At 71.8% G+C, this 96,160-nt stretch carries 90 protein-coding genes, 4 tRNA genes and 1 pseudogene; 46 read left to right on the top strand and 49 right to left on the bottom strand.

Annotation, left to right across the window (positions count from 1 at the left end; all coding sequences use genetic code 11):
- Positions 1–206, top strand: a pseudogene (locus VHW64_RS00890) (HNH endonuclease signature motif containing protein); the annotation flags it as partial.
- Between the two features lie 60 nt (positions 207–266).
- Here the strand turns inward: VHW64_RS00890 and metG are convergent.
- Both metG and VHW64_RS00900 read right to left on the bottom strand, forming a co-directional pair.
- Entirely contained in the window at positions 267–2,075 is a 1,809-nt protein-coding gene (metG, locus tag VHW64_RS00895) for a methionine--tRNA ligase (RefSeq protein WP_329648612.1), read from the bottom strand.
- Positions 2,076–2,121: 46 nt separating this feature from the next.
- Positions 2,122–2,751 carry a disulfide bond formation protein DsbA gene (locus tag VHW64_RS00900; RefSeq protein WP_329648613.1) on the bottom strand — a complete coding sequence of 210 codons (630 nt, stop codon included), beginning with the start codon at positions 2,749–2,751 and terminating at the stop codon, positions 2,122–2,124.
- Positions 2,752–2,870: 119 nt separating this feature from the next.
- Between VHW64_RS00900 and pepN the strand changes: the two genes are divergently transcribed.
- The gene (gene pepN / locus VHW64_RS00905; protein WP_329648614.1) at positions 2,871–5,420 is read left to right on the top strand and encodes an aminopeptidase N; all 2,550 of its coding nucleotides are present in this window, start codon (positions 2,871–2,873) and stop codon (positions 5,418–5,420) included.
- Positions 5,421–5,454: 34 nt separating this feature from the next.
- On the opposite strand, the gene VHW64_RS00910 is transcribed toward pepN, so the two are convergent.
- Both VHW64_RS00910 and VHW64_RS00915 read right to left on the bottom strand, forming a co-directional pair.
- Positions 5,455–5,844: a DUF5130 family protein gene (locus VHW64_RS00910; protein WP_329648615.1), complete on the bottom strand. Its 390-nt coding sequence runs from the start codon at positions 5,842–5,844 to the stop codon at positions 5,455–5,457.
- A gap of 16 nt (positions 5,845–5,860) precedes the next feature.
- Positions 5,861–6,187 (bottom strand): hypothetical protein, encoded by a 327-nt coding sequence (locus VHW64_RS00915; protein WP_329648616.1) that lies wholly within the window; start codon positions 6,185–6,187, stop codon positions 5,861–5,863.
- A 22-nt stretch (positions 6,188–6,209) separates the two neighbouring features.
- Here VHW64_RS00915 and VHW64_RS00920 point away from each other — a divergent pair, with 22 nt between their 5' ends.
- On the top strand, positions 6,210–7,181 hold the full coding sequence (locus VHW64_RS00920; protein ID WP_329648617.1) for a mechanosensitive ion channel family protein: 972 nt from the start codon (positions 6,210–6,212) through the stop codon (positions 7,179–7,181).
- Between the two features lie 4 nt (positions 7,182–7,185).
- Positions 7,186–7,569, top strand: coding sequence for a globin (locus VHW64_RS00925; RefSeq protein WP_329648618.1), 384 nt, complete (start codon positions 7,186–7,188; stop codon positions 7,567–7,569).
- On the opposite strand, the gene VHW64_RS00930 is transcribed toward VHW64_RS00925, so the two are convergent.
- Positions 7,547–8,425 carry a thioesterase family protein gene (locus VHW64_RS00930; RefSeq protein ID WP_329648619.1) on the bottom strand — a complete coding sequence of 293 codons (879 nt, stop codon included), beginning with the start codon at positions 8,423–8,425 and terminating at the stop codon, positions 7,547–7,549. The two genes, VHW64_RS00925 and VHW64_RS00930, sit on opposite strands and share 23 nt — an antisense overlap.
- A 23-nt stretch (positions 8,426–8,448) precedes the next feature.
- On the opposite strand from VHW64_RS00930, the gene VHW64_RS00935 reads away from it, so the two are divergent.
- The gene (locus VHW64_RS00935; protein ID WP_329648620.1) at positions 8,449–9,672 is read left to right on the top strand and encodes an acetyl-CoA C-acetyltransferase; all 1,224 of its coding nucleotides are present in this window, start codon (positions 8,449–8,451) and stop codon (positions 9,670–9,672) included.
- Positions 9,673–9,687: 15 nt separating this feature from the next.
- Entirely contained in the window at positions 9,688–10,179 is a 492-nt protein-coding gene (locus VHW64_RS00940) for a MarR family winged helix-turn-helix transcriptional regulator (RefSeq protein WP_329648621.1), read from the top strand.
- Between the two features lie 30 nt (positions 10,180–10,209).
- On the opposite strand, the gene ettA is transcribed toward VHW64_RS00940, so the two are convergent.
- The 4 genes from ettA to VHW64_RS00960 are packed head-to-tail and all read right to left on the bottom strand — an operon-like array spanning position 10,210 to position 16,456.
- Positions 10,210–11,892, bottom strand: coding sequence for an energy-dependent translational throttle protein EttA (gene ettA / locus VHW64_RS00945; protein WP_329648622.1), 1,683 nt, complete (start codon positions 11,890–11,892; stop codon positions 10,210–10,212).
- Positions 11,893–11,923: 31 nt separating this feature from the next.
- A complete protein-coding gene (locus VHW64_RS00950; protein WP_329648623.1) occupies positions 11,924–13,549 on the bottom strand; it encodes an ABC transporter in 1,626 nt (541 codons plus the stop codon).
- A gap of 40 nt (positions 13,550–13,589) precedes the next feature.
- Complete coding sequence (locus tag VHW64_RS00955) at positions 13,590–15,320, bottom strand: dynamin family protein (protein WP_329648624.1); 1,731 nt, start codon at positions 15,318–15,320, stop codon at positions 13,590–13,592.
- 14 nt (positions 15,321–15,334) lie between these two features.
- Positions 15,335–16,456: a PrsW family intramembrane metalloprotease gene (locus tag VHW64_RS00960; protein ID WP_329648625.1), complete on the bottom strand. Its 1,122-nt coding sequence runs from the start codon at positions 16,454–16,456 to the stop codon at positions 15,335–15,337.
- 69 nt (positions 16,457–16,525) lie between these two features.
- Here VHW64_RS00960 and VHW64_RS00965 point away from each other — a divergent pair, with 69 nt between their 5' ends.
- A complete protein-coding gene (locus tag VHW64_RS00965; protein ID WP_329648626.1) occupies positions 16,526–17,977 on the top strand; it encodes an aminopeptidase P family protein in 1,452 nt (483 codons plus the stop codon).
- Here the strand turns inward: VHW64_RS00965 and VHW64_RS00970 are convergent.
- Positions 17,974–18,948: a TIGR03557 family F420-dependent LLM class oxidoreductase gene (locus VHW64_RS00970; protein ID WP_329648627.1), complete on the bottom strand. Its 975-nt coding sequence runs from the start codon at positions 18,946–18,948 to the stop codon at positions 17,974–17,976. The genes VHW64_RS00965 and VHW64_RS00970 overlap by 4 nt on opposite strands.
- A 46-nt stretch (positions 18,949–18,994) precedes the next feature.
- On the opposite strand from VHW64_RS00970, the gene VHW64_RS00975 reads away from it, so the two are divergent.
- A tRNA-Arg gene (locus tag VHW64_RS00975) sits at positions 18,995–19,068 on the top strand.
- 36 nt (positions 19,069–19,104) lie between these two features.
- Here VHW64_RS00975 and VHW64_RS00980 read toward each other — a convergent pair.
- On the bottom strand, positions 19,105–20,160 hold the full coding sequence (locus VHW64_RS00980; RefSeq protein WP_329648628.1) for an acyltransferase: 1,056 nt from the start codon (positions 20,158–20,160) through the stop codon (positions 19,105–19,107).
- Positions 20,161–20,362: 202 nt separating this feature from the next.
- Here VHW64_RS00980 and VHW64_RS00985 point away from each other — a divergent pair, with 202 nt between their 5' ends.
- The 3 genes from VHW64_RS00985 to VHW64_RS00995 all read left to right on the top strand — a co-directional run bounded on the left by VHW64_RS00985 (position 20,363) and on the right by VHW64_RS00995 (position 23,010).
- Positions 20,363–21,910 carry a S53 family peptidase gene (locus tag VHW64_RS00985; protein WP_329648629.1) on the top strand — a complete coding sequence of 516 codons (1,548 nt, stop codon included), beginning with the start codon at positions 20,363–20,365 and terminating at the stop codon, positions 21,908–21,910.
- Positions 21,911–22,000: 90 nt separating this feature from the next.
- Entirely contained in the window at positions 22,001–22,474 is a 474-nt protein-coding gene (locus tag VHW64_RS00990; RefSeq protein ID WP_329648630.1) for a GtrA family protein, read from the top strand.
- Positions 22,471–23,010, top strand: a complete 540-nt coding sequence (locus VHW64_RS00995; protein ID WP_329648631.1) for a lecithin retinol acyltransferase family protein — start codon at positions 22,471–22,473, stop codon at positions 23,008–23,010. Before VHW64_RS00990 ends, VHW64_RS00995 begins: the two co-directional genes overlap by 4 nt.
- Here the strand turns inward: VHW64_RS00995 and VHW64_RS01000 are convergent.
- The 3 genes from VHW64_RS01000 to VHW64_RS01010 all read right to left on the bottom strand — a co-directional run bounded on the left by VHW64_RS01000 (position 22,960) and on the right by VHW64_RS01010 (position 27,620).
- On the bottom strand, positions 22,960–23,592 hold the full coding sequence (locus VHW64_RS01000; protein WP_329648632.1) for a hypothetical protein: 633 nt from the start codon (positions 23,590–23,592) through the stop codon (positions 22,960–22,962). The two genes, VHW64_RS00995 and VHW64_RS01000, sit on opposite strands and share 51 nt — an antisense overlap.
- 115 nt (positions 23,593–23,707) lie before the next feature.
- Positions 23,708–26,218: a polynucleotide kinase-phosphatase gene (locus VHW64_RS01005; RefSeq protein ID WP_329648633.1), complete on the bottom strand. Its 2,511-nt coding sequence runs from the start codon at positions 26,216–26,218 to the stop codon at positions 23,708–23,710.
- Positions 26,211–27,620: a 3' terminal RNA ribose 2'-O-methyltransferase Hen1 gene (locus VHW64_RS01010; protein WP_329648634.1), complete on the bottom strand. Its 1,410-nt coding sequence runs from the start codon at positions 27,618–27,620 to the stop codon at positions 26,211–26,213. The genes VHW64_RS01005 and VHW64_RS01010 overlap by 8 nt, the downstream gene beginning before the upstream one ends.
- A gap of 217 nt (positions 27,621–27,837) precedes the next feature.
- Between VHW64_RS01010 and VHW64_RS01015 the strand changes: the two genes are divergently transcribed.
- From VHW64_RS01015 to VHW64_RS01025, 3 genes are all read left to right on the top strand, one after another.
- Complete coding sequence (locus VHW64_RS01015; RefSeq protein ID WP_329648635.1) at positions 27,838–28,926, top strand: alpha/beta fold hydrolase; 1,089 nt, start codon at positions 27,838–27,840, stop codon at positions 28,924–28,926.
- Between the two features lie 123 nt (positions 28,927–29,049).
- Positions 29,050–29,892, top strand: coding sequence for a class I SAM-dependent methyltransferase (locus tag VHW64_RS01020; RefSeq protein ID WP_329648636.1), 843 nt, complete (start codon positions 29,050–29,052; stop codon positions 29,890–29,892).
- A 122-nt stretch (positions 29,893–30,014) separates the two neighbouring features.
- Positions 30,015–31,139 (top strand): lactonase family protein, encoded by a 1,125-nt coding sequence (locus tag VHW64_RS01025; protein ID WP_329648637.1) that lies wholly within the window; start codon positions 30,015–30,017, stop codon positions 31,137–31,139.
- 54 nt (positions 31,140–31,193) lie between these two features.
- On the opposite strand, the gene VHW64_RS01030 is transcribed toward VHW64_RS01025, so the two are convergent.
- The 3 genes from VHW64_RS01030 to VHW64_RS01040 form a co-directional block, all read right to left on the bottom strand.
- Positions 31,194–31,415, bottom strand: coding sequence for a hypothetical protein (locus VHW64_RS01030; RefSeq protein ID WP_329648638.1), 222 nt, complete (start codon positions 31,413–31,415; stop codon positions 31,194–31,196).
- Positions 31,412–32,047 (bottom strand): sigma-70 family RNA polymerase sigma factor, encoded by a 636-nt coding sequence (locus VHW64_RS01035; RefSeq protein WP_329648639.1) that lies wholly within the window; start codon positions 32,045–32,047, stop codon positions 31,412–31,414. Before VHW64_RS01035 ends, VHW64_RS01030 begins: the two co-directional genes overlap by 4 nt.
- A gap of 137 nt (positions 32,048–32,184) precedes the next feature.
- On the bottom strand, positions 32,185–33,210 hold the full coding sequence (locus VHW64_RS01040; RefSeq protein ID WP_329648640.1) for an adenosine deaminase: 1,026 nt from the start codon (positions 33,208–33,210) through the stop codon (positions 32,185–32,187).
- A gap of 44 nt (positions 33,211–33,254) precedes the next feature.
- Between VHW64_RS01040 and orn the strand changes: the two genes are divergently transcribed.
- From orn to VHW64_RS01060, 4 genes are all read left to right on the top strand, one after another.
- Positions 33,255–33,896, top strand: coding sequence for an oligoribonuclease (gene orn / locus VHW64_RS01045; RefSeq protein ID WP_329648641.1), 642 nt, complete (start codon positions 33,255–33,257; stop codon positions 33,894–33,896).
- 47 nt (positions 33,897–33,943) lie between these two features.
- Positions 33,944–34,019, top strand: a tRNA-His gene (locus VHW64_RS01050).
- A 44-nt stretch (positions 34,020–34,063) separates the two neighbouring features.
- Positions 34,064–35,011, top strand: a complete 948-nt coding sequence (locus tag VHW64_RS01055; protein ID WP_329648642.1) for a DUF929 family protein — start codon at positions 34,064–34,066, stop codon at positions 35,009–35,011.
- The gene (locus VHW64_RS01060; RefSeq protein WP_329648643.1) at positions 35,008–35,481 is read left to right on the top strand and encodes a vitamin K epoxide reductase family protein; all 474 of its coding nucleotides are present in this window, start codon (positions 35,008–35,010) and stop codon (positions 35,479–35,481) included. The genes VHW64_RS01055 and VHW64_RS01060 overlap by 4 nt, the downstream gene beginning before the upstream one ends.
- On the opposite strand, the gene VHW64_RS01065 is transcribed toward VHW64_RS01060, so the two are convergent.
- Complete coding sequence (locus VHW64_RS01065) at positions 35,478–36,434, bottom strand: pirin family protein (RefSeq protein WP_329648644.1); 957 nt, start codon at positions 36,432–36,434, stop codon at positions 35,478–35,480. The genes VHW64_RS01060 and VHW64_RS01065 overlap by 4 nt on opposite strands.
- A 124-nt stretch (positions 36,435–36,558) precedes the next feature.
- Between VHW64_RS01065 and VHW64_RS01070 the strand changes: the two genes are divergently transcribed.
- Positions 36,559–36,631: transfer RNA gene (locus VHW64_RS01070), tRNA-Lys, on the top strand.
- Between the two features lie 299 nt (positions 36,632–36,930).
- On the opposite strand, the gene VHW64_RS01075 is transcribed toward VHW64_RS01070, so the two are convergent.
- From VHW64_RS01075 to VHW64_RS01085, 3 genes are all read right to left on the bottom strand, one after another.
- Entirely contained in the window at positions 36,931–38,112 is a 1,182-nt protein-coding gene (locus VHW64_RS01075) for a glycine C-acetyltransferase (protein WP_329648645.1), read from the bottom strand.
- A gap of 3 nt (positions 38,113–38,115) precedes the next feature.
- Positions 38,116–39,162, bottom strand: a complete 1,047-nt coding sequence (tdh, locus tag VHW64_RS01080) for an L-threonine 3-dehydrogenase (protein ID WP_329648646.1) — start codon at positions 39,160–39,162, stop codon at positions 38,116–38,118.
- Positions 39,163–39,240: 78 nt separating this feature from the next.
- The gene (locus tag VHW64_RS01085; RefSeq protein WP_329648647.1) at positions 39,241–39,711 is read right to left on the bottom strand and encodes a DUF6069 family protein; all 471 of its coding nucleotides are present in this window, start codon (positions 39,709–39,711) and stop codon (positions 39,241–39,243) included.
- 44 nt (positions 39,712–39,755) lie between these two features.
- Here VHW64_RS01085 and VHW64_RS01090 point away from each other — a divergent pair, with 44 nt between their 5' ends.
- The 4 genes from VHW64_RS01090 (at position 39,756) to VHW64_RS01105 (ending at position 42,944) form a co-directional block, all read left to right on the top strand.
- Positions 39,756–39,890: a hypothetical protein gene (locus VHW64_RS01090; RefSeq protein ID WP_329648648.1), complete on the top strand. Its 135-nt coding sequence runs from the start codon at positions 39,756–39,758 to the stop codon at positions 39,888–39,890.
- Positions 39,891–39,901: 11 nt separating this feature from the next.
- Positions 39,902–40,264 carry a YciI family protein gene (locus VHW64_RS01095; RefSeq protein ID WP_329648649.1) on the top strand — a complete coding sequence of 121 codons (363 nt, stop codon included), beginning with the start codon at positions 39,902–39,904 and terminating at the stop codon, positions 40,262–40,264.
- Positions 40,265–40,287: 23 nt separating this feature from the next.
- Positions 40,288–41,502 (top strand): RNA polymerase sigma factor, encoded by a 1,215-nt coding sequence (locus VHW64_RS01100; RefSeq protein ID WP_329648650.1) that lies wholly within the window; start codon positions 40,288–40,290, stop codon positions 41,500–41,502.
- A gap of 98 nt (positions 41,503–41,600) precedes the next feature.
- Positions 41,601–42,944: an FAD-binding oxidoreductase gene (locus VHW64_RS01105; RefSeq protein ID WP_329648651.1), complete on the top strand. Its 1,344-nt coding sequence runs from the start codon at positions 41,601–41,603 to the stop codon at positions 42,942–42,944.
- Here the strand turns inward: VHW64_RS01105 and VHW64_RS01110 are convergent.
- The 3 genes from VHW64_RS01110 to VHW64_RS01120 all read right to left on the bottom strand — a co-directional run bounded on the left by VHW64_RS01110 (position 42,937) and on the right by VHW64_RS01120 (position 45,955).
- On the bottom strand, positions 42,937–43,758 hold the full coding sequence (locus tag VHW64_RS01110) for a carbohydrate ABC transporter permease (RefSeq protein WP_329648652.1): 822 nt from the start codon (positions 43,756–43,758) through the stop codon (positions 42,937–42,939). The two genes, VHW64_RS01105 and VHW64_RS01110, sit on opposite strands and share 8 nt — an antisense overlap.
- Positions 43,755–44,615: a sugar ABC transporter permease gene (locus tag VHW64_RS01115; protein WP_329648653.1), complete on the bottom strand. Its 861-nt coding sequence runs from the start codon at positions 44,613–44,615 to the stop codon at positions 43,755–43,757. The genes VHW64_RS01110 and VHW64_RS01115 overlap by 4 nt, the downstream gene beginning before the upstream one ends.
- Positions 44,616–44,683: 68 nt before the next feature.
- Complete coding sequence (locus tag VHW64_RS01120) at positions 44,684–45,955, bottom strand: ABC transporter substrate-binding protein (protein ID WP_329648654.1); 1,272 nt, start codon at positions 45,953–45,955, stop codon at positions 44,684–44,686.
- Positions 45,956–46,094: 139 nt separating this feature from the next.
- Between VHW64_RS01120 and VHW64_RS01125 the strand changes: the two genes are divergently transcribed.
- Complete coding sequence (locus VHW64_RS01125) at positions 46,095–46,865, top strand: DeoR/GlpR family DNA-binding transcription regulator (RefSeq protein ID WP_329648655.1); 771 nt, start codon at positions 46,095–46,097, stop codon at positions 46,863–46,865.
- A 12-nt stretch (positions 46,866–46,877) separates the two neighbouring features.
- On the opposite strand, the gene melA is transcribed toward VHW64_RS01125, so the two are convergent.
- Positions 46,878–48,185, bottom strand: a complete 1,308-nt coding sequence (gene melA / locus VHW64_RS01130; RefSeq protein ID WP_329648656.1) for an alpha-galactosidase — start codon at positions 48,183–48,185, stop codon at positions 46,878–46,880.
- 97 nt (positions 48,186–48,282) lie between these two features.
- Between melA and VHW64_RS01135 the strand changes: the two genes are divergently transcribed.
- The 5 genes from VHW64_RS01135 to VHW64_RS01155 are packed head-to-tail and all read left to right on the top strand — an operon-like array spanning position 48,283 to position 53,336.
- Positions 48,283–49,245, top strand: coding sequence for a carbohydrate kinase family protein (locus VHW64_RS01135; RefSeq protein ID WP_329648657.1), 963 nt, complete (start codon positions 48,283–48,285; stop codon positions 49,243–49,245).
- On the top strand, positions 49,242–50,147 hold the full coding sequence (locus VHW64_RS01140) for an SIS domain-containing protein (RefSeq protein ID WP_329648658.1): 906 nt from the start codon (positions 49,242–49,244) through the stop codon (positions 50,145–50,147). The genes VHW64_RS01135 and VHW64_RS01140 overlap by 4 nt, the downstream gene beginning before the upstream one ends.
- Complete coding sequence (locus VHW64_RS01145) at positions 50,144–51,070, top strand: hexose kinase (protein WP_329648659.1); 927 nt, start codon at positions 50,144–50,146, stop codon at positions 51,068–51,070. The genes VHW64_RS01140 and VHW64_RS01145 overlap by 4 nt, the downstream gene beginning before the upstream one ends.
- The gene (locus tag VHW64_RS01150) at positions 51,067–51,927 is read left to right on the top strand and encodes a class II fructose-bisphosphate aldolase (protein ID WP_329648660.1); all 861 of its coding nucleotides are present in this window, start codon (positions 51,067–51,069) and stop codon (positions 51,925–51,927) included. Before VHW64_RS01145 ends, VHW64_RS01150 begins: the two co-directional genes overlap by 4 nt.
- Complete coding sequence (locus tag VHW64_RS01155) at positions 51,924–53,336, top strand: right-handed parallel beta-helix repeat-containing protein (protein ID WP_329648661.1); 1,413 nt, start codon at positions 51,924–51,926, stop codon at positions 53,334–53,336. The genes VHW64_RS01150 and VHW64_RS01155 overlap by 4 nt, the downstream gene beginning before the upstream one ends.
- Before the next feature lie 22 nt (positions 53,337–53,358).
- Here the strand turns inward: VHW64_RS01155 and VHW64_RS01160 are convergent, their stop codons facing one another.
- From VHW64_RS01160 to VHW64_RS01170, 3 genes are all read right to left on the bottom strand, one after another.
- Positions 53,359–54,699: an NAD-dependent succinate-semialdehyde dehydrogenase gene (locus VHW64_RS01160; protein WP_329648662.1), complete on the bottom strand. Its 1,341-nt coding sequence runs from the start codon at positions 54,697–54,699 to the stop codon at positions 53,359–53,361.
- A gap of 82 nt (positions 54,700–54,781) precedes the next feature.
- Positions 54,782–55,081 (bottom strand): co-chaperone GroES, encoded by a 300-nt coding sequence (locus VHW64_RS01165; protein ID WP_329648699.1) that lies wholly within the window; start codon positions 55,079–55,081, stop codon positions 54,782–54,784.
- Between the two features lie 26 nt (positions 55,082–55,107).
- Positions 55,108–55,359 (bottom strand): DUF3618 domain-containing protein, encoded by a 252-nt coding sequence (locus VHW64_RS01170; RefSeq protein WP_329648663.1) that lies wholly within the window; start codon positions 55,357–55,359, stop codon positions 55,108–55,110.
- A 33-nt stretch (positions 55,360–55,392) separates the two neighbouring features.
- On the opposite strand from VHW64_RS01170, the gene bcp reads away from it, so the two are divergent.
- The 3 genes from bcp to VHW64_RS01185 all read left to right on the top strand — a co-directional run bounded on the left by bcp (position 55,393) and on the right by VHW64_RS01185 (position 57,294).
- Positions 55,393–55,860 carry a thioredoxin-dependent thiol peroxidase gene (gene bcp, locus VHW64_RS01175; protein WP_329648664.1) on the top strand — a complete coding sequence of 156 codons (468 nt, stop codon included), beginning with the start codon at positions 55,393–55,395 and terminating at the stop codon, positions 55,858–55,860.
- 51 nt (positions 55,861–55,911) lie between these two features.
- Complete coding sequence (locus VHW64_RS01180; RefSeq protein WP_329648665.1) at positions 55,912–57,231, top strand: MFS transporter; 1,320 nt, start codon at positions 55,912–55,914, stop codon at positions 57,229–57,231.
- A tRNA-Leu gene (locus VHW64_RS01185) sits at positions 57,222–57,294 on the top strand. The genes VHW64_RS01180 and VHW64_RS01185 overlap by 10 nt, the downstream gene beginning before the upstream one ends.
- A gap of 25 nt (positions 57,295–57,319) precedes the next feature.
- Here VHW64_RS01185 and VHW64_RS01190 read toward each other — a convergent pair.
- Genes VHW64_RS01190 through VHW64_RS01210 form a run of 5 tightly spaced genes read right to left on the bottom strand, consistent with a single transcriptional unit; the run spans position 57,320 to position 61,393 of the window.
- Positions 57,320–57,994, bottom strand: a complete 675-nt coding sequence (locus VHW64_RS01190) for a non-canonical purine NTP pyrophosphatase (protein ID WP_329648666.1) — start codon at positions 57,992–57,994, stop codon at positions 57,320–57,322.
- The gene (gene rph / locus VHW64_RS01195; protein WP_329648667.1) at positions 57,991–58,764 is read right to left on the bottom strand and encodes a ribonuclease PH; all 774 of its coding nucleotides are present in this window, start codon (positions 58,762–58,764) and stop codon (positions 57,991–57,993) included. The genes VHW64_RS01190 and rph overlap by 4 nt, the downstream gene beginning before the upstream one ends.
- A gap of 57 nt (positions 58,765–58,821) precedes the next feature.
- Positions 58,822–59,631: an ABC transporter permease gene (locus VHW64_RS01200; RefSeq protein ID WP_329648668.1), complete on the bottom strand. Its 810-nt coding sequence runs from the start codon at positions 59,629–59,631 to the stop codon at positions 58,822–58,824.
- Entirely contained in the window at positions 59,628–60,428 is an 801-nt protein-coding gene (locus tag VHW64_RS01205; RefSeq protein ID WP_329648669.1) for an ABC transporter permease subunit, read from the bottom strand. The genes VHW64_RS01200 and VHW64_RS01205 overlap by 4 nt, the downstream gene beginning before the upstream one ends.
- Positions 60,425–61,393 (bottom strand): ABC transporter ATP-binding protein, encoded by a 969-nt coding sequence (locus tag VHW64_RS01210; RefSeq protein WP_329648670.1) that lies wholly within the window; start codon positions 61,391–61,393, stop codon positions 60,425–60,427. The genes VHW64_RS01205 and VHW64_RS01210 overlap by 4 nt, the downstream gene beginning before the upstream one ends.
- Before the next feature lie 130 nt (positions 61,394–61,523).
- On the opposite strand from VHW64_RS01210, the gene VHW64_RS01215 reads away from it, so the two are divergent.
- Positions 61,524–62,690 carry a sensor histidine kinase gene (locus VHW64_RS01215; RefSeq protein ID WP_329648671.1) on the top strand — a complete coding sequence of 389 codons (1,167 nt, stop codon included), beginning with the start codon at positions 61,524–61,526 and terminating at the stop codon, positions 62,688–62,690.
- 7 nt (positions 62,691–62,697) lie between these two features.
- On the top strand, positions 62,698–63,345 hold the full coding sequence (locus VHW64_RS01220; protein ID WP_329648672.1) for a response regulator transcription factor: 648 nt from the start codon (positions 62,698–62,700) through the stop codon (positions 63,343–63,345).
- 19 nt (positions 63,346–63,364) lie between these two features.
- Here VHW64_RS01220 and VHW64_RS01225 read toward each other — a convergent pair whose 3' ends face one another.
- The 6 genes from VHW64_RS01225 to VHW64_RS01250 form a co-directional block, all read right to left on the bottom strand.
- Positions 63,365–64,120: an MBL fold metallo-hydrolase gene (locus VHW64_RS01225; RefSeq protein ID WP_329648700.1), complete on the bottom strand. Its 756-nt coding sequence runs from the start codon at positions 64,118–64,120 to the stop codon at positions 63,365–63,367.
- A 72-nt stretch (positions 64,121–64,192) separates the two neighbouring features.
- Positions 64,193–65,176 carry a ribose-phosphate diphosphokinase gene (locus VHW64_RS01230; RefSeq protein ID WP_329648673.1) on the bottom strand — a complete coding sequence of 328 codons (984 nt, stop codon included), beginning with the start codon at positions 65,174–65,176 and terminating at the stop codon, positions 64,193–64,195.
- Positions 65,177–65,279: 103 nt separating this feature from the next.
- Positions 65,280–66,227 (bottom strand): PLP-dependent cysteine synthase family protein, encoded by a 948-nt coding sequence (locus VHW64_RS01235; protein ID WP_414690435.1) that lies wholly within the window; start codon positions 66,225–66,227, stop codon positions 65,280–65,282.
- Positions 66,227–66,514: a MoaD/ThiS family protein gene (locus tag VHW64_RS01240; RefSeq protein WP_329648674.1), complete on the bottom strand. Its 288-nt coding sequence runs from the start codon at positions 66,512–66,514 to the stop codon at positions 66,227–66,229. The genes VHW64_RS01235 and VHW64_RS01240 overlap by 1 nt, the downstream gene beginning before the upstream one ends.
- Positions 66,504–66,968 carry a M67 family metallopeptidase gene (locus VHW64_RS01245; RefSeq protein ID WP_329648675.1) on the bottom strand — a complete coding sequence of 155 codons (465 nt, stop codon included), beginning with the start codon at positions 66,966–66,968 and terminating at the stop codon, positions 66,504–66,506. Before VHW64_RS01245 ends, VHW64_RS01240 begins: the two co-directional genes overlap by 11 nt.
- Before the next feature lie 30 nt (positions 66,969–66,998).
- Positions 66,999–67,379: a hypothetical protein gene (locus tag VHW64_RS01250; protein ID WP_329648676.1), complete on the bottom strand. Its 381-nt coding sequence runs from the start codon at positions 67,377–67,379 to the stop codon at positions 66,999–67,001.
- 118 nt (positions 67,380–67,497) lie between these two features.
- On the opposite strand from VHW64_RS01250, the gene VHW64_RS01255 reads away from it, so the two are divergent.
- Together VHW64_RS01255 and VHW64_RS01260 are read left to right on the top strand one after the other, a co-directional pair.
- On the top strand, positions 67,498–67,965 hold the full coding sequence (locus VHW64_RS01255) for an adenylyltransferase/cytidyltransferase family protein (protein WP_329648677.1): 468 nt from the start codon (positions 67,498–67,500) through the stop codon (positions 67,963–67,965).
- Positions 67,962–68,663, top strand: coding sequence for a TIGR03089 family protein (locus tag VHW64_RS01260; RefSeq protein WP_329648678.1), 702 nt, complete (start codon positions 67,962–67,964; stop codon positions 68,661–68,663). The genes VHW64_RS01255 and VHW64_RS01260 overlap by 4 nt, the downstream gene beginning before the upstream one ends.
- A gap of 48 nt (positions 68,664–68,711) precedes the next feature.
- Here the strand turns inward: VHW64_RS01260 and VHW64_RS01265 are convergent, their stop codons facing one another.
- The 6 genes from VHW64_RS01265 to glf all read right to left on the bottom strand — a co-directional run bounded on the left by VHW64_RS01265 (position 68,712) and on the right by glf (position 78,602).
- On the bottom strand, positions 68,712–70,535 hold the full coding sequence (locus tag VHW64_RS01265; RefSeq protein ID WP_329648679.1) for a hypothetical protein: 1,824 nt from the start codon (positions 70,533–70,535) through the stop codon (positions 68,712–68,714).
- 116 nt (positions 70,536–70,651) lie between these two features.
- A complete protein-coding gene (locus VHW64_RS01270) occupies positions 70,652–73,516 on the bottom strand; it encodes an FG-GAP-like repeat-containing protein (protein ID WP_329648680.1) in 2,865 nt (954 codons plus the stop codon).
- 203 nt (positions 73,517–73,719) lie between these two features.
- A complete protein-coding gene (locus tag VHW64_RS01275; RefSeq protein ID WP_329648681.1) occupies positions 73,720–74,523 on the bottom strand; it encodes an ABC transporter ATP-binding protein in 804 nt (267 codons plus the stop codon).
- Positions 74,524–74,525: 2 nt separating this feature from the next.
- Positions 74,526–75,437 carry an ABC transporter permease gene (locus VHW64_RS01280; RefSeq protein WP_329648682.1) on the bottom strand — a complete coding sequence of 304 codons (912 nt, stop codon included), beginning with the start codon at positions 75,435–75,437 and terminating at the stop codon, positions 74,526–74,528.
- Entirely contained in the window at positions 75,430–77,418 is a 1,989-nt protein-coding gene (locus VHW64_RS01285; protein WP_329648683.1) for a glycosyltransferase, read from the bottom strand. The genes VHW64_RS01280 and VHW64_RS01285 overlap by 8 nt, the downstream gene beginning before the upstream one ends.
- Positions 77,415–78,602 (bottom strand): UDP-galactopyranose mutase, encoded by a 1,188-nt coding sequence (gene glf, locus VHW64_RS01290; RefSeq protein WP_329648684.1) that lies wholly within the window; start codon positions 78,600–78,602, stop codon positions 77,415–77,417. Before glf ends, VHW64_RS01285 begins: the two co-directional genes overlap by 4 nt.
- A 152-nt stretch (positions 78,603–78,754) precedes the next feature.
- Here glf and VHW64_RS01295 point away from each other — a divergent pair, with 152 nt between their 5' ends.
- A complete protein-coding gene (locus VHW64_RS01295) occupies positions 78,755–79,237 on the top strand; it encodes a hypothetical protein (protein ID WP_329648685.1) in 483 nt (160 codons plus the stop codon).
- Here the strand turns inward: VHW64_RS01295 and VHW64_RS01300 are convergent.
- Genes VHW64_RS01300 through VHW64_RS01310 form a run of 3 tightly spaced genes read right to left on the bottom strand, consistent with a single transcriptional unit; the run spans position 79,234 to position 81,780 of the window.
- Positions 79,234–80,148 (bottom strand): glycosyltransferase family 2 protein, encoded by a 915-nt coding sequence (locus VHW64_RS01300; protein WP_329648686.1) that lies wholly within the window; start codon positions 80,146–80,148, stop codon positions 79,234–79,236. The genes VHW64_RS01295 and VHW64_RS01300 overlap by 4 nt on opposite strands.
- The gene (locus VHW64_RS01305) at positions 80,145–81,092 is read right to left on the bottom strand and encodes a glycosyltransferase family 2 protein (protein WP_329648687.1); all 948 of its coding nucleotides are present in this window, start codon (positions 81,090–81,092) and stop codon (positions 80,145–80,147) included. Before VHW64_RS01305 ends, VHW64_RS01300 begins: the two co-directional genes overlap by 4 nt.
- A gap of 13 nt (positions 81,093–81,105) precedes the next feature.
- The gene (locus tag VHW64_RS01310; protein WP_329648688.1) at positions 81,106–81,780 is read right to left on the bottom strand and encodes a GntR family transcriptional regulator; all 675 of its coding nucleotides are present in this window, start codon (positions 81,778–81,780) and stop codon (positions 81,106–81,108) included.
- Positions 81,781–81,830: 50 nt separating this feature from the next.
- On the opposite strand from VHW64_RS01310, the gene aroA reads away from it, so the two are divergent.
- From aroA to VHW64_RS01330, 4 genes are all read left to right on the top strand, one after another.
- On the top strand, positions 81,831–83,201 hold the full coding sequence (gene aroA, locus VHW64_RS01315; protein ID WP_329648689.1) for a 3-phosphoshikimate 1-carboxyvinyltransferase: 1,371 nt from the start codon (positions 81,831–81,833) through the stop codon (positions 83,199–83,201).
- Positions 83,202–83,377: 176 nt separating this feature from the next.
- The gene (locus VHW64_RS01320) at positions 83,378–84,631 is read left to right on the top strand and encodes an alkaline phosphatase family protein (RefSeq protein WP_329648690.1); all 1,254 of its coding nucleotides are present in this window, start codon (positions 83,378–83,380) and stop codon (positions 84,629–84,631) included.
- Between the two features lie 66 nt (positions 84,632–84,697).
- On the top strand, positions 84,698–85,882 hold the full coding sequence (locus tag VHW64_RS01325) for an EfeM/EfeO family lipoprotein (protein WP_329648691.1): 1,185 nt from the start codon (positions 84,698–84,700) through the stop codon (positions 85,880–85,882).
- Complete coding sequence (locus tag VHW64_RS01330) at positions 85,879–87,135, top strand: Dyp-type peroxidase (protein WP_329648692.1); 1,257 nt, start codon at positions 85,879–85,881, stop codon at positions 87,133–87,135. The genes VHW64_RS01325 and VHW64_RS01330 overlap by 4 nt, the downstream gene beginning before the upstream one ends.
- A gap of 23 nt (positions 87,136–87,158) precedes the next feature.
- Here the strand turns inward: VHW64_RS01330 and VHW64_RS01335 are convergent, their stop codons facing one another.
- A complete protein-coding gene (locus tag VHW64_RS01335) occupies positions 87,159–90,008 on the bottom strand; it encodes an ATP-binding protein (protein ID WP_329648693.1) in 2,850 nt (949 codons plus the stop codon).
- Positions 90,009–90,206: 198 nt separating this feature from the next.
- Between VHW64_RS01335 and VHW64_RS01340 the strand changes: the two genes are divergently transcribed.
- From VHW64_RS01340 to VHW64_RS01360, 5 genes are all read left to right on the top strand, one after another.
- Positions 90,207–91,217, top strand: coding sequence for a hypothetical protein (locus VHW64_RS01340; RefSeq protein WP_329648694.1), 1,011 nt, complete (start codon positions 90,207–90,209; stop codon positions 91,215–91,217).
- Complete coding sequence (locus VHW64_RS01345) at positions 91,214–92,839, top strand: MFS transporter (RefSeq protein WP_329648695.1); 1,626 nt, start codon at positions 91,214–91,216, stop codon at positions 92,837–92,839. Before VHW64_RS01340 ends, VHW64_RS01345 begins: the two co-directional genes overlap by 4 nt.
- A gap of 25 nt (positions 92,840–92,864) precedes the next feature.
- A complete protein-coding gene (locus tag VHW64_RS01350; protein ID WP_329648696.1) occupies positions 92,865–94,262 on the top strand; it encodes a zinc-dependent alcohol dehydrogenase family protein in 1,398 nt (465 codons plus the stop codon).
- A 56-nt stretch (positions 94,263–94,318) separates the two neighbouring features.
- Positions 94,319–95,095: a GNAT family N-acetyltransferase gene (locus VHW64_RS01355; RefSeq protein ID WP_329648697.1), complete on the top strand. Its 777-nt coding sequence runs from the start codon at positions 94,319–94,321 to the stop codon at positions 95,093–95,095.
- 150 nt (positions 95,096–95,245) lie between these two features.
- On the top strand, positions 95,246–96,160 hold a 915-nt coding region (locus VHW64_RS01360), incomplete at its 3' end, for a DUF222 domain-containing protein (RefSeq protein ID WP_329648698.1).

The following is a 96,160-nucleotide window of genomic DNA, read 5'->3' on the forward strand; positions in this document are numbered from 1 at the left end:
GGACCGAGATCCACCACCCCCACTGGTGGTCCCGCGGCGGCAAGACCAACCTCGACAACGCCCTCCCCCTCTGCGGCCACCACCACCAACGAGCCCACGACACCAACCTCGACCTCCACCGACGACCCGACGGCGAATGGAGCCTGGACCGAAGACGCCGACCACCGGGCCTGCCCGCCGCGCGGCCGGACGAGGCGTCGCGCTGACCCGACGGAGTCACGGGGGCCGGCGGGTCAGCGCCACGCATCGCCTCTCCAGGCCACAGCTCAACCCTCGAGCCGAGCGAGCTCCTCACCCACGACGCCCGGGTCGAGCTTGGTGAAGATAGGGGTCGGCTTCGCCACCTTCGCCCCGACCGAGACCGGTCTGCGGACCCAGGCAGGGGTCCGGGAGTAGTCGCCCGTGATCACGGGGTAGACGTGCAGGCCGGCGCCGTCGTCGGGATCGAGGTCCTCGACGTGCTCGATGCGCGGCATGGGCATGAACTCCGGCTCGCCGCCGAAGACGCGCCACACGGCGTTGGCCGAGAAGGGCAGGAACGGCGCCAGGATGGTGTTGCAGTCCAGGACGCACTGAGCCGCGACGTGCAGGACGGTGCCGAGTCGGGCGCGCAGCGACTCGTCCTTCATCTTGTAGGGCTCCGTCGCGGTGAGGTACCTGTTCACCTCGCCGACCAGGCGCATGGCCTCGGCGATGCCGGCGCGCAGCCGTTGTCGGCCCACCAGGGCGCCCACCGTGTCGAACCCTTGCCGAACCGCCTCGAGAACCGCCTCGTCGACGGGCTCGAGTGCGCCGGCGACCGGGATCTCACCGAAGTCTCTCGCGATCATGGTGGCGGTGCGGTTCACCAGGTTGCCCCAGCCCGCGACGAGCTCCGAGTTGGTGCGCAGCACGAAGTCGGCCCAGGTGAAGTCGGCGTCCGAGGTCTCGGGGCCGGCAGCGCAGATGTAGTACCTCAAGGCGTCCGGCTGGTAGCGGGCCAGCATGTCGCCGACCAGGATCACGTGGCCCCGGCTGGTGGAGAACTGCTTGCTCTCCATCGTCATGTACTCGCTCGAGACCACCTCGGTGGGCAGTTGCAGCTCCCCGAACGGCCCGGGCTCGCCGCCCAGCGCACCGAGCCCGTCGTAGGCCAGGAGCTCGGCTGGCCAGATGACCGAGTGGAAGACGATGTTGTCCTTGCCCATGAAGTAGTAGGACAGCGCTTCGGGGTCGTTCCACCAGTCCCGCCAACGCTCCGGGTCGCCCAGCCGTCGAGCCCACTCGATCGAGGCGGACAGATAGCCGATCACCGCGTCGAACCACACGTACAGCCGCTTGCCCGCGTTGTCCCTCCAGCCGTCCAGCGGGATCGGGATGCCCCAGTCGATGTCTCGCGTCATCGCCCTCGGCCTGAGGTCCTCGATGAGGTTGAGCGAGAACTTGATGACGTTGGGGCGCCAGGTCCCGCCGGTCTCGCGGCCCTTGAGATACGTCGCGAGCGCCTCGGCCAGCGCCGGGAGGTCCAGGAAGAAGTGCTGCGTCTCGACGAACTCCGGCGTCTCGCCGTTGATCTTGCTGCGCGGGTTGATCAGGTCGGTGGGATCCAGCTGGTTGCCGCAGTTGTCGCACTGGTCGCCGCGGGCGTCGGGGTAGCCGCAGATGGGGCAGGTGCCCTCGATGTACCGGTCCGGGAGCGTGCGTCCGGTCGACGGGCTCACGGCTCCCTTCGCGGTGCGCTCGACCATGTAGCCGTTGCGGTGCACGGTCGTGAAGAGCTCTTGGACCACCCGGTAGTGGTTGCCCGTCGTCGTGCGCGTGAACAGGTCGTAGGACAGGCCCAGGTCGACCAGGTCCTGCACGATGACGGTGTTGTTCTTGTCCGCGAGCTCGCGGGCCGGCACGCCCGCGGCGTCGGCGGCGACCAGGATCGGCGTGCCGTGCTCGTCGGTCCCCGACACCATCAACACGTCGTGTCCGGCCATCCGCATGTACCTGCTGAAGACGTCGGACGGCACGCCGAAACCGGCCACGTGGCCGATGTGGCGCGGGCCGTTGGCATACGGCCAGGCGACGGCGGACAGGACATGCGTCATGCAGGGAAGCCTAGTGAGCCCTCGCCAGGGGGTTTCCGGCTGCTGGTCAGCTGAAGTCGAGCTCGCCCGTGCGGGTGCGCTTGATCTCGAAGAAGTAGGGGAACGCCGCCACCGCGATCGTGCCGTCCCAGAGCCGCCCGGCGTCCTCGCCCCGCGGGATCCTGGTGAGCACGGGGCCGAAGAACGCCGACCCGCCGAACGCGATGGTCGGCGTGCCGACGTCGTCGCCGACCCGGTCCATGGCGCCCTGGTGGGACGCCTGCACGTGCGCGTCGTACGACGCGTCGTCGGTGGCGTCGACCAGCTCGGCGGGCAGTCCGGCGTCAGCGAGCGCGCCGACGATCAGGTCGCGGCCCTTGTCCTGCTTCTGGATGTGGATGCGCTCTCCGAGAGCGGTGTAGAGCGGCAGCAGGGCCTCCGGCCCGACCTTCTGCTCCGCCGCCGCCAGGACCCGGCCGATCGGCAGTCCCAGCTCGACCAGCGAGCGGTAGTCGTCGGAGATGTCGCGGTCCTTGTTCAGGTAGTACAGGCTCATGATCCGCCAGTTGACCTCGATGTCGCGCACCTTCTCGACCTCGAGGACCCAGCGCGAGGTGATCCAGGCGAACGGGCACAGAGGGTCGAACCAGAAGTCGGCGGTGCGGGTGGTCGCGGAAGTCTCCGAGGTGATCGTCATGCCTGGCAAACCGGTGGACCCCGACAACCATTCCCGGGCAGCGTCCCGGGTCACGATTGTCTTACAACCGGCAGGTTTCGATTGTGCCGCGCGTCGGAGCCGGTGGCAGGATCCAGGACATGCCTGGCACCAACCTCACCCGGGAAGAGGCCGCCACCCGTGCCGCCCTCCTCGACGTCACGTCGTACTCCATCGACCTGGACCTCACGACGGGCGACAAGACCTTCGGCTCCACCACCACGGTTCGCTTCACCTGCCGTGAGCCCGGAGCGGAGACCTTCGCCGACCTCGTCGGCGCGGTCATCCACGAGATCACGCTGAACGGCGAGCGGATCGACGAGGCGTCGGCGTACCAGGACAGCAGGATCGCGCTGACCGGCCTCCAGGCCGAGAACGAGCTGGTCGTGCGAGCCGACTGCGCGTACTCCCACTCCGGCGAGGGCCTGCACCGCTTCGTCGACCCGGTCGACGGGCGGGTCTACCTCTACACGCAGTTCGAGGTGCCGGACGCGCGCCGGGTCTACACGACGTTCGAGCAGCCGGACCTGAAGTCGGTCTACACCTGGGACGTCGTGGCGCCGGAGGGCTGGAAGGTCGTCTCCAACTCACCCACGCCCGACCCGGAGTCGCTCGGCGACGGCCGCGCCCGCTGGGCCTTCCCCGAGTCGATGCGGATGTCGACCTACGTGACCGCGCTGATCGCCGGCGAGTACCACGAGCACCACGACGTCTACGAGGGTCGGCACGGCACGATCCCGCTGGGTCACTACTGCCGGCAGGCACTGGCCGAGCACCTCGACGTCGAGGAGCTGGTGCTGCTGACCAAGCAGGGCTTCGAGCTCTTCGAGGACGCCTTCGACTACCCCTACCCGTTCGGCAAGTACGACCAGCTCTACGTGCCGGAGTACAACGCGGGCGCCATGGAGAACGCCGGTGCGGTCACCCTGCGCGACGAGTACCTGCCGCGGAGCCGGCAGGACGCGGCGTTCTACGAGTTCCGCTGCTCGGTGATCCTGCACGAGATGGCGCACATGTGGTTCGGCGACCTGGTGACGATGAAGTGGTGGGACGACCTCTGGCTCAACGAGTCCTTCGCCGAGTGGGCGTGCTACTACGCCGCCGTCGAGAACACCGCCTTCACCGAGTCGTGGACCGGGTTCACCAACGCCCGGAAGAACTGGGCGCTGCGTCAGGACCAGCTTCCCTCGACGCACCCCATCGCCGCCGACAACCACGACCTGCGTGCGGTCGAGGTGAACTTCGACGGCATCACCTACGCCAAGGGCGCCTCGGTGCTCAAGCAGCTGGTGGCGTGGGTGGGGATCGAGGAGTTCCTGGTCGGTCTGCGGCAGTACTTCCGCGACCACGCCTTCGGCAACTCCGAGTTCGTCGACCTGCTCACCGCCCTCGAGAAGGCTTCGGGCCGTGAGCTGGACGCCTGGGCCAAGGAGTGGCTCCAGACCAGTGGCGTGAACACGCTGACGCCGGAGTTCAGTCTGGCAGCGGACGGCAGCTACGCCAGCCTTGCCGTCCGGCAGACGGCGGCGGCCGACAACCCGACACTGCGCCGACACCGCATCGGGGTCGGGCTCTACGACGAGGTCGACGGTCGGCTGGTACGGCGCACGCACGTCGAGCTCGACATCGAGGGCGAGCTGACCGCCGTCGACGAGCTCGTCGGCCAGCCTCAGCCCGACCTCCTGTTGCTCAACGACGGCGACCTGACCTACGCCAAGATCCGGCTCGACGAGCGCTCGCTGGCCACCGTCGTCCGCGGTCTGCGCCTGCTCGACGACTCGCTGGCGCGAGCGCTGTGCTGGGGGGCGGCCTGGGACATGACCCGCGACGCCGAGATGGCGGCCTCCGACTACGTCCGTCTGGTCCTGGCGAACGTCGGCAGCGAGACCGACGCCTTCGGCAGCCGCACGATCCCCTCGTACGCCATGATCGCGGTCAACCTCTACTCCGACCCCGGGACCCGTCCCGCTCTGCGAGAGAGGTGGGAGGCCGGCCTGCGCGACCTCCTGCACGCGGCCGAGCCCGGCAGCAACGCCCAGCTCATCTTCATCCGCCGCTACGCCGCCTCCCTCGTCAGCGACCGCGGCATCGACGAGGTCACCGGCCTGCTGGACGGCAGCCTCAGCGTGCCCGGCCTCGACATCGACACCGACCTGCGCTGGAACCTGCTGGTCGGGCTGGCCAAGACCGGCGCCGTCGACGACGCGCGGATCGAGGAGGAGCTCGCCGGCGACCGCACGATCTCCGGTCAGGAGAACGCCGCGGCCGCGCGCTCCTCGCTCCCCGACCCCGACGCGAAGGCGGCCGCGTGGCACGAGCTGGTGGCCGACCCCGAGGTGCCCAACGAGACCCACCGCTCGATCGCCGAGTGCTTCATGCGCTTCGGTCAGGAGGAGCTGCTCGCGCCGTACCTCGAGAAGTACCTCCAGGCGGCCGACACGGTGTGGGAGGAGATGGGCACCCACATGGCCTCCAACCTGCTCGAGGACGCCTTCCCGTTCCCGCTGGCGAGCCCGGAGCTCGTCGCGCGCATCGACCGCTGGCTGGACGAGTCACCCGCCACGCCGGCGGCGAAGCGGCTGGTGCGCGAGGGACGCTCCGACGTCGTCCGCGCGCTGGCCGCCCAGGCGCGCGACGCCGAGCAGGCCTAGCGCCCGCTCACGCGGCCACTCGGCCGCTCAGCGACTAGGGCGCGGCTGGGGCCGCATGCAGGGTGCGGGGCGCTCGCGCGCTCATCGCGAGCATGCCGACGCCGCGGCGCAGCCCGCGCACGAGGTCGCCGCCGGCGAACTCCGACCGCATCTCCAAGACGGCCAGGGCGACCTCCTGGTCGCTGAGCACGCGGCGCACCTGCGAGCCGGTCACCACCTCGACCGAGCGCGCGGTCGGGTCGACCATCACGAGCACGCTGCGCGCGGGCGTCGAGAGCGCGGCGTGAAGCCGCCGGGCGAAGGCGCGAGGGTCGCCGTCGGTGGCGCCGACGAAGACCGAGAACTCACACCGTGAGACCTGCTCGGCGGCCCGGATCGCCTGGTCCAGGGACGCCCGCTGCCCGGCGGTGAACTCGCGCGCCATCGTCGTCAGGCCGCCGTCACCAGGTGCCGCCGGCGCCGCCGGCCTCGCCGTCGGTGCCCTCGTGCGTCTTCTCCGCAGACTCCAGCTGGGCCGACCCGCTCTGGGACGCCTCCAGCTGGGCCGGGTCGCGTCGGCCGCCGAACCACTGGTCGTCGGTGCGCGCCCCGGCCGGCGCCACGGACTCGCCGCGCACCACCCCGGGCAGGTAGACCGCCGCCAGGATCCCGAGCGTGATCAGCACCGGGATGCCCACGAACAGCAACAGGAAGTGCAGCGCGTGCACCGGCTGAGGGTTGCTCCACCCCACAGGAATGTCGGCGGGGGCAAGGGACGTCAGGGTCACGCTGCTGAGGATACTGGTCCGCATGCCCGCGCTACTCGCCGTCCTCACCCACCACCAGTGGACGAGCCTGGGAACGGTGCTCGCACAGAAGTCCGGCCTGCTGCTCGCGGCCCTCGTGGTCGGCCTGGTGATCCAGCTCGTGCTCCGCCGCCTGATCGACAAGCTGGTCCGCAAGGCCGAGGAGGGGGTGCTGCCGGACCGCCTCTCCGTGGCCGCCTTCCGCCGGTCCGAGGACCCTGCGCCCGGGTCGACCCGGCGGGTGCAGCGCGCCAAGACCCTGGGCTCGCTGCTCAAGAGCGTCACCTCCGGCGTCATCGCCGCTGTGGTGCTGACCATGATGCTGGCCGTGGTGGGGCTCAACATCGGGCCCATCCTGGCCAGCGCCGGCATCTTGGGCGTGGCGCTCGGCTTCGGCTCCCAGACCCTGGTGAAGGACTTCTTGTCGGGGGTCTTCCTGATCTTCGAGGACCAGTACGGCGTGGGCGACGTCGTCGACATGGGCGACGGTCTGAGCGGCACCGTGGAGGCCGTCAGCCTGCGCGTGACCCGGATCCGCGACACCAACGGCACGGTCTGGTACATCCGCAACGGCGAGCTCTACCGGGTGGGCAACATGAGCCAGAACTGGGCTCGCTCCGTGCTCGACATCGAGGTGAGCTCGCGCGAGGACATCCCGAAGGTGCGCCGGGTGCTCACCGACGTCCTCCACGACCTGTGGCAGGACGACGACTTCGACGGCGTGATCATCGAGGAGCCCGAGATCTGGGGCATCCAGGCGATCACCCCGGACGCGATCACGCTGCGGGTGACCCTCAAGACCGCCCCGATGGAGCAGTGGCGTGTGGCCCGGGTGGCGCGCGAGCGGATCAAGGGTCGCTTCGACCACGAGGGGATCGAGGCGCCCTTCCCCACGTCGTACGTCATGAACAAGACGCCGGGCGATCCCGACGCGCCGGCCGACGCCGGCGCCCAGACCGCGGACGCCGGGGGCTGAGCGCGTGACCGCGACCTTCTACGACGAGATCGGCGGGGAGCAGACCATCACCCGGATCGTCGCCGCCTTCTACCGCGGCGTGGCCGACGACCCCTACCTGCGGGCCATCTATCCCGAGGACGACCTGGGGCCGGCCGAGGAGCGGTTCCGGCTGTTCCTGATGCAGTACTGGGGCGGGCCGACCACCTACTCCGAACGCCGCGGCCACCCCCGTCTGCGGATGCGCCACGCGCCGTACGCCGTCACGCCGAAGGCCAAGGAGCACTGGCTCCTGCACTTCCGCGCGGCGCTGGACGAGGTCGCGCTGTCGCCGCAGCAGGACGAGCAGTTCTGGGACTACGTGACCCACGCGGCACAGTTCATGGTCAACTCGCTCGAGGAGACGTGAGCCGCTGCTCGAACAGCTCCCGGTGCCGGGGATGCCAGGCCAGCGGGTGGTCGTCCTCGTCGAGGTTGACCTCGACCAGCCGGCTGCGCGCCATCACCCGCTCCCCGTCGCGGATCTCCTGCTCGAAGGACACCGAGTGCTGGCCCACGCCGACGATGCGGCTGCGCACGGCGTACGGCTCGGCGCGGAGACTCATCTGACCGACGTAGTCGGTCTCGCTGCGCACGATGACGGTCTGCACGCTGCCGGAGACCCGCGCCTCCCTGAGGACGCTGGTGAGGAGGTCGACCTGGGCGATCTGGGCGTAGTCGAGGTAGCGCAGGTTGTTGACGTGACCCAGCAGGTCGACGTCGGAGAAGCGCACGTGGACCGGGCGCTCCAGCACGGCGCCGCCGCCCACTTCCCACGGCTGGTCGCCGCGCGGTGCGGGTCGGTCGGAGACCGGCGAGCTCCCCAGGGTGCCGGACAGCATCTGGCGCTCCTGGGCGGTCATCCGGCGCGGCCGTCCGGCGGTGAAGACGTACGGCGTGAGCAGGGTCGTGGCGCGGCCGTGCACGAGGCGGTCACCGGGCGGGCCGGTGTAGAGCTCGTAGCCCAGGCTGAACGACGCGGCGCGCACCTCGGTCGCCCAGACCGCGACGTAGAGGGGCGCCTGCTCGATCCGCAGCGGCGCGAGGTAGTCCACCACCGTGTTCACGACCACCAGGCCCTCGCCCGGGTTGGGGGTCGGCGAGGAGTCGTGGTGCCGCAGCAGGTCCAGCCGAGCCTCTTGGAGGTAGTCGACGAAGGCGACGTTGCTGGCGGTGTCGCCGTGGAGATCGGCCCTGCGCATCTGGCACTCGTACACGTGAGGCACGGGCATGAGCCTAAGGTGTCGGTGTGCCCGAAGCCGTCCTCGTCTCCGCTGCCCGCTCCCCGATCGGCCGGGCCGTCAAGGGGTCTCTCAAGGACGTCCGGCCCGACGACCTGGTGGCCCAGATGATCCGCACCGCCCTCGACCAGGTCCCGGCGCTCGACCGGCACGAGGTCGACGACGTCTACCTGGGCTGCGGGCGGCCCGGCGGTGAGAGCGGCTTCAACATGGCCCGGATCGTCAACGTGATGAACGGCATGGACGACGTGCCGGGCGCCACGATCACCAGGTACTGCGCGTCGTCGGTGCAGACGACCCGGATGGCCTTCCACGCCATCAGGGCCGGCGAGGGCGACGTGTTCGTCTCCGCCGGCGTCGAGGCCGTCTCGCGCTACGACCACGGCACCTCCGACCAGCCGAGCGCCCGCAACGCCGAGTTCGACGAGGCGATGGCCCGCACCGCGCATCGCGCCGAGCACGGCTCGGAGGGCGAGGCGTGGCACGACCCGCGCGACGAGGCAACGCTCCCCGACGCCTACATCGCGATGGGCCAGACCGCCGAGAACGTCGCCACCCTGCGGGGCCTGACCCGCCGCGAGCTCGACGAGTTCGGGGTGCGGTCGCAGAACCTCGCCGAGAAGGCGCTGGCCGACGGGTTCTGGCAGCGCGAGATCACGCCGGTGACCATCCCGGACGGCACCGTGGTCTCGGCGGACGACGGCCCGCGCGCGGGCGTCACGATGGAGGCGGTCTCCGCGCTCAAGCCGGTCTTCCGACCCGACGGTGTCGTCACCGCCGGCAACTGCTGTCCGCTCAACGACGGAGCGGCCGCCGTCGTGGTCATGTCCGACACCAGGGCCGCGGAGCTCGGCATCACCCCGCTGGCCCGGGTCGTGGCGACCGGGGTCAGTGCCCTGTCGCCCGAGATCATGGGGCTCGGCCCGGTCGAGGCCACTCGCCGCGCCCTCGCGCATGCCCGGATGACGATCGCGGACATCGACCTGGTCGAGATCAACGAGGCGTTCGCCGCGCAGGTGGTGCCGTCGTACCAGGATCTCGGGATCGACCTGGACCGCCTCAACGTCAACGGCGGTGCGATCGCGGTCGGCCACCCCTTCGGGATGACCGGTGCCCGCCTCCAGGCGACGATGCTGAACTCCCTGGACTGGCACGACAAGTCCCTGGGCCTGGTCACGATGTGCGTCGGGGGTGGCCAGGGCATGGCGCTCATCCTCGAGCGGCTCGCGTGAGGCTACCCTGCGCGTATGTCCGAGGCACCGGGGCCCCGTTGGCTGGATGCCGACGAGCAGGCGTCGTGGCGCGCCTTCGCGGTGGGCGTGACGTTGCTGCTGGACCGGTTGGACGCCGACCTCCAGCGTGAGTTCGACCTGTCGCTGACCGAGTACGAGATCCTGGTCCGCCTCTCCGAGCGACCCCGGCGGTCGATGCGGATGGCCCAGCTCGCCGATGCCCTGGCCCACAGCCGCAGCCGGGTCACCCACACGGTGGCCCGGATGGAGAAGGCCCGGCTCGTCGACCGCGCCTCCTCACCCGAGGACGGACGCGGCATCGTGTGCACCCTGACCGACCACGGTCACGACGTGCTCGTCGAGGCCGCGCCGGTGCACGTCCAGGGGGTCCGCGAGTATCTGGTCGACCTCGCCGACCGCGACGACGTCGCAGCCCTCGGCCGGGTGATGAACGCCGTCACCGACGCGCTGATCGACTGCCACCCCGAGGCGGACATCCGCACCTGAGGCCCGAGTCGCCGCCCCGGTGATCCGAGCTCAGTCGCGCCGGAGCCGGCGGTGGGTGACCCGATGCGGTCGCGCCGCCTCGATCCCCAGCCGCTCCACCTTGTTCTCCTCGTACGCCGCGAAGTTGCCCTCGAACCAGAACCACCGCGCGTCGTCCTCGTCGTCACCCTCCCAGGCCAGGATGTGGGTGGCGATGCGGTCGAGGAACCACCGGTCGTGGGAGGTCACCACGGCGCAGCCGGGGAACTCCAGCAACGCGTCCTCCAGCGACTGGAGCGTCTCCACGTCGAGGTCGTTGGTCGGCTCGTCGAGGAGCAGGAGGTTGCCCCCCATCTTCAGCGTCAGCGCGAGGTTGAGCCGGTTGCGCTCGCCGCCGGACAGGACGCCGGCGCGCTTCTGCTGGTCGGGACCCTTGAAGCCGAACGACGCGACGTAGGCCCGCGAGGGCATCTCGAAGTTGGCGACCTTGATGTGGTCGAGGCCGTCGGAGACGACCTCCCAGACGTTCTTGGTCGGGTCGAGGCCGCCGCGGCTCTGGTCGACGTAGGAGATCTTGACGGTCTTGCCGACCTCGAGCTCGCCCGCGTCGGGCTTCTCCTCCCCCACGACCATCCGGAACAGCGTGGTCTTGCCGACGCCGTTCGGCCCGATCACCCCGACGATGCCGGCGCGCGGCAGCGTGAACGACAGCTCGTGCATCAGGTCTCGACCCTCGAAGCCCTTGGTCAGCCCGTGGGCCTCCAGCACGATGTCGCCCAGACGCGGGCCGGCCGGGATGTTGATCTCGTTGGGGTCGATGCGCCGCATCCGGTCGGCCTCCGCGGCCAGCTCGTCGTAGCGGGCCAGACGAGACTTGCTCTTGGCCTGGCGAGCCTTGGGGTTGGACCGCACCCACTCCAGCTCGCGCTCGAGCATCTTGGCCCGCTTGGCGTCCTTCTGTCCCTCGATCTTGAGACGTTCCTTCTTGGTCTCCAGGTACGTCGAGTAGTTGCCCTCGTAGGGGTGGGTCCTGCCGCGGTCGAGCTCGAGGATCCACTGGGCGACGTTGTCGAGGAAGTACCGGTCGTGGGTGACGGCCAGCACGGCGCCCGGATAGCTGGCGAGGTGGCCCTCCAGCCACTGCACCGACTCGGCGTCGAGGTGGTTGGTCGGCTCGTCGAGCAGCAGGAGGTCGGGCTGCTGGAGCAGGAGCTTGCATAGCGCCACCCGGCGACGCTCGCCGCCGGAGAGGGTGTCGACCAGCGCCTCGGACGGCGGGCAGCGCAGCGCGTCCATGGCCTGCTCGAGCCGGCTGTCGATGTCCCAGGCGTTCGCGTGGTCGAGCTCGGTCTGAAGGTCGCCGGTCTCCTTCATCAAGGCGTCCTGGTCGGCGCCCGGCTCGCCCATCTCCATGTAGGCGTCCTCGAGGCGCTTCAGCGCGGACTTGATGTCGTGGACCGCCTCCTCGACGTTCTCCAACACCGTCTTGCCCTCGGTCAGCGGCGGCTCCTGCTGGAGCATCCCGACCGTCGCGTCGGGGTCGAGCGTCGCCTCGCCGTTGTTGGGGTGCTCCAGCCCCGCCATGATCTTGAGCAGGGTCGACTTGCCGGTGCCGTTGGGCCCGACGACGCCGATCTTGGCGCCCTGGAGGAACGACAGCGTGACGTTGTCGAGGACCACCTTGTCCCCGTGGGCCTTGCGCACGTTGCGCAGGGTGTAGACGAACTCAGCCATGGACCGAGACCCTACGGGGCACGCGCTCAGGTCAGGTGCCCAGGGCGCGCGCCAGCCCCTCGCGGACCGAGTCGTAGGCCGCCAGCTCCGCGCGCACCGGCTGGACGACCAGCTCCTCGGCCACGTCGGCGATGGCGGACCGCAGGCGCCGGTCGGCCGAGCGGGCCCGGCCGCGAGCGGTCCGGGTCACCAGGGCCCGGCACAGCAGGGCGAGCAGGATGCCGAGGACCACTCCCCCGACCAGGAGCACCGCCGGCACCGGGATGCCGCCGGCGTGGGGTGCATCAGGGCGGTCGACCCCGAACCTCGGGTCGGCGACGAGCACGGCCGACCAGGCCAGGCCGCCCACCGCGGCGAGCAGGAGCACCCACTGGAGCACGCGCACGAGCCTGGCCCAGAGCGGGACCCGCTCGACGTCGAGGTGGGTCCGGCTCAGCGCGACGTCGAGGCGGTCGCCCAGCTCGGGGAGCCTGGACACCGAAGCCCGGCCGACGGCCTCGCCCCACGGCCGGGCCAGCGGCTCGGACACCTCGTCGGCCACCGCGCGTACCTCGGCATCGACGCGCGCGCGCTGGACGTGGGCGGTCATCGGCACCGACGTCCGGTGGCGGCCGGCCAGCGCCGCGCCGTCCTTGCCGAGGTCGAGGTGGAGCCGCTTCGCGCGGTCTGGTCGCAGCCTCGAGACCCAGGCGGCGACGGGCCAGCCGGTCGCCCTCCGGCCGCGGTCTCGCGCCGCGGACTCGACCGCCTGCACCACGGCCGGGATGCCGGCGGCGGCCGCGAAGGAGTCCTCGAGCGTGGCGATCCGCTCCGGTGAGAGCTCGGGGTGCCCGCTGGCGCCGGACGCCTGCCGGAGCCGGCTCGCGGCGGCGCGGAGGTCGGCCTCGAGCCGTGCCCGGGTGACCTGCTTGGCCCGCACCCTCTCGGCGATCTCGGCGCGGAGAGCGTCGACCCCCTCGCCGGTGCGGGCGCTCGTCGCCAGGACCGGCACCCGGGTCAGGCCGTCGGCGTCGACGAGGCGGCGTACGTCGTCCACCATCGACTGACGCCGGTCCGGCGGCACCTCGTCGATGTGGTTGAGCACGACGAGCATGACCTCCTGGTGGGTGGCCAGGGGGGCGAGGTACCGGGTGTGGATGGCGGCGTCGGCGTACTTCTGCGGGTCGAGGACCCACACCATCAGGTCGGTGAGCTCGATGAGCCGGTCGACCTCGAGATGATGGGAGACCTCGGTCGAGTCGTGGTCGGGCAGGTCGAGCAGGACGACGCCCTGGAGCGCCTCGTCCTCCTTGCCCAGGTCGAGCAGGGACTCGCGCATCACCTGGTGGCGGGGCGGGATGTCGAGGTAGTCGAGCAGCTGCGCCGCGCCCACCCTGCCCCACACGCAGGCAGTGGCCCACGACGTCGTGGGCCGGCGCACCCCGACCGAGGCCAGCTCGACCCCGGCCAGAGCGTTGAAGGTCGAGGACTTGCCCGAGCCGGTGGCACCGCCGATCGCCACGACGGTGTGCTCGGCGGTCAGGCCGAGACGCTGGGCGACCCGGTCGGCCGTCGCCCGGGCGTCGTCGACCACACGGTCGTCGAGTCGCCCTCGGGCGGCGTCGCTGGCTCGCCCGAGAGCCTCGATCCGGTCACCCAGACCCGAGCCGTCAGACAAGTCTTCTCCTCGTGAAGTGCACGGATGTTCACTTCTGAGACTAGTGTGAATGGGTGCCGGACCGCTCGACGGTGGCATAGCGCAGGTCGTCGACCCCCCGCGCGGCGTTGCGCAGGATGTCGGCCGCATCGGGGTCGATGCGCAGGCTCGCGAGCAGGTCGAGGTAGCGGTGCCGCTCCTCGTCGAGCAGGGCCCGCACCGTGGACTCGAGCCGCCGGCGAGCCTCGTCCAGCAGCGAGCCCACTGCCTCGCCGCCCAGCACCGCCTCCAGGAGCGTGCGGCCCAGCTGGGCGCTCTGGGCCGAGATGCCGCCCTCGGCGTCGCCGGACTGCTCCGGGCCCGCGAGGACGACGACCATCACGGCCACGCCCAGACCGCTCACGCCGTAGGCCAGGAAGCGGGCCGTGGTGCGCTTGTCGGCACCCTCCGCACGCACCAGCTCCAGGACCTCCTCCTGCCACTGACCGACCGCGCGGCCGGCCTGACGCCGGAGGCCGTTCGACGCGCGGACCAGCCCCTCACCCACGTCGGCCAGCAGGTCCCGCCCCGCAGCAAGGCCACGCCACGACTCGGCGGCACTCTCGGCGGCCGCCTCGCCGTGCTCGAGGACCAGCGACTCGAGGCTGGCCGCCACGGCGGCGTTCACCCGCTCGGCCTGCTGCGGCTTGCCCTTGATGGCATTGACCATGCGGTCGCGGATCCAGCCGACCTTGGCCTCCAGGGTCGAGAGCAGCTCGCCGGTGCCGACGAGCTCCTGCCACCGCACCAGCACCTCTCCACGCAGCAGGGTGCCGTCCGAGGTCGCCGCGAGCACCGCTCGGATCTCGTCGTCGTAGGCGGCGTCGGCGGCCTCGCGGAGACGCTGGGCCGACTCCGACTGCTGCACGCATCCGTCGGCGACGAAGTGGGCTCGTCGGGTCAGCGAGCGCACCGCGCCCTCGATCGTCTGCTTGACCATCTCGGCCCGGGCGTCGGGATCGCCACCCAGCTCGGCCAGCCAGGCCCGGATCTCGGCGACGTGGCGCGGCGCGACCAGGCCGCTGTCGGACAGCTCGACCTCGTGGATCGTGAACAGCGGAGAGTCCTTCAGGCCCCGGGCCGCGAGCATCCGGGCGAGGTGGGAGGAGACGGTCTCGAGCGCGTCGACGGGCGTGCGGTCCAAGACAACGGCCACGGCCGCCGATCGCTCGGCCGCCTCACGCAGGAAGTCCCACGGCACCTGGTCGGCGTACCTCGCCGCGGAGGTGACGAACAGCCACAGGTCGGCGGCGGCGAGGAGCTGGGCGGCCAGGCGGCGGTTGCTCTCCTCCACCGAGTCGACGTCGGGGGCGTCGAGGATCGCCAGACCCTGCGGAACGACGTCGAGCGGCACGAGCTGGAGCGAGTGGGGGTCGTGGGTCGGGTGGTGGACCCGCTCGAGGTCCGGCAGGAGCCGGTCGGCACCGAACCACTCGGTGTCCGCCGGGTTGTGCACGAGCACCGGCGAGCGCGTCGTCGGTCGCAGGACGCCGGACTCGGTGACGACCGAGCCCACCAGGGAGTTGACCAGCGTCGACTTGCCGGCACCGGTCGAACCGCCGACGACGGCGAGCAGGGGCGCCTCGAGGGTCACGATGCGCGGGATGACGTAGTCCTCGAGCTGGTCGGCCATCTCCTCGCGCGCGGCCCGGTGGTCGGCCACGGAGGGCACGTCGAGCGGCAAGGAGGCGCCCTGGAGGGCGGCGCGCAGCCGCACCAGCGCCGCGAGCATGTAGGAACCGGTGGAGGTCATCCCCGACGAGTGCGTCATCGAATGGGTACCACCTGTCCGGGGAACGCGATCGTGGGACGAAGCGCGCTGATGCGGGCAACGTAGTCGTGGCCCCGCTCGGCGAAGTCCGGCGGGGGTACGCCGCGCAGGAAGCGGCTGTGCAGGAAGCCCAGCTCGATCACGGACTGCTGGTAGGCGCGCATGGCGCGCTCCCCCGTCTCGCCGCCGGTGTCGCGGGCGTAGGCGCGGCTCCGGCGTCGTGCCCCCAGGTCGACGACCCAGGCGATGTCGGTCTCGGGGAGCATCCCCCGGCGCGCGGCGTCGGCCAGGGAGCCGGCGAGCATCCGGCCCTCCCAGCGGCGCACCCACACCGCCAACGCGACGCAGGCCAGGAAGAGCGGGGCCATCAGGATCAGGTAGACGGTCACGAAGTTGCCCGGGCCGTAGACGGTCGAGGTGTTCCAGACGGCGTGGGCCAGCACCGCGCAGACGTACCCCGCCACCGGCGCGAGGATGCGTGTCGAGCGGCGCCGCGACCCGACCGCGATGCCCACGCCGACCCCCGTGCAGGCGGTGAACAGCGGGTGGGCGAACGGGCTGACCAGGCAGCGCAGGACGAAGGTGCCGGTCAGGGTCTTGATGCCGCCGGGACCGACGGTGTCCGAGCCGTTGTAGGAGCTGGCGAGGTACAAGATGTTCTCGGTGAAGGCGAAGCCGACGCCGACCATCCCGGCGTAGACGATGCCGTCCAGGACGCCGTCCAGCTCCGCGCGGCGCCACCACAGAAGGAGCAGGAGGAACAGGCCCTTGCTCGCCTCCTCGGCCACCGGTGCGCCGATCTCCAGCATCCGGTTGTCGGAGATGCCCCCGACGAAGCCGCCGACGCCCTCGAGGAGCAGGGCGACCGCCGTGGCCACGAAGACGCCCCACAGCAGGCCGCCCGCCAGCAGCCGGCGCGGCTCCGGCTCGTAGCGGTCGAGCCAGAGCAGGCAGGCGATGATCGGGCCCACCGGGACGGCGGCCAGCAGAGCGGCCAGGACCGTGGCGCTCGGCGCGTTCGAGGCGGCCACGACGAAGGTCATCGGCACGGCGCACAGCAGCACCGCGAACGTCACCACGACGGTGAAGACCGCGTTGCCACGCACCGGACCCGACATGACCGAAGCGTAGCGAAATCGGTCCTTCCGCCTCGCTGCCTCCAGCCTCGCGGGCGTAGTCTGGGCGGCGTGAGCGACCAGACCGAGCAGCCCTCCGAACAGCTGTCCCAGGCGGCTTCCGAGCAGCCTTCCGAGCTCCACACCGAAGCGCACGACCCGGCGGTTCCGCCGGCGTACTCCGCGTTCATGCGCCAGGGCTGGGGCGACCGCGAGCTGGACCTGCCGCGACACCCGATCGCGCCGTACGCCGCTGCTCGTCGGCAGCGGCTCGCCGAGGCCTTCCCCGGTGAGCGGCTCGTGCTCCCCGCAGGCACGTTCAAGGTGCGTGCCTACGACACCGACTACCGCTTCCGCAGCGACACCGCGCACACCTACTTCTGCGGCAACCAGACCAGCGACGCCGTGCTCGTCATCGAGGACGGCGAGTCGGTGCTCTATGCCCGGCCACGCTCGGAGCGCACCACCGACGAGTTCTTCCGCGACCGGCAGTACGGCGAGCTGTGGGTCGGCCGGCGTCCCTCGTTGAGGGAGATCTCGGACTCGCTCGGCCTGCCGGTCCGCCACATCGGCGACCTGGCCGGCGAGCTGGCCAGGTCCGGCAAGACCCGCGTCCACCGCGGCGTCTCCGACGCCGTGGACTCGATGGTCGCGCCCGACGAGAGCCGCGACAGCGACCTCGCGCGGGTGGCCTCGGAGATGCGCGTGGTCAAGGACGAGTGGGAGGTCGCCGAGCTCCAGACGGCGTGCGACATCACGACGCTGGGGTTCACCGACGCGGCCGGCGAGATGGACATGGCCGTCGAGCACGGCGAGCGCTGGATCGAGGGCACGTTCTTCCGCCGTGCCCGGGCGATGGGCAACGACATCGGCTACGACTCGATCGTCGGCGGCGGCTCCCACGCGACGACGCTGCACTGGATCGACAACACCGGCCGGATCGTGCCCGGCGAGATGGTGCTGCTCGACATGGGCGTCGAGGGGCACAACCTCTACACCGCCGACGTCACCCGCACCCTGCCCGTCTCGGGCACCTACACCACCCTCCAGCGCGAGCTGTACGACCTCGTCCACGCCGCCCAGCAGGCCGGCATCGACGCGGTGCGGCCCGGGGCGCCGTTCCTCGCCGCCCACCATGCCGCGATGGACGTGCTCGCCCACGGCCTCGAGTCGCTCTCGCTGCTGCCGTGTTCCGCCGAGGAGGCGCTCGACCCCGAGTCGAAGGTCTATGCCCGCTGGACCCTGCACGGCACCAGCCACATGCTCGGCATGGACGTCCACGACTGCGGCCAGGCGTCGACCGACGTCTTCCCGAAGGGCGACCTGGCCGACGGCATGGTCCTGACGGTCGAGCCCGGCCTCTACTTCCAGGCCGACGACCTGCTCGTCCCCGAGGAGATGCGCGGCATCGGGATCCGGATCGAGGACGACATCCTGGTCACCGCCGACGGCTCGCGGAACCTCTCGGGCTCCCTTCCCCGCACGTCTGCCGACGTGGAGGAGTGGATGGCGGGCGCCCGCTAGCGCTCCTGGCCGCGTAGCGCCGGCAGCAGCTCGCGCTCGGCGACGGCGAGGAAGTCACGCTGGGACTCGTCGCCGATCTGGACCAGCGCCACGTCGGTGAACCCCGCGACCTCGAACTCCCGGACGGCCTTGACGATCCCGTCCAGGTCGGGCCCGCACGGGATCGACTCCGCGACGTCGTCGCGGGTGACGAACTGGGAGGCACCGGCGAAGCCCGCCGTACCCGGCAGCTCGGCGTTCACCTTCCACCCGCCGCCGAACCATCGGAACAGCTCGTGCGCACGGTCGACGCACCGCTCCCGGTCCTCGCCCCAGCAGATCGGCAGCTGCCCGATCTTGCGCGAGGGCCGGGCGTGGTCCTGCTCGTCCCACTCGCGCACCAGCCCCGCGTCCGGCTCCACCGCGATCAGGTGGTCGGCCAGCCCGGCGAACGTCCGGATCGACTGGTCACCAGAGACCGCCACCCCGATCGGGACCGGGTTCACCGGGGTGTCCCACAGCTTCGCCGAGTCGACCCGGAAGTGCGCACCGCTGAAGTTGACGTATCCGCCGTCGAACAGCGACCTGATGATGGTCAGCGCCTCCGCGAGCATCTCGTGTCGGACGTTCGCCGACGGCCAGCCACGCCCCACGACGTGCTCGTTGAGGTTCTCACCGGCGCCGACGCCCAGGATGAAGCGGCCATCGCTGAGCAGGTCGACGGTGACCGCCTTCTGCGCGACCACCGCCGGGTGGTAGCGCATGGTCGGGCACGTCACGTAGGTCATCAGCTCGACGCGCTCGGTGACCTGCGCCACCGCACCCAGCACGCTCCACGCGTACGGCGCGTGCCCCATCTCGTCGAGCCACGGGAAGTAGTGGTCGCTCATCACCTCGAAGTCGAAGCCGGCCTGCTCGGCGGCGGCGGCGTGCCCCACCAGCTCACGTGGACCGGACTGCTCGGTCATCAGCGTGTAGCCATACGTCGTCATGTCCGCGTCGTACCCAGATCTCCGCGATGCCTCACAATGGTCCCCGGCCCCTGTAGCTCAGCTGGATAGAGCAAGAGCCTTCTAATCTCTAGGTCGCAGGTTCGAGTCCTGCCGGGGGCGCTGGTCTCGCTGGCCCGGGAGCTGGCCGACGTCCCCTCAGCCGCGCGGACTCAGGAGGGCACCGGCAGCAACGGGTTGGCGACGATCCAAGGCGTCGGACCGCATCGGGCGGCGTGACCGGAAGGGCTGCTCGACCAGACGCCACGACAACTCGGTCAGCAGCAGCGCGGTCGGGACTCCCGCGAGCGCGACGACCCACACCCCCGCGCCCAGATGCTCGAGGCCGACGAACACCGGATACGACCACAGGTACAGGCCGTAGGAGCGGTGGCCGAACCATCGCAGCCACCCGAGCTCGAGCCAGGGGGCGCCGGCTCCCTGCGCGGTCCAGAAGATCGTCGCCGCCGTGAGCATGGCCACGCACTGCGGAGCGACGAGCCGCTCGAAGCCACCGGCCGGCACGTGGCACACCGCGACGATCGCTGCCACCGCGACCGCTGCCGCCCACGGTCGTGACCGCGTCTCAGTACGACCCGACAGGACCACGGCGAGCAGACAGCCGGCCAGGATCGGGAAGGCGCGAGCGTCCGAGCCGTAGTAGACCCGGGCCTCCGGACCGCCGGCGAGCGCCAGGGGGACCAGGGCTGTGGTGAGGCACAGCGCCACGAGCACACCGCGGACCGTGCGCCGGCCCGACCGGCTGAGACCGATCAGGACCACGGGCCACAGCACGTAGAACTGCTCCTCGATCGAGAGCGACCACGTATGGCCCATCGGTGAGCCGACACCGTGCCCGAGGGCGAGCACCCAGTTGGCCGAGTAGCTCAGGGCCGCCAACGTGAGCCAGTCCCACGAGCCGGCCGCTGCGAGCACCACGGTGACGACGGCCACCATCGTCACCAGCGCAGGCACGAGACGGCGGGTGCGGCGGACGTAGAACCGGCGCAGGTCGACCCGGCCCGAGCTGTCCCGCTCCTCGACCAGCATGCTCGTGATCAGGAACCCCGACAGCGTGAAGAACACGGTCACGCCGCCGTACCCGAGGAACCGCCAGATGCTCCCCAGGGGCGACACGTGCGACGCCACGACCAGCAGCACCGCGACACCGCGCAGGCCGTCCAGGCCCGGACGGCTTCCGAGCCTCCATCTCACCCTCTCATCGTCTGCCACCAGCCGGGCGCTGTCAGGAGAACGCGGGAAAGCCCCGGGGCAAGGAGGAGCCGACCTCGAGGAGACCCGCTCGGACGTGAGGTGCAGTGCACTGCCGCCACGGGGCCAAGGTCGCTCGCATCGGCCACGGCCACCTCCCTTTCACCCCGTGAGACGGGCCCGCTGGCGGGGGGATACTGGCCCCGTGACTGAGTCTCGGCAGACCCTGACAGGCAGCTTCCGTCGCGCCGTGGGCACGATCGTCGGCTCCGTTCCCGACGACGAGGTGGTCCAGGCCACCCTGGTCCTGCGCCGACGGGACGGCGGTACGGCTCCTCCTCCGTCCTTCCATGCGGGAGTCGACGGGACTCCCCTGACCTCCGACGAGCTCGGCGCACGCTACGGTGCCGATCCGGCCGACCTCGAGCGAGTGGTGACCTACCTGGAGTCCCGCGGACTCCACGTGGTGGACGCGCACGGGCCGTCCCGGCGTATCCGCGTGGAGGGCCCGGCCGGAGCCCTGTCCGCCGAGTTCGGCACCGCCGTCAGCCGGGTGCGCCGTGAGGACGGCCGGAGGCAGTCGCGGATGCGTTCGGGCACCCTGTCGGTCAGTGCCGAGCTCGCCGAGGTCGTCACCGCGGTCCTGGGCGTCGACGACCGGCCCCAGGCCTTGCAACGGTCGGTCTTCGCCGAGCCGCAGGCATCCGCGACGAGCTATACCCCGCTCCAGCTGGCCGAGGTCTACGGCATGCCCGACGCGGATGGCGCAGGGCAGACGGTGGCGATCATCGAGCTCGGAGGCGGGTTCGCCCGATCCGATCTGGTGACCTACTTCGGCGGGCTCGGGCTCGCCACCCCCCGGGTCTCCGCGGTCGGCGTCGACGGTGCCCAGAACAGTCCCGGCCAGGATCCCGACGGCGCCGACGGGGAGGTCCTGCTCGACATCGAGGTCATCGGCGCCCTCGCTCCGGAGGCAGAGATCCTCGTGTACTTCGCCCCCAACACCGACGCCGGCTTCGTCGACGCGATCTCGACCGCGGCGCACGCCACCCCCACGCCGGCCGCGATCAGCATCAGCTGGGGCCAGAGCGAGGACCAGTGGACCGCACAGTCACGAGCCGCCATGGACGACGCGATCGCCGACGCGGTGAGCATGGGGGTGACGGTCACCGTGGCCGCCGGGGACAACGGCAGCAGCGACGCAGGCTCCGGTGCCCACACGGACTTCCCCGCCTCGAGTCCGCACGCGCTGGGATGCGGTGGCACCAGCCTGGACACCTCCCGAGGCGCTCCGGTCGAGACGGTGTGGGACGACGGCGGCCAGGGCGGGGCCACCGGCGGCGGCGTCAGCGACGTGTTCCCGATCCCGGACTGGCAGACCTCCGTCGGAGTGCCCGAGCGATCCGGGACCAAGACCACCGGTCGCGGCGTCCCCGATGTCGCCGGCGACGCGGACCCGCAGACCGGCTACCAGGTCTACGTCGACGGCCGGGCCGCGGTCATCGGAGGCACCAGCGCCGTCGCACCACTGTGGGCCGGCCTGGTGGTCAGGCTTGTGCAGCTGCGGGGCTCTCACCTCGGACTGCTCCAGCCGGTCATCTACGCAGGGGTCACGACCGGACACGCGGCGCCCGGACTGCGTGACATCACCACGGGCACCAACGGGGCCTACCGGGCCGGCCCCGGATGGGACGCGTGCACGGGGCTCGGCGTACCCCAGGCCGCTGTCGCCCAGGTGCTGACCGCGACCTGAGTCCTGGGGCTCTCACCCACCGACCAGCGCCGGCACGCGGATCTGGCCCACAGCCGGACGGGCCGAGCTGCCCCGGGTAACGTCGATGGTGTGAGCACGTCACCTGGGCTGTCGACCCGCGCCCGAGAGCTGGCCGGCGAGGTCGTCCGGTTCCTCCTCGTGGGCGGTGTGGCGACCCTGGTCTCGTTCGTGGGCTTCAACGCCCTGGTGCACGGGCTGTTCATCGGGCGCGCCCCGCTCGGGAGCCAGCCGCTCCTCGCCTTCGTGCTGGTGAACCTCGTCGCCGGTTGCGTGGCGTACGCCGGGATGCGGCTGTGGACCTTCCGGCACCGGGAGGCGAGCGACTCCGTCGAGGGCGTCATCAGGTTCTTCGGGCTCGGCGCCCTCACCATGGCCATCCCGGTCATCTGCCTGGGGATCAGTCGCTACGGCCTGGGGTTGACCAGCCCGTTGGCGGACAACCTGTCGGCCAACGTGATCGGTCTCACGCTGGGCGCCGGCACGAGGTTCTGGGTGTTCCGCAGGTACGTCTTCGACCAGGTCCACGCGGGGGCACACGGGTGAGTCGCGGAGACCATCTCTACGCACGGCGCCGCCGGCGCTACAGCCGCTACACCCACCACGGCATCGACTGTGGCGACGGGACGGTGATCCACTACGCCGGCGAGCGCCGGGGCGGACGCCGCGTCGAGCGCAGCTCGTGGCAGACGTTCGCCCAGGACTCCAGGGTGCAGGTGCGCGCACACCGGCGCCGCGGGCTGCCCGCCGACGAGGTGGTGGCGAAGGCGGAGTCGCGGCTGGGCGCCGACGGCTACCACCTGGTGTGGAACAACTGCGAGCACTTCGCCACCTGGTGCTCCACCGGCAACAAGGGCAGCAAGCAGGTCCGCGGCTGGGCGATGGCCGCGCCGGGCGGCGCCTTGGCGTCGTTCAGCGCCGCGGACGTCGTCGGCGCCCACCTGATCCTGATCGGGAGCGTGTTCATGGGCGGCTTCTACGCCGTCACCAAGCCGCTCCAACGCCGGCGTAGCCGCCGCCGGAGGGTCGCGTCAGGAGCTCCCGATCGCGACGTTCTCCCACACGCCGACACCACGGCGTAGCACCGTCACCTCGGTCACCCGCCACGGCTGTGAGGTGTGCGCGTCGAGCGCCGCCAGCACCGACTCGAGATGCTCGACGGTCGTGCCGTCGTTGATCCGGGCGACCGGCACGCGGTCGCGGAACATCCGGCGGTCGCAGAACAGCCCGAGCGGCTCCACGGCCGAGACCACTTCGCGGGCGATCCCGCGCATCACCTCGACGCCGTCGTCGTCCGAGCGCAGCTCGGACCAGATGAACCGGTCGTCCTCGTCGACCAGCGCCGAGCCGCCGGAGAACACCACCTCGGGTGCGCCGTAGCGCTCGGTTGCCACCGCGAGGACGGAGCCGAGGGTGCGCGCCGTCGTGGCGTGCACGAACCCGAAGTTCGTGATCGGCACCGACATCTCAGCGGTGCCGAGAACGTCGAGCAGCGGCGCCGGCGGCCCGAGCGGGACGGAGGCCTCCTCCTGTCGACGGCCGAACAGGCCTCGCTTCTCGGGGGACTCCGCGACCGGCGATGGTGGCGGCTCCAGGGCGCGCACCAACGCCGTCAGCTCTTCGAGCAGGGCCGGCGGGGGGAGGAACGCCGCGTGCAGGTGCACGCCCCTATGGTGCCAAAGTCGTCCGGCGGTCGTGCCACCGCCACACCGGCGGGAGGGCGTCGGGGTGGCCGCACCGCCGACCGCTCCGTCGGCGCGACCGGTCCTGCGAGCCGCGCTACAGCCGCGGGTCGACCGGCTCGGACTCCAGCGCGAGCACGCCGAAGACCGGCTGATGCACCCGCCACAACGGCTCGCCAGCCACGAACCTGGTGAGTGCCTCCAACCCCAGACCGTGCTCCCGGAGCGCCAGCGACTGCTTCTTGCCGAGGCTGCGGCTGCGCAGGACGTCGAGGGAGTCGAGGTAGTCGGGCCCGTAGATGATCCGGAGGTACTCGCGGCCCCGCACCTTCAGCCCGGGCTGCACCCGGGCGCCCGGCACGCCGTCCGGCTTGACGACCATGCCCTCCCCACCCGACTCGGTCAGACCCAGCCACCAGCTCACCCCAGCGTCGCGCGAGGCCTGGTCCGCGAGCTCGACGACGAGGTGCCGCGTGGGAGTCACGAGCTCGTGGTCCAGCGCGCCGAGCAGGTCGAGGTGCCAGCGGTGTCCCTCCTCGAGGGCCGGCAGTCGACCCTCGACGGCCAGCACCTGGAACGGCGCGAGGGTGATCCCCTCGAGGCCCTCGGTCGGCCGGCAGTAGGCCGCGTACGCCGCGCGGTACGCCGCCGCCGAGTCCGCGCGACGCGCCACCCGGTCCGACAGCTCGCCGACATCGAGCCCTCGCGCGGCGGCCGTGTCGAGCAGCGCGGAGACGGCCGGCAGGGCGACTCGCGCAGCGGCTCCGACCGATGCGTACTGCTCGCGGATCAGGCCCATCGCCTTCGCCGACCACGGCAGCAGCTCGCAGTCGACGACGAGCCAGTCGGTCTCCAGCGACTCGAAGAGCGGGGCGAACGCCGCACCGGCGCGCTCCACCAGCTCGCTGCCCAACTCGCCCTCGAAGAACGCGCGGCCGGTCCTCGTGTAGACGACACCCCTGCCCTGATCGGCGATCCCGAAGCGGCGTGCTGCGACGTCGTCGTCGCGGGCGAGCACGACGATGGCCCGCGAGCCCATGTGCTTCTCCTCGCAGACCACGCGGTCGACGCCGGCGGCGGCGTACGCCGCGAAGGCCTCCGCGGGGTGCTCGAGGAAGCCGTCGAGCCTCGAGGCGGGCGCGGGCGACATCGTGGGCGGCAGGTAGACCAGCCAGCGCGGGTCGACGGCGAACCGGCTCATCACCTCCAGGGCGGCCGCGGCGTTCTCGGCGGGGACCTTGACCCGACCGGCGAACGCCGTGTCGAGATACTGCGTGCCGGAGACGTCGCCGTGGTCGAGGACCGACGGCTCGCGCGACGTCGACGGGGCCACCAGCGGTCGCACCGGCTCGTACCACTCGCGCTCCGCGGGAACCGAGACCAGCTCTCGCTCGGGGTAGCGCAGCGCGGTCAGCATGCCGCCGAAGACCACGCCCGTGTCGAGGCAGATCGTGTTGTTGAGCCACTCCGCCATCGGGACCGGCGTGTGGCCGTAGGCCACCAGGGCGCGCCCGCGGTAGTCCTGGGCCCACGGGTAGCGGACGGGCAGTCCGTACTCGTCGGTCTCCCCCGTCGTGTCGCCGTACAGCGCGAACGAGCGCACGCGTCCCGACGCGCGCCCGTGGTAGGCCTCCTTGAGCCCGGCATGGGCGACCACCAGGTCGCCGCCGTCCAGGACGTAGTGGCTCACCAGGGCGTCCATGAAGCGGAGCGCCTCCGCTCTCAGCTCGTCCGGCTCGGCAGCGAGCTGGGCCAGCGACTCCGCCAGCCCGTGCGACACCTGGACCTGGGCGCCCTTGAGAGCACGCACCAGCTTGGCCTCGTGGTTGCCCGAGACGCACAGGGCGTCGCCGGCCTCGACCATGCCCATCACCAGGCGCAGCACCCCCGGCGTGGCCGGGCCGCGGTCGACCAGGTCCCCGACGAACACTGCGGTCCGGCCCTCGGGATGCCCTGCGCCGATCGCGCGGCCGGCGTCGTCCAGATGCAGCTGCCAGCCCAGGGTCTCCAGCAGGGTGCGCAGCTCACCCAGACACCCGTGGACGTCGCCCACGATGTCGAACGGCCCGCTGAGCTGTCGGCGGTCGTTCCAGGACGGCTCGCGGACCACGGTGACGGCCGCGATCTCCTCGGTGCCCGACAGCACGTGCACCCTGCGGAAGCCCTCCCGGCGCATCCGCCCCAGCGAGCGGCGCAGCTCGCGGGCCTGCCGGCGGACGACGTAGGCGCCGAAGTCGCGGTCGGTCCGCGCGAGGTTGCGCTCGACCGCGACCCCCTCCGGGACGTCGAGCACGATCGCGTCGACCAGGACGTCGTGCTCCTTGGCCAGCCGGACCAGCTCGGCGCGGGCCTTGGGCTGGACGTTGGTCGCGTCGACGACGGTCAGCAGCCCCCGCCGCAGCCTGGTCCCGGCGATGTAGCCGAGCACGTCGAAGGCGTCGGCCGTCGCGGACTGGTCCAGCTCGTCGTTGCCGACCAGGCCCCGGCAGTAGTCGCTGGAGAGCACCTCGAACGGTGCGAAGTGCTCGCGGGCGAAGGTCGACTTGCCGCTCCCGGAGACACCGACGAGCAGCACCAGCCCCAGCTGCGGGACGGCGATCTCAGCCACGGCGGAACACCCCCAGCTGGGTGGGCGCACCGAGCTCGACATCCTCGTCGCCGATGCCGCGCAGCTCCACGTCGTACCCCTGGGTCGCCGCGACCTCGCGGCACCACGTCGAGAACTCCGCCCGGGTCCACTCGAACCGGTGGTCGGGGTGACGCCTGCCGCGCAGCAGCTCGTAGCGCACGTTGTACTCCGCGTTGGGCGTCGTGACGAGCACCGAGGCCGGCCGCGCGTGGGCGAAGACCACGTCGACCAGCGCCGACAGGCGCGAGGGGTCGACGTGCTCGACGACCTCCATCAGCACCGCCGCGTCGTACCCCGCGAAACGCTCGTCGCGGTAGGTCAGGGCTCCCTGGAACAGCCGCACCCGCTCGCGCTGCCGGTCGCCCAAGGTGTCGAGGCGAAGCCGGCGCGCCGCGACGTCGAGCGACGACGCCGACACGTCGACGCCGGCCACCTCGGAGTAGGCCGGGTCGTCGAGCAGCGCGCGGACGAACGCGCCACTCCCGCAGCCCAGGTCGATCACCCGCGAGGCCCCGAGCTCGCGCAGCACCCCTAGCACCGCCTCGTGCCGCCGGCGGTTGAGCGGGACCCGCGCCGGCTCGGGCTGCGTCGCGTCCTCCGCCTCAGGGGGCTCGAGCGCCTCGTCGTCGTCGTCCCCGAGCTCGGCGAGCCGCGCCAGGGCGATCCGGGCCAGGGCGATCCGGGCCAGGGACGCGCTGCGCGCGAGGTACCGGCGGGTGATCCACTCCCGCTCCGGGTGCGCGGTCAGCCAGGAGCCTCCTGAGCGGAGCAGCTTGTCGACCTCGTCCGAGCCCTGCCAGTAGTGCTTGCTCTCGTCGAGGACCGGCAGCAGGACGTGCAGCTGGTTGAGCGCGTCCGCGAGCCTGACCTCGCCGGCCAGCCGCAGCGAGACGTAGCGCGAGTCGCCCCACTCGGGGAACCGCTCGTCGAGCGCGAGCGGCTCCGCGACCACCTCCCAGCCCAATGGCTCGAAGACCCGTCGCGCCTGCTCGGGGCCAGCGCGGCACGGCAGCACCGGCACCTCGATCTCGAGCGGGATGGGACCGTCGGCCAGCTCCTGTCGCGAGTCGCAGCGACCCGACCGCGCGGTGCTGAACACGTCGGCGAGGCTGACCCCCAGCAGGGAGGACGCGGCGTACGACCGGTCGTTGACGTACTGGCCCAGGGAGAAGTCGGGGGTCCGGCCGCGGCGCCGGGCGAGCTGGAGCGGGTCGACCTCGAGGACCAGCGCCGCCGTACATCGCTCGTCGGTCGCCTCGGGGTAGAGCACCGTGGCGGTGCCGAACGGCTGGCTGAACCGCTGCACCCGGTCCGGGTGCTTGTGCAGGAGGTAGCCCAGGTCCCGGGCGGGACGATGGGTGGTCGACACGGTCAGCAGCACCCGCACAGTCTGCCCCGGGATCACGCTGACGGGGCTGTCCTCGCCGCGCTGACCCCTGGCCGGAACGGTTCATCGACACCAGGGGCCCCTGGTCCTTACGGTGTGGCCGTCCCTGGGGGTTCCCGCCCGGGGGGCGCATCCCGCGGTCCTCTCGACGTGCCCGGACCGCGGGGTGCGCGCGGAGCCGTCACCGTCGCCCGCGGGAATAGGATCAGGCATGGCCAGGTCGACCCGTCTGACCCCGCGGCAGGACGTCAGGTTCTGCCGGTCGGCCGACGGCGTGACCATCGCCTACGCGGTCCACGGCTCCGGTCCGCCACTGGTCATCGACGCCTGCTGGCTCAGTCACCTCCAGTACGACTGGGAGAGCCCGGTGTGGCGTCACTACCTTGCCGAGCTCGGCAAGATCGCCACCGTCTACCGGTTCGACGAGCGCGGTCACGGCCTCTCGGACCGCGAGGTCTACGACCACAGCCTGGAGGCCCGGATCGGCGACCTGGAGGCCGTCGTCGACGACGCCGGCCTCGACCGGTTCGCGGTGCTGGCGATGGCCCAGGGCGGACCCGTCACCGTCGAGTACGCCGTACGCCACCCGGGCCGGATGAGCCGGATCGCCTTCTACGGAAGTTTGTCAGGCCCTCGTGCCGTCGACCTGCCCGAGGACGCCGCGCTGGACGACGCCTTCACCCAGATGATCAAGGTGGGCTGGGAGCGGCCGACGCCGGAGTTCCGTCGGGTCTTCACGTTCCTGATGATCCCCGGCGCCACCGAGGAGCAGATGGGCTGGCTCGACGAGCTCCAGCGACGCGCGGTGACCGCCGAGGTGGCGGTGGTCGCCCGCGAGCAGCGCGGACAGGCCGACGTCACCCACCTGCTCGCCCAGATCGACGTACCCACCCTGGTGATCCACTCGCGCGGCGACCGGATGAACAGCTTCGAGTACGCGCGCCACCTCGCGGCCAACATCGCGGGAGCGCGACTCGTGGCGCTCGACAGCGACAACCACATCGTCTTGGAGGACGAGCCGGCCTGGCCGGTCTTCGTGCGCGAGCTCGCCGAGTTCGTCGCCGAGGACGCTGTCCCGGACCTCCCGAGCGGGCGTGACCCACGAGCGGTGCTGTCCGCGCGTGAGCTCGAGGTCCTCGGGCTGGCCGCGCACGGCCACGACAACGCCGCGATCGCCACCGAGCTGACGCTCAGCGTCCGCACCGTCGAGCGTCACCTCCAGAACACCTACGAGAAGCTGGGACTCCGCGGGAAGTCCGCACGCGCCGGCGCCGTGAGCCGTCTCCTCGCCACCGGGTGACACCACCCAGTCGCCAGCTCCTGTCGAGCAGCCCGGAATTGGGTGGTTGTGCGGATGTGGCGACCCTTGCGCCGCTCCTAGCGTCGTCGAGCAACAACCGACGACTCTTCGAGGGGAAAGCCCATGACCACCACCACCACGACTGCCGACGCCGACGCCGCTGCCGACACCGCCCTGAAACAGCGACACCGCGCCATGTGGGCGCTCGGCGACTACCACGCCGTCGCCACCGAGATCATCCCCGCGCTCGGGCCGGTGCTCGTCCAAGCCGCTCACCTCGGCCCCGCCGACGACGTCCTCGACGTCGCAGCGGGCTCCGGGAACGTCGCGATCCCGGCCGCCGCGACGGGCGCCCGCGTGGTCGCCAGCGACCTGACGCCCGAGCTGCTCGACCTCGGCCGGGCCGACGCCGAGGCCGCCGGGGTCCAGCTCGACTGGCGGGTCGCCGACGCCGAGGCGCTGCCCTTCGACGACAACAGCTTCGACGCGGTCACCTCGTGCGTGGGCGTGATGTTCGCGCCGCACCACCAGGTCGCCGCCGACGAGCTGGTCCGCGTGTGCCGCCCCGGCGGCCGGATCGCGGTGATCTCCTGGACGCCGGCCGGGTTCATCGGGCAGATGTTCGCGACCATGAAGCCGTACGTCGCGCCGCCCCCTCCGGGAGCCCAGCCGCCTCCGCTGTGGGGCGACCTCGCGCACGTGCGGGAGCTGTTCGGCGACCGGGTCACCGACCTGCGCGGCAGCCAGCAGCTGCTCCGGGTCGACGGCATGGCCGACCCGGCCGGGTTCCGCGAGTACTTCAAGCAGAGCTACGGCCCGACCATCGCGGCGTACCGCGGCCTCGAGGACGACCCGTCCCGCGCGGCCGAGCTGGACGACGCGCTGGATGCCCTGGTCGAGCGCTTCCGCTCGCCCGAGGGCACCGTGGACTGGGAGTACCTCCTGGTCGTCGCCACCGTGGTCTGAGCCGGCCGGACTCTCGGCGCGAGTTCTTACGAGAGTCCTACCGGCGAGCCGGACCGGGTAAGAACCCGGTCCGGCGCGGCGCCCACCCGGTGACACATCCGTGACACCACAAGGAGCCCCACATGTCCACGCTCACCCGACTCTCCATCGTCGCGACCTCGGTGGCGGCTGCCGCGACCGGACTGGTCGCCGCGCCGTCCCAGGCCGCGCCGCGCACCCCGGCCCACCACGTCGTCTTCGTGCAGAACGACGACCCCGCGGGCAACTCCGTCACCGCCTACGACCGCACCACGTCCGGCGGCCTGGCCCAGGTCGGCAGCTACCCGACCGGCGGCCTGGGCGGCGTGCTTGGCGGATCCGCCGTCGACCACCTCGCCTCCCAGGGCTCGCTGGCCTACGACCGCTCGTCCCACCTGCTCGTCGCGGTCAACGCGGGCAGCGACTCCCTGACCGTCTTCGCCGTCCACGGCGAGCGGCTGTCGCGTCGGCAGGTCGTCGGCAGCGGTGGCAGCTTCCCGGTCAGCGTGGCGGTCGACCGCGGTCGCGTGTTCGTGCTGAACGCGCGCGACGGCGGCTCCGTGCAGGGCTTCGCGATCGCCGACGGCCGGCTCGTGCCGGTCGCGAGGTGGCACCGCGGCCTGGGCCTGGACCCGACGCAGACCCCGGAGTTCACCAGCACCCCCGGCCAGATCGGCTTCACCCCTGACGGGAGTCGACTGGTGGTGACCACGAAGAACGGCGGCAACAGCATCCTGGTCTTCAAGGCGGGCTTCGGTCGCCTGGGCGCTCCGGTCGAGACGGACCTGCCGGGCACCGTGCCCTTCGGCTTCGACTTCGACGCTCGGGGGCACCTCGCCGTCACCGAGGCGGGCCCGAGCGCCGTCGCCACCTTCGACATCGCCCGCAACGGCAGCCTGACGGCTCGTGACCTGGCCGCAACGGCCCAGGCGGCCACCTGCTGGCTGGTGGCCTCCGGCAACACCGTCTACGCGTCGAACGCCGGCAGCGGCTCGATCTCGACCTACCGCGTGGGACGGGCGGGCGCGCTGACGGCGCTGGGGAACACCCCGACCGACGCCGGCACCGTGGACGCGGCCGTCAGCGCCGACGGCGCCTACCTCTACGTCGAGACCGGCGCCACCGGGACCGTCGACGCCTACCGGATCGGCCACGACGGCTCGCTGACCGCGAGCGGCTCGGTCGTCGTGCCGAACGCCGTGGGCGGCGAGGGGATCGTCGCCCTCTGAGTCAGGGGCTCCCACGGGCCGCGGCGACACCCGTCGTCGCGGCCCGGGCGGGCATCACCCGTCGTCGGAGAGCGCCGTGAGGAGTCCGACGAGGTCCTCGTGGCAGGGTCCGCAGGCGGCGAGGTGGACCGCCACGCCGGGGAGGCGCTGCGCGGCGACCTCGGGGTCGGCCGCCACCAGCTCGGCGTACACGTGGAGCAGCTCGACGGCCTCGTCGCAGCCGACGTCGCGCGGGTCGGTCTCGAGGAACCGGGCGATGGCCCCGGTGGCGTTCATGGTCGGTCACCTCCGGGCGCCGGATCCAGATACCCGTTGGCGACGAGCTCGGCGCGGATCTTACGTCTGGCGTCGAAGACGGTCTTGTACACCGCAGACCTGGTGACGCCGTCCCGCGCGCAGAGCGCGTCGAGGGGGACGCCGCCCAGCACCACCTCGACGAAGACCCTGCGCTGTCGCTCGGTGAGGGACCTCTCGACGGCCGACCGGACGACCTGCACCAGCTCGCGTGCCTCCGTGACCTGGTGCGGGTCGACGCCGAGCCGGTCCGGGAGCGCGTCCCACTGCTCCTCGTCGAGGCTGGCAACGGGCCCGCGCCAGTACTGACGACCGAGCGCGTGGGAGACCTCGAGGATCACGAAGCGGTAGGCCCAGGTCGTGAACCGGCTCTCACCCCGGAAGGTGTCGAGCTTGGCCAGGATCGCGAGCATCGCGTCTGCCGCCGCCTGATGGGCGAGGTCGTCGGCGTCGGCCCCGGCCAGCGAGGTCGCACGCCTGCGCAGCTCCGAGCGAGCCAGCCTGAGCAGCCGGTCGTGCAGGGCGGTCAGCCCGCTCTCGTGGTCGGGAGCGGCCCGGTCGAGCACCCGGAGCCACTCGGCCGACTCCTGGTCGGGACCGGTGGCCGACTCCATGAGGCAACCCTAGCCAGGCCACGACACGCCGCCGCGGGTCCGACGATGTCCGCGCCCCTCACGATCCAATGGTGGTGGCCCGGCGACGTATGAGATCGCCGGGCCTGTGCTTTTTCCACACCGGTGGCGCCGCTGGGTCAGATGCCGGAGTAGGTCTCGATCTCGTCCAGGAGCGCGCCCTTGACCTCGGCATCGGCGAACGACGCGCGCACGGCGGCCCGGGCCAGGTCGGAGAGCCCGGCCGCGTCGAGGTCGAGCAGGCGACCGGCGATCTCGTACTCCGCGTTCAGGCTCGTGCCGAACATCGACGGGTCGTCGGAGTTCACCGTGATCGTGACCCCGGCGTCGCGGAACGCCCGGATCGGGTGCTCCTCGAGGCTCGCCACGGCCCGCGTCGCGAGGTTCGAGGAGGGGCAGACCTCGAGGGGGATGCCGCGCTGGGCGAGGTGGGCCAGGAGCTTGGGGTCCTGTGCGGCGGACGTGCCGTGCCCGATCCGCTCGGCGCCCAGCACGCGCAGGGCGTCCCAGACGGTCTCGGGACCCGTGGTCTCGCCGGCGTGCGGAACGCTGTGCAGCCCGACCCGACGGGCCGCGTCGAAGTGCTGCTTGAACTGCGGCCTCGCCACCCCGATCTCGGGCCCGCCCAGCCCGAAGCCGACCAGCGCCTCGACGCGGTCGTTGGTGGCGAACGACAAGGTGGCGTCGGCGGCCGGCATCCCGCTCTCGCCGGGGATGTCGTAGATCCAGCGCAGCACGATCCCGAAGTCCCGCTCGGCCGCGATCCGGGCGTCCTCGATCGCCTCGGTGTACGCCTCGATCGGGATCCCCTGCTCGGGGTCGTGCGGCAGCACCGAGGTGTACGGCGTGCATGTCAGCTCGGCGTACCTCACCGACTGCGTCGTCGCGAGCTCGCGGGCGACCTCGTAGGTGAGGTAGCGGACGTCCTCGTCGGTGCGGATCAGCGAGACCACCGCGAGGTAGACGTCGACGAAGTGGGCGAAGTCGCGGAACTCGAAGAACCGGCGCAGCTCGTCGGGGTCGACGGGGACGACGCCGGGATGTCGCATCGCCAGCTCGGAGACGATCGCGGGTGACGCGGACCCGACGTGATGGACGTGGAGCTCGGCCTTCGGCAGCCCGGCGATGAAGGAGGACAGATCCACGAGACCGCAGTCTGTCAGAGCGACCCTGGGTAGGGTGGTTGGTTGTGAACGAGCGGCTGGTGTGGATCGACTGCGAGATGACGGGGCTCGACTACGTGTCGGACGCGCTGATCGAGATCGCCTGCGTCGTGACCGACTTCGAGCTGAACCCCCTCGGCGAGGGCGTCGACCTCATCGTGAAGCCGCCTGCTGAGGCGGTCGCGCAGATGGACCCGTTCGTGCACTCGATGCACGAGAAGTCGGGCCTGCTCACCCAGTTCGACAGCGGGATCACCCTGCCGGAGGCCCAGGAGCAGGTCCTGGCGTACGTGCGCGAGCACTGCGCCGACGGCTCGCGGCCGCCCCTGGCCGGCAACACCGTCGCCACCGACCGCGCGTTCATCTCCCGTGACATGCCCGAGCTCGACGCGTTCCTGCACTACCGGATCGTCGATGTGTCGTCGATCAAGGAGCTCGCCCGGCGCTGGTACCCCCGCGCCTACTTCGCCGCGCCGGCGAAGCGCGGCAACCACCGCGCGCTGGCCGACATCCTCGAGAGCATCGAGGAGCTGCGCTACTACCGGGCCGCCATCTTCGTGCCCCAGCCGGGTCCCGACAGCAGCGGCGCGAAGGCGCTGGCCGACGAGCACGGCGGCTCGCTGACGGCCTTCCCGGCGGATCGCCCCGATACGGAGCCGACCGTGTAGTTGTCCTACACTTCCTCACTGTCCCCGGCAGCGTCCGGGGCCGCATGGTGGGTGTAGCTCAGCTGGTAGAGCACCTGGTTGTGGTCCAGGTGGTCGCGGGTTCAAGTCCCGTCACTCACCCCACGAACCGCCCACGATCCTCATGGGCCACTGGGCATACTGGTGCCATGGCGAACAAGGACCAGCCGTCGACCCCTGCCCAGACCTCGGGCACCAGCAAGAGCGCCGGCAAGGCAGCGCGGCGGCAGGCGGCTCAGGCCGAGCTCCGCCGCGTGCAGCTCCAGCAGCGGCGCAACCGTCTCGTGTGGATGGGCACGGTGGTCGTCACGGTCGTGGCGATCTTCGCCGTCGTCATCGTCTTCGGGATCATGCGCAACGGCGGCTCCGGGGCCAAGACCACGGCAGCCACCGCCAAGCTGACCAAGACCATGGCGAGCATCCCGAGCTCGGCGTACGACTCGCCGAGCGTCGTGATGCCGACCAACCCGCCGGTCAGCCTGAACGGCGCCACGCCGCTGACCGAGGGCGGCAAGCCGCGGGTGCTCTACGTCGGAGCGGAGTACTGCCCGTTCTGCGCCGCCGAGCGGTGGGCGATGGTGTCGGCCCTGTCGAGGTTCGGCACGTTCACCGGTCTCGGCCAGACCACGTCCTCGGGCCGTGACTACGCGCCCAACACGCCGACGCTGTCGTTCCACGGCGCGACCTTCACCAGCAAGTACCTCGTCTTCAAGGGCTACGAGACCCAGAGCAACCAGGTGCAGGGCGGCTCCTACGCACCGCTGGACAAGCTGTCGTCCGCCGACGGCAAGATCTTCGACAAGTACGACTTCTCGCCGTACTTCACCGGGTCGAACGCCCAGGGCGCGATCCCGTTCATCGACTTCGCCGGCAAGTACGCCTCGCAGGGGGCTTCGTACAGCCCCCTGATGTTCGCCGGGCTGACCCACCAGAAGGTCGCCGACGACATCACCGACCCGTCGACCGAGATCAGCAAGTCCGTACTCGGGACGGCGAACGTCTTCACGGCCGCCATCTGCCAGCTCACCCACAACCAGCCGTCGTCCGTGTGCAGTGCCTCGGGTGTCACCGCGGCGGCGTCGGCCCTGCCCCAGTGAGCACGACCCGCCGGGCGATTCCGATCGCGACCGTCGTCGTCGGCCTGGTCCTGTGCCTGGCCGGCCTCGGCGTCGCGACGTACCTCACGATCGAGCACTTCAACACCTCGCTGACCCTGGCCTGCCCCGACACCGGGACGATCAACTGCCAGAAGGTCACGACCAGCCAGTACTCCCACGTCCTGGGGATCCCGGTCGCCGTGCTGGGGCTGTTCTACTTCGTGGTGGCCCTGCCGCTGTTCACGCCGCAGGCCTGGCGCTCGCCGTCACCGGCCGTGCGGCTCGTCCGGTTCGGCTGGGTCGGTGCCGGGATGGCGATGGTGCTCTACCTGGTGTGGGCGGAGTTCTTCGGCGTCAGCGCGATCTGCCTGTGGTGCACCAGCGTCCACGTCGTCACGTTCCTGCTGTTCTGCCTGGTCGCCTTCACCGAGGCCTGGGTGCCACCGGCCCACCCCGCGCAGGCTTCCTAGCCGCCTGCGCCGGGGATGTGACCGAAGCTGCCCTTCTGGAAGTCCTCGTAGGCCTGGAGCACCTCGGACTTGGTGTTCATCACGAACGGGCCCGCCCAGGCGACCGACTGGCCGATCGGCTTGCCACCGACGACGATCACGTCCAGCCTCGGCGAGCGGCTCTCCTGTGAGCCGTCGGCGGTGATGGTGACGTAGTCGCCGGAGCCGAGCACCGCGGACTGCCCGGTGTGGACCTGCTGTCCGTCGGTGCCGGCCGTGCCCTTGCCGTTCAGCACGTAGACCAGCGCGTTGAACCCCGGGTCCCATGGAAGCTCGAGGCGGGCGCCCGGCTCGATCGTCGCGTGCACCAGCGCCATCGGCGTGTGCGTCGACCCCGGTCCGCCTTGCGGACCGACCTTCCCGGCGATGACCCGCACGAGCGCCCCCGCGTCGTACGACGAGACCAGGGCGACCTCGCTCGCCCGGATGTCCTGGTACTTCGGCACGACCATCTTCTCGTCGCTCGGGAGGTTCACCCACAGCTGGATGCCGTGGAACAGCCCGCCCTGCTGCACCAGCCACTCGGGAGGCGCCTCGATGTGCAGGATCCCGGCGCCGGCCGTCATCCACTGCGTGTCGCCGTTGGTGATCGTGCCGCCGCCACCCTGGGAGTCCTGATGGTCGAAGACGCCGTCGATCATGTAGGTGACCGTCTCGAAGCCCCGGTGCGGGTGCCAGGGCGTGCCCTTCGGCTCACCGGGCGCGTACTCCACCTCGCCCATCTGGTCCATCATGATGAACGGGTCGAGCAGGCTCAGGTCGATGCCGGCGAACGCGCGGCGCACCGGGAAGCCCTCTCCCTCGTAGCCCTGCGGCGCGGTGGTCACCTGCAGCACGCGGCGCGGCCGGTCGGCCAGGCCCGGCTCGGGCAGACGGGCGAGCGTGGTCAGGTCGTCGACGGTCACTGCGGGCATCGTGCCCACCTCCTCTGGACTGTGCCGAGCCAACGGTAGTTGAATCTTGAATATTCCGGCAGCCTCGCCGTGGGATTGGGACCCACCCGGCCTCGCTGGTAGCCTTGACCGCGCTTCACGGCACGCGCCATTAGCTCAATTGGCAGAGCAGCTGACTCTTAATCAGCGGGTTCGGGGTTCGAGTCCCTGATGGCGTACCGACAGCGGGTGCTAAGCCCGGAGGTTCCCCAGCTCGACTGATCGCAGCGTCGCTGCCGCCTTCACGCACGTGGGCGTCAGCGAGACAGTCGCGGTCGAGCCAGAGACGCCGGTCACCGACAGGGAGTAGTGGTTAGGTCCCCCCTGCGGCCGAGCTGTTCGCGACGCTCTTGGTCTGGTACGTCAGGCCGAGGTGGTAGGTGCCCGCCGTGGCCGCCTTGAAGGTCACCTTGTACGCCGTGGGACCGCCGGTGACCGTCGTGGCCCACCTGAGCCCGTCTGGTGACGTGGGCCGAGCTCACGACTCCACGTGGGAGCGTGCGCTGACGAAGGCCCGGACGCAGGTCTCGACGTCGTCGGCCGAGTGCGCCGCGGACAGCTGGACGCGGATCCTGGCCTTGCCCTTCGGCACGACGGGGTAGCTGAAGGCGATCACATACACTCCGCGCTCCAGCATCGCCTCGGCGATCGCGCCTGCCAGCACGGCGTCGCCGAACATGACCGGGGCGATCGGGTGCTCGCCGGGCAGGATCTCGAAGCCCTCCTCGCCCATCCGACGCCGGAACAGCGCGGTGTTGTCGCGCAGCCGGCTGCGGGCGTCGTCACTGCCCGCGACCAGGTCGAGAGCGGCCAGCGAACCGGCCACCACCGACGGGGCGACGGCGTTGGAGAAGAGGTACGGCCGCGACCGCTGTCGCAGCAGCTCGACGAGCTCCGCGGGTGCCGAGACATAGCCGCCCGAGGCGCCCCCCAGCGCCTTGCCGAGCGTTCCCGAGACGATGTCGACGCGGTCGCGCACCCCGGCCAGCTCAGGTGTGCCGGCGCCGGTGTCGCCGACGAAGCCGACGGCATGGGAGTCGTCGACCATGACCAGCGCGTCGTACCGCTCGGCGAGGTCGCAGATGTCGGCCAGCGGGGCGAGGTAGCCGTCCATCGAGAAGACCCCGTCGGTGACGATCAGGCGTCGACGCGCTTCGGAGGCCGCGACCAGCTGCGCCTCGAGGTCGGCCATGTCGCGGTTGCGATAGCGATAGCGGGTCGCCTTGCAGAGCCGGACGCCGTCGATGATGGAGGCGTGGTTCAGCTCGTCGCTGAGCACGGCGTCGCCGTCGTCGAGCAGGACCTCGAAGAGCCCGCCGTTGGCGTCGAAGCACGAGGAGTACAAGATCGTGGCCTCGGTGCCGAGCAGCGCGGAGATCCGGCGCTCCAGCTCGGTGTGCTGGGTCTGCGTCCCGCAGATGAAACGGACGCTGGCCATGCCGAAGCCCCACCGGTCCAGCGCCGCCTTGGCAGCGGAGACGACCTCGGGGTGGTCGGCCAGCCCGAGGTAGTTGTTCGCGCAGAAGTTCAGCACCGAGCCGTCGGTGACCTCGACCCGCGAGGACTGCGGCGAGGACAGCTCTCGCTCGGCCTTGTACAGCCCCGCGGCCCGAATCTCCGCCAGGGTCTCGCGCAGCTGCGCCCCGACCTCGCCGTACATCGGCTACACCTCCGTCCAGTCCAAGACGACCTTGCCACACTGCCCACCGCGCGCCGTCTCGAACGCCTCGCGCCAGTCGGCAGCGCGGAAGCGGTGGGTGATCACCGGGCCGATGTCCAGCCCGGACTGGAGCATCGCGCTCATGGCGTACCAGGTCTCGAACATCTCCCGGCCGTAGATGCCCTTGATGGTGATCATGTGGCTCACCACCTTGGCCCAGTCGACCTCGATCGGCGCGCTGGGCAGCCCCAGCATGGCGAGCCGGCCACCGTGGTTGAGGTTGGCCAGCACCTCCGGCAGCGCCGACGGATGGCCGCTCATCTCCAGGGCCACGTCGAAGCCCTCGACCATGCCCAGCCGGCGCTGGGCGTCGGCGACGGCCTCCCGCGAGACGTCGAGGGCGAGGTCGACCCCCATCCGGCGCGCCAGCTCGAGCCGGTACGGCGAGACGTCGGTGGCCACGACGAAGCGCGCGCCGACGTGCCGGCAGACCGCTGCCGCCATCAGGCCGATCGGCCCGGCTCCGGTGATCAGCACGTCCTCCCCCACGACCGGGAACGAGAGAGCCGTGTGCACGGCGTTGCCGAACGGGTCGAAGATCGCGCCGAGGTCCGGGTCGAGCTGACTGCCGTCGTCGTCCGGCTTGTGGACCCACACGTTGGACTCCGGGAGCACGACGAGCTCGGCGAAGGCGCCGTCCCGGTCGACCCCGAGCGATGACGTGCGGATGCAGAGGTGGCGGCGTCCGGCCCGGCAGTTGCGGCAGCTCCCGCACACGACGTGGCCCTCGCCGGAGACCCGGGCCCCGACCTCGATGTCGCGCACCTCGGGCCCGACCTCGACCACGTCGCCACAGAACTCGTGCCCGGGGACCAGCGGTGCGTGCACGGCGCCGGCCGCCCAGGCGTCCCAGGACTCGATGTGCAGGTCGGTGCCGCAGATGCCGGTGCGCAGCACCCGGATCTTGACCTCGCCCGGCCCGGCCTCAGGCTCCGGACGCTCGGCGATCTCGAAGCCCGGCTGCGCTGCCGGCTTGTAGAGAGCCTTCATGACGGACGTAGGCTACCCACCCCCACCGGCCGGGTCGGGGCTGGCTCACGTTGTCGCCGGGGCGCCTCTGACGAAGGGTCAGCGCACGCGGGCGAGCCGCGCGGCGAGAGTCGGGACGACGATGGTCGCCGCGACGGTGTGGAGCGTGACCAGGGTGACCGCCGACGGCCGGTCGAACCCGAACGTGAGGTCCGGCACGAACGAGACTGCAGTGAGCGCGAGCGTCGTCCGCACGAAGGTACGGCGGGGCCGGCCGGCCCTGCGCGCCAGCAGGGCCGCGAGCCCGACGCCGACCATCGAGAAGAGCATCGTCAGCTGGGCGAACCCGAGGATCGGGATGCCGGCGTCGGTGCCGTTGGAGAACGACACGCCGTCGGCCGAGGCGAGCGCCGCCAGGGCGGTGGTGGTCACGGAGGCGGCGACCGCCGCCACCAGACCGTGTCTCCAGACCGGCCGCCGCGGCACCGCGACGATCGGCGTGCTCGGGACCGGGCGGGTGGGCGTTGCGTGAGTGGGTGTCGTGCGGGTGCGGACCTGCGTGGTGGACATGGCGTCTCCGTCTCCTCGGCGGGCCACCGAAGTGCGACCCGCTCATGCCCCCACGACGAACGAGGTTCGCCGCGTTCGACACGTCGGGCCCGACGACCTTCCTGTGGCAGGTTTGTCGTATCGGCGAGCAGACGTTCGTGGTGAGGGTGGAGGCGGCCACCGGGGTCGCCAAGAGCTGAGGAGTCTTGCGATGACGCACTACCTGCTGACAGTCCACGGTCCCGCCGAGCGCGCGGAGTTCGGCGGCTACGGGTCCCGGGAGGAGATGGAGGCCGCCTTCGCCGCGACCGGCGCCTTCAACGACCGGCTCCACGCCGAGGGCTACTGGGTCTTCGCCGGCGGGCTGGAGGCGGCGTCGACCGCGACCGTCGTCGACGGTAGGGGCGACGCGCCGGTGATGACCGACGGGCCGTACCTGGAGAGCAAGGAGCTGATCGGCGGCTTCTGGGTGATCGACGCGCCTGACCTCGACGTGGCGCTGCGGCTCGCGGCCGACGGCTCGAAGGCGTGCGGTGGCAAGGTCGAGGTCCGGCCCTTCGACGGCATCGTCTGAGCCGGACGAGCGACGACAAGCCCATGCAGCAGCACGGAACGGCGGTCGTGGAGCGGGTCTTCCGCGAGGAGTACGGCCGCCTCATCGCCTCGCTCGTCCGCCGGTTCGGCGACATCGACATCGCCGAGGAGGCGGCGGGTGAGGCGCTCGTGACCGCCCTGGAGAAGTGGCCGGGCGCCGGCGTCCCTCCCAACCCCGGCGCCTGGCTCACCACCACCGCCGGCAACCGCGCCATCGACCGTCTGCGCCGCGAGAAGCAGCGCGACGCCAAGCACCGGGCAGCCTTGATGACCTATGACGACGCGCCCCACGAGCCCACCGGGCCGGTCGAGGACGACCGGCTCCGGCTGCTCTTCACCTGCTGCCATCCGGCCCTCGCGCCCGAGGCTCGGATCGCGCTGACCCTGCGCCTGCTGGGCGGCCTCACGGTGCCCGAGATCGCGCAGGCGTTCCTCGTGCCCGAGACCACGATGGGGCAGCGGATCACCCGGGCCAAGAGGAAGATCGCGGCCGCCAACGTCCCCTACCGCGTGCCGCAGGCGGCCGACCTGCCCGAGCGCCTCTCCGGCGTCCTGGCCGTGCTGTTCCTGGTCTTCAACGAGGGCTACCTCGCCAGCGGCGACGGCGACCCGGTCCGCGCCGAGCTCACCGGCGAGGCCATCCGGCTCGGTCGCGTGCTGCGTCACCTGCTCCCGGACGAGCCCGAGGTTGCCGGGCTGCTCGCGCTGATGGTGCTGATCGAGTCGCGCCGTCGCACCCGGGTGCGACACGGGCAGCTGGTGCCCCTCGACGAGCAGGACCGGGCCGGCTGGGACCACGCCCTGGTCGCCGAGGGGCACGCCCTGGTCCGCGAGTGTCTGGCGACCAACCGGCCCGGCCGCTACCAGATCCTGGCCGCGATCAACGCCGTCCACACCGACGCGCGGACGGCGTCGGACACCGACTGGTCCCAGGTGCTCGCGCTCTACGACCAGCTGAGCCGGATCGACCCCTCGCCGATCGTCGCGCTCAACCGCGCTGTCGCCGTCGCCGAGCTCGACGGTCCCGACGTCGCCCTGTCCCTGGTCGACCGGCTGCCGCTCACGGGCTACCACCCGTGGCACGCGGCTCGTGCCGACCTGCTGCGCCGGCTCGGCCGCAGCGACGAGGCGAAGACCGAGTACGACGCCGCGATCGCGGCCACGCAGAACTCCGCCGAGTCCTCCTACCTCACCCGGAAGCGCGGCGAGCTGGTCTGAGGGGTCCCACGACCCGACATCGGTCCTGGCTGTCAGGAACCCCGCAGCCCGGTCGTCAACCCCGCGTACGGACCAGCACCCTGCGAGGGAGACACATCATGAGGACAGCGCCGGACGCGCTACGCCACGACTTCCGCGGCGACATCATCGAGCCGGGCGACCCGGAGTACGCCGAGGCGAGCCGCACGGTGCTCGCGACCGGCAGCCCGGAGCGGGTGCTGCGGGCCATGAGCGTGGGAGACGCTCAGGCAGCGGTCGCGTTCGCGGCTGCCGCCGGCCAGACGCTGGCCGTGCGCGGGGGCGGGCACAGCTTCTCCGGCTTCGGCACGACCGACACCGGGACCGTCGTAGACCTGCGCGACCTCGACCACGTGGAGGTGGTCGATCTCGAGCGCCGGCTGGTGCGGGTCGGCGGTGGCGCGACCTGGGGCCAGGTCTGCGACGCGCTCGCCCGGCACGGCCTGGCCATCTCCTCGGGGGACACGCGCGGTGTGGGCGTCGGCGGCCTGACGCTCTCGGGCGGCATCGGCTGGAAGGTGCGCAAGCACGGCCTCGCACTCGACAGCCTGGTCGCCGCCGAGGTGGTCACGGCCGACGCCCACCTGCGCCGGGTCAGCGCCGAGGAGCATCCCGACCTGTTCTGGGCCCTCCGCGGGGGCGGCGGGAACCTGGGCGTCGTGACCTCCTTCGAGTTCGTCGCGCAGCCGACGACCGAGGTGTTCTTCGGCGCGCTCGCCTTCCCCGCCACCGAGGCCGGAACGGTGCTCCAGGGCCTCGCGGACTACATGCGCACGGCACCGGAGGAGGTCACGGCGAACGTCGTCCTGGCCAACCCCTTCGCCGGCGGCCCGGAGGCCCCGGTCGACATCCACGTGGCCTTCGACGGGGACGACCCGGCGCTGTCCGCGCTGGCCCTGGACCCGATCCGCGGACTCGGCACGCTGCTGTCGGACAGCGTGGGTCTCCGGCCCTACGGCGACATCCTCGAGGAGGGCGTCGTCCCGCCGCCGGGCATCGAGCTCTGGACGCGAAGCGCGTTCGTCGAGCGCGACGCGGTCTCGGACGCGCTTGCCGTCCTCGCCGGGGTCGCCACCTCGGAGCGGCCGCCCGTCGTCAACCTGCGGACGGTCGGCGGGGCGGTGTCCCGCGTCGACGCGCAGGCCACGGCGTACGCCCACCGTGCCGCCGAGCTGATGGTTGCGACCACCCTGATCGGACCGGGTCCGGTCGTGAACGGCGCCCGGCCCGCCCTGGACGCCGTGTGGCGAAGCCTGGCGCCCCACACCTGCGGCGCCTACGCCAACTTCCTCTCCGAGGCGGACGAGCAGGACGTCGCGGCGGTCTATCCCGACCAGACCTACCGTCGGCTGGCCGCGGTCAAGGGCGAGTACGACCCGCACAACCTGTTCGCTCGCAACCACAACATCCGGCCGGCTACTTGATGCCGGTGCTCGCGATCGACTGCACGAACCAGCGCTGGCCGATCAGGAACATCACCAGGACCGGGACCTGGCTGATCACCGTGGCCGCCATGAGCACGGGCCAGTTGGTGTAGTGGGCGCTGGTGAAGGTGGCGAGACCGAGCTGGACCGTCATCTTGCCCGGCGCGGCGATCACCACGAGCGGCCACAGGAAGTCGTTCCACACCGACAGGAAGGTCAGCACGGCGACGGTGGTCAGCGGCGGCCCCATCAGGGGGGCCAGGATGCTGCGCAGGATGCGCAGCCGGCCAGCGCCGTCCATCAGCGCCGCCTCCTCCAGCTCCAGGGGCAGCGAGAGGAAGAACTGGCGCAGCAGGTAGATGCCGAACGGCGTCGCGAGGTTCGGCAGCACCAGCGCGGGCAGCGAGTCCACCAGGTGCAGGTGCTTGACGATCAGCAGGGTCGGGATCATCACGACCTGGAACGGCACCATCAGCGTCGCCAGGATCGCGAGGAACGCCACCCGCGAGCCCGGGAAGCGCAGCCGCGCGAACGCGTAGCCCGCCAGCGTGCACAGCACGAGGTTGCTGACCACGCAGGTGACCGAGACCAGGGCGCTGTTCCACAGCCAGTGGGCCATCGGCGAGTCGTTCCAGGCGGTGGCATAGCTGCCCAGGTGCACCGAGCTGGGCAGGCCGGGCGGGAAGCGCCGGGTCTCGGCCAGCGTGGAGACGCTGGTCAGGACCATCCAGATCAGCGGCGCCGCCATGACCAGCGCGACCGGCAGCAGCACGAGGTGCCAGGCCGACGGCAGCCGGCGACGCGCGGTCGTCACTGCCGCCCGCCTGCGGTCGTCGGGTCCCTGGTCAGCCGCAGCTGGACCAGGGTGATCAGCGCGATCACCGCGAACAGCACCACCGCGATCGCCGCGGCGTACCCCGCGTGGAAGAACTGGAAGGCCTGGAGGTAGAGGTAGTAGACGACCACCGTGGTGGCGTGGAGCGGGCCGCCCTTCGTGGTCACGTAGACCTCGTCGAAGAGCTGGAGCGAGTTGATCGTCAGCCACACCAGCAGGAAGCCGGAGACCGGTCGCAGCAGTGGCACCTCGATCCGCCAGAACGCACCGGCTCGCGTGCAGCCGTCCATCTGCGCCGCCTCGAGCAGGTCCTGCGGGATGCCCTGAAGCGCGGCCAGGAAGATCAGCGCGCCGAACCCGACCCAGCCCCACACCGTCATGATCACGACGGCGAAGAGCGCACTGTGCGGCGAGGAGAAGAACCCGGACGTCGGGAGCCCGAGCTTGCCCAGGACCGTGTCGACCAGGCCGTAGTCGGGGTCGAGGAGCCAGGTGAAGATCACGCCGGTCGCGATCGTGGAGGTGACGACCGGGACGAACACCGCGAGCCGGTACAGCGTGATGCCCCGCACCCGGCGGTTGAGCGCCGCGGCGGCCAGCAGCGAGAGCACCAGGGTGATCGGCACGAACAGCAGCGTGTAGACCAGGGTGTGCTTGACCGACTCGCGGAACACGGGGTCGTGGGCCAGCTGCCGGTAGTTGTCGAGGCCGGCCCACTGGCCGGGCGTCTGGAGGTCGTTGTGCTGGAACGACAGCCAGAACGCCCAGAGCACGGGAAGCACCCCGAACACGCCGATCAGGACGACGCTCGGAGAGACCATGGCCCAGCCGGTCATGGCGTCGTTCCGCCGACGCCAGTCGCGCCGCGGAGGCAGGATCGTGGCGCCCCGCCGGCGGCGTGGGGTCACGAGCCGGCCAGCGCCGATGTCACCTGGCTCGAGGCCGTCTTCAGCGCGTCGTCCGGCGAGGCCTGCCCGAGCAGCACCGACTGCACCATGGTCCCGATCGCCTGGGACACCTCGGCGTAGTCGGGGATGTTGGGTCGGACGTGCTTGACGTTGTTGAGGTTGGCCACGAACACCTTCTCGGCGGGGTACTTGCGGAGGAACGTCTGGTACTGCGGGAGCTTGGTCTCCGACTCTCGCAGAGGCAGGTCCCCGGTGGCGATGGCGAACTTGATGTGCTCCTTCGCCGAGGTCAGCCAGGCCACGAAGTCGAACGCCGCCTTGGAGCGGGCTGACGAGTGGTCGAAGAGCATGTAGAGGTCGGGACCCGAGATGGTCTCGTGGTCGCCGTTGTCGCCCGGCAGGTACGTCACGCCGTAGGAGACGTTCGCGTTGATGCTGGACAGGTCCCACGGTCCGGTCCAGAGCATGCCGATCTTGCCGCTGTTGAAGAGGTTGAGGTACTGCCCGTTGCCGTTGTCGAGGTAGACCGACTTGTCGACGACCGCCATCTCGTAGAGCTGCTCGAGCGCCGCCTTGCCCGCCGCGGAGTCGAAGGCCGGGGCGGTGTTGTCGGAGCTCAGCAGGCTGCCTCCCGCCTGCCAGAGCATCGCGAGGTAGCGCCAGACGGTGTCCTCGCTGCCGTCGTTGACGTACGCCCAGCCATAGGTGTGGGTGCCGGCGTCGGTCAGCCTCTGCGCGGCGTCCCGGAAGTCCTGCCAGGTCCAGTCGTTGGTCGGCGGCGCGATGCCGGCCTGCGCGAACAGCTTCTTGTTGTAGACCAGGGCGAGGTTGTCGACCAGCGCCGGGATGCCGACGACCTTCCCGTCGACCGTCGCCGCCTCGCGCTCGGAGGGGTAGAAGTCGTTCCAGTCGAAGCTGGAGCTCGCCACCTTGGACGTGAGGTCGACGACCTTGGGCTGCTTGGCCAGCTGGGCGGCCGAGGAGCCGTACTCGTAGGCGACGTCGGGGTAGTTGCCCGCCGTGAAGCCCGCCACCGTCTTCTGGAGCGCGCTGTCGTTGCCCCCGTTGAACTGGAGCGACACCTTCTCGTCGGGGTGCAGGCCGTTCCACGATGCCGCAGCCGCCTGGATGGCCTTGGCCTCCATGTCGGTGTAGCCGTGGGTGACGACGATCGTCGTGCTGCCACTGTCGCCGCTGCTCCCGCCACAGGCCGTCAGGACTCCCGCGGCGAGGGCTCCCACCACGAGCAGGCACGGGTAGCGACGCATCACGCCTGCCTTTCTCTGCCGCATTCAAGCAGATACGAACGAGAAGTTTGTTCAGCCTTGCACGTTTCCGGAGAACCGGTCAAGCATGGGCGAGCTGGATGCGCGAAATGAGCACAGCGATGCGCGTTACTGTGCAGCCATGCGCCAAGACGTCCGCTTCGGGCAGATCCTCCAGCGGCTCAACGAGAGCGGCTCGGTGGGGGTCACCGAGCTCGCCGCGGAGCTGGGGGTCTCCGAGGCCTCGGTCCGACGCGACCTGCGCCGGCTCGAGGAGCAGAACCTGCTGACCCGCACGCACGGCGGCGCCGTGGCCAGCGGCGTCCTGTACGAGCTGCCCATGCGCTACCGAGGCGGCCAGCACCACGAGGCCAAGCGAGCGATCGCGGCAGCCGCGGCCGCCCTGGTCACGCCGGAGACGAGCTCGGTCGGGCTCAACGGCGGGACGACGACGACCGAGGTCGCGCGGGCGCTGTCGGGTCGGCCCGGCCTGCGCGTGGTCACCAACGCCCTGAACATCGCCTCCGAGCTCGCCGTCCGGTCGACCATCGAGCTGGTGGTCTGCGGTGGCAGCGCGCGACCGGAGTCCTACGAGCTGGTCGGCCCACTCGCCGAGCAGACGCTGGCCCACCTCAACCTCGACATCGCCTTCATCGGCGTCGACGGGATCAGCCCCACCGCGGGGCTCACGACCCACCACGAGGTGGAGGCCCAGACCAACCGGGCCCTGGCCCGCACGGCCGACCGTGTCGTGGTCGTGGCCGACTCGAGCAAGCTCGGCAAGCGCGGGTTCGCCCGCATCAGCGACCTGTCCCTGGCCTCCGAGCTGATCACCGACACCGGGGCAGACCCCGACATCGTGGACGCGCTGCACAACGCCGGCCTGCCGGTCCTCCTGGTCGAGCCGGCGTAGCCAGCGCGTCGCTCAGGGTCGCAGCGCCTCGCGCAGGGCCGGGGGCAACCGTTCGGCGTGGGCCAGCACCATGTCGTCGGCCAGGTCCCAGATCGCCTCGACCGAGAGCGTCGCCGCGGTGTTCGGGTCGACCATCAGGGCCCGCCGCACCAGCTCCGGGCTCTGCTCGACCGCGGCCCGGACCGTGAGGTCGACCACCGAGAGGAACTGCCGGTTGAGGGCGGCGCACGCGGGTGGCAGCGGGTCGACGACCAGCGGCCGCGGACCGTCGCCGTCCACCACGCACGGGACCTCCACGCCGGCACCGGCGGCGAAGTCCGGCATCAGCCCGGCGTTCGGCACGGTGACCTGGATGGTCCGTCGGAGCCCGGTGACGAGGCTGTGCACGACCTGGGGCGCGTACTCGGCGGCCTCCTCCTCGGGCTCGGTGTAGAGACCCTGGGCGACCAGCGGCTCGAGGGCCTCGATCTCGGCGAGGTTCGCCGCGCTGATCCCGAGGTAGTCGCCCACGGGAATGCGCAGCCGCTCGATCTCGGCGTCGTCGTGGAGGTACCACGCGACGTACTCGCTGGAGTGCTCGCTGGTCTCGGTCGGGTAGTAGCCGAGCCGGCGGTACATGTCGACGCGCACCCGCCGCCGCAGCTCGGGGTCCGCGGCGATCCTCTCGTCGAGCAGCGGGTAGAGGCTCTCGCCGTCGCGCTCCCAGCGCAGCACCCAGGCCTGGTGGTTGACCCCGGCGCTGTGGAAGGTCACCTCCTCGAGGGGCACCCCGACGAGCTCGCTGAGGTCGTGCACCGTCCAGTAGACCGAGTGGCACAGCCCGAGGGCCCGCACGTCGCGATGGCGGGCGCCGAGGTACTGGAGGTTCATCGCCATCGGGTTGGTGTAGTTCAGCAGCCAGGCGTCGGGGCACTCCGCGCGCATGCCGTCCGCGATCGCGTCGAGCACCGGGAAGGTCCGCAGCGCGCGGAACACCCCGCCGACTCCCAGGGTGTCCGCGATGGTCTGGCGGACGCCGTACCGCGCGGGGACCTCGAAGTCGGTGACGGTGGCGCCATGGCCGCCGACGCTGACGCAGTTGACGACGAAGTCGGCCCCGGCCAGGGCGCGCCGGAGGTCAGGCTCCGCGCGGACCTCGGCCTGCCGGGCGTGGTGGTCGACGGTGAGCCGGGCGACGTCGTGGGCCAGCCGGAGCCGGCGCTCGTCGATGTCGTGCAGCACGAGCGTGAGCGGTCCGAGGTCGTCGTAGCCCAGCAGGTCGCGCAGCAGCTGACGGGTGAACTCCGCGGACCCGGCCCCGACGAAGCAGATCGTCGTCATGGCCGGAGCATGGCAGCCCCGCGGGAAACGAGCAAGAAAGAGCACACGACGTGACTGATTGTGGACAGATGTGCGCGGGATCGGTCACGATGACGCCGTGACCTCAGGACCCGGCAGCGCCGCTCACCGCGCCGAGGTGCTGGTCGTGGGGGACCTCAACCCCGACCTCGTGCTGACCGGCGACGTCGTGCCCCGCTTCGGCCAGGCCGAGCAGCTGCTGGACGCCGCCAGCCTGGTGGTCGGCGGGTCGGGCGCGATCACCGCGCACGGCCTGGCCCGGCTCGGCCGCGACGTCGCGCTCCTCGCCGCCGTCGGCGACGACGACCTCGGCCACGTCATGACGACCCGGCTGGCCGCCGCCGGCGTCGACAGCGGCCTCGTGCTGGTGCGCGCCGGCGTCCCGACCGGGGTGACCGTGGTGCTCAGCCGGGGTGACGACCGGTCGATGCTGACGCTCCCGGGCGCCGTCGACACGCTCACCGCGGACGAGGTCGTCGGCGCGGCGACCGGCCTGGTCGGCTCCGGGCTGCGGCACGTCCACGTCGCGTCGTACTTCCTCCAGCCCGGCCTGGCCCGGGACCTCCCCGCCGTCCTGGTCGAGCTGCGCGGCCTCGGGCTGACCACCTCGCTGGACACCAACGCCGACCCCGCGGACCGCTGGGAGGGGGTCGACGCCCTGCTCCCCCACCTCGACGTGCTCCTGCCCAACCGGGCCGAGGCCCTCGCCCTCGGCGACGACTCCGACCCGCGTCGCGCCGCCGTCGCACTCGCGGCCCGCGGTCCCCTGACGGTGGTCAAGGTCGGCTCCCGGGGCGCGTTCGCGGCCACGGCCGACGGCGAGCTGGTCGAGGAGGCCGGTTCGCCGGTCGAGGCGATCGACACGACGGGCGCCGGCGACACCTTCGACGCGGCCTTCCTGGCCGCCTGGCTGGACGGAGCCGGGCTCGCGACCGCGCTGCACCGTGCGGTGACCGCCGGTGGCCACAGCGTCCTCCACACCGGCGGCACCGCCGGGCAGCCGACGACCGCCGAGCTCGAGGCCCAAGGAGCCACTCCGTGACCCTTCCACCGACACCCGGGTCCCACATCCGCGCGGAGATCGCCCGGCAGCCCGGGTCCTGGGCGCGCGCAGTCCTGCTGGCCGCCGACCTGCAGGACCGGCTCCCCCGGTCCGGGGAGTCGGTCGCGGTGATCGGCTGTGGCACGTCGTGGTTCATGGCGTCGTCGTACGCCGCGCTGCGCGAGAGTCGCGGCCAGGGCCGGACCGACGCCTTCGCGGCCAGCGAGCTGCCGATGGACCGCGACTACGACCGCGTCGTCGCGATCTCCCGGTCGGGGACGACCACCGAGGTGCTGCGCGCGATCGAGACCGTGGCGAGCCCGGTGCTCGCGATCACCGCGGTCGCCGGGACGCCCGTCCCCGAGGCAGCCTCCGACGCCGTCGTCCTGGACTTCGCCGACGAGCGCTCGGTGGTCCAGACGCTGTTCGCCACCACCACGCTCTGCCTGCTGCGGGCCGGGCTCGGCGAGCCCCTCGAGCCCGTCATCGAGCAGACGGAGCGCGTGCTCGCCGGCGTCCCCGCCGTCCCGACGGCCCTCGCGACCGCCGGACAGATCTCCTTCCTGGGCTCCGGCTGGGCATACGGCGTGGCCCAGGAGGCGGCCCTGAAGCTGCGCGAGGCCGCCCAGCTGTGGACCGAGGCCTACCTCCAGATGGAGTATCGGCACGGCCCGATCGCCATCGCCGAGCCGGGGCGGGCCGTCTGGGTGCTGGGCCGGCCGGTCGTGGGCCTCCTCGACGACATCGCCGCCACCGGCGCCACGATCGTGGACGACGACCTGGACCCGCTGGCCGACCTGGTCCGAGCCCAGCTCCTGGCGGCCGACCGAGCCGAACGCGCCGCCTTGGATCCCGACCAGCCCCGACACCTGACCCGATCGGTGGTGCTCGCGGACTCGTGATCCTCTGTGTCTGCCCCAGCCCGGCACTCGACGTGACCTACCACGTCGGGGAGCTCGTGGCCGGCGCCACCGTGCGGGTCGGCAGCGTCGCCGAGCGGCCCGGCGGCAAGGCCGTCAACGTCGCCCGGGTGCTGCACGCGCTCGGCGAGCCCGTCCTGCTGGTCGCTCCCGCGGGCGGGGAGACCGGCGACCGGATGCACGCGGGCCTCGACGCCGCCGGGGTCCCCTCGCGCCTGGTCCCGGACCGCGCCGCCACGCGCCGTACCGTCACGGTCGTCGAGGCCGGCGGCCGCGCGACCTGCCTGACCGAGCCGGCCACCTCGTCGTGCTGGCCCGAGCTGGTGGCTGCCGTCGAGGAGTCGCTCGCCGACGCCCGCGTCGTGGTCGTCGCCGGCCGCCTCCCCGAGGGGATCCCCGCCCGCGGCCTCACGGCCCTGGTCACAGCGGCCCGTGCCGCGGGGGTCCCGGTCATCGCCGACACCCATGGTGCGGCCCTGGTGGAGGCCCTCGAGGCCGGCTGCCTCGTCGTGAAGCCGAACGCCGAGGAGCTCGCCCAGGTCACCGACGACCAGGACCCGACCCGTGCAGCGCGCCGGCTCTGCGACCGCTACGGCGTCGCGGTCGTGGTCTCCCGGGGTCACCAGGGCGTGGTGGCCGCCACCAGGAGCGGGACCTGGGAGGCGCGGCCGGCAGCCGCCCTGTCGGGGAACCCGACCGGAGCCGGTGACGCGCTCGTCGCCGGGCTCGCCGGTGCCCTCGCCCACGACCACGCCGCCCTGGACCACCCGGAGCAGACCCTGCGCGACGCCGTCGCCCTCTCGGTCGCGGCCGTCCGCTCGCCGACCGCCGGCGAGCTCGACCTCTCCGGCCACGCCGAGACCCGAGCCGCCGTCGCCGTGCGAGCCCTGGACGGTGTCGGATGAGCCTCACGAGCACCGCAGCCCTGGTCACCGGGGCCGTCGAGCACGGGCGCGCCGTCGCCGCCGTCAACGTGATCACCCTGGAGCACGCCGAGGCGATCGCCGAAGCCGCGACCGAGAGCGGACGCTCGCTGGTCCTCCAGCTCAGCCAGAACGCGCTGGCCTACCACGGCACCGCGGTCCCGCTGGCCCGGGCGGTGCACGCCCTCGCGGAGCTCGCGCCGGTGCCGCTGGCGATCCACCTCGACCACCTGACCGACCGCGACCTCGTGCGGTCAGCCGTCGACGGCCCCCTGCGTCCGCTCGTGGGCTCGTTGATGGTCGACGCCGCGCACCTGACCTACGCGGAGAACGTCGCCGACACCCGCGCCGTCGCCGACGAGGCCCACGCCGCGGGCCTGTGGGTCGAGGCCGAGCTGGGTTACGTCGGCGGGAAGCCGGACGCCCCGCGCAGCGCGCACGCGGACGGCGTTCGCACCGACCCGGACGAGGCGGCCCGGTTCGTCGCGGCGACCGGGGTGGACGCGCTGGCGGTGGCGGTCGGCTCGTCCCACGCGATGACCGCCCGCGTCGCCCGGCTCGACCACGGGCTCATCGCCCGGCTGGCCGAGCGCGTCCCGGTGCCGCTGGTGCTCCACGGCTCGTCCGGCGTGCCCGACGACGAGCTGCGGCGAGCGGTCGCCGCCGGGATCCGCAAGGTCAACGTCGGCACCGCGCTCAACGTCGCCCTGACCTCCTCGCTGCGCAACTCGCTCACCGACGATCCCACGGTCAGCGATCCGCGTCGCTACCTCGCGCCCGCCCGGACGGCGATGCGCGACGCCGTCCTCCACCTCCTCGACCTGTTGGAGCAACCGTGAACAGACTCCTGGCCGCCACCTCCCTGCTGATCCTGGTGGTCGCGGCGCCCGCTCAGGGCGCCGTGGTCTCGACCTCGACCGACGGCGTGCGCGCGACGTCGGGCGTCCTCTACGTCTCCCCCACCGGCGACGACGGAGCGGCCGGCACCCGCGCGGCGCCCCTGCGGACGCCCCAGGTGGCCGTCGACGCGCTCCCCGACGGCGGCACGGTCTACCTGCTGCCGGGCACCTACTCCCGGCAGCGCATCGTGCTCGCGGGCCGGCACGACCTCACGATCGCTGCCACCCGGGCCCGCCGGGCCGTGCTCGACGCGAGCGGGCTGACGCCGCGCCCGGACGACTCGGGCGTCGTCCAGATCAGTGACAGCTCCCGAGTCACCGTGCGCGGCCTGGACATCCGCGGCTACCGGACCACGTCGTTGCGCCGGGTGCCGATCGGGATCTACGTCACCGGCCACGACCGGCACGTCACGCTCGCCGACAACCACGTCCACCGGCTCGGCAACGACAACGGCACGCTGGGCAGCTTCGACATCAACGCCCACGGCATCGCCGTCTACGGTCGCGACGCCCAGCACCCGATCAGCCATCTGCGCATCGTCGGCAACGAGGTCGACCACCTCCACCTGGGCGCCAGCGAGAGCGTCGTGGTCAACGGGAACGTCGACCACTGGCGGATCACCGGCAACCGCATCCACGACGACGACAACATCGGCATCGACGCGATCGGCTGGGAGCCGACCCTGACCGGCAGCCACCGCTACACCACCGCCAACCGGGCCCGGCACGGGCTCATCGCCCACAACCGGATCAGCCGGATCATCAGCCAGGGCAACCCGGCGTACTGGGAGGGCGACGGCTGGTGCAACTGCGCGGACGGCATCTACGTCGACGGCGGCGAGCACATCGCGATCCGCCACAACGTCGTGCGCACCAGCGACATCGCGATCGAGGCCGGCGCCGAGAACGGCCGGGGACACACCAACGACATCACCATCGCCGACAACCGCGTCAGCGGCAGCCGCTACGTCGGGCTCGCCCTGGGTGGCTACAGCCCGAGCCGCGGTGAGGTGTACGACGTGCGCGTGCGGCACAACCACTTCCGGAACGACAACACCGACAACGACGGGTCACCGGAGCTGCTGATCCAGTTCAAGGTGCACGAGACGACGCTGGCGCACAACGTCGTGGTCGCGACCCATCGCGCCGCGCCGCTCCTGCTCCAGCGGGTACGCCGGGTGGGCACCGCTGCGCAGAACCGGCACGTCCGCCTCGACCACAACCACTACCTCGCGCCCGTGGCGGCGTCGCACGCCGAGTTCATCTGGCTGGGCCACGCCCTGACCGGCTTCGCGTCGTACCGCCACGCGAGCCGTCAGGACGGGCACAGCACCTGCCGCAAGGGCTGAGCCGGGCCGGGCCGGGCCGGGCTCAGTCGACGGTGCGGATCAGCTTCTTGTTGACGAACTCCTCGATGCCGAACCGGCCCAGCTCGCGCCCGAACCCAGACCGCTTCACCCCACCGAAGGGCAGCTCGACGCCCTCGGCACCGACCCCGTTGACGAAGACCATCCCGGCGTCGATCTGGTCGGCGACCCGAGCGGCCTGGTCGGGGTCGTTGGTGAACACGTAGGAGCCCAAGCCGTACGGCGTGTCGTTGGCGAGGGCGACGGCCTCGTCCTCGTCTCGGGCCTTGAAGACCATGGCCACCGGCCCGAACAGCTCCTGGTGGAAGGCGGCACTGTCCTGGGTGACCCCGGTCAGGACGCCGCTGGGGAAGAACGCGCCGCGCCGCTCGCCGTTCGCCTCCAGGTGGGCGCCCCCCTGCACGGCGTTGGCCACCTGCTCCTCGAGGCGGTCCGCCGCCAGCTCGGAGGACAGCGGGCCGACCTCCTGGCCCAGCATCTTCGCGGTGAACTTCGAGACGAAGTCGTCGTGCAGGCTCTCGTGCACGATGAACCGCTTGCCGGCGTTGCACGCCTGTCCGGTGTTCTCCATCCGGGCGGAGACGGCGGCGTCGACGGTGGCGTCGAGGTCGTCGGAGCCCAGCACGATGAACGGGTCGGAGCCGCCGAGCTCGAGGACGACCTTCTTCAGGTGCCGCCCAGCCGTGGCCGCGACGGCCGAGCCGGCGCGCTCGGAGCCGGTCAGGGAGACGCCCTGGATCCGCGGGTCGCCGATGATCTCCTCGATCTGCTCGTTGGAGGCGTAGACGTTGGCGTAGGCACCCTGGGGGAACCCGGCCGCGGCGAAGATCTCGGACAGGATGCGCGCCGAGTCGGGGCACTGCGGGGCGTGCTTGAGCACCACGGTGTTGCCGGCGGTGAGGTTGGGCCCGGCGAAGCGCGCGACCTGGTAGGCGGGGTAGTTCCAGGGCATGATCCCGAGGATCACCCCGAGCGGGCGGCGCCGGACGACCGCGCGGCCCTCGCCCTCGAGCAGCGGGATCTCCTCGTCGGCGAGGAACTCGGCGCCGTGGTCGGCGTAGTAGTCGTAGATGGCGGCTGAGAAGTCGACCTCGCCGAGGGCGTCGTCCATGGCCTTGCCCATCTCGCGGTTCATCGCGGCCGCGAGCTCCGCACGGCGCTCGGTGTGCAGCTCGGCGACCCGGTGCACCAGCGCCGTGCGGTCGGCCACCGAGCTGGTCCGGCCCCACGTGGTGAACGCGTCGTGGGCAGCCTCGACCGCTGCGAGCACCTGCTCGTCACTGTCGGTGGGAACGTCGCTGACCCGTTCTCCCGTGCGCGGGTCGGTCACTGCGTACTGCGTCATCTCGGTCCTTTCGTCGTGCGAGATCCCCAACGTAGCGGACTGTCTGATGCGTCAGACAGGTCACAGGTACCGGCCTGCGGCCTCACAGGTAGAGGCCGGCGGACTCGTCGCCCAGCCGGTCGGCGGCCACGGCATGGACGTCGCGCTCGCGCATCACGACGTAGGTGTCGCCCTGCACCTCGACCTCGGCCTTGTCCTCGGGGTCGAACAGGACCCGGTCGTCGACCTGCACCGAGCGCGCGTGCGGCCCCGCGGCCACGATCCGCGACCAGACGAGGCGCCGGGCTCCCATCGCCGCCGTCGCGGGGATCACGATGCCACCGGAGGACCGGCGCTCACCGCTCTCGCGGTCGACCTCGACCAGGATGCGGTCGTGCAGCATCCTGATCGGCAGCTTGTCGGCCACGGTCAGTCTCGGGTGGCGGCACGGACGACCGCGAACAGGACGATGACGCCGAGCATCCCGCCGGCCACCTTGACGATGTTGGTGGTGCGCGGCTGCCCGGTGCGGGCGTCGACGAAGTAGCCCTTGACCGAGGCGACCTCCCGGCGCGCGATCGTCTTCGGGCTGGTGCGGTGGACCAGCTGGTCGATGGTGGCCGCCAGCCGGTCGCGGGTGGCCTCCATCTCGGCCTCGAGCGCGGCGGTCTCCTTGGTCACGCGGGAAGGCTACCAACGGATTATGTTCGTGCCATGACCCGCCTCTCGGCCGGCGACCCGGCCCCCGACTTCACCCTCCCGACCGACGACGGGGGGTCCGTCTCGCTCGCGGACTCCCGCGGACGCAAGACCATCGTCTACTTCTACCCGGCCGCCATGACGCCGGGCTGCACGACGCAGGCCTGCGACTTCACCGACTCCTTGTCGTCGCTCCAGGCTCAGGGGTACGACGTGCTCGGGATCTCGCCGGACCCCCCGGCCAAGCTCGCGAAGTTCCGCGAGAAGGACGGGCTGACGATCACGCTGCTCTCGGACGCCGACCGGGCGGTGATGCACGCCTACGGCGCCTTCGGAGAGAAGAAGCTCTACGGCAAGACCGTCGAGGGCGTCATCCGCTCCACGTTCGTCGTCGACGAGGAGGGCCGGATCGCCCTCGCGCAGTACGGCGTCAAGGCCACCGGGCACGTCGCCAGGCTCCGCCGAGATCTCGGCCTGGCCTGACGCCGCGATGGTGGCATTGCGACATCATAATGATGTCGTTACGGTGTCGGTGTGGCGTCAGTCGATCTCCGTGCCCCGCTCCGACTGCTCGGGCGTGCTCCTGACCTGAGGCTGCTCCTGGGGGCAGGGCTGGTCTCGATGACCGGAGACCGCGTGCTGGGGATCGGGCTCGCCTACTCGATCTACGCGCTGACCGGCTCCACGCTCGCCTCCGCGACGGCGCTGCTGTCGGCGTTCGTCCCCCAGGTGGTGATCGGCAGTGTCGCCGGCGTCCTGGTGGACCGGTGGGACCGCAAGCGCACGATGGTCCTCACCAACGTCCTGCTCGCGGCGGGCCTGCTGCCGCTCCTCCTCGTCTCCGGGACGAGCCGGATCTGGCTGGTGTACGTCGTGCTGGCCGCGGAGGCGTGCGTCGAGGTGTTCTTCTCGCCCGCCGAGCAGGCGTTCCTGCCGCGCGTGGTCGGCGACCGCGACCTGGTCGCGGCCAACGGTCTCAACGGGCAGATGAGCAACCTGGCCCGGCTCGTGGGCTCCGGCCTGGGCGGAGTGGTCGCGGCGCTCGGCGGGATCCGCGCGGTGGCGGTCGTCGACGCGGTGAGCTTCCTGCTCGCGGCCGCCCTGGTCGCGCGCATCCGGACCGGCGGGACGGTCCTCGCGATCGACGCTCCCGACCCGGCCGAGGCTCCCGACGCGGCCGCCGATGACGCGGCCGGGGCGGTCCGCGGACGACTCGCGGCGCTGGTCGGCGAGTGGCGCGACGGGGTGCGGACGGTCGCGGGCAACCGCGTGGTGAGCACCTTGGTCATCGCGCTGCTGGTCACCAGCACGGGCGAGGGCATCATGGGCACCCTCTTCGCCCCCTTCGTCCGGCACGTCCTGCACGGCAGCGGCCAGGTGTACGGCGTGATCAGCGGCGTGCAGGCGATCGGCGGGCTGGCCGGCGGCTTCGCGGTCGCCGCGGTCGCCGAGCGCTGGTCGCCGGTGACGATGGTGTGGGTCGGCTCGATCCTGTTCGGGCTGGTCGACCTGGCGATCTTCGCGTACCCGCTGGTGTGGGTGAGCCCGTGGCCGGCCGCGGCCGGCATGGTGCTGGTCGGGCTCCCCGGAGCCGTCGTCGTCGCCGGCACCATGACGCTGTTCCAGCGCTGCACGACCGACGCGCACCGCGGCCGCGTCTTCAGCCTGATGGCGCTGGCCCAGGCCGTGAGCGTCGTGGTCGGCTCGACGCTGGCGGGCCTCTGGGGCGGCCCGAGCGGGATCATCCCGATCCTGGCGCTGCAGGGCGTCGGCTACGTCGTCGCGGGGCTGCTGGTCCTGGCGCGCCTGGGAGCCCGGGAGGGATCCCTAGACTTGGCGCCCACGCGCTCGTAGCCCAACGGCAGAGGCAACGGCTTTAGGTGCCGTCCAGTGAGAGTTCGAATCTCTCCGAGCGCACCGGATCCACCCCCAGCCCGGCGCCTCATCGGGTCAGGGCAGCGACGATCTGCGGGGCGATCCGACGAAGCGCGCGGCCGCGGTGTGAGATCGCGTCCTTCTGGGCCGGGTCGAGCTCGGCGGTCGTGCGGTCGGGGAACTCGTCGGCGCAGAACAGCACGTCGTATCCGAAGCCACCGGAGCCGCGGGTCTCGCGAGTCACCCGGCCCGTCATCCGGTCCTCGACCACGAGCTCGAGCGGCTGCCCGGCCGGCTCCGCGGGGGCGCAGAAGGCAACCGCACTGGCGAAGTGGGCTCCCCGGCGCCCGTCCGGGACGTCGGACAGCTGCTGGAGGAGCAGCTCGTTGTTGCCCCGGTCGAGGGCGCGTCGGTCGTCTCGGGGGCCGCCGCTCCAGCGGGCCGAGAGCACCCCGGGCATCCCGTTCAGGGCGTCGACACACAGACCGCTGTCGTCGGCGACCGAGGGCAGCCCGGTCGCGGCCAGAGCCGCTCGGGCCTTGAGCAGCGCGTTCCCCGCGAAGGTCGGCTCGTCCTCGACCGGCTCGTCGTAGGCCGCGACGTCGTCGAGGCCGAGGACCTCGATGGCGGTGCCGGCCGCGCCGGCCACGTCACGCCGGTCCGCGGACAGGGACGCGGTCAGGATGCGCCGCATCTCCTCCAGCTTCTTGACGTTGCGAGAGGCCAGGAAGACCTGGGTCACGAGGGCCGTGCTCCCGAGGCCAGCGCCTCCCGCTGGAGGCGGGTCAGCGCGACGCACCCCTGTCCGGCCAGCGCGAGCAGGGCGTCGAGCTCGGCCCGGTCGAACGGCGCGCCCTCGGCGGTGCCCTGCACCTCGACGAACCGGCCGTCACCGGTCATCACGACGTTCATGTCGGTCTCGGCGCGCACGTCGTCGTCGTAGTGCAGGTCGAGACGGGGAGTGCCGTCGACGATGCCGACGCTGACCGCGGCCACCGAGTCGGTCAGCGGCTCGCCGGCCACGGAGCCCTGTGCCCGCAGGTGGGACACGGCGTCGGCCAGCGCGACGTAGGCGCCGGTGATGGCCGCCGTGCGGGTGCCGCCGTCGGCCTGGAGGACGTCGCAGTCCAAGACGATGGTGTTCTCGCCAAGGGCCTTGTAGTCGATCACGGCACGCAGCGAGCGCCCGATCAGGCGCGAGATCTCGTGGGTGCGGCCACCGATCCGGCCGCGGACCGACTCGCGGTCCGAACGCGTGTTGGTGGACGCCGGGAGCATGGCGTACTCGGCGGTGACCCAGCCCAGGCCGCTGCCCTTGCGCCACCGCGGCACGCCCTCGGTGGCCGACGCGGCGCACAGCACCCGGGTGCGCCCGAACTCGACGAGGACCGAGCCCGCGGCGTGGTCGAGCCAGTGGCGGGTGATCGTGACCGGACGCAGGGCGTCGTCGGCGCGGCCGTCGCTGCGAGGCGCCGCAGGGGACGAGGCAGTGGTGGATCCGGGGGTATCCATGGGCGAAACCCTAGCCAGACCCTCGGCCGAGCCGGTCGAGACCACCAGGAGGCGGCCCTACTTCACCTCGGCCCGGCTGATCCGCCAGAGCCCGATCGCCAGCGGCACGACCAGCCAGATGAGGCCGCTGACCACGAGGTGCCACCACTGGGCAGCGGTCAGCGGCATGTCGTACAGCTCGCTCTGCGCGGCCTGGAAGTCGATCCAGGGCTGGAGGCTGTTGAACCACGCCATCAGCGCCGCGCCCAGCGCGAGCAGGCCGGGCAGGACGTACTTGTAGGCGACGTAGACGACGATCGCGGCGGGTGTGTTCAGCAACAGCGCCGCGAGGGCGAAGCCGCCCAGCATCGAGAACGTCTGGTTCATCACGAAACCGGCGAAGCCGGACCACCCGAAGGTCCAGTCGGGGCTGTTGCCCTGGAACACCGAGAACAGCAGGACGAACGCCAGCCCCACGACGAGCGCGAAGGCCAGCACGAAGGCCGTCAGGGAGACGCCGGCGAGCATCTTGGCCCACACGATGCGCATCCGGCGGGGCTCCAGGGCGAAGGTCGTCATCGCCGTCCGCTGGCTCCACTCACTGGAGACCACCATGATCCCGAGGATCGGCAGCAGGAACGAGGAGACGAACGCCGAGGCCGCCACGAAGCTGCCGTAGGAGCCGTCGAGGTCCTTGTTCACCGCGACGATCAGGTAGATCACCTCGGCGAGCAGAGCCACGCCGACGGTGACGCCGACCAGCCAGCGTCCGGCTCGGGTGTCGACCGACTTGCGGAGCTCGACCTGGAACAGGCGCAGGAACGGGATGCCGGGCGTGCCGGAGACGTCCAGGGTGAACGGCGATCCGGAGCCGGGCACGGTGCTCACTTGACCTCCGCCCGTCGGATCCGCCAGATGCCGATGGCCAGCGGCACGACCAGCCAGACCACACCGGCCACCGCCATCTTCACCCACAGCAGGCCGTGGATCGTGCCGTCGATCAGGCTGTTCTGGTCGGTGTTGAAGTCGATCCAGGGCTGAAGGCTGTTGAACCAGCTCATCAGGGCGGCAGCGATGCTCAGGATCGTCGGGATGATGAACTGGTAGGCGAAGTACAAGACGATGCCGGCCGGGCTGTTCAGGACGAGCGCGCCGAACGCGAACGCGACCGCCATCCCGAACAGGTAGAGCAGCAGGTAGTAGACGACGAACTTGCCGGCGCTCCCCCACACCACCGTGTTGCCCGAGAACGCGCCGTACAGGACGTTGGCGAGCGCACCGAGGATCGCCCCCGCCGCGAGGGCCACGACGGAGATGACCAGCAACCCGACCAGCTTCGCCACGACCACCCGCACCCGCGAGGGCTCGAGGGTGAAGGTGACCATCGCCGTGCGCTGGCTCCACTCCGAGGTGATCGACAGGACGCCGAGGACCGGCAGCAGGATGCCCGTGGTGGTGTTCATGCCCTGGAGGAAGTCGATGTACTTCGGGTGCAGGCCCTGCCCGAGCACGACCGCCATCTGGATGATCAGCACCAGCAGCGTCAGCGCCGCGATGGAGATCAACAGCCAGCGGCCCGCCCTGGTGTCGGCGAGCTTGCGCAGCTCGACCCGCACGAGGCGGCCGAACGGGACCGTCGGCGTACCGGCGACGTCGAGCGTCATCGGAGCGGTCGCGGTGCTCATGCCGGCACCCCGCTCGAGGGTGGCTGCGTCGGGGGCTGGGCCGCCGGGCCGACGGGCTGCATGGCGCCCTCGCGCTGGGTGTCGGCGGTGAGCTCGAGGAACAGGTCCTCCAGGCCGCCCTCGTTGCCGGCGCGCAGGTCGGTGAGCACGATCTGCCGCTCGGCCGCGACCCGCCCCACGTCGACCGGCTCGGCGGTGACCCGGAGCCCGCCACCGGCCGGGTGGACGGCGAGGCCCTTCTCGGTCAGCGCGCCCGAGAGCTGGGCGTTGTCGAGGGCGGTCACCAGCGTCGTGGAGACCCCGCCGGTGGCGTCGCGGAGGAGCTCCTCGCGGGTGCCGCGGGCCACGATCTTGCCGTTGCCGATCAGGATCATCTCGTCGGCGATCTGCTCGACCTCGTGGAGCAGGTGGCTCGAGAGCAGCACGGTGCCGCCTTGGTCGGCGTACCCCTTGAGGAGCCCGCGCATCCAGCGGATGCCGGCCGGGTCGAGCCCGTTGGCCGGCTCGTCGAGGATCAGCACGCTCGGGTCTCCGAGCAGCGCGTGCGCGATCCCGAGCCGCTGCCGCATTCCGAGCGAGTAGTTGCGCACGCGGCGCTTGGACTCGCGGTCGTCGAGCGAGACCAGGGCGAGCATCTCGTCGATCCGGGCCGACGGCAGACCCATGGTCCGCGCGCCGATCTCGAGCACCTCGCGACCGGTTCGGCCGGCATGCTGGGCCGAGGCGTCGAGCAGGACCCCGACGTGGCGTCCCGGGTTGGGGATGTCCTTGTAGTGCAGCCCGCCGATGCTGACGTCGCCCCGCGTAGGTGGTGTCAGACCGACCATGACGCGCATGGTCGTGGTCTTGCCTGCGCCGTTGGGTCCGAGAAACCCGGTGACCGTGCCCGGTCTGCACTCGAAGCTGATGTCGTCTACTGCGATGAAGCTCCCGTAGGCCCGACTGAGCCCTTCGACCTTGATCATGGGCACCACCCTGCCATCTCGACCGTGCGTCCACATGCAACACCAGGCTCACCCCGGGCGACCAAAGTAGGGGGCGCCGGCCTCCCCCAGCCGCTCACCGTCCGGACCGAGGGCTCCCTAGGATCCGGGTGTGGACCACGCTCCCGCCGACGCGTACCAGCCGCCGCTGACGCGGTGGGGGCACGCGTGGCGCCTGGCAGTGATGCTGATCCTCTCCGCGCTGACCTGCATCACGCCGTTGCCGGCGGCGTGGCGGCAGGCGCACCTCCTGGTGGTCGTGGACCTGGCGCTGGGAGTCACGGCGTACGTGCTCGTGTGGTACCGGCGCCGGTGGCCGATGACGGTGGCCACGCTGATCACGACCTTCGGCGTCCTGAGCTCGACGGCGTCGGGCGCCGGGGTGCTGGCGGCGGTCTCGCTGGCCACCCGGCGCCGGTGGTGGCAGCTGGCGGTGATCGGGGCGCTCAACCTCGCGGCCTCCTACGCCTACAACATGATCGTCCAGACGCCCGACAACGGGCCCTGGTGGGTCGAGCTCCTCGTCGTCGTCGTGATCACCGTCGCTCTCCTCGGCTGGGGCGCCTACATCGGCTCGCGGCGCGAGCTGCTCTGGACCCTGAAGCACCGGGCCGAGCGCGCCGAGGCCGAGCAGGAGCTGCGGACCTCCCAGGCCCGCGCCAACGAGCGCGCCCGGATCGCCCGCGAGATGCACGACGTCCTCGCCCACCGGATCTCGCAGGTCTCCATGCACGCGAGCGCCCTGGCCTTCCGCACCGACCTGGACGCCGACCAGATGCGTGCGAGCGCCACGATCATCCAGGACACCGCGCACCAGGCGCTGGCCGACCTGCGCGGCGTGCTCGGCGTGCTGCGCGACCCCGAGTCCGGGCAGCCGCTGGAGGCACCACAGCCGACCTACCGCGACCTGGAGCCGCTGGTGCAGGCGGTCCGCTCGGCGGGCCTGAAGGTGACCTACGACGACCGGATCGGGCCCGCCGCCGCCGGGCTGCCGGACGTGATCGGGCGGACCGTCTACCGGATCGTCCAAGAGGGCATGACCAACGCCGCCAAGCACGCGCCCGGCACCGCTCTCCGGATCGTCGTGAGCGGCTCGCCCGCCGACGGCGTGACCGTGGAGCTGCGCAACCCGCTCGGCCTGCAACCGGGCTCCACCCCCGGCGCCGGGCTCGGGCTGGTCGGCCTCAGCGAGCGCGCCGAGCTGCGCGGCGGCACGCTCCAGGGCCGGCGCGAGCAGGGCGCGTGGGTGCTGCGAGGGTGGATCCCGTGGGCGGCGTGACCGGACGATGATCACGGTCCTGGTCGTGGACGACGACCCTCTGGTCCGCTCGGCCCTCGGGCTGATGCTGGGCGGTCAGGCCGACGTCCGGGTGGTCGGCGAGGCCGGCGACGGCCGAGCCGGCATCGCCGCGGCCGGCGAGCTGCGGCCCGACGTCGTCCTGATGGACATCCGGATGCCGGTGCTGGACGGGCTGGCCGCCACCATCGAGCTGCGCCGCCGCCCCGACCCTCCACACGTGATCGTGCTGACGACCTTCGACGCCGACGACTACGTCCTGCGCGCGCTGGCCGCCGGTGCCGACGGGTTCCTGCTCAAGGACACCCCGCCCCCCGAGATCCTCGAGGCGATCCGCAAGGTCGCCGACGGCGACCCGATGCTCTCCCCGTCGGTCACGCGCAGGCTGATCCAGCAGGTCGCGCCCCCCGACAGCTCGCGGTCGGGCCAGGCCCAGGAGCGGCTCGCGTGCCTGACCGAGCGCGAGCACGACGTCGCCCTGGCCGTCGGACGCGGGCTGAGCAACGCCGAGATCGCCGCCGAGCTCTACCTGTCGGTGCCGACCGTGAAGGCCCACGTGTCCCGGGTGTTCGAGAAGCTCGAGGTCACCAACCGGGTGCAGGTCGCGATCGTCGTCCACGACGCCGGTCAGGCCTAGGCCCCGGTCGGGGCGAGCCTCAGACCCGGTACGTCGCGCCGGGCACCGCGGCGTCCAGGTGACCGTCGTAGACCTCCGCGGCCTCCGACATCATGTCGCCGACCCCGTACCACGGCGGCACGTGCGTGATCAGCATCCGGGGCACGCCGTTGCGCGCGGCCACCTCGCCGGCCTGGTGCCCGGTGAGGTGCAGGCCCTCGGGGTTGTCGTCGCCGTGCCGGAACGACGCCTCGGCCAGCAGGACGTCGACGTCGGCGGCGAGCTCGTCGAGCGCCGTGCACATCCCGGTGTCTCCGGTGTAGGCCAGGGTCCGCCCGCCGGCGCTCACGCGGAAGCCGTAGGCCGGGACCGGATGCACCACCGGGACCGGCACGACCCGGAACGGGCCCACGGCGACCGCGCCGTCGTGCTCGCGGAAGTCGAACTCCGCGCTCATGCCCGGCCCGGACAGGTCGTAGGCCCGCGCCATCCGCGCGGCGACGCCGGCCGGGCCCCAGACCGGGATCCGGGTGAGCGGGCCGGCGGGGTGGTACTTGCGCAGGACGTAGAGACCGCACAGGTCCAGGCAGTGGTCGGGGTGCAGGTGGCTGAAGAACACCCCGTCCAGGGCCTCGGCGGTGCCGAACCGCTGCAACGGCCCGAGCGCGCCGCTGCCGAGGTCGAGCAGGATCCGCCAGGTCCGGCCGGCCCGGTCGTCGGCCTCCAGCAGGTAGCAGCTGGCCGCGGCATCGGGGCCGGCGAAGGAGCCGGAGCAGCCGATGACGACCAGTCGCATGCCGCTCACAGACGCACAGGGTAGGTGGTCGGGGCGTCTCGGCGCAGCAGGACGCCGGTCACATCGGCGAGGTCAGCCGAACAGCTTGCCCTGCGGCGGGCCGAACTGGGGGTCGACCCCGTCGAAGAGGCTGCTGACCGACTCGCCCGCGTGGACGCGGGCGATGGCCTCGGCGAAGAGCCCGGCGACGCTGCGCACCTCCAGCTCGGGCCAGTCCGAGGGCGGCGGCACCGTGTCGGTGGTCACGACCTCGGTGATCATCGGGTGGTGGCGCAGGCTGTCGACGGCCTTGCCGACGAACAGGCCGTGGGTGCAGGCCACGGCGGCGCCCGTGCAGCCGCGCTCGGCCAGCCGGTCGAGGAGCTCGACGATGGACCCGCCGGTCGCGATCTCGTCGTCCAGCACGATCGCGCGCTTGCCCTCGACGTCGCCGACGATGGAGTCGATGACAACCCGGTCGTCGGCCAGCCGCTGCTTGGACCCCGCTGCGACGCCCAGTCCGAGCAGCCGGGAGAACTGGGTGGCGGTCTTGGCGTTGCCGAAGTCGGGCGAGACCACGACGCTGTCGCTGAGGTCCTGGCTCAAGAAGTGCTCGGCGAGGATCCCCAGCGCGGTCAGCTGGTCGACCGGCACCGAGAAGAACCCGTGCACCTGGGGCGCATGGAGGGTCATCGTCATCACCCGGTGGACGCCCGCCGTGGCCAGCAGGTCGGCCACGAGCCGGCCGCCGATGGAGATCCGCGAGGCGTCCTTCTTGTCGGACCGGGCGTAGGAGTAGAAGGGGATGACCGCGGTGATCGAGGCCGCGCTCGCGCCGCGCGCGGCGTCGATCATCAGCAGCAGCTCCATGAGGTGCTCCTGCGTCGGCGGCACCAGCGGCTGGACGATGTAGACGTCACGCTGCCGGCAGTTGGCCTGGAGCTGGGCCTGGAGACAGTCGTTGCTGAAGCGGGTCATCTCCACCGAGGACAGCGGGACCCCGAGGTCCTCGCAGATGGCCCGGGCGAGCGGACGGTGCGCTGAGCCGCTGAAGACGACGACGTGTGAGTCGGGCACGGGCACTCCAGAGGGCCTGGGAAGCGGAGCTGGGCCGGTCAGTCGGTGCCAGACTAACGCGCTCCGCCCAGGCCGCCCAGGGCACCTCGGGACGCCGCCCGGCTCACGCCCAGAGCTGGCCCTCGAGCCGCTCCTCGGCCTCGTCGACGGTGCCCTCGTAGGCCCCGGTGGACAGGTACTTCCAGCCGCCGTCGGCCACGACGAAGGCGATGTCGGCGCGCTCGCCGGCCTCCAGCGACCGGGCGGCCTGGGCCAGCGCCGCGTGCAGGATGGCGCCGGTCGAGATGCCCGCGAAGATGCCCTCGTCGTCCAGGAGCTCGCGCACCCGGCGTACGGCGTCGCGCGGCCCGACCGAGAACCTCGCGTCGACCAGGCTCTCGTCGTACAGCTCGGGGACGAAGCCCTCGTCGAGGTTGCGCAGCCCGTAGACCAGCTCGCCGTACCTCGGCTCGGCGGCGACGACCCTGACCTCCGGCTTGCGCTCGCGGAAGAACCGCCCCACGCCCATCAGGGTGCCGGTGGTGCCGAGCCCACCCACGAAGTGGGTGATCCCGGGCAGGTCGGCGAGCAGCTCCGGGCCGGTCCCCTCGTAGTGGGCCAGCGCGTTGGCGGGGTTGCCGTACTGGTAGAGCATCACCCAGTCGGGGTGCTCGGCGGCCATCGCCTTCGCGACCCGCACGGCCTCGTTGGAGCCGCCGGCCGCGGGCGAGGAGACGACCTCGGCACCCCAGGCCCGCAGCAGCTGACGTCGTTCGACCGAGGTGTTCTCCGGCATCACGCACACCAGCCGGTAGCCGCGCAGCCTGGCGACCATCGCCAGCGAGATCCCGGTGTTGCCGCTGGTCGGCTCCAAGATCGTGCAGCCCGGCCGCAGCCGGCCGTCCCTCTCGGCGTGCTCGACCATGGCCACTGCCGCGCGGTCCTTGATCGAGCCGGTGGGGTTGCGGTCCTCCAGCTTGGCCCACAGGCGCACATCGGCACTCGGCGAGAGCGTCGGCAGGCCGACCAACGGGGTCCCGCCCACCGAGCCCAGGAGGTCGTCGAAGCGCATCAGGCCCCGCCGGCCACCGCCGGCAGCACGACCACCTGGTCGCCGTCGGTCACGGGAGCCTCGAGGCCACCGAGGAAGCGGACGTCCTCGTCGTTGACGTAGACGTTGACGAACCTGCGCAGGTCGACCGTGCCGTCCTTGTCCTCGACCAGGCGGTCCTTGATGCCGGGGTGGTTGGCCTCCAGGTCGTCGATGACGGCGCTCAGGCTCTCGCCCTTCGCCTCGACGGACTTCTGGTCTGCGGTGTAGGTGCGCAGGATGGTGGGGATCCGGACCTCAACGGCCATCAGGGTCTCCTTGCCTCGTGGGCGGGGTGGTCGCGGCGTCGAGCACCGCGACCTCTTCCTCGGTCACCGTCGCCTCGACGATCCGATACGACCTGAACTCGACCGGCCCGGGGTTATTCCCGTGCTCACGCGTGCTGACCAGCACGTAGTGGGCACCGGGCTCGGCGGCTAGGTCGACGTCGGTGCGGCTCGGGTAGGCCTCGGTGGCGGTGTGGGAGTGGTAGACGATCACCGGCTCCTCGTCGTTGGCCCACATCTCCTTGTACAGCGCGAGCTTCTCCAGCGAGTCGTACTCGTAGAACGTCGGCGACCCGGCGGCGTTGGTCATCGGCTTGAACCGCTCGGGCCGGTCGCTCCCCTCGGGGCCGAGCACCATCCCGCAGGCCTCGTCGGGATGGTCGCGCTTGGCGTGGGCGACGATCGCGTCGTACGTCGCGCGGTCGAGGGTGAGCACCGGCTCAGCCTACGGGCGGACGGGCCGGGCTCAGACCTCGGTCCGCCGCCGCACGAGCTCGACCGGGACGCCGCCCAGCCCCAGGCGGTAGCGGGTGTGGTCGGCGTACTCACCGAGCTTGTCCCACAGGGCCGCGTGCGCCACCCACGGCAGCGGCTCGGCACCGCGGTACCAGGTCTCGCCGAAGGAGATCCACACCGCCGCCCAGCCCGCGGCGCAGTCCCACGCCCCGCGTCGGCCCTCGAGCAGCCGACGCCGGATCTGGAAGGCCATCCGGGGCCCGTCCGGACAGGTGGGCGTGGTCGCGATCGGCCACACCCACAGGTCCAGCGTCGCCAGCTCCAGCTCGAGGTCTCGCAGCACGGCCGGGTCGACCAGGACGGTCGCGACGTTCGCGTGCGGGTGGCGCATTCCCTCACGCTACTCATCGCCGCCCCCGTCGTCTCGACAGCTCGACCGTCGGAGAACGGCCGGTGGCGGGCTCCGACCGCGATAGGGTCGCGGCTCGAAGCCGTCCCGAGGAGCACGAGTGCAGACGTCCGACCGGCCCGCGCGAGCCTGCGTCGTCAGCGGCTACTTCAACCCGCTGCACCCCGGGCACCTCGACCTGTTCGAGGCCGCCCGGGCCCGCTGCGGCTACCTCGTGGTGATCGTGAACAACGACGTGCAGCAGGTCCTGAAGAAGGGCAAGGTGATCCAGCCCGAGGCCGACCGGCTCCGGGTCGTGCGGTCGCTGCGGATGGTGGACGACGCCATGCTCGCGGTCGAGGACGGACCGGGGATGGACGCGTCGTTCGACCTCGTGCGCGCGGCGTACCCGGAGGCCGAGCTGGAGTTCTGCAACGGCGGCGACCGCGTGGACGGCGACAGCCTCCCGGCCGCCGAGGTCGAGGCGGCACGTCGTAACGACATCACCCTCGTCTACGGCATCGGCGGGTTCGACAAGGCCGACTCGAGCACCCGGATCAACACCGAGCTTGGCCACGAAGGCCGATGACCACCTTCCCGCAGGTGCTGGCTCGGCTCCTGGCGGCCGACCCGGGCCGGCCCCTGGTGACGTTCTACGACGACGCCACCGGCGAGCGCACCGAGCTCTCGGTCGCGACCTGGGCCACCTGGGTCGCCAAGGTCTCCTCGTTGCTCACCGACGAGCTCGACGTCGAGCACGGCAGCCGCCTGCTCGTCGACCTCCCGGCGCACTGGCTGGGCACCGTCGTGCTCGGCGCCGCCTGGGCCTGCGGCATCGAGGTGGTCTGGGACGGCGAGGCCGACGCCGTCGTCACCGGACCCGGCACCCTGGGGCGCTGGGCCCCCGAGGCGGGCCGGATCCCGGTCGTCGCCACGGCGCTGCTGCCCCTCGCCGGACCGTTCGCGGACGGCGTGCCGGCCGAGGTCCACGACCTCGGCCTGGAGGTCTGGTCCCAGCCCGACGCCTATGTCGCCTACCCGGCACCGGCCGACCACGACCTCGCCGTCGCCGGGACGACCCAGGCCGAGCTGTGGGCCGTCGGGTCCCCGGACCGCCTGCTGTCCGAGGCGAACCCCGCCTCGCGGGCAGGCCTGCCCTGCCTCACCGTGCCCCTGGCGGGCGGCGGCTCGTTGGTGCTGGTCCGCAACGCGGCACCGGAGCGGGTGGGGCGGGTGGCGATGCTCGAGCGAGCCACGACTGCCCCGCACCCTCGCCGACCGGGGTAGCCGCGGGCGACCGTGCGCGGGCTGTCTCCAGCCGCGCCGACGCGTAGGTCACCTGGTGGTTTCGGCCAGCGACGCGACGTACTTCTGACCGTCGCCTCCGAGGTACTGGAGCCGGTCGGTGGTGAAGCACGTCCCGTCGGCCTGACAGGTCGCCGGGTCGGCACCTGCGGTCAGGCCCTTCTCGGTCAGGCCCGTGAAGGTGAAGGTGTCGTCCCCCTGCTCGGCCACCGTCGCGTAGCGGCTTCTCCCCTCCCAGTCGGTGTAGCCCAGCCCGAGCGTCTGGCTCCGCACGGTCGTGGTCCCGTCGCTCACCTCCTGAACGAACCAGTTCCCGACCATCCTGACGGTGCTGGTGAAGCCCGGCTGCCGGGGCGTCCTCATCGACAGCGACTGGCGTCCGGCCGGGGGGACCCCGTCCCTGGACACCGAGAAGGTGCGATCTCGCACCGAGGGCGCGGGGACGGGCGTCGCGTTCAGGCACGGGTACGTCGAGATGGTCCGGCGCGCGCCGGTCACCGGGTCCGTGACCACGGCCGCGCCCTCGGCACTGCCCCATCGGCCGACCGGGATCAGGGTGTCGTCACAGGTCACGTCGGTGCGTGGCCCCGGTGACGTCGCGGACACGAACTGTCCGAGCAGGGCCTGCCTGCCCGAGTCGAAGCCGAGCATCTGCGCCGGATCCGTCTCGGTGTTCCTCGCACCGATCACGAGAGCCGACAGCCTGCCGGGCAGCTGCGACTGGTTGGCGAAGTCGAGGGAGACCATGATCCCGGCGAGCACGGCGGCCAGTGCGATGGCAGCACCGGAGGCGGCCGACGTGAAGGTCGCTGCGATGTCGACCCAGCCCATGAGCATCATGGTCGGGACGGCGGCCCCGACCCAGAAGCCGTCCAGGCCCGAGAACGCCTCGAGCAGGATCACCCCGACGTCCACCATCGCCTCGAGGAGCGTGGCGGTCCCGGCCACGACGCCGGTGGCAACCGCGGCATAGGCCATCTCGTAGCCCTGCGACTGCAGGTCGCGAGTCGTCACGGCCGTGCCCCACTTGACGAGCTGGTCGAAGCTCGGGGCCGGCGGCAGGCAGATGATCCCGAGGCACGGCAGGTAGCAGGTCGCGTTGGTGCGGCCGACGTACTCGTCGCCGTAGGGGTCCGGCGAGTGGTAGGTGCAGTAGCCGCCGGTCTGGTCGCTGGTGGTGCAGACCAGCTTCGAGCACTCGGCCGAGCCCACCTTGCCGAGCTGCACCGGCGTCTGGCCCAGGAAGTCGCGTAGCTCCGCCTCACTCCCGCCAGCGGCCAGAGACCGGTACCGGTGCATGTTCAGACCCGCCCACTGCGCGTACTCCGCACCAGCCTGCTGCGCGGCCGCCGCCGCGGCCCCGTCGACCCGGCCAGCCATCCAGCCGACGACGGTCTGCTGGTCGACGGTGCGAGCAGCCCTGTCGGTGGAGATGGCATCGACGACGAGCTCCCACAAGGCGGCCTCCGCCTCCGAGCGTCCCCACGTCAGCACCGCCTCGCGGTCGCTGTCGGGCAACCCGTGCCGGGCCTCCACCAGCTCGACCGCACGGGTCTCGAACCTCGCAAGCGCCCCAGCCGTCGACGGCGACGCCTCCTCCACCATCCGCGGGTTCAGCAGTGGCGGCGGCGCGAAGCTCTGCGGATCTGGAGGGGTCGGGTCGGGGTCGGAAGGGCAGGTGACGCTGCCGTCGATGCCCAGGAAGCAGACCTCGGGCTGGTCGGCGTCAGCGAGAGCGGGCGCCAGCCGGGAGCTGGGAAGCAGTGCGAGGCTCAGCGCGACGAGCACCAGGGTGGCGCCACGGCCGCCGCGTGCCCACCATCGCCTGGGGAAGTCAGGTGCGTGCCCGGTCATCGTCCACCTCCGATCGTTGCTGGTGACTCACACCACCAGGATCGGAGCGTTGGCCGATGCTCGTCTGTCCGCCCGCGGACACGCCAGCAAGGCCGGGCAGATCCTCCCGCTGCTCCTCAGCCCGCGAGGTCGTAGCCGCCGAAGCCGCCGCCGACGAACACCGGCGACCTCAGGCCGGAGGCCCTGCCGGGGATGGCATAGAGGCGACCCGTCCCCTTCTCACGCGCGATCAGGTCGGGATGGCCGGTCAGCTGGAGGTCGCCGATCCCGATCGTCCAGTCGTACGGCGCCAGGTCGGCCGCCAGCCTGGTCGGGCCGTGGAGGCCGCCCGGGCCGTTCCCGTGGAGCAGCCTCAGGGAGGCACCGCGGCGCAGCAGGACGTCGGGAGCGCCGTCGGCGTCCCAGCGGCCGACGCCGATCGGCGTGCCCTTGGCGATCGCGCCGTAGACCGGGTACGGCTTCCGCAAGCCGGCCAGTCCCTTGCCGGGGTAGACCATCAGGACCCCGCCCCGGGGCTGACCGACCAGGTCGGGGTAGCCGTCGCCGGTCAGGTCGCCGACCGCGGTCAGCCTGCCCACGGTGTCGAAGCCGGAGCCGAGCACCGCGGCGCGCGTCAGCCGGCCGTGGCCGTTGCCGCGCCACAGCACGAGGTTCCCGTGCTTGCCCTGCCGGGTCACGACGTCGCCGGAGCCGTCGCGGTCCCAGTCGCCGACGACCAGGATCCTGTCGGCCCGCCCGAAGTCGGCACGGGTGTCGACGGGCCTCCCGAGGTCGAACCCGCCCGGGTTGACCCACGCCTTCACCTTGCCGCCGTCGAGGGCCACGACGTCCGCAGCCTTCGAGCCCGCGACGTTGCCGACCGCCATCAGCGAGGCGCCGGCGAAGCGGGTGACCGGGCCGAGCCGACGCGCGAAGCTCCCGTCGCCGCGGCCCGGGAGCACGTAGCTGTCGCCGGTGCTGCGCTCGCGGACCAGCAGGTCGGCGTGGCCGTCGTGGCTCAGGTCGCCGGCTCCCGCCAGCACGTCGTACCTCCGGTAGCTGCCGGGGACCTGCACCGCCGGCCCGAAGGTCGCGTCGGCCCGGCCGGGACGCAGCCAGAGGTGGCCGTCGGCGTCGCGCACGACCAGATCGGGGTGCCCGTCGCCGTCGAGGTCACCGGCGGCTGCGATCGAGTCGTAGGAGCCCCAGCCGCCACCGCTGCGCTGGCGGTGGAGGCCGCCGCCGGCCCTCTGGAGGAACACCACGAGAGCGCCGGTCGTCGGGTTGCGCGCGGCGAGGTCGGCGCGACCGTCGCCGTTCAGGTCGCCGGGAGCGACGAGCTGGTCGAGGCCGGTCAGCGCCGGGAGCGTCGCGGACGCCGCGCCGAACGTTCCCCCGCGCTGCCCGGGCCGCAGCTCCACGGTCCCGTCGGCCCGGCGGACCAGCAGGTCGGCGCGTCCGTCGCCGGTCAGGTCGCCGGCCACCACGAGCTGGGTCGCCCCCGCCGCGCCGGACCCGACCGTCGTGGCCGCGGGGAAGTGGACGAGGCCGCCGGTCGGGACGACGAACGCCTCGCCGTCGCTCGCGCGGCGTACCACGATGTCCGGTGCCGGCGTGGAGGCGAGGTTGGAGTCCAGCTGTCTGCCCGACCACCCCCGCTGGGCCGCGGCGGCGAGCCGGCGGATCTTCGGCAGCTTGGCGTAGAGGTACTGGCCCGGGCACAGCGTCGCCGCGGCGTCGCGATGACCGTTGATCGCCTCGAACCAGCGCGAGGTGACCCACTGGTGCGTCGAGGCGGCGTCCACGCCGTGCAGGGACAGCTTCCACGCGAACAGCGCGCCGTAGGCCTGGATCATCGCCTTGCTGGGCTTGGCGATCTGGTAGTTGCCGATCGCCGACGCCGCGAACGCGTCGTCGTTGTAGCCCTGGGTGTGGGCACCCACGACGGGCCGGTCGACCCCGCCGTACCTGCCCTCCCAGATCCGGCCGAAGCGGTCGATCAGGAAGTTGTACCCGATGTCGCTCCAGCCACGGGACTCCACGTGGTAGGCGTAGATGCTGCGCAGGATGCCGGGCACCTCGGCGCGGGTGTAGTCGTTGGCGTTGACGGTGTGGTGGACGAAGCCCGCGTGCACGTCGCCGTAGTGCAGCGAGGACTTCTCCCGGATCCTCTCGTCGGCGCCCCACTGCGCACGCGAGTAGATCACCGGTCGCGGCGTGAAGACGGCCGCGGCGAGCGCGGCGCCGGAGCCGGCTTGGGCCTCAGCCGCGGACACGTCGGCGACGGAGTCGGCTCCCTGGTCGCCGTCCATGGTGCTGGTGTCGATCGCGGCGCGCTCCTCGGTGGTGTGCCGGGCGTGGCCGGGCGCGATCACGGCCAGCCTCAGGTCCGCGGGCAGCGTCCGCCGCGCGACCACCCGCACCTGCACGTCGTCCACCCGGCCGACGAGCACCGGGTCGGTGCCCGGACGGGCCCGCCTCGCCTCGGCCGACCCGGGGTCGGGTCCGTGGTCGGGGTCGTAGGGCACCTTGGTCCAGCGGGTCCAGCCCTGGTCTCCGGTGCGGGTGCGCGCGAGCACGCTCAGGGCCGTCTCGGGGATCGCGGTCCCGTGGGCCCAGGTGACGCCGACCTCGCCGAAGCCGGTCACGCGCTCGGGTGTGGTGGTGAGCTGGCTCGCCCCGCTCCGGTCGGTGCGGACCAGCGCCGAGCGGGTGGGGACCGGACGACCGGCCACGGTGGCCGCGGCGGTCAGCGGCACCTCGCGCACGTGCGACGCGACCGGCGAGGTGGGCACCTTGGACTTCTGGACCGCCTGCGCGGTGTACGCCGCGAACGCGGCCGTCGAGCGCAGGCTCCCCGAGGTCGCCGTTGGTCCGTCCGGGGCACTTCCGACGACGTCGAGGGTGACCACACTGGCGGCCGGCGTGAGCGCAGCGAGCACGACGCCGAGCGCCAGCAGCTGCTGGCAGGCGGTGACGAACCGACTGCGGTTGGGGGTCACGCGGCTGCTCCAGACGGGTGGGGGAAGGAGTCACACGAGCAGCAAGTTTCACACCAGTCACACTGGTGCGGAAGAAGGTGTGAGTAACTACAAGGCTGTAATTTCCACTCGCCACGCCGTGAAACCCGAGAAACTCAGATTCCCAGGTGGCGGGCTACGGCGCGGCAGAATGCCGAGCTTCGCCCGAGCGCCACCCCGGTGGGTCAGATGTCGGCGCCCATCTCCTCGTCGGCCTCCATCTCCTCCTCGACGTCGAGCGCGTTCTCGTCGTCGTCGTCGTAGTGGAGGAACTTGATGCCCTCGTCGACGTCGCCGTCGAAGGCCAGCCGGCCCTTCTCCAGGACCAGGACCCGGTCGCACATCCGGCGGACGCTGCCGGTGGCGTGGCTGGTGTAGAACAGCGTCGTGCCGCTGTCGCGGATCTCCTGCATCTTGGCCAGGCACTTGCGCTTGAACGGGCGGTCGCCGACCGCCAGCACCTCGTCGGCCAGGAAGATGTCGGCATCGACGTGGATGGCGACCGCGAAGCCGAGGCGGGCGAACATGCCGGAGGAGTAGTGACCGACCGGGGAGTCGAGGAACCGGCCGATGTCGGCGAACTCCACGATGGCGTCGAACTTCCGCGCCGTCTCCGCCTCCGTCATCCCCAGGATGGCGGCGTTGAGGTAGACGTTGTCGCGCCCGGTGAGCTGGGGGTGGAAGCCGGCACCGGTGGCGATGAGCCCGGCGGTGCGGCCCCGCGTCAGCACCTTGCCGCGGTCGGGGCGCATGATCCCGTTGATCATCTTCAGCAGGGTGCTCTTGCCCGAGCCGTTGAGCCCCATCAGCCCGATCGACTCGCCCTGGTGCACCGTGAACGACACGTCGTCGACCGCCAGGAAGGAGTCGGAGAGGTCCTGCTGGCGGAGCATCGCGACGCTCATCTGCTTCAGGGTGCGGTGGTAGCGCAGCGTGAAGTTCTTCGACACGTGGCGCACCACGATCGACCGGTCGTCCCGCTTCGTCACGGTCACAGCAGCCGCTCCGGGATCCGGCGCTCGAGCCGCGAGAACGTCGACTGGGCGATGGCCAGGATCACCAGGCTGATCAGCAGCGCACGGATCGAGAGCCAGAACAGGTTGTTCGGCATGTCGACGGCGATGGTGTGGGCGGGGTTGTTGTTGGCGCCGACCCAGAAGCATCGCTGGAACGCCAGCACGGCCTCGGTGATGGGGTTCATCAGATAGATCGCGGTGTGGTGGTGGAAGCGCTGCGCGACCAGCACGTAGGGGTACATCATCGGCGACCCGAACCGGACGAAGTTGGTCAGCACGCTGACCGCGTTGGAGATGTCGCGCAGGAACACGTTGGCCGCACTGAACATCAACGCCAGGGCGGTGCCGAGGGTCATGCTGATCAGCAGCCCGATGAGCCCCAGGACGAGTCCCATCGGGTCGGGGCTCCACCCCGACAGCCAGGTGGCGATCACCAGGATGACCAGCTGGGGACCGACGTGGAACAGCGAGACCAGCATCGATGCCACGGGGAACATCTCGCGGGGCACGGCCATCTTCTGCACCAGCGACTTGTTGCGCACGATCGAGCGGGTGCCGGCGTTCATCGTCTCGGTGAAGAAGTGGACGACGATGAGCCCGGCGAAGACGTGGACCGCGAAGTCCTCGGTGCGCTGCGCGCGGCCGAACAGGATGCCCATCACGAAGTAGTAGATGAAGAACTGCGTCAGCGGGTTGACGTAGGACCACATGAGTCCCAGCACCGAGCCCTGGTAGCGGGCCGCGATCTCGCGGCGTACGAGCAGGCTCAGGATGTAGCGGTGTCGGAACACCTCGAAGAGGCCCTGCTCCGACCACGGCGGCCGCAGCGGCGCGTCGACCCTGCGGAGGCGCTGGGAGACCTGGGGAGTGCTCGTCGTCTCACTCATCGGGGTCGGTCCAGGGCCGGAAGGTGACGTCCCATGCCTGCGGGGACGCGATCTCGGCCAGCGCGTCGCGGTACTCGGCGGCCAGGCGGTCCCAGTCGCGGCGGAACGTGTTGTGGATCGCGAGGGTACGGCGCATCAGGTCGCGGAAGTGCTCGGGGTCGCGCTGGTAGAGGGCGGCCGAGGTGCCGTCGTTCATCGACACGATCGCGGAGTCGTAGCGGGCCAGGCGGTACCACTTGGCGTCCATCGCCGGCAGCGCCGTCTCGGGGAACTCGCCGGCCAGCTTGCGTCGGGGGCGCAGCTGCCGGATCGGCGCGAGACCGGCGGTGACCAGCTGCGAGCGCCGGCTCGGCACCTCGCTGTCCGACTGCCCCTTGCGGGGCGGCTTCTCGCGGCGCACCGGCGGGAAGTCGTCGGGGTCGGCGTGGAGCTGGGCGTCGGAGAACTGCTTGCGGAAGGCGTTGACGTCGGCCAGCCGGTGCGACAGCAGCTCGTGCAGCCCGTGCGGGCCGGCCAGGACGTCCTCCATCGCCATCAAGCGCAGCTCCGCGGTGGAGTACTGCATGGAGACGAGGTGGGCGATCTGGTGGTTGAGGCTCTCGCGCAGCAGGCGTCCGCCCTTGGGGTAGGTGGAGTGCAGCAGCGCGGCCACGAGGCGGTTGCGGTGGTGGAAGTAGGACTGCCAGTCGACCGCGTCGTTCTTGTCGGTCCAGGGCACGTGCCACACGGCGGCGCCCGGGAACGTCACGGTCGGGAAGCCGTGCTCACGCGCACGCAGGCCGTACTCGCTGTCGTCCCACTTGATGAACAACGGCAGCGACAGGCCGATCTCGGCGATGACCCGGCGCGGGATCAGGCACATGAACCACGGGTTGAAGTCGACGTCCTGGCGCTTGTGCAGCCAGCGCGCGGAGCGCAGGTTGCGCGCACCGAGGTCCCACTCGGGGTAGGAGTCGAGCGGAGTCATCCACCAGAACCGCCAGGGGTGGATGATCTCGCCGAAGCTGTGCAGCCGCGAGCGGGAGTAGAGGCTGAACATGTGGCCGCCGACGATCGTCGGCCGCTTCGCGAGGTCGCCGAACGTGACGGCCCGGATGATCCCCTCGGGCTCGCACACCACGTCGTCGTCCATCATCAGGGCGTACGTCGCGGTGCCCTTGCGCAGCGACTCCATCTGGCCGCGTGCGTAGCCGCCGGAGCCGCCGAGGTTGCCCTGCACGATGACCTGGAGCCGCTCCGCCAGCGCCTTCTCGGCCTCGGGGAAGAACTCCGAGCCGGTCACCGGCTTGGCGCCCTGGTCCATGACGAACACCGTGTCGACGTAGGGCGCGAGGTCCTCGTCGTCACCGATCTGCTTGAGCAGCTTGGCGCAGAAGTCGGGCAGGATCGTGGTGATGGCGATGTCGGTCGTGCCGTGGCCGCCGCGGTCGTCGGGGACCTCGGCGGTCCACTCCGCCGACTGCACGACGGCGTCCTCGTCGCCGCCGACGACGTCGTACCAGTACCACCCGCCGTCCACGAACGGCGTCAGCGTGAGCTCGAAGGTGAAGCGGCCCGAGGACTCCGACTCGGTGCTCGCGGAGGCGACACGCTGCGAGCGCCCGTTGGCCATCGACTTGTAGACCGTCACGCTCGCGCCGGCTCCCGCCACGGTCACGGTCAGGGTGACGTCGGTGACGTGGGTCCAGCGTCGCCAGTACGACGCGGGGAAGGCGTTGAAGTAGGTGCCGAAGGAGAGCCGCTGGCCCTGGCGGACGCGCAACGCCGTCCGCGACTCGATCTGGTCGGGGTGGACGCTGGCGCCGGTCGACGTGGTCTGCCGGATCGCCGCCTGGTTGAGCTCCTTGGCGGCGCGGTTGCCGCCCACCTGATATTTGTCGGCGTCGAGCCGAGCCTCCTCCGGGTCGACGTAGAGGGGCATCACGTCGGTGTCCCGGTCGATCGGCAGGATCTGGCGCTGGAGCAGGCGGGTGGTCGTCATACGTCGACTCCTCCGGAGGTCAGCTGCGCACCGTCGGCGAAGTGCGGGCGGAGCCTGTTGTCGAACATCGACAGCGCCGACCCGATCGCCATGTGCATGTCGAGGTACTTGTAGGTGCCCAGGCGGCCACCGAACAGGACCATCGGCTCCTGCCTGGCCAGCTCGCGGTACTTCAGCAGGATCTCGCGGTCCGCCTGGGTGTTGACGGGGTAGTACGGCTCGTCGTCGTCCTCGGCGAACCGGCTGTACTCGTGGACGATCACGGTCTTGCCCGGGAGGTAGGTGCGCTCGGGGTGGAAGTGCTTGAACTCGTGGATCCTCGTCCACGGCACGTCCTGGTCGTTGTAGTTCATCACCGCGCAGCCCTGGAAGTCGTCGACCTCGCGGACCTCGGCCTCGAGATCGACGGTGCGCCACGAGAGCCGGCCCTGGCTGTGCCCGAAGTACTCGTCGACCGGGCCCGTGTAGACGATGGGGACCTGGCCGGTGAGCTCCGCGCGGGTGCCGTTGGCGGCGTCGAAGAAGTCGGTCTCGAGCCGGATCTCGATCCGCGGGTTGTCGGCCATCCGGGTCAGCCACGCGGTGTAGCCGTCGGTCGGCAAGCCCTCGTGGGTGTCGTTGAACCAGCGGTTGTCGAAGCTGTAGCGGACCGGGAGCCGGGTGATGATGTCGGCGCTCAGCTCGGTCGGGTCGGTCTGCCACTGCTTGGCGGTGTAGCCCTTGATGAACGCCTCGTAGAGCGGCCGGCCGATCAGGCTGATCGCCTTCTCCTCGAGGTTGCGGGCGGCGTCGGTCTCGAACTCGCTGGCCTGCTTGGCGATCAGCTCGCGTGCCTCGTCCGGCGTGTGGCTGCGGCCGAAGAACTGGTTGATCAGCCCGAGGTTCATCGGCAGCGAGTACACCTGGCCGTCGTACTGCCCGAAGACCCGGTGCTGGTAGCCGGTGAACGACGTGAACCGGTTGACGTACTCCCAGACGCGCTCGTTGGAGGTGTGGAACAGGTGTGCGCCGTAGACATGCACCTCGACCCCGGTCTCGGGGTCGATCTCGCTGTAGGCGTTGCCGCCGAGGTGGTGGCGACGCTCGAGGACGAGCACCTCCAGGCCCAGCTCGTTGGCACACCGCTCAGCGATGGTGAGACCGAAGAAACCGGACCCGACGACGACGAGGTCGGGCTTGGACAAGGTCGAAACTCCTGATCAGGTCGAGGCCCGCCAGTCTAGCCAGCGGGGGGCGCCGAACCGGGAATCGCTGATCCCTCCGCGGGGTGCTGCATGAGGGAGATCACGCGCGCGCGGCACTAGAGTGCGCCGCATCGCTGGGAGAGGGAGACCAGATGTTCGAGAGTGCCGAGGAGAAGGCCGCCAAGAGGCAGCAGCGCGAGGACGAGGAGAAGCAGGCCGCCGCAGCCCAGGCGGCCCAGGTCCGGGCCGCCGCCGATGACCGCGCGCGTCGCGCCTGGGCGGCCAGCCCGACGGGCGTCGCGACCACCGCGAAGCAGGCGGGCCAGGAGTTCTTCGAGGTCCAGCTCCAGGTCGGCTCGCACACCGGCACCGCGTCCTGGGGTGCAGCGACCGGGAAGCAGGTCACGGTCAGCTCGGCCGACACCCTCGGCGACATCGAGCGGATCGGCTGGCGTCTGGAGCACGCCAGCCACGTGTTCATGGTGACCGGTCAGACCAGCACCGACCGGGTGTTCCTCAGCGGTGAGAACACCGCCGTCAGCGGCACGATGGTCGGCGTGTACCTGTTCCGCAACGATCGCGCGGTCGAGCCGCCGGCCGACGCCGGACCACCGGCCGGTGAGGACACACCCTAGGCAAGCGGCGGTAGGCGGCGCATCCCGCGGGCGTCGCGGAGCGCGCGCAGGACGTTGCCTGCCTCCGCGCGGCCACCGCGCAGCGGGCTCAGGACCGTCACCACCCCGGCGATCGCGTAGGGCTTGGCCCGCACCAGGGGGTTGGTGCCGTAGCGGAAGTGCACCGCGAACAGGTTGCGGTACATGTAGTAGCCCTTCCACGTGTCCAGCGCGTGCTGCTGGTCGAAGTCGAGCTGGCGCACCAGCACCGCGTCGCGCACCGCCCAGATCCGGTAGCCGGCCCGGCGGGCGCGGAGCGCGAAGTCGGCATCGTCGTAGAAGATGAAGAACGAGTCGTCGGGAAGCCCGATCGCCGTGACCACCTCGCGGCGTACCAGGAAGCCCTCGAAGGCGACGTTGTGCAGCTCGACCCGCTCCGGCATGGCAGCCCGGTCGCCGTACGTCGTCTCGACGCTGGCGCGCTTGGGCCGCACCGACCAAGGCCGCGTCAGGTCGAAGTCGGTCGCGGCCTTCTCGACCAGACGCCCGCGGGTGTCCTCGCGGACCGACATCACGCACGCCTCGTCCTGCGCCATCAGCAGCGCCAGGCAGTCGGGAGCGGGGACCACGTCGTCGTCGATGAGCCAGATCCGGTCGTAGCCCTGGTCGTACGCCGCCTCGACACCGGCGCGGAACCCGCCGGCGCCACCGGTGTTGGAGTCGAGGTGGATGCGCTGGATCGCCAGCCCACCGGCGCGGACGTGGGCGTCGAGCACCTCGCGGGTGTGGTCGGTGCTGGCGTTGTCGACGATCACGACGGCATCCGGCTCGTGGGTCTGCGCGGTGAGCCCGTCCAGCACCCGGCCGAGGAGGTCCGCGCGGTTGTAGGTCACCACGACGACCGCGACGCTCTCCGGCCGCCGCTCGCTCATCGCAGGAACCTCCGGTGTCCGGTGAAGTCACCGCGGACGGCGTCTCGCCAGGCACCGATGCTGAGCCGGACCCGGCCGAGATCCCGCCGGGTGAAGGTGTAGAACCACAGCGTCTTCGCGACGAACGCCAGCGCGTGCGTCGTCCCGGCGTACTCGCGGAGGTTGACCAGGTTGTTGCGCGCCATGCAGTAGTGCTTGAGGTCGCTCGGCGTGTCGTTGTACGTCGTGCGCCCGAAGGCCATGGGCGTGCCCAGCGCGCCGACGGACGGGTGCCGCACCCGGGCCTCCACGACCGTGGCCACCCGGGCTCCCGCCCGCTCGGCACGCAGGCGGTACTCGTGGTCGTCGCCCCAGATGAAGAACTCCTCGCGCGGCAGCCCGATCCGCTCGACCAGCTCGCGGGTGACCAGGACGCCGTTGAAGGGGATGACGATGTCGCGGATCAGCCCGTCCTGGGCGGCCCGCCGAACGTCGGACATCGCGTGCACGACCCGGGTGCCGCCGGGCAGCCGGATCGGGAAGACGAGCCGCTCGGGGTCGTCCTGGTCGACGACCACCGGCCCCCAGAAGTCCAGCTCGCCGGCATGGGCGAGGAGGAGCTGGAGACAGTCCGGCTCCGGGGTCCCGTCGTCGTCCATCAGCCAGACCAGGTCCGCGCCGCGCTCCACGGCCCAGGCCAGGCCCTCGTGGAAGCCACCGGCTCCGCCGGAGTTGTGGTCGAGGGTGCGGACGTGGACCCGACGGTCGCCGTGCTCGTCGGCCCGGCCGGCGAGCCACTGCCCGGTGCCGTCGGTCGAGGCGTTGTCGACGACCAGCACCTCCTCGACGCCGGGCACCGCGCTCAGCACGTCGACGAGCGGGCGCAGCAGGCCCAGCCGGTCGAAGGTGACGACCACGGCGACGACGCGACGGCCGCTCCCGGTCACCCCGGAGCCCTCCAGCACGGCGCGGAGCCGATCAGTCCGCGGCCGGGGAGAGTCGAGACGCCGACACGTCCATGTGGACGCGCACCAGCCGGTCGACCGTCTCCTGGTCCCCGGACCTGATCGCGTCGAGGATCGCCCGATGCTCGGCGAGCACCTCGCCCGGGCCGCCGTAGAACGGCTCGAGGCGGAGCATGCACAGCCGGGTCTCGGCCACCAGGGTCCGGAACATCCGGGTGAGCCGCGGGCTCCCGGCGGCATCGACGAGAGTCTGGTGGAACGCGAGGTCCTGACCGATCAGCTCGGTCCACTCGTGCCCCTCGGCGGCGGCCATCTGGTCGAGCACCCGCTCGAGCTCGGCGAAGGTGTCGGCGTCGGCGGCCGCGGTCACGATCTCCGCGGCGGTGCGCTCGACGGCGCCCCGGGCTAGGTAGACGTCGCGCGCGTCGACCTCGTCGAGCTCGACCACGAAGACGCCCCGGTTGCGCTCGGCCCGCAGCAGCCCCTCCTGGATGAGGCGCTGCATCGCCTCGCGGATCGGCCCCCGGCTGACCTTGAGCTGGGTGGCCAGCGCCACCTCGGAGAGCTGCGCGTCGGGCTGGAAGGCGCCGCTGAGGATCTCGGCCCGCAGCCGGTCAGCGATCAGCTCGGGCGTGCTGCGCAGCAGCAGCGGCTCCAGGGACGTGCCGTCGGAGGGGAGCGTCGTCACGCAGCGATCCTCCTGAGACGTCGTCGTCCGGCGAGCAGCGCCGGGGTACCTTGCGGACCGTATGCTACCTGCGCCGCCGGGTCGGCAACTCCCGACACGGCTGCGCCCCGCCCGCCGCCCCAGCCCAGACAGGCACCGTCATCGTCACCATCGCCGGCCCGTCGGCCCTGCGCGGCACCGTGCGGGTGCCCGGCGACAAGTCGATCTCCCACCGGGCCCTGATGATGGCCGCCCTGGCGCCGGGCACGAGCCGGGTCACCGGGCTGTCGGACGGCGACGACGTACGCCGCACCCTGGCCGCGATCTCGGCGCTGGGAGCGGAGGTGACCGACCTCGACGGCGTCGTCGAGGTGACCGGCGGCTCCCTCGCTGAGCCCGTCATGACCCTCGACCACGGGAACTCCGGCACCGGCATCCGCCTGATGACCGGGATCGCGGCGGGGCTGCCGTTCCGCACGCGTCTCGACGGCGACGACTCGGTCAGGTCGCGGCCGATGGAGCGGATCGCCACTCCCCTGCGCCTCATGGGCGCGCGGGTCGAGGGCCGCGACGGCGGGTACGCGCCGCTCGTCGTGGACGGCGGCGGGCTGCGCGGCATCGAGTACACCACGCCGGTGGCCTCGGCCCAGATCAAGTCCGCGATCCTGCTGGCCGGGCTCTCGGCCGAGGGCATGACGACCGTGCACGAGCCGGCGGTCAGCCGGCGGCACACCGAGGAGATGCTGGCCGCGCGCGGTGCCCCGGTCGTCGTCGAGGGCACGACGACCTCGGTCACGCCGTCCACCCTGTCCCCGCTCGACACGACTGTCGCGGCGGACCCGTCCCAGGCGGCGTTCTGGCTCGCCACCGCCGCCGCGCTCCCGGGCAGCGAGCTGACGGTCCCCGGGGTCTACCTCGGCCCGGCCCGGCGCGGCTTCCTCGACGTCCTGCTGCGGATGGGCGCCGACCTGGTCATCGAGCAGGTCTCGGCCGACTCCTACGACGTCACGGCCCGCGGCTCCGCCCTGGAGGCGACCGACGTCGAGCCCGGGGAGGTGCCCGGGCTGGTCGACGAGATCCCGGTCCTGGCCGTGGCGGCGGCCTTGGCGGAGGGCACGACGCGCTTCCGCGGCGCCGGCGAGCTGCGGGTCAAGGAGACCGACCGCCTGGCCACCGTGACCGCCATGCTCCGCGCTCTGGGGGTCACCGTGGTCGAGCACCCGGACGGCCTCGACGTCACCGGCGGCCGGCTCGGCGGCGGCACCGTCGACAGCTTCGGCGACCACCGGATCGCGATGGCCGCCGCGATGGCGGCGGTCGCGGCGCGCGAGCCGGTCACCGTCCTGCGCTTCGACGCCGTCGCGACCAGCTACCCGGGGTTCCTGGACGACCTGGGGTCCTGCGCGGCCGGCGTCGTGCTCGACCCGGGCCACGACGCCTGACGGACGGAGCTCCGGCTCGCGTCGTTCATCGGGGCGACGGTCCGATGTCGCCTGACCGTCGGCGCGTCGTCACGACGCACCGGCACCCTGATGCCGCGACAATCCTATTCGCCGCTTGTCAGATTGTTGGCAATCTGCTAGAACCGAGCCCACGCTGACCCCGAGGAGCGACCTTCATGACCCGTCTGCCAACCCCCAAGACTCTCGCGGCACTAGGCGGCGCGGCCGCCCTCGCGATCGGCCTGTCCGTCGCGGCCCCGGCGCAGGGCACCTCCGCGCCCGACGCGAGCCACGCCGCCACCCATGCGAGCCGGTCCGCCGCGGCGAAGCCGCCGGCGATCAAGCACGTGTGGGTGGTGATGCTCGAGAACGAGAGCTACAACTACAGCTTCGGCCCGACCGGCAAGAAGCTCGCGCCGTTCCTGGCCAGGAAGATGGTCTCGCAGGGAGCCCTGCTCCAGCAGTACTACGGCACCGGCCACGACAGCCTCGACAACTACACCGCGGTGATCTCCGGGCAGGCCAGCAACTACGAGCTCGGTCAGGACTGCGGGCTCTACACGCAGTTCGTGCAGTTCGGCGGCGAGAACTTCGACAAGTGGACGAAGTACCACCAGCTCTCCGGTGAGGGCTGCGTGTACCCGAAGTCGGTCAAGACCGTCGCCAACCAGCTCTCCGCCAAGCACCTGACCTGGCGCGGCTACATGCAGGACATGGGCAACATCGCGCACCGCGACAAGACCGTGATGACCAAGAACGGCCCGGCCTGCGGTCACCCCAAGCTGAACTCCGAGGACCTCACCGACTCGACCGGCCCCGCGGCGGACAGCTACGCGACCCGGCACGACCCCTTCATGTACTTCCAGTCGGTGATCGGCAACAAGCAGATGTGCGACACCCACGTGCTCTCGTTCAAGCCGCTCGCGCACGACCTCAAGAAGGTCTCGACGACGCCGGACTTCAGCTTCGTGGTGCCCAACACCTGCAACGACGGCCACGACTGGCCCAAGTGCCAGGACGGGACCGCGGGACGCCTGCCGCGGGTCAACAAGTTCCTGAAGAAGTGGATCACGAAGATCCAGGCCTCCCCGGCCTACCGCAAGAACGGCCTGATCATCGTGACGATGGACGAGTCCGGGAACGACGAGAACGCCACCGCCTGCTGCGGCATGGTCGACAGCCTCGGGTACGACGACCCGGCGCACCCGAACATGAACGAGCCGGGCGTCTACGGACCTGGCGGCGGTCGCGTCGGCGCGGTCCTGCTCTCGCCGTTCATCAAGGCGGGCACGGTCAGCACCAAGCCGTACAACCACTTCTCGATGCTGCGCAGCATCGAGGACATCTTCGGCCTGCACCACCTCGGTGACGCCAAGATGCCGCAGGTGCACTCCTTCGGATCCGACATCTACACCGGCAAGAAGGGCTGACCGGGCGCCGTGTCGCTCCGGCCGTCACGGCGGCTCCTCCGGGAGCTGGCGCTCATGGTCATGGTGGTGAGCGCCGTCGTGGTGGCGGCCGGCACGTCGGGCGACGCGGCGACCGGCAGCCCGACCGCGAGGGCGGCGCGGCACGGGCTGCCGACCGAGCGGATCACCTTCGGGGAGAGGACCTGCGCCCCGCGGTGGTACGCGCCGAACAAGGGGCGCACCCGGTTCCGCATCCGGAACCGCTCCCACCACCGGGCCACGATCTACCTGGTCCGGCTTCCGGTCGGCCGCACCGTCGCGACCCTGCGGCGCTCGAGGCCGGGCACGACCCGGCGCCTGGTGGTCCGGCTGCACCCCGGGGCGTACCTCTGGGGCTGCTACCTCGCCGGCCTCCCCCCGCACGACTCGGACGTCGAGCGGGTGCCCGTCGACAACACCTACGGCGGTCCCGGGACGCCCGTGACGCCGGTCAGCAAGACCGACCTCGTCGCGCCGTACCATGCCTACCGCCGCTACGTCGCAGCCGGCATCGCGACGTTGCAGACCCGGGTGCAGACCCTGGTCACCGCGATCGGCGGCGCTGATCGGAGCGCCGCCGAGCAGGCCTGGCTCGGGGCACGGCTGACCTGGCTGGGCCTGGGGCAGGACAACGCGGCGTACGGCGCGTTCGGCCGGCTCGGACGCCGGATCGACGGCACGTCGGCCGGCCTGGCCGGTGGCACCGACGACCCGGCGTTCACGGGGTTCCACCGCGTCGAGCTCGACCTGTGGGGGTCGGGCGACCTCACGACCGCGGCCACGGACGCGGCCACGCTCCAGACCCTGGTCGGCCGGCTGGCGGGGCGTCCCGTCGCGTCGTGGCTGCCCGCCTCCAGGGCCGGCGAGAGCGGCTGGATCCTTCGGGTCCACGAGGTGCTCGAGGACGCGCTGCGCGACTCGCTGTCGGGACACGACGACTACGGCAGCGGCACGACGCTCGCGTCGCTGACCGCCGATGTCGCCGCGACGCGCGAGGACCTCTCGTTGCTCGCGCCGCTGGTCAGGCCGCGCAAGCCGCACCTGGTCGCCACCGCGCGCCACCGACTGACCCGCGTCTGCGACGTCGTCGACGCGCTGGCCCAGGGCGACACCTGGCCCGCCCTCGCCGACCTCAGCCAGGCCCAGCGCGAGCGGGTCGACGCCGCGGTCGGGGACGCCCTCGAGTCGCTGGCGAAGGTCCCCGCCCTGCTCCCGCTGGGAGGACGCCCATGAGCGTCGGGCGTCGCGGGTTCGTGACGGGCTCCGGGCTCGGGGTCCTGGCCGCGGCGGCCCACACGGCTCGCGGTCGACTCGGCCACGACGAGCCGGTGCACCCCGACCCGCGGCACGATCCTCATGCGCGGATGCCGGCGGTGCCGTTCCACGGCCACCACCAGGCCGGCGTGCTCACCGCGGTACCGCCGGCGGCGAGCTTCGTCGCCCTGGACGTCACCGCCGCCGGGCGCGCCGAGCTCCGCGACCTCCTGCGGACGCTGACCGAGCGGGCGAGGTTCCTGACCGCCGGAGGCACGCCGCGCAACCCCGGGCCGGGTGCTCCGCCACCCGACAGCGGCACGCTCGGGCCCGTCGTACCGCCGGACGGGCTCACCGTGACCGTCGCAGTGGGCTCGACCCTCTTCGACGACCGGTTCGGCCTCGCGTCGCACGCACCGCGCCACCTCAAGCCGATGACGACGTTCCCCGACGACGACCTCCAGCCCGAGCTGTGCGGCGGGGACCTGATCCTCCAGATCTGCGCGGGAGCATCCGACACCGCGCTGCACGCCCTGCGCGACATCGCCAAGCACACCCGCGGTGGCATGCAGGTCCGGTGGCGCGTCGACGGCTTCTCCGCGCCGCCGCGGCCCTCCGGCATCCCCCGCAACCACCTCGGCTTCAAGGACGGCATCGCCAACCCGGACGCCGAGGACGCCGCCGTCGCTCGCCAGCTGCTGTGGGCACACGGCTCCGGCGAGCCGGCCTGGGCACACGGTGGCACCTACCACGTGTGCCGCATCATCAAGACCCTCGTGGAGTTCTGGGACCGGGTCACCCTGACCGAGCAGCAGCAGATGATCGGGCGCTACCGAGACAGCGGTGCGCCGCTGGGCATGCGCCACGAGGACGACGTCCCCGACTACCGGCACGATCCGCGGGGCGCGACGATCCCCCTCAGCGCGCACATCCGACTCGCGAACCCGCGCACGACCGCGACCGCGCACTCCCGCATCTACCGGCGCGGCTACAACTACGACCGCGGCGCCGACGAGAACGGCGACCTCGACATCGGCCTGGTCTTCAACGCCTTCTGTCGCAACATCGGCCGCCAGTTCGAGGCGACGCAGCGGCGCCTGGTCGGCGAGCCGATGGTCGACTACGTCTCCCCCGTCGGCGGCGGCTACTTCTTCACGCTCCCCGGCGTTCGCGACAAGCACGACTGGTACGCCCGCCGCCTCCTCCACGCCACGTCGACGCCTCGGGCCTGATCCGCCCAGCAGAGGCCGCGGGGTCAGCCGCCGAGCTCGGCGATGCGACGGCGCACGCGGTCCAGGTCGCCGAGGGCCGCCTCGGTGGGGTCGACGATGGCGACGGAGTCCGAGAGCGGGCCGAACGCCTCGGCCCGCTCGACGTAGCGGGAGTACGACGCGAGCGCTGCCTCGCGGTCGCCGGCGCCGTACTGGAACTCCGCGAGGTAGAGGTGGTGCCGGGTCTCGGTGATGCTCGCGCCTCGACCGAGGCCCTGCTGGCTCTCGATGTCGTGCGCCTCGGTGATGTGCGCGATGGCGCTGTCGAAGTCACCGGCGGCCGCGTAGGCATCCGCGAGCGCCTCGAGCGCGTGCGGCTCCCAGGCCACGACCCGGTGGGCGCGGGTCAGCTCGACGCTCCGCCGCCCGCTGACGACCGCCTCGTCCAGGAGTCCGGACGCGGTCAGGCTCTCGGTGAGCACCGTGAGCGCGACGGACTCGGCCGCCCCGTCGAGCTCGCGCCGGGCGACCTCGACGCTACGGCGCGCGAACTCCAGCTCCGTGGCCGGGTCCCCGGCGAAGCGCGCGTTGCGGGCGAGGTTGCGCAGCGTGCTGGCCTGTCCGGCGGCGTCCCCGAGCTCCTCGAACGCCGTGAGAGCCGCGACCAGCTCGTCGTGACCCCGGGCCCGCTGACCGGAGCGGCACAGCAGGAGCCCCCGGTCTCGGCGCAGCTCGGCGGCGAGGGCACCCGGCCCACCCGCCCGCTGGACGGCGCCGAGTGCCGCGGTGGCCAGCGGCAGGAGGTCGCCGGCCGGCGAGCTGTGCTGCGCCAGCGGCCGGGCGTCGAGGACCAGCAGGGCGCTCTCGACGGCCGCCCCCGCTGCGGCGCACTGGAGGGTCAGCGCAGCCAGGAGCGGCTGCTCGCGGTGGTACCACGCATGCGCCTCGCCCAAGCGCCGGAACGTCTCGGGAGAGGTGTTCGCAGCGGCCTCGGGAAGGGGGCACAACGGCGGTCGCCCGTGGAGCAGGTAGGCGTTGCGGACGGTGCCGACGTAGTGGCCGACCAGCCGGCGGCGGGCTGCGGCCGCCTCGTCGTCCGGCAGGAGCTCGCGGGCGTAGGCCTGGAGCAGCTGGTGGATCTGGAAGCGTGCCGGGGCGACCTCGGTGACCAGGTTGGCCCCCGCCAGCTCGTCGAGCGAGCTGCGAGCCGAGGCGACGTCGACCCCCGCGAGGCTGACCGCCGCAAGCAGGGACAGCTCGTTGCCCGGCAGTGTCCCGACGCACCGGAACATCTGCGCGGCGGGCTCCGACAGGGCGTCGTGGGACCACGACAGGATGCGCCGGAGGTCGGTCGCCCGCGCCCCGCCGCTCAGGGCATCCAACGTCGCCGACGGCTCGCCGAGCCGGTCGAGCAGCTCCTGGAGGGTGACATCGCGATAGCGTGCGATCTGGGCGGCGACGATCGAGAGGGCCAGCGGCAGCCCGTCGCAGGCCGCGACCACGGCGTCGGCGGCGTCGGGCTCTGCGTCGACCCTCGCGGCGCCGATCCGGCTGCGCAGGAGAGCGAGACCCTCCGCACGGTCGAGCTCGCCGAGGGGAAGCACGAACGCTCCCGCGAAGGCCAGCTCGTCGAGCCGGCGCCGGCTGGTCACGAGCACGCCACAGCCCGCGCCTCCCGGGAGCAGCGGCCGGACCTGCTCGCTGTCGCGGGCGTTGTCCAGCAGCACCAGCACCCGGGAGCGGGCAACGAGACTGCGGAACAGCGCGGCCCGGTCGTCGAGCTCGCCGGGCACCTGTCCGGCGGCGACGCCGAGAGCGACGAGGAACCCCCGCAGGACGTCGTGGGCCGCGGTCGGGGCGACCTCCTCGTCGTACCCGTGGAGCTGGGCGTAGAGCTGTCCGTCGGGGAAGTCGTCGGCGACCTCCTGGGCGCATCGCAGGGCCAGGGTCGTCTTGCCGAGCCCGCCCATCCCGGTCACGGCGCACACCACCGACGAGCGGCCGGTGGCCCGCAGGCGCGCCGTCACCTCGGCGAGCTCGTCGTCGCGGCCCACGACGTCGACGGAGTGCACCGGCAGCTGCGCGGGCCGGGCGGACACGCTCTCGGCAGCAGGCGGTACGGCGGACCCCGTCGGCGCTGGTGCGGACACCGGGTCCGCCAGCGACTCCTGCTGAGCGGCCTGGAGGTCGGGACCGGGCTCGAGTCCGAGCTCCTCGTCCATGAGGGCGCGGACGTTGCCGAAGTGCGCCAGCGCGTCGGCACGACGTCCGGCCGCGACCAGGATCCGGATCAACGCCGCCTGGAGGGGCTCGTCGAAGAGGTGGTCGTGGGCGATCGCCTGGACCCCGGGCAGCAGGCGCCGGGCCACGCTGCGGTCGCCGAGGCGGGAGACCAGCGCCGCGGCGGCGATGCCGGCCGCGGCACGGTCGGCCTCGAGCGCGGCGAGCAGGCTCTCCAGCGCCAGCCTCGACGGCAGGCGCCCCCCTGCCCGGTCCGCGGCCACCTCGACGGCGCGCGTCACGCAGGCCGCGTCGGAGGGGCCGGCGAGCAGCGAGCGCAGCTCGAGCAGGTCCAGCTGCGACTCCGAGACCGTGAGCCGGTACCCGGTGCCGGCGGCGGCGACGTACGAGCCGGGCTGGCGGCTGGACAGCTCCGGCTCCAGCGACCGCCGCAGCTGCCCGACGTGGCGGTGGACGACGTTGAGGGCCGTGTCGGGAGGGTCCTGCTCCCAGAGGGTCTCGACGATCACGTCCATGCCGACGGCATCGCCCGCGGCGACCATCAGCAGGGCGAGCAGCAGCCGTCGCTGGGGCGGCCCGAGGTCGAGCTCGGCGTCGCCGGACCACACCCGCGGTCCGCCGTACACCGCGAACCGCAGTGCGTCCGTCCCCATCGACCAGCCCCGTCTCCCCGCCGCTCCCGGCCGTCTCCCGGCCGTCTCCGAGCCCGAATCCCGAGCCCGAATCCCGTGCCCGAATCCCGTGCCCGGCCCACCGCACGGTAGCGCCTCGGAGCGCGCCGTCGAGCGTGCCGTCGAGGGTCGTCACAAGTTCGTCACTCGATCGGCACTGGCCCTTCCTACCTTGCTCCCATGACCACCCCAGCACCCCGGATCACCCCGAACCTCTTCGGCATCGCCTTCGGCCTCACCGGTCTCGGTGAGGTCTGGGCGACCGCCTCCCGCCTGTACGACGTCCCGTCCGCCGTGGGCGACGCCCTCTTCGCGCTCTCCGCCGTCGTCTGGGCGGCCACCCTGGTCCGCTACGCCGGATACGTCACGCTCACGCGCCGCTGGCGCACCGAGCTGCTCGACCCCGTGTTCGCGCCGTTCACCGCGCTGGTCGGGATCGTGCCGATGCTGCTCGGAGTCGCCCTCTCCGCCCACGCGCACACCCCCGGCGTGATCGTGACCATCGTCAGCCTGGTCTTCACCCTGACCCTCGGCGGCGCCCTGATCGGGCAGTGGATCGTCTCGGACCTCTCGCTGGTCCAGTGGCACCCCGGCTACTTCCTCCCGACGGTCGCCGGCGGCTACCTCGGCTCCGAGGCACTGGCCGCCCTCGGTCACCCCGACCTGGCGCGCGTCCTGTTCGGCTACGGCTCGGTGAGCTGGCTCGTCCTCGGCTCGATCCTGCTCCAGCGGATGTTCGTCGAGAAGAGCCTGCCCGGGCCGCTGCTGCCCACCATGGCCATCCAGATGGCTCCCCCGGTCGTCGCCGGCGCGGCATGGTTCGAGATCAACCACGGTGCGGTCGACTCCCTCGCGCTCGGCCTCGTGGGGTACGCCGCGCTGATGGCGATGGTCCAGGTCCGGCTGGTCCCGGTGTTCCGGAAGGCACCGTTCGGTCCCGGCTGGTGGGCCTTCTCCTTCTCCTACGCCGCGGTGTTCGTCGACGCCGTCCACTGGCTCTCGGTCGAGCAGGCGCCCCACGGAGCGCTCTGGACCTGGCTCCTGCTCGCGGTCGTCACCACCGCGATCGCCGCCCTGGCCGTCCGCACCGTCGCGGCGGTCGCCCACGGTCGCCTCCTCCCCGTCCCCGCTCCCGTCCCCGCACCACACGTCAGCATCGCCCAGCACGAGTCGAAGGAGCACGCGGCATGAGCACCACCGAAACCGTCCCGAGCAGCACCCTCACCACCACCACCCCCGTCGGCCCCGTCGGCCCCGTCGGCCGCGTCGGCCCCGTCGGCGCAACCCTGGCCGGACAGCTGGCCGGACAGCTGGCCGGACACCGCAAGCACCTGGCCCTGGTCGCGATGCTCTTCGCGGTCTCGATGACCTTCATCGACCAGACCATCGTGGCGATCGCCTCACCCTCGATCCAGAGCCAGCTGGACCTCAGCCGCACCGGCACCCAGTGGGTCGTCAACGCCTACCTGCTCGCGCTGGCCGCGACGTTCGCCCTCGGCGGCCGCCTGGCCGACGTGATCGGCTCTCGTCGGATGGTCCTGCTCGGCATCTCCGGCTTCGCGGTCACCTCCGCCCTGTGCGGCCTCACCCCGCACGGACACCTGGCCGAGCCGTGGATCGTCGGCTTCCGGATCCTCCAGGGCATCTCCGGCGCGCTGATGATCCCCGCGGCCTTGGCCGTCGTCGTCGCGGCGTTCCCCGTCGCCGAGCGCGGTCGGGCGCTGGCCCTGTTCTTCGGCGTCAGCGGCGGGCTCACCGCGGTCGGCCCGATCGCCGGCGGGTACCTCACCCAGTGGACCTGGCGGGCGATCTTCTGGATCAACATCCCGATCGCGATCCTCGCCCTGGTGCTCACGGCGTGCGCCGGCATCCCGAGCGTGCGACGTGCCGAGCGGATCGACCTGCGCGGCGCCGCTCTGGTGGCGCTCGGGATGGGCCTGTCGGTGCTCGGCTTCGAGCAGGCCGCGGTCTGGGGCTGGCGCAGCCCGCTCACCTGGGGCTCCCTGGTCGCCGGCGTCGCCGTGCTGGCGGTCTTCGCCGCGGTCGAGCTGCGGACGAAGTCCCCGCTGGTCCGGCTGCGCATCTTCGCCGCCCGCGAGTTCGTCGTGGACAACCTGGTCCTCTTCCTCGCCATGGTCGCGTTCGTCCCGACGTTCTTCTTCGCCAGCGTCTACGCCCAGGTCTCCTTGGGGTACGACGCGAACCGGGCCGGCCTCTACCTCCTGATGTTCTTCGGCGGCTTCGCCCCGGCCGCCCAGCTCGGTGGCCGGATGCTCGACCGGTCCGGCGCCCGGCGTCCGATGGTGCTGGGCAGCGCGCTCGGCGCGACCGGCTTCGCGCTGTGGGCCCAGCACCTGCACGAGTACTCCCTCGGCGCTCAGTGGCCCTACCTCCTGATGGCCGGCGCCGGCATCGGCCTCCTGCTCGGGCCCGCCAGCACGGACGCCGTCAACCGCGCCATCGACGCGTCGTACGGCGAGGTCACCGGGATCACCCAGACCGTCCGCAACTACGCCTCGAGCCTCGGCCTGGCGGTCCTCGGCACGGTGCTGACCACGGTGCTGACCGGGCACCTGACGAGCTCCCTGGTCGGGCTCGGCGTGCCCCACTCGCAGGCCGCCCAGATCGCCGGCGACGCCGCCCGCGGCGGATCCCCCCGCCCCGGATCCACGCCGCCGGCGATCGCCGACCACCTGCACGCCGTCGTCGTCCACGACTTCGCGACCGCGACCCAGGGCGTCCTGTACGGCATGGCCATCGCGCTCGGCCTCGCGCTTCTGGCAGCCCTCCGCTACCCGCGCCGCTCCCACTGACCCGCCCACCTCGACAGGAGCCATCATGACCACCATCGCGAACGCCTACCCGAACACCAACCCGAACACCTACCCGAACACCGCGAATGAGACGACGAGGAAGACCACGATGAGGGCGCTGGTCCTGGCGGACTTCGGCTCCGAGCTGGCCCTGGCGGACCTGCCCCGCCCGGTCCCGGCTCCGGGCGAAGTGCTCGTCCGGGTCGCCGCCAGCGGCGTCAACCCGCTCGACACCAAGATCCGCGTCGGCGCCGCCGACCACGCCGAGGTCGCCCTCCCGGCGGTGCTGGGGATCGACCTCGCGGGCACCGTGGTGGAGCTCGGCGCCGGGACCGAGGACCGCTTCGCCGTCGGCGACGAGGTCTACGGCATGACCGGTGGCGTCGGCCCGCACCAGGGCTCGCTCGCCGAGTACGCCGCCGTCGACGCGAACCTCCTCGCGCCGAAGGCCGCCCGACTCTCGATGCTCGAGGCGGCGGCCCTGCCGCTGGCCGTGATCACGGCCTGGGAGGGACTCGTCGACCGGGCCGGTGTCTCGCCCGGCGACCTGGTCCTGGTGCACGGTGGCGGAGGCGGCGTCGGCAGCATCGCCGTCCAGGTCGCGCTCGCCCGAGGGGCGATCGTGTTCGCCACCGAGGTCGGGGCCGGGCTGGACGCCGTCCGAGCGCTCGGCGCCGAACCCATCGACGCGTCGTCGGTCACGGTCGAGGAGTACGTCGGGTCGGCGACCGGCGGAGACGGCTTCGACGTCGTCTTCGACACCCGGGGTGGCGCGACGCTCGACGCGTCGTTCACCGCCGTGCGCGAGCACACCGGACGCGTCGTGAGCATCCTCGGCTGGGGGAGCCACTCCCTGGCGCCCCTGAGCTTCCGGGGGGCCTCCTACTCGGGGGTGTTCACCCTGCTGCCGCTCCTGACCGGTCGCGGGCGTGCGCACCACGGCGAGATCCTCCGCGAGGCGACGGCTCTCGTCGACGCCGGGCGGCTGGCACCGAGGCTTGCCCCCGAGCGCTACGACTGGGCATCGGTCATGGACGCCCACCACGCCGTGGAGCGAGGCGCCGCGGGCAAGGTCGTGGTCGACCTCTCGGGTCCCGCCCTCCCGCCGGCCGTGTCGAGCTACCTGCGCGGTGACCGGGCACGAGACCTCGACGTCGCGCTCGGTGCGTTCGCCGCGACGGCGTCGGTCACCGACCAGGACCAGACCTACCTCGGCGTCGGGCGGATCGAGCAGTGGCTGACGACGACGTGGGCGCTCTTCTCCTACACAGTCGCGCCGCTGAGCTCGGAGACGGACGAGGACGGCACCGTCGTCGTCCGGGTCAGGCTCGAGGGTGACTTCCCCGGCGCGGTCGTCGACCTGGACTACCGCTTCACGCTGCACGACAGCCAGATCGCCGCCCTGGAGATCACTCCCGCCTGAGGCCCCGTGAAGAGAGGTGGGAGCTGCCCTCGGTTCTCGGGGGTAGCGTCGCCGCCATGCCAGACGCGCGGGTGGCGGCGGTGGAGGACAACCTGGAGCACTTCCTGCGCACGGTCTCGCAGGCACCGATGCTCGAGCGCGGCCCGGACGACGACGTGGTCTGCTGGTGGAGCGGCCACCCGGACCCGATCCTGAATGCGATCACTGCGGCGAGGTTCGGAGTCGGCGACGTGGAACGGCGTGCGCGTGAGGTGGTCGGGCCCTACCTCGACCGCGGGCTGCCTTTCATGTGGTGGTCCGCACCGTCGGGTCACGCGGTCGAGCTGGCGCCGGTACTCACCGGGTTAGGACTCGTTCACCTCGAGATCCCCGGGATGTACGTCGAGATGCGGAGCCCGATCCGTCCGCGGCTCGATGACCGGGCCGTGGTGCGCCAGGTCGCAGGTGTCGCCGACCTTCACGAGTCCTGCGCTGTGATGCTCGAGGGTTTCGAGATCCCCTCCGAGGTGCACGAGCCGTATCTGGATCTGATCACGTTGCTCGACGGCGACGCGCTGGTCCAGGTGACGGCCTGGTGGGAGGGAGATCCGGTCGGCTGCGGCACCGCCTGGATCTCCGGGGACACCGCAGGCCTGTACAACATCACCACGCTGGAGCGTGCCCGCCGGCGCGGCATCGGTCGCGCTGTCACCGCCACCCTCATGGACGCGGCCCTCGCCCGCGGCGCCCGCCGCGCCATCCTGCACGCCAGCGACGCTGGCCTCGCTGTCTATCGACGACTCGGCTTCGAGACCGTCTGTCAGGTTCCGCAGTTCCTGTGGCTCCCGGAATGATCGGCCGTCGGGTCTCCACACCGGACCCGGAGACCCGGTCCGGCGACACTGGTGTCCGAGCCGCGAGAAGTTTCTGTGGATATCTCGGATAGCGAGAATTCGGCTCTGACGGGGCCCCGGAATGTCGGTGACGGCTGATTCGCTTTCCCTATGTCGATCTCGTCGCCGACGCCCACCTCGGGCCAGTCTCCGATTCCGGAGCACGCGCTTGTGGCGGCGGCGCGCGGGATCGAGGCGGCGCTGGACGACGTGGCCGGGAGCGACCCGATCTTCGCCACCACCCGCGAGAAGGCGACGCTGCTGGTCACGCTCAGTCGGATCGGCGCCCGGGTCAGCGCCCTGCGCGCCGACGTGCTCGCCGTCGCCGATGACGTCGCCGAGACCACCGCCGACCGGTCCCCCGGCGCCTGGCTTGCCGCCGAGACGCGCACCGACCGTCGCGAGGCCGCCCGGGACGAGCGACTCGGGGCGACGCTGCGAGAGCGGTGGCCGATCGTCGCCGAGGCCGTCCGGGTCGGGCGCATCACGTGGGAGCAGGCGCAGATCATCGCCACCGCCCTGGGGCAGCTCCCTGGCGACCTAGAGCCCGAGCTGGTGGCCAAGGCCGAGGCCCACCTGGTCACCGAGGCCGGCCAGTTCGGACCGGTGGAGCTGCGCCGTCTGGCCCGCAAGGTCTTGGAGGTCATCGCCCCGGATCTGGCCGATGACCACGAGCACCGGCTTCTCCTGGCCGAGGAACGCCGCGCCCGCGCCGCCACCAGGCTCTCGTTCCGGCCCCGAGGCGACGGCAGCGCCGACTTGCACGCGCGGCTACCCGAAGCGGTCGCCAACCGGCTCAAGACCTACCTCGACGCCTACACCTCCCCCCGACGCCTCAACCTCGACTCCGAGGTCGAACGCCTCCCGCTACCCCGCAGACGGGGAGAGGCGTTCTGCGCCCTGCTCGAGAACCTGCCCAAGAACGGGCTGCCCCAGCACGGCGGCAGCGCCACCCAGGTGCTGGTCATGATCGACTACGACACCCTGTGCGGCAGCCTCGCCGACTCAGGCGCCCACGGCGTGGCA

This window comes from Nocardioides sp. (genome assembly GCF_036267815.1).
Classification (GTDB): Bacteria; Actinomycetota; Actinomycetes; order Propionibacteriales; family Nocardioidaceae; genus Nocardioides.

Bases quoted from the DNA above. Each gene is read 5' to 3' on its own strand.
- metG (WP_329648612.1), bottom strand. From the start codon at position 2,075: ATGACGCATGTCCTGTCCGCCGTCGCCTGGCCGTATGCCAACGGCCCG.
- VHW64_RS00900 (WP_329648613.1), bottom strand. From the start codon at position 2,751: ATGACGATCACCTCGGAGACTTCCGCGACCACCCGCACCGCCGACTTC.
- pepN (WP_329648614.1), top strand. From the start codon at position 2,871: ATGCCTGGCACCAACCTCACCCGGGAAGAGGCCGCCACCCGTGCCGCC.
- VHW64_RS00910 (WP_329648615.1), bottom strand. From the start codon at position 5,844: ATGGCGCGCGAGTTCACCGCCGGGCAGCGGGCGTCCCTGGACCAGGCG.
- VHW64_RS00920 (WP_329648617.1), top strand. From the start codon at position 6,210: ATGCCCGCGCTACTCGCCGTCCTCACCCACCACCAGTGGACGAGCCTG.
- VHW64_RS00940 (WP_329648621.1), top strand. From the start codon at position 9,688: ATGTCCGAGGCACCGGGGCCCCGTTGGCTGGATGCCGACGAGCAGGCG.
- ettA (WP_329648622.1), bottom strand. From the start codon at position 11,892: ATGGCTGAGTTCGTCTACACCCTGCGCAACGTGCGCAAGGCCCACGGG.
- VHW64_RS00955 (WP_329648624.1), bottom strand. From the start codon at position 15,320: ATGACCTCCACCGGTTCCTACATGCTCGCGGCGCTGGTGCGGCTGCGC.
- VHW64_RS00960 (WP_329648625.1), bottom strand. From the start codon at position 16,456: ATGTCGGGTCCGGTGCGTGGCAACGCGGTCTTCACCGTCGTGGTGACG.
- VHW64_RS00970 (WP_329648627.1), bottom strand. From the start codon at position 18,948: ATGACGACGTATGGCTACACGCTGATGACCGAGCAGTCCGGTCCACGT.
- VHW64_RS01015 (WP_329648635.1), top strand. From the start codon at position 27,838: ATGGCCAGGTCGACCCGTCTGACCCCGCGGCAGGACGTCAGGTTCTGC.
- VHW64_RS01020 (WP_329648636.1), top strand. From the start codon at position 29,050: ATGACCACCACCACCACGACTGCCGACGCCGACGCCGCTGCCGACACC.
- VHW64_RS01025 (WP_329648637.1), top strand. From the start codon at position 30,015: ATGTCCACGCTCACCCGACTCTCCATCGTCGCGACCTCGGTGGCGGCT.
- VHW64_RS01030 (WP_329648638.1), bottom strand. From the start codon at position 31,415: ATGAACGCCACCGGGGCCATCGCCCGGTTCCTCGAGACCGACCCGCGC.
- VHW64_RS01035 (WP_329648639.1), bottom strand. From the start codon at position 32,047: ATGGAGTCGGCCACCGGTCCCGACCAGGAGTCGGCCGAGTGGCTCCGG.
- VHW64_RS01055 (WP_329648642.1), top strand. From the start codon at position 34,064: ATGGCGAACAAGGACCAGCCGTCGACCCCTGCCCAGACCTCGGGCACC.
- VHW64_RS01065 (WP_329648644.1), bottom strand. From the start codon at position 36,434: ATGCCCGCAGTGACCGTCGACGACCTGACCACGCTCGCCCGTCTGCCC.
- VHW64_RS01075 (WP_329648645.1), bottom strand. From the start codon at position 38,112: ATGTACGGCGAGGTCGGGGCGCAGCTGCGCGAGACCCTGGCGGAGATT.
- tdh (WP_329648646.1), bottom strand. From the start codon at position 39,162: ATGAAGGCTCTCTACAAGCCGGCAGCGCAGCCGGGCTTCGAGATCGCC.
- VHW64_RS01085 (WP_329648647.1), bottom strand. From the start codon at position 39,711: ATGTCCACCACGCAGGTCCGCACCCGCACGACACCCACTCACGCAACG.
- VHW64_RS01090 (WP_329648648.1), top strand. From the start codon at position 39,756: ATGCCCCCACGACGAACGAGGTTCGCCGCGTTCGACACGTCGGGCCCG.
- VHW64_RS01095 (WP_329648649.1), top strand. From the start codon at position 39,902: ATGACGCACTACCTGCTGACAGTCCACGGTCCCGCCGAGCGCGCGGAG.
- VHW64_RS01100 (WP_329648650.1), top strand. From the start codon at position 40,288: ATGCAGCAGCACGGAACGGCGGTCGTGGAGCGGGTCTTCCGCGAGGAG.
- VHW64_RS01105 (WP_329648651.1), top strand. From the start codon at position 41,601: ATGAGGACAGCGCCGGACGCGCTACGCCACGACTTCCGCGGCGACATC.
- VHW64_RS01115 (WP_329648653.1), bottom strand. From the start codon at position 44,615: ATGACCGGCTGGGCCATGGTCTCTCCGAGCGTCGTCCTGATCGGCGTG.
- VHW64_RS01120 (WP_329648654.1), bottom strand. From the start codon at position 45,955: ATGCGTCGCTACCCGTGCCTGCTCGTGGTGGGAGCCCTCGCCGCGGGA.
- VHW64_RS01125 (WP_329648655.1), top strand. From the start codon at position 46,095: ATGCGCCAAGACGTCCGCTTCGGGCAGATCCTCCAGCGGCTCAACGAG.
- melA (WP_329648656.1), bottom strand. From the start codon at position 48,185: ATGACGACGATCTGCTTCGTCGGGGCCGGGTCCGCGGAGTTCACCCGT.
- VHW64_RS01150 (WP_329648660.1), top strand. From the start codon at position 51,067: ATGAGCCTCACGAGCACCGCAGCCCTGGTCACCGGGGCCGTCGAGCAC.
- VHW64_RS01160 (WP_329648662.1), bottom strand. From the start codon at position 54,699: ATGACGCAGTACGCAGTGACCGACCCGCGCACGGGAGAACGGGTCAGC.
- VHW64_RS01165 (WP_329648699.1), bottom strand. From the start codon at position 55,081: ATGCTGCACGACCGCATCCTGGTCGAGGTCGACCGCGAGAGCGGTGAG.
- bcp (WP_329648664.1), top strand. From the start codon at position 55,393: ATGACCCGCCTCTCGGCCGGCGACCCGGCCCCCGACTTCACCCTCCCG.
- rph (WP_329648667.1), bottom strand. From the start codon at position 58,764: ATGGATACCCCCGGATCCACCACTGCCTCGTCCCCTGCGGCGCCTCGC.
- VHW64_RS01205 (WP_329648669.1), bottom strand. From the start codon at position 60,428: ATGAGCACCGCGACCGCTCCGATGACGCTCGACGTCGCCGGTACGCCG.
- VHW64_RS01210 (WP_329648670.1), bottom strand. From the start codon at position 61,393: ATGATCAAGGTCGAAGGGCTCAGTCGGGCCTACGGGAGCTTCATCGCA.
- VHW64_RS01220 (WP_329648672.1), top strand. From the start codon at position 62,698: ATGATCACGGTCCTGGTCGTGGACGACGACCCTCTGGTCCGCTCGGCC.
- VHW64_RS01225 (WP_329648700.1), bottom strand. From the start codon at position 64,120: ATGCGACTGGTCGTCATCGGCTGCTCCGGCTCCTTCGCCGGCCCCGAT.
- VHW64_RS01235 (WP_414690435.1), bottom strand. From the start codon at position 66,227: ATGCGCTTCGACGACCTCCTGGGCTCGGTGGGCGGGACCCCGTTGGTC.
- VHW64_RS01240 (WP_329648674.1), bottom strand. From the start codon at position 66,514: ATGGCCGTTGAGGTCCGGATCCCCACCATCCTGCGCACCTACACCGCA.
- VHW64_RS01250 (WP_329648676.1), bottom strand. From the start codon at position 67,379: ATGCGCCACCCGCACGCGAACGTCGCGACCGTCCTGGTCGACCCGGCC.
- VHW64_RS01260 (WP_329648678.1), top strand. From the start codon at position 67,962: ATGACCACCTTCCCGCAGGTGCTGGCTCGGCTCCTGGCGGCCGACCCG.
- VHW64_RS01265 (WP_329648679.1), bottom strand. From the start codon at position 70,535: ATGACCGGGCACGCACCTGACTTCCCCAGGCGATGGTGGGCACGCGGC.
- VHW64_RS01280 (WP_329648682.1), bottom strand. From the start codon at position 75,437: ATGAGTGAGACGACGAGCACTCCCCAGGTCTCCCAGCGCCTCCGCAGG.
- VHW64_RS01285 (WP_329648683.1), bottom strand. From the start codon at position 77,418: ATGACGACCACCCGCCTGCTCCAGCGCCAGATCCTGCCGATCGACCGG.
- VHW64_RS01295 (WP_329648685.1), top strand. From the start codon at position 78,755: ATGTTCGAGAGTGCCGAGGAGAAGGCCGCCAAGAGGCAGCAGCGCGAG.
- VHW64_RS01300 (WP_329648686.1), bottom strand. From the start codon at position 80,148: ATGAGCGAGCGGCGGCCGGAGAGCGTCGCGGTCGTCGTGGTGACCTAC.
- VHW64_RS01320 (WP_329648690.1), top strand. From the start codon at position 83,378: ATGACCCGTCTGCCAACCCCCAAGACTCTCGCGGCACTAGGCGGCGCG.
- VHW64_RS01330 (WP_329648692.1), top strand. From the start codon at position 85,879: ATGAGCGTCGGGCGTCGCGGGTTCGTGACGGGCTCCGGGCTCGGGGTC.
- VHW64_RS01335 (WP_329648693.1), bottom strand. From the start codon at position 90,008: ATGGGGACGGACGCACTGCGGTTCGCGGTGTACGGCGGACCGCGGGTG.
- VHW64_RS01340 (WP_329648694.1), top strand. From the start codon at position 90,207: ATGACCACCCCAGCACCCCGGATCACCCCGAACCTCTTCGGCATCGCC.
- VHW64_RS01345 (WP_329648695.1), top strand. From the start codon at position 91,214: ATGAGCACCACCGAAACCGTCCCGAGCAGCACCCTCACCACCACCACC.
- VHW64_RS01350 (WP_329648696.1), top strand. From the start codon at position 92,865: ATGACCACCATCGCGAACGCCTACCCGAACACCAACCCGAACACCTAC.
- VHW64_RS01355 (WP_329648697.1), top strand. From the start codon at position 94,319: ATGCCAGACGCGCGGGTGGCGGCGGTGGAGGACAACCTGGAGCACTTC.